Source organism: Pseudomonas sp. ACN8 (assembly GCF_002303925.1).
In the GTDB taxonomy this organism is placed as follows: domain Bacteria; phylum Pseudomonadota; class Gammaproteobacteria; order Pseudomonadales; family Pseudomonadaceae; genus Aquipseudomonas.
Genome location: NZ_MRCS01000013.1, coordinates 57344 through 139022 on the forward strand (window position 1 = coordinate 57344; position 81679 = coordinate 139022).

Annotated in this window: 71 protein-coding genes and 2 pseudogenes (1 of these 73 only partly in view); 45 read left to right on the forward strand and 28 right to left on the reverse strand. The window is 60.2% G+C overall.

Annotated elements, in window-relative coordinates; all coding sequences use genetic code 11:
• Nucleotides 1-1655, reverse strand: partial view of a transglycosylase SLT domain-containing protein gene (locus BSF44_RS09555; RefSeq protein WP_095943302.1) — the 5' portion only. It extends 274 nt beyond the left edge of the window; only the first 1655 of its 1929 coding nucleotides appear in the window; the start codon lies at nucleotides 1653-1655; its stop codon lies beyond the left edge, outside the window.
• Between the two features lie 214 nt (nucleotides 1656-1869).
• On the opposite strand from BSF44_RS09555, the gene BSF44_RS09560 reads away from it, so the two are divergent.
• On the forward strand, nucleotides 1870-3789 hold the full coding sequence (locus tag BSF44_RS09560) for an ATP-binding cassette domain-containing protein (RefSeq protein ID WP_056721991.1): 1920 nt from the start codon (nucleotides 1870-1872) through the stop codon (nucleotides 3787-3789).
• Between the two features lie 190 nt (nucleotides 3790-3979).
• On the opposite strand, the gene BSF44_RS09565 is transcribed toward BSF44_RS09560, so the two are convergent.
• Nucleotides 3980-4420 carry a universal stress protein gene (locus tag BSF44_RS09565; RefSeq protein WP_046041383.1) on the reverse strand — a complete coding sequence of 147 codons (441 nt, stop codon included), beginning with the start codon at nucleotides 4418-4420 and terminating at the stop codon, nucleotides 3980-3982.
• Between the two features lie 104 nt (nucleotides 4421-4524).
• On the opposite strand from BSF44_RS09565, the gene BSF44_RS09570 reads away from it, so the two are divergent.
• From BSF44_RS09570 to BSF44_RS09600, 7 genes are all read left to right on the forward strand, one after another.
• Complete coding sequence (locus BSF44_RS09570; protein WP_095943303.1) at nucleotides 4525-4962, forward strand: hypothetical protein; 438 nt, start codon at nucleotides 4525-4527, stop codon at nucleotides 4960-4962.
• A gap of 616 nt (nucleotides 4963-5578) precedes the next feature.
• Nucleotides 5579-7726 (forward strand): fatty acid oxidation complex subunit alpha FadB, encoded by a 2148-nt coding sequence (gene fadB / locus BSF44_RS09575; protein WP_095943304.1) that lies wholly within the window; start codon nucleotides 5579-5581, stop codon nucleotides 7724-7726.
• A 29-nt stretch (nucleotides 7727-7755) separates the two neighbouring features.
• On the forward strand, nucleotides 7756-8931 hold the full coding sequence (gene fadA, locus BSF44_RS09580; protein WP_008023006.1) for an acetyl-CoA C-acyltransferase FadA: 1176 nt from the start codon (nucleotides 7756-7758) through the stop codon (nucleotides 8929-8931).
• 97 nt (nucleotides 8932-9028) lie between these two features.
• Nucleotides 9029-9265: a DUF1653 domain-containing protein gene (locus BSF44_RS09585; protein WP_095943355.1), complete on the forward strand. Its 237-nt coding sequence runs from the start codon at nucleotides 9029-9031 to the stop codon at nucleotides 9263-9265.
• A 114-nt stretch (nucleotides 9266-9379) separates the two neighbouring features.
• Nucleotides 9380-12007: a type I DNA topoisomerase gene (topA, locus tag BSF44_RS09590; RefSeq protein WP_095943305.1), complete on the forward strand. Its 2628-nt coding sequence runs from the start codon at nucleotides 9380-9382 to the stop codon at nucleotides 12005-12007.
• Between the two features lie 170 nt (nucleotides 12008-12177).
• Nucleotides 12178-12702, forward strand: coding sequence for a DUF6586 family protein (locus tag BSF44_RS09595; RefSeq protein ID WP_095943306.1), 525 nt, complete (start codon nucleotides 12178-12180; stop codon nucleotides 12700-12702).
• A 94-nt stretch (nucleotides 12703-12796) separates the two neighbouring features.
• Nucleotides 12797-13030 carry a hypothetical protein gene (locus BSF44_RS09600; protein WP_046041430.1) on the forward strand — a complete coding sequence of 78 codons (234 nt, stop codon included), beginning with the start codon at nucleotides 12797-12799 and terminating at the stop codon, nucleotides 13028-13030.
• Between the two features lie 93 nt (nucleotides 13031-13123).
• Here BSF44_RS09600 and sulA read toward each other — a convergent pair whose 3' ends face one another.
• Both sulA and lexA read right to left on the reverse strand, forming a co-directional pair.
• Complete coding sequence (gene sulA, locus BSF44_RS09605) at nucleotides 13124-13600, reverse strand: SOS-induced cell division inhibitor SulA (protein ID WP_007991406.1); 477 nt, start codon at nucleotides 13598-13600, stop codon at nucleotides 13124-13126.
• A 10-nt stretch (nucleotides 13601-13610) separates the two neighbouring features.
• A complete protein-coding gene (gene lexA, locus BSF44_RS09610; RefSeq protein ID WP_007995278.1) occupies nucleotides 13611-14219 on the reverse strand; it encodes a transcriptional repressor LexA in 609 nt (202 codons plus the stop codon).
• A gap of 229 nt (nucleotides 14220-14448) precedes the next feature.
• Here lexA and BSF44_RS09615 point away from each other — a divergent pair, with 229 nt between their 5' ends.
• The 3 genes from BSF44_RS09615 to BSF44_RS09625 all read left to right on the forward strand — a co-directional run bounded on the left by BSF44_RS09615 (nucleotide 14449) and on the right by BSF44_RS09625 (nucleotide 17075).
• Nucleotides 14449-15156 (forward strand): TetR/AcrR family transcriptional regulator, encoded by a 708-nt coding sequence (locus BSF44_RS09615; RefSeq protein ID WP_007974041.1) that lies wholly within the window; start codon nucleotides 14449-14451, stop codon nucleotides 15154-15156.
• 158 nt (nucleotides 15157-15314) lie between these two features.
• Entirely contained in the window at nucleotides 15315-16325 is a 1011-nt protein-coding gene (nagZ, locus tag BSF44_RS09620; protein ID WP_095943307.1) for a beta-N-acetylhexosaminidase, read from the forward strand.
• A gap of 12 nt (nucleotides 16326-16337) precedes the next feature.
• Nucleotides 16338-17075, forward strand: coding sequence for an S-methyl-5'-thioinosine phosphorylase (locus BSF44_RS09625; RefSeq protein ID WP_007991412.1), 738 nt, complete (start codon nucleotides 16338-16340; stop codon nucleotides 17073-17075).
• A gap of 140 nt (nucleotides 17076-17215) precedes the next feature.
• Here BSF44_RS09625 and BSF44_RS09630 read toward each other — a convergent pair whose 3' ends face one another.
• From BSF44_RS09630 to mfd, 3 genes are read right to left on the reverse strand one after another with little or no spacing between them, the layout of a single operon-like run.
• Nucleotides 17216-19909, reverse strand: a complete 2694-nt coding sequence (locus BSF44_RS09630; protein WP_095943308.1) for a DEAD/DEAH box helicase — start codon at nucleotides 19907-19909, stop codon at nucleotides 17216-17218.
• Between the two features lie 6 nt (nucleotides 19910-19915).
• Complete coding sequence (locus BSF44_RS09635) at nucleotides 19916-20494, reverse strand: CsiV family protein (RefSeq protein WP_095943309.1); 579 nt, start codon at nucleotides 20492-20494, stop codon at nucleotides 19916-19918.
• 10 nt (nucleotides 20495-20504) lie between these two features.
• A complete protein-coding gene (gene mfd / locus BSF44_RS09640) occupies nucleotides 20505-23954 on the reverse strand; it encodes a transcription-repair coupling factor (RefSeq protein WP_095943310.1) in 3450 nt (1149 codons plus the stop codon).
• Nucleotides 23955-24317: 363 nt separating this feature from the next.
• Between mfd and BSF44_RS09645 the strand changes: the two genes are divergently transcribed.
• From BSF44_RS09645 to sthA, 3 genes are all read left to right on the forward strand, one after another.
• On the forward strand, nucleotides 24318-25781 hold the full coding sequence (locus tag BSF44_RS09645) for a glyceraldehyde-3-phosphate dehydrogenase (protein WP_056722011.1): 1464 nt from the start codon (nucleotides 24318-24320) through the stop codon (nucleotides 25779-25781).
• 213 nt (nucleotides 25782-25994) lie between these two features.
• On the forward strand, nucleotides 25995-27020 hold the full coding sequence (locus BSF44_RS09650) for an FAD:protein FMN transferase (RefSeq protein ID WP_172435324.1): 1026 nt from the start codon (nucleotides 25995-25997) through the stop codon (nucleotides 27018-27020).
• A gap of 207 nt (nucleotides 27021-27227) precedes the next feature.
• Entirely contained in the window at nucleotides 27228-28622 is a 1395-nt protein-coding gene (sthA, locus tag BSF44_RS09655) for a Si-specific NAD(P)(+) transhydrogenase (RefSeq protein ID WP_007984277.1), read from the forward strand.
• A 42-nt stretch (nucleotides 28623-28664) separates the two neighbouring features.
• Here the strand turns inward: sthA and BSF44_RS09660 are convergent, their stop codons facing one another.
• Nucleotides 28665-29387 (reverse strand): glycerophosphodiester phosphodiesterase, encoded by a 723-nt coding sequence (locus tag BSF44_RS09660; protein WP_095943311.1) that lies wholly within the window; start codon nucleotides 29385-29387, stop codon nucleotides 28665-28667.
• Nucleotides 29388-29401: 14 nt separating this feature from the next.
• Nucleotides 29402-29983, reverse strand: a complete 582-nt coding sequence (locus tag BSF44_RS09665; RefSeq protein ID WP_095943312.1) for a PilZ domain-containing protein — start codon at nucleotides 29981-29983, stop codon at nucleotides 29402-29404.
• A 94-nt stretch (nucleotides 29984-30077) separates the two neighbouring features.
• Here BSF44_RS09665 and BSF44_RS09670 point away from each other — a divergent pair, with 94 nt between their 5' ends.
• The 5 genes and pseudogenes from BSF44_RS09670 to BSF44_RS09690 form a co-directional block, all read left to right on the forward strand.
• Nucleotides 30078-31328 carry a lipoprotein-releasing ABC transporter permease subunit gene (locus tag BSF44_RS09670; protein ID WP_095943313.1) on the forward strand — a complete coding sequence of 417 codons (1251 nt, stop codon included), beginning with the start codon at nucleotides 30078-30080 and terminating at the stop codon, nucleotides 31326-31328.
• A 7-nt stretch (nucleotides 31329-31335) separates the two neighbouring features.
• Nucleotides 31336-32019 (forward strand): lipoprotein-releasing ABC transporter ATP-binding protein LolD, encoded by a 684-nt coding sequence (gene lolD / locus BSF44_RS09675; protein ID WP_172435325.1) that lies wholly within the window; start codon nucleotides 31336-31338, stop codon nucleotides 32017-32019.
• A 63-nt stretch (nucleotides 32020-32082) separates the two neighbouring features.
• Nucleotides 32083-33327: a lipoprotein-releasing ABC transporter permease subunit gene (locus tag BSF44_RS09680; RefSeq protein ID WP_095943314.1), complete on the forward strand. Its 1245-nt coding sequence runs from the start codon at nucleotides 32083-32085 to the stop codon at nucleotides 33325-33327.
• 65 nt (nucleotides 33328-33392) lie between these two features.
• A pseudogene (locus tag BSF44_RS09685) lies at nucleotides 33393-33599 on the forward strand (lipoprotein-releasing system transmembrane subunit LolC); the annotation flags it as partial.
• 65 nt (nucleotides 33600-33664) lie between these two features.
• A pseudogene (locus BSF44_RS09690) lies at nucleotides 33665-33871 on the forward strand (lipoprotein-releasing system transmembrane subunit LolC); the annotation flags it as partial.
• Between the two features lie 103 nt (nucleotides 33872-33974).
• On the opposite strand, the gene BSF44_RS09695 reads toward BSF44_RS09690, so the two are convergent.
• A complete protein-coding gene (locus BSF44_RS09695; protein ID WP_095943316.1) occupies nucleotides 33975-35324 on the reverse strand; it encodes a heavy metal sensor histidine kinase in 1350 nt (449 codons plus the stop codon).
• Nucleotides 35324-36004 carry a heavy metal response regulator transcription factor gene (locus tag BSF44_RS09700; RefSeq protein WP_095943317.1) on the reverse strand — a complete coding sequence of 227 codons (681 nt, stop codon included), beginning with the start codon at nucleotides 36002-36004 and terminating at the stop codon, nucleotides 35324-35326. The genes BSF44_RS09695 and BSF44_RS09700 overlap by 1 nt, the downstream gene beginning before the upstream one ends.
• 155 nt (nucleotides 36005-36159) lie before the next feature.
• Between BSF44_RS09700 and BSF44_RS09705 the strand changes: the two genes are divergently transcribed.
• The gene (locus tag BSF44_RS09705) at nucleotides 36160-36696 is read left to right on the forward strand and encodes a plastocyanin/azurin family copper-binding protein (RefSeq protein WP_095943318.1); all 537 of its coding nucleotides are present in this window, start codon (nucleotides 36160-36162) and stop codon (nucleotides 36694-36696) included.
• A 61-nt stretch (nucleotides 36697-36757) separates the two neighbouring features.
• On the forward strand, nucleotides 36758-37588 hold the full coding sequence (queF, locus tag BSF44_RS09710; RefSeq protein WP_095943319.1) for an NADPH-dependent 7-cyano-7-deazaguanine reductase QueF: 831 nt from the start codon (nucleotides 36758-36760) through the stop codon (nucleotides 37586-37588).
• A 174-nt stretch (nucleotides 37589-37762) separates the two neighbouring features.
• On the opposite strand, the gene BSF44_RS09715 is transcribed toward queF, so the two are convergent.
• Nucleotides 37763-38026 carry a DUF4404 family protein gene (locus BSF44_RS09715; RefSeq protein ID WP_008053327.1) on the reverse strand — a complete coding sequence of 88 codons (264 nt, stop codon included), beginning with the start codon at nucleotides 38024-38026 and terminating at the stop codon, nucleotides 37763-37765.
• A 125-nt stretch (nucleotides 38027-38151) separates the two neighbouring features.
• Nucleotides 38152-38772, reverse strand: coding sequence for a phosphatase (locus BSF44_RS09720; protein ID WP_095943320.1), 621 nt, complete (start codon nucleotides 38770-38772; stop codon nucleotides 38152-38154).
• Between the two features lie 201 nt (nucleotides 38773-38973).
• Between BSF44_RS09720 and BSF44_RS09725 the strand changes: the two genes are divergently transcribed.
• The 3 genes from BSF44_RS09725 to rssC all read left to right on the forward strand — a co-directional run bounded on the left by BSF44_RS09725 (nucleotide 38974) and on the right by rssC (nucleotide 41717).
• Nucleotides 38974-39663: a VacJ family lipoprotein gene (locus tag BSF44_RS09725; protein WP_095943321.1), complete on the forward strand. Its 690-nt coding sequence runs from the start codon at nucleotides 38974-38976 to the stop codon at nucleotides 39661-39663.
• A gap of 390 nt (nucleotides 39664-40053) precedes the next feature.
• Nucleotides 40054-41235 (forward strand): two-component system response regulator RssB, encoded by a 1182-nt coding sequence (gene rssB, locus BSF44_RS09730; protein ID WP_032829882.1) that lies wholly within the window; start codon nucleotides 40054-40056, stop codon nucleotides 41233-41235.
• The gene (gene rssC, locus BSF44_RS09735; RefSeq protein WP_007978612.1) at nucleotides 41235-41717 is read left to right on the forward strand and encodes an anti-sigma factor antagonist RssC; all 483 of its coding nucleotides are present in this window, start codon (nucleotides 41235-41237) and stop codon (nucleotides 41715-41717) included. Before rssB ends, rssC begins: the two co-directional genes overlap by 1 nt.
• Before the next feature lie 110 nt (nucleotides 41718-41827).
• Here rssC and tal read toward each other — a convergent pair whose 3' ends face one another.
• Together tal and BSF44_RS09745 are read right to left on the reverse strand one after the other, a co-directional pair.
• On the reverse strand, nucleotides 41828-42754 hold the full coding sequence (gene tal / locus BSF44_RS09740) for a transaldolase (protein WP_095943322.1): 927 nt from the start codon (nucleotides 42752-42754) through the stop codon (nucleotides 41828-41830).
• Between the two features lie 201 nt (nucleotides 42755-42955).
• Nucleotides 42956-43921, reverse strand: a complete 966-nt coding sequence (locus BSF44_RS09745) for a glycosyl hydrolase family 5 (RefSeq protein WP_095943323.1) — start codon at nucleotides 43919-43921, stop codon at nucleotides 42956-42958.
• A 291-nt stretch (nucleotides 43922-44212) separates the two neighbouring features.
• On the opposite strand from BSF44_RS09745, the gene BSF44_RS09750 reads away from it, so the two are divergent.
• Genes BSF44_RS09750 through BSF44_RS09785 form a run of 8 tightly spaced genes read left to right on the forward strand, consistent with a single transcriptional unit; the run spans nucleotide 44213 to nucleotide 53727 of the window.
• Entirely contained in the window at nucleotides 44213-44653 is a 441-nt protein-coding gene (locus tag BSF44_RS09750) for a low molecular weight protein-tyrosine-phosphatase (RefSeq protein ID WP_046038070.1), read from the forward strand.
• 39 nt (nucleotides 44654-44692) lie between these two features.
• Nucleotides 44693-46912 carry a polysaccharide biosynthesis tyrosine autokinase gene (locus tag BSF44_RS09755; RefSeq protein ID WP_095943324.1) on the forward strand — a complete coding sequence of 740 codons (2220 nt, stop codon included), beginning with the start codon at nucleotides 44693-44695 and terminating at the stop codon, nucleotides 46910-46912.
• 40 nt (nucleotides 46913-46952) lie between these two features.
• Nucleotides 46953-48035 carry a glycosyltransferase family 4 protein gene (locus BSF44_RS09760; RefSeq protein WP_095943325.1) on the forward strand — a complete coding sequence of 361 codons (1083 nt, stop codon included), beginning with the start codon at nucleotides 46953-46955 and terminating at the stop codon, nucleotides 48033-48035.
• A gap of 15 nt (nucleotides 48036-48050) precedes the next feature.
• Nucleotides 48051-49163, forward strand: coding sequence for a polysaccharide pyruvyl transferase family protein (locus BSF44_RS09765; protein ID WP_095943326.1), 1113 nt, complete (start codon nucleotides 48051-48053; stop codon nucleotides 49161-49163).
• Complete coding sequence (locus BSF44_RS09770; protein ID WP_095943327.1) at nucleotides 49160-50389, forward strand: polysaccharide biosynthesis C-terminal domain-containing protein; 1230 nt, start codon at nucleotides 49160-49162, stop codon at nucleotides 50387-50389. Before BSF44_RS09765 ends, BSF44_RS09770 begins: the two co-directional genes overlap by 4 nt.
• Nucleotides 50380-51483, forward strand: a complete 1104-nt coding sequence (locus BSF44_RS09775) for a hypothetical protein (protein WP_095943328.1) — start codon at nucleotides 50380-50382, stop codon at nucleotides 51481-51483. The genes BSF44_RS09770 and BSF44_RS09775 overlap by 10 nt, the downstream gene beginning before the upstream one ends.
• Nucleotides 51484-51495: 12 nt before the next feature.
• Nucleotides 51496-52536, forward strand: coding sequence for an acyltransferase family protein (locus BSF44_RS09780; protein WP_095943329.1), 1041 nt, complete (start codon nucleotides 51496-51498; stop codon nucleotides 52534-52536).
• A 24-nt stretch (nucleotides 52537-52560) separates the two neighbouring features.
• Nucleotides 52561-53727 (forward strand): SGNH/GDSL hydrolase family protein, encoded by a 1167-nt coding sequence (locus tag BSF44_RS09785; RefSeq protein WP_095943330.1) that lies wholly within the window; start codon nucleotides 52561-52563, stop codon nucleotides 53725-53727.
• Between the two features lie 69 nt (nucleotides 53728-53796).
• Here BSF44_RS09785 and BSF44_RS09790 read toward each other — a convergent pair whose 3' ends face one another.
• Nucleotides 53797-54213 carry a mannose-1-phosphate guanylyltransferase gene (locus BSF44_RS09790; protein ID WP_095943331.1) on the reverse strand — a complete coding sequence of 139 codons (417 nt, stop codon included), beginning with the start codon at nucleotides 54211-54213 and terminating at the stop codon, nucleotides 53797-53799.
• Between the two features lie 47 nt (nucleotides 54214-54260).
• Complete coding sequence (galU, locus tag BSF44_RS09795; protein ID WP_046038087.1) at nucleotides 54261-55094, reverse strand: UTP--glucose-1-phosphate uridylyltransferase GalU; 834 nt, start codon at nucleotides 55092-55094, stop codon at nucleotides 54261-54263.
• 390 nt (nucleotides 55095-55484) lie between these two features.
• Here galU and galE point away from each other — a divergent pair, with 390 nt between their 5' ends.
• The 6 genes from galE (at nucleotide 55485) to BSF44_RS09825 (ending at nucleotide 61689) form a co-directional block, all read left to right on the forward strand.
• Nucleotides 55485-56501 (forward strand): UDP-glucose 4-epimerase GalE, encoded by a 1017-nt coding sequence (galE, locus tag BSF44_RS09800; protein WP_095943332.1) that lies wholly within the window; start codon nucleotides 55485-55487, stop codon nucleotides 56499-56501.
• A gap of 232 nt (nucleotides 56502-56733) precedes the next feature.
• Complete coding sequence (locus BSF44_RS09805) at nucleotides 56734-56970, forward strand: hypothetical protein (protein ID WP_046038091.1); 237 nt, start codon at nucleotides 56734-56736, stop codon at nucleotides 56968-56970.
• Nucleotides 56971-57114: 144 nt separating this feature from the next.
• Nucleotides 57115-58176 (forward strand): polysaccharide biosynthesis/export family protein, encoded by a 1062-nt coding sequence (locus BSF44_RS09810; protein ID WP_095943333.1) that lies wholly within the window; start codon nucleotides 57115-57117, stop codon nucleotides 58174-58176.
• Nucleotides 58177-58190: 14 nt separating this feature from the next.
• On the forward strand, nucleotides 58191-58856 hold the full coding sequence (locus BSF44_RS09815) for a YjbF family lipoprotein (RefSeq protein WP_095943334.1): 666 nt from the start codon (nucleotides 58191-58193) through the stop codon (nucleotides 58854-58856).
• On the forward strand, nucleotides 58853-59614 hold the full coding sequence (locus BSF44_RS09820; protein ID WP_095943335.1) for a capsule biosynthesis GfcC family protein: 762 nt from the start codon (nucleotides 58853-58855) through the stop codon (nucleotides 59612-59614). The genes BSF44_RS09815 and BSF44_RS09820 overlap by 4 nt, the downstream gene beginning before the upstream one ends.
• On the forward strand, nucleotides 59611-61689 hold the full coding sequence (locus tag BSF44_RS09825; protein ID WP_095943336.1) for a YjbH domain-containing protein: 2079 nt from the start codon (nucleotides 59611-59613) through the stop codon (nucleotides 61687-61689). Before BSF44_RS09820 ends, BSF44_RS09825 begins: the two co-directional genes overlap by 4 nt.
• 56 nt (nucleotides 61690-61745) lie before the next feature.
• Here the strand turns inward: BSF44_RS09825 and phnX are convergent, their stop codons facing one another.
• Nucleotides 61746-62573, reverse strand: coding sequence for a phosphonoacetaldehyde hydrolase (phnX, locus tag BSF44_RS09830; RefSeq protein WP_095943337.1), 828 nt, complete (start codon nucleotides 62571-62573; stop codon nucleotides 61746-61748).
• Between the two features lie 151 nt (nucleotides 62574-62724).
• Nucleotides 62725-63834, reverse strand: coding sequence for a 2-aminoethylphosphonate--pyruvate transaminase (locus BSF44_RS09835; protein ID WP_095943338.1), 1110 nt, complete (start codon nucleotides 63832-63834; stop codon nucleotides 62725-62727).
• 109 nt (nucleotides 63835-63943) lie between these two features.
• Between BSF44_RS09835 and BSF44_RS09840 the strand changes: the two genes are divergently transcribed.
• Nucleotides 63944-64807 (forward strand): LysR substrate-binding domain-containing protein, encoded by an 864-nt coding sequence (locus BSF44_RS09840; protein WP_095943339.1) that lies wholly within the window; start codon nucleotides 63944-63946, stop codon nucleotides 64805-64807.
• A gap of 121 nt (nucleotides 64808-64928) precedes the next feature.
• Here the strand turns inward: BSF44_RS09840 and BSF44_RS09845 are convergent, their stop codons facing one another.
• Nucleotides 64929-65801, reverse strand: a complete 873-nt coding sequence (locus BSF44_RS09845; RefSeq protein WP_095943340.1) for a LysR family transcriptional regulator — start codon at nucleotides 65799-65801, stop codon at nucleotides 64929-64931.
• Nucleotides 65802-66069: 268 nt separating this feature from the next.
• Between BSF44_RS09845 and BSF44_RS09850 the strand changes: the two genes are divergently transcribed.
• On the forward strand, nucleotides 66070-67395 hold the full coding sequence (locus tag BSF44_RS09850) for an MFS transporter (protein ID WP_095943341.1): 1326 nt from the start codon (nucleotides 66070-66072) through the stop codon (nucleotides 67393-67395).
• 70 nt (nucleotides 67396-67465) lie between these two features.
• Complete coding sequence (locus BSF44_RS09855) at nucleotides 67466-68857, forward strand: FAD-dependent oxidoreductase (protein ID WP_095943342.1); 1392 nt, start codon at nucleotides 67466-67468, stop codon at nucleotides 68855-68857.
• 3 nt (nucleotides 68858-68860) lie between these two features.
• Here BSF44_RS09855 and BSF44_RS09860 read toward each other — a convergent pair whose 3' ends face one another.
• Nucleotides 68861-70273, reverse strand: coding sequence for a type VI secretion system Vgr family protein (locus BSF44_RS09860; protein ID WP_095943343.1), 1413 nt, complete (start codon nucleotides 70271-70273; stop codon nucleotides 68861-68863).
• Nucleotides 70274-70498: 225 nt separating this feature from the next.
• Between BSF44_RS09860 and BSF44_RS09865 the strand changes: the two genes are divergently transcribed.
• Nucleotides 70499-71203: a YebC/PmpR family DNA-binding transcriptional regulator gene (locus tag BSF44_RS09865; protein WP_008051121.1), complete on the forward strand. Its 705-nt coding sequence runs from the start codon at nucleotides 70499-70501 to the stop codon at nucleotides 71201-71203.
• A gap of 136 nt (nucleotides 71204-71339) precedes the next feature.
• Here the strand turns inward: BSF44_RS09865 and BSF44_RS09870 are convergent, their stop codons facing one another.
• From BSF44_RS09870 to BSF44_RS09880, 3 genes are all read right to left on the reverse strand, one after another.
• Entirely contained in the window at nucleotides 71340-72653 is a 1314-nt protein-coding gene (locus BSF44_RS09870) for a leucine-rich repeat-containing protein kinase family protein (RefSeq protein ID WP_095943344.1), read from the reverse strand.
• A 257-nt stretch (nucleotides 72654-72910) separates the two neighbouring features.
• Complete coding sequence (locus BSF44_RS09875; protein ID WP_095943345.1) at nucleotides 72911-73663, reverse strand: anti-sigma factor; 753 nt, start codon at nucleotides 73661-73663, stop codon at nucleotides 72911-72913.
• Nucleotides 73660-74166: a sigma-70 family RNA polymerase sigma factor gene (locus BSF44_RS09880; RefSeq protein WP_095943346.1), complete on the reverse strand. Its 507-nt coding sequence runs from the start codon at nucleotides 74164-74166 to the stop codon at nucleotides 73660-73662. Before BSF44_RS09880 ends, BSF44_RS09875 begins: the two co-directional genes overlap by 4 nt.
• Nucleotides 74167-74329: 163 nt before the next feature.
• Between BSF44_RS09880 and BSF44_RS09885 the strand changes: the two genes are divergently transcribed.
• Nucleotides 74330-75415 (forward strand): catalase family peroxidase, encoded by a 1086-nt coding sequence (locus BSF44_RS09885; protein WP_095943347.1) that lies wholly within the window; start codon nucleotides 74330-74332, stop codon nucleotides 75413-75415.
• A complete protein-coding gene (locus tag BSF44_RS09890; RefSeq protein WP_095943348.1) occupies nucleotides 75412-75957 on the forward strand; it encodes a cytochrome b in 546 nt (181 codons plus the stop codon). Before BSF44_RS09885 ends, BSF44_RS09890 begins: the two co-directional genes overlap by 4 nt.
• Before the next feature lie 62 nt (nucleotides 75958-76019).
• Here the strand turns inward: BSF44_RS09890 and BSF44_RS09895 are convergent, their stop codons facing one another.
• Complete coding sequence (locus BSF44_RS09895; RefSeq protein ID WP_172435327.1) at nucleotides 76020-77165, reverse strand: carboxypeptidase family protein; 1146 nt, start codon at nucleotides 77163-77165, stop codon at nucleotides 76020-76022.
• A 486-nt stretch (nucleotides 77166-77651) separates the two neighbouring features.
• Nucleotides 77652-77993, reverse strand: a complete 342-nt coding sequence (locus BSF44_RS09900; protein WP_095943349.1) for a DUF6124 family protein — start codon at nucleotides 77991-77993, stop codon at nucleotides 77652-77654.
• A 129-nt stretch (nucleotides 77994-78122) separates the two neighbouring features.
• Between BSF44_RS09900 and BSF44_RS09905 the strand changes: the two genes are divergently transcribed.
• Nucleotides 78123-78770, forward strand: coding sequence for a LexA family transcriptional regulator (locus tag BSF44_RS09905; RefSeq protein WP_095943350.1), 648 nt, complete (start codon nucleotides 78123-78125; stop codon nucleotides 78768-78770).
• Nucleotides 78771-78809: 39 nt separating this feature from the next.
• Here the strand turns inward: BSF44_RS09905 and BSF44_RS09910 are convergent, their stop codons facing one another.
• Both BSF44_RS09910 and BSF44_RS09915 read right to left on the reverse strand, forming a co-directional pair.
• Nucleotides 78810-80765, reverse strand: a complete 1956-nt coding sequence (locus BSF44_RS09910) for an acetyl/propionyl/methylcrotonyl-CoA carboxylase subunit alpha (RefSeq protein WP_095943351.1) — start codon at nucleotides 80763-80765, stop codon at nucleotides 78810-78812.
• A complete protein-coding gene (locus tag BSF44_RS09915) occupies nucleotides 80765-81577 on the reverse strand; it encodes a gamma-carboxygeranoyl-CoA hydratase (protein WP_095943352.1) in 813 nt (270 codons plus the stop codon). Before BSF44_RS09915 ends, BSF44_RS09910 begins: the two co-directional genes overlap by 1 nt.
• Nucleotides 81578-81679 lie beyond the last annotated feature (102 nt).

The window sequence follows — 81679 nt, forward strand, 5'->3', positions numbered from 1 at the left end:
TGGATGTTCTTGTCCGGGTCGAACAGTTGCTGTGGCGAGCTGTAGGGGATGCTGAACTTGCGTGCGGTTTCCTTGGCGGTGGCGGGCATCAGTTGCATCAGGCCCGAGGCGCCGACCCCGGAGCGGGCATCTTCCATGAAGGCGCTTTCCTGGCGAGTGATGGCGAACGCCCAGCTCGGATGCAGGCCGCGATTCTTCGCTTCACGCACCAGCGTGTTGCGGTGGGCCATCGGGAAACGGATATCCAGATCGTCCCAATACTGCGCCTGGCTGATGGTGCGAATAGCCGGGAAGTACCATTTCAGGTCGTACGCCAATTTGGCCTGGGCAACCATCTCGTCGCGGCTGAAGTGGCGGCTGACGTGGTACCACTCGCGGCGACCGTCGACGATTTGCCCGCGAGCGTGGAACTCCAGGGCGCGACGTATGCCGGGGGTGTTGCGCACTTTATTGATCAGCGCCTGGCTCATCACCAGCGGCTTGTTGTTCAGCGAATAGGGTGATTGCGAGCGATCCGCCGCAAGGAATCCATAGAAGTCGCGCTCACGAGCCACGCTTCGATAAAGGGTCTGGGCTTCCGGATTCTGCGGTTGCGCCAGCTCCAGGGTGCGGGCCTGCCAATAACGCCAGCGGTTGGTGGTGGCCAGGTCCTGGGGCAGGCGACGGGTCAACTGATAGGCATCGTCCCAGCGCGCCAGGCGCAGGAGCAGGCGCAAGCGCCATTCCGAAACCGTGTTGTCGCGCAGCTCCGGGTCGTATTTGGTCATGACGTCCAGGGCTCGACCGTCGAAACGTTTGGCAAGGGTCAGCCCGATTTCCCGGGCGATCGCCACTTTTTCATCCCGGGAGAAATGCATGCTGCTGGCATAGCCGTCGAGCAGGTTCATGGCCCTGTCCGGGTCCTGGCGGGCCAGGCGGCGAAGGCCGAGGCTGACCACGTCGGACATGGCTTCATCGGCCGGGGTGAAGCGTGACGGCTGGTTGAGCAGTTCCGGCTTCTGCGCCACGTCCACCAGCAAGCGACCGCGAGGGGCGAGGGTGGACATGCCGTTGACCAGGCTGTTGGCCAGTGGGTAGTTGCGCGCCTGGGCGGCGAGTTTGGCGCGTTCCCAACGCTTTTGCTCGGTCAACTGGCCATCGGCGGCCCACATGCCGAACAGGGCATCGCAGGCTTCGGGCTGGGATTTACCGGTCAGCCAGAGCTTTTCGGTGTTGGCATAACCTTCGGCCTTGAGGTTGTGGCTGATCTGGTACTGCGCATTCAGGCAGTCCAGTTCGGTGAAGTTCATTTTCGGGTCGTAGTACTTGACGAAGGTCGCCCAGTCGCCACGGTCCGCCAGCCAGCGCAACCAGCGCAGCTTCATCCAGTTGGCCTGGGGCAGGTCGCCGTGTTCGGCAAGGAACTTCTCGATTTCGGCGTTGCTCGCGGTTTTCAGGCGCGCGGTCAGCTCGTCGTACGCCAGGTACGGTTCCAGCGGATAATCGGCGAGGGCCTGGCTGTAACGGAAATACGGGCCACTATCGCCCTTGGCCAGTGCACGCTTGGCTTCATCGTAATACTGGCGTTGGGTGGACAGGTCCACCGCCTGAGCGGATTGGACGGCAGCGGCAGACAGTAAAAAAGCAGATAAAAGATTGAAAAGGCGACTGCGCATGAGACATCCGGGCAGAGAAAATCATGACAAGCGCGGGCCTGGCCCGCGCTGAATTGCCTGTAGCTTAGCCTTTTGCCAGCAGCCGGTGAAAGCTTTGCGGGTCTTCCCGCATCAGTTCGCAACATTTGTCATGCAGAGTGCTACGAGAGTGAAATTGCCGGCCTTCTGAAGCCTCAAGTCAGGTAGAATGCGCGCCCGGTTTTTGGAGAAGCTCATGACCCTGCTCAAATTCAGCGATGTGTCCCTTGCTTTCGGCGCTATGCCGTTGTTGGACAAGGTGTCCTGGCAGATCGCCCGTGGTGAGCGGGTGTGCATCATCGGCCGCAACGGCACTGGCAAGTCCAGCATGATGAAGCTCGTCAAGGGCGACCAGAAGCCCGATGACGGCTCCGTTTGGCGCGCGCCCGGGCTCAAGATCGGCGAATTGCCGCAAGAATTGCCGGTGGCCGACGAGCGGACAGTGTTCGACGTGGTGGCCGAAGGCCTGGACGGCGTCGGCGCCTTGCTCGCCGAATATCACCACCTGAGCCAGAACATCGTCACCGACGCCGATCTGGACAAGCTGATGCACGTCCAGCACGACCTCGAAGCCCGCGATGGCTGGCGCTTGCAGACCCTGGTCGACAGCACCCTGAGCCGCCTGCAGCTGCCGGCCGACAAGACCCTCGCCGAGTTGTCCGGCGGCTGGCGTCGTCGCGTCCTGCTGGCCCAGGCCCTGGTGTCCGAGCCGGACTTGCTGCTGCTCGACGAACCGACCAACCACCTGGACATCGGTGCCATCGCCTGGCTTGAAGAAGCGCTGAAGGATTTCCAGGGCGCCGTGCTGTTCATCACGCACGACCGTTCTTTCCTGCAGAACCTGGCCACCCGCATCCTCGAACTGGATCGCGGTGGCCTGATCGACTGGAACGGCGACTACGCCAGTTTCCTCGTGCACAAGGAAGCTGAGCTCGCTGCCGAAGCCACTGCCAACGCGCTGTTCGACAAACGTCTGGCCCAGGAAGAAGTGTGGATTCGCCAGGGCATCAAGGCCCGTCGTACCCGTAACGAAGGTCGTGTCCGTGCACTGAAAGCCTTGCGTGTCGAGCGCAGTGAGCGTCGTGAGCGTACCGGCAAGGCCAACATTCAGCTGGATACCGCCGACAAGTCCGGCAAGCAGGTCATGGTGCTCGAGAACGTGAGCTTCGCTCACCCGGGCGGGCCGTTCCTGATCAAGGACTTCTCCATGGTGCTGCAGCGCGGCGACCGTATCGGTCTGCTCGGCGCCAACGGTACCGGCAAGACCACGTTGCTGAAGCTGATGCTCAGCGGCTTGCAGCCGACCAGCGGCAAAGTGGAAGAGGGCACCCGAATCGATGTTGCCTACTTCGACCAGTTGCGCCATCAGCTGGACCTGGAAAAAACCGTGATCGACAACGTGGCCGAAGGTCGCGACTTCATCGATATCGACGGCCAGAGCCGCCACGTGCTGAGCTACCTCGGCGACTTCCTGTTCAGCCCGCAGCGTGCCCGCACGCCGGTCAAGGCGCTGTCCGGTGGTGAACGTGCCCGTCTGTTGCTGGCCAAGCTATTCAGCAAGCCGGCGAACCTGCTGGTACTCGACGAACCGACCAACGACCTCGACGTTGAAACCCTCGAGTTGCTCGAAGAGGTCTTGCTGACCTTCAACGGCACCGTACTGATGGTCAGCCACGACCGGGCATTCCTCGACAACGTGGTGACCAGCACCCTGGTCTTCGAAGGTGAAGGCAAGGTTCGCGAGTATGTCGGTGGCTATCAGGACTGGCTGCGTCAGGGCGGCTCGCCGCGCCTGCTGGGCGTGACCGAGAGCAAGTCCGGCAAGGCCGACTTGAACTCCGCAGTGGTGAAGGCCGAGCCTGCGCCGGTTGCGGCAGCCGTCGAAGCGCCAGTGGCGAAGAAAAAGCTCAGCTACAAATTGCAGCGCGAGCTGGAAGCGTTGCCGGGGCAGATCGAAGCCATGGAGCAGCAGATTGCCGCCGTTGAAGCGCAAATGGCGGATGCGGGCTTCTATCAGCGTCCTGCTGCCGAAACGGCTGCGGTGATTGCTCAGCTGGAGCAGTTGCAGGCTGAGCTCGATATTATGGTCGAGCGTTGGGCCGAGCTGGATGCCTGATTGATCCGGTAACAAAAAAGCCCGGCGTTCAGTGATGAGCGCCGGGCTTTTCATATGAAATTGGATCGAAACGATCCCCTGTAGGAGCGAGCCTGCTCGCGATGGTCGTCAACGATGACACGGGGAACCTGACACCCCGTGGCGCTCTCGGGTTCATCGCGAGCAGGCTCGCTCCTACAGGGAGGTGTTGTCAGGATTTGTTTTGCAGGCGCACCGCCAGCACATCGCAAGGCGCGCCATGCAACACGTCATTGGCGGTGGAGCCCAGCAGCAGTGCCAGGCCGTGCCGGCCATGGCTGCCCACCACGATCAGGTCGCAGGTTTGCTCCTTGGCCAGGTGGTGGATTTCCTGGCGTGGCTGGCCGTAGGTCAGGTGGCTGTATTCCCTGGAGAGCTCCGGGTATTTCAGAATCAAGCGGTCAAGGCGCTCCTTGGCCTGATCGAACTGCTGCTGTTGCAGTTGTGACAGGTCCATTGGCACGTCACCACCGAAGGCCATCGCCATCGGCTCGACAATGTGCACCAGCGACAATTTCGCACCGTTGCTCACCGACAGTTCGCGAGCGCGGTGAATCACAGGGTCGCACTCTTCGGTCAGATCTACAGCGACCAGAATATGGTTGTAGGGCATGAGGTGCTCCTCCTGAGGGATGCAATATTGGTAAGTATGGCTGGTTTCAAGCGCATTGGTTCCAAAGTGACACAATGGGCTCATTCAAATTCGGGAGTACAGATATGACGGTCTGGATAGTGGTGTCAATCCTGCTGGTGGTGCTGAGCCCGCTGGCATGGTTGCGGCCGTCGCGAGTTCAGAGCGGGCGCATAGCCTTGCGGATGGAGGCCCGGCGCATCGGGCTGGCCATGCAATTGGCCCCTCAGGAGTGGCCGCACTGGCTCAGCCAGGAGCCGCCGAGCCCTTGCGCCCAGTACCATCGTCCGCGGCGTGGCACTCAGCCCGCGTGCTGGAGTTACTGGCAAAAATCCCCGGGTGTCTGGGTCAATCAGTGGCAGGAAATCTGTGAGGATCGGACGCTGCTCGATCATTTTGAAAAATTGCCGGGCAATGTCTTCAAGGTCGAGGCCGACAAACAAATAATCGCCTTGTATTGGGGCGAGAAGGGCGAGGCCGAAGTGTTGCAGCGGATCGATGCCACTCTCAAAGCCCTCGCCTGAACCCCACCCCCCCTGTAGGAGCGAGCCTGCTCGCGATGAACCTGAGAGCACCACGGGGTGCCAGGCTTCCCGCGTCATCGTTGATGTCCATCGCGAGCGAGCTCGCGCCTGCAGGCGTTTTTCGCAGGCAATAAAAAGCCCGACAAAATCATCGGGCGGGTTGGCCAGGCAGGCCGGTAAATCGGTGTTGGCTGATCTTACGCTGGGCATTCGCCAAAAGCGTTCACAATTTTCCCCTTGGTTCCGCCAGCGTAGCTTGTTAAACACGGGCTGCAGCGAATTAGGGCGATTTTTCTAACAATTGATTCTATGAATGACCTTGCATGTTTCGGCGTGTTTAAGGTCTTCGCAGTACGGATATGACCGGAAAGTCGCGTTTCAACCCGTGTTTCGGGCGATTGACAATTGTCGGAAATTCCGTGAAGGTGACGTACCCAAATCAAACGGGCGTATGAATTGAGCGTTTGTATTTCAGACCGCTCCTACAGAATCCCGACTATCGCGTTGGCGGGTGTGCCGGGGGAATGGGCGTAGCATTGACGATCGACGTCCCTGCCAAGCCATTCGCCTGCGTCCGACGTGTACTGTTCAGCTTCCATATCGTGGAGATCAGTTGATGATTTACGAAGGTAAAGCCATCACGGTTAAGGCTCTTGAAAGTGGCATCGTCGAACTGAAGTTCGACCTCAAGGGTGAGTCCGTCAACAAGTTCAACCGTCTAACCCTGAACGAACTGCGTCAGGCCGTAGACACCATCAAGGCAGATGCTTCGATCAAGGGCGTGATCGTCAGCAGTGGCAAGGACGTGTTCATCGTCGGCGCCGACATCACCGAATTTGTCGACAACTTCAAGCTGCCGGATGCAGAACTTGTTGCTGGCAACCTCGAAGCCAACAAGATTTTCAGCGATTTCGAAGACCTCAACGTCCCGACTGTTGTTGCCATCAACGGCATCGCGTTGGGCGGCGGTCTGGAAATGTGCCTGGCGGCGGACTACCGCGTCATGTCCACCAAGGCCAAGATCGGTCTGCCGGAAGTCAAGCTGGGCATCTACCCGGGCTTCGGCGGTACCGTGCGCCTGCCGCGCCTGATCGGTGCCGACAACGCCATCGAGTGGATTGCCGCCGGCAAGGAAAACCGTCCTGAAGACGCGCTGAAAGTCGGCGCCGTCGACGCAGTGGTTGCTCCTGAACAGCTGCAGGACGCCGCGCTGGAACTGATCAAGCGCGCCATCTCCGGCGAGTTCGACTACAAGGCCAAGCGCCAGCCGAAGCTGGAAAAGCTCAAGCTGAACGCTATCGAACAAATGATGGCTTTCGAAACCGCCAAGGGTTTCGTGGCCGGCCAGGCTGGCCCGAACTACCCGGCGCCGGTTGAAGCGATCAAGACCATCCAGAAAGCCGCGAACTTCGGTCGCGACAAGGCGCTGGAAATCGAAGCGGCCGGTTTCGTCAAACTGGCCAAGACCTCTGCCGCGCAGAGCCTGATCGGCTTGTTCCTGAACGATCAGGAACTGAAGAAAAAGGCCAAGGCCTACGATGAAATCGCCAAGGACGTGAAGCAGGCCGCTGTACTCGGCGCCGGCATCATGGGTGGTGGTATCGCCTATCAGTCGGCTTCCAAAGGTACGCCGATCCTGATGAAGGACATCAACGAGCACGGTATCGAGCAGGGTCTGGCCGAAGCCGCCAAACTGCTGGTCGGCCGCGTTGATAAAGGTCGCATGACTGCCGCGAAAATGGCTGAAGTGCTCAACGGCATTCGTCCAACCCTGTCCTACGGTGATTTCGGTCACGTGGACCTGGTGGTCGAAGCGGTCGTCGAGAACCCGAAGGTCAAGCAAGCCGTTCTGGCCGAAGTCGAAGACAAGGTCAAGGAGGACACCATCCTGGCGTCCAACACCTCGACCATTTCCATCACCTTGCTGGCCAAGGCCCTCAAGCGTCCGGAAAATTTCGTCGGCATGCACTTCTTCAACCCGGTGCACATGATGCCGCTGGTGGAAGTGATCCGTGGCGAGAAGTCCAGCGAGCTGGCGGTTGCCACCACCGTTGCCTACGCCAAGAAAATGGGCAAGAACCCGATCGTCGTCAATGACTGCCCGGGCTTCCTGGTCAACCGCGTCCTGTTCCCGTACTTCGGCGGCTTCGCCAAGCTGGTCAGCGCTGGTGTGGACTTCGTCCGTATCGACAAGATCATGGAAAAATTCGGCTGGCCGATGGGCCCGGCCTACCTGATGGACGTGGTTGGCATCGACACCGGTCACCACGGTCGTGACGTAATGGCTGAAGGCTTCCCGGACCGCATGAAGGACGACCGTCGCTCGGCCGTCGACGTGCTCTACGAAGCCAAGCGCCTGGGCCAGAAGAACGGCAAGGGCTTCTACGCCTACGAGACCGACAAGCGCGGCAAGCAGAAGAAGGTTGCCGATCCTTCGGTACTGGAAGTGCTCAAACCGATCGTTTACGAGCAGCGCGAAGTCACCGACGAAGACATCATCAACTGGATGATGATCCCGCTGTGCCTGGAAACCGTGCGTTGCCTGGAAGACGGCATCGTCGAAACCGCCGCCGAAGCCGACATGGGTCTGGTCTACGGTATTGGTTTCCCTCCATTCCGTGGCGGTGCGCTGCGTTACATCGACTCGCTCGGTGTGGCAGAGTTCGTTGCCCTGGCTGACCAGTACGCTGATTTGGGCGCGCTGTACCACCCGACCGCGAAGCTGCGCGAAATGGCCAAGAACGGCCAGAGCTTCTTCGGTTAAGCGCCCCCAACTAGAGTGAGAGTGAACTTATGAGCTTGAATCCTAGAGACGTCGTGATTGTCGACTTCGGTCGTACTCCGATGGGCCGCTCCAAGGGCGGCATGCACCGCAACACCCGCGCCGAAGACATGTCGGCGCACCTGATCAGCAAACTGCTGGAACGAAACGTCAAGGTCGACCCGAACGAAGTCGAAGATGTGATCTGGGGCTGTGTGAACCAGACCCTGGAGCAGGGCTGGAACATCGCGCGCATGGCGTCGCTGATGACCCAGATCCCGCACACCTCGGCCGGCCAGACCGTCAGCCGCCTGTGTGGCTCGTCCATGAGCGCTCTGCACACTGCCGCGCAAGCGATCATGACCGGCAACGGTGACGTTTTCGTGGTTGGTGGCGTCGAGCATATGGGGCACGTGAGCATGATGCACGGTGTCGATCCGAACCCGCACATGTCGCTGTACGCGGCGAAAGCCTCGGGCATGATGGGCCTGACCGCGGAAATGCTGGGCAAGATGCACGGCATCACTCGCGAGCAACAGGACGCTTTCGGCGTGCGCTCCCACCAACTCGCCCACAAGGCGACCGTGGAAGGCAAGTTCAAGGACGAAATCATCCCGATGCAGGGCTACGACGAGAACGGTTTCCTGAAAACCTTCGACTACGACGAAACCATTCGTCCGGAAACCACCCTGGAAAGCCTGGCGGCTCTGAAGCCGGCGTTCAATCCAAAGGGCGGCACCGTGACAGCCGGTACCTCGTCGCAGATCACCGATGGTGCCTCGTGCATGATCGTGATGTCGGCGCAGCGCGCACAGGACCTGGGCATCCAGCCTCTGGCGGTGATTCGCTCGATGGCGGTGGCAGGTGTGGATCCGGCAATCATGGGCTATGGTCCAGTACCGGCCACACAAAAAGCATTGAAGCGCGCGGGTCTGGGTATCTCCGACATCGACTTCTTCGAGCTCAACGAAGCTTTCGCCGCACAGGCCCTGCCAGTGCTGAAAGATCTGAAAGTGCTCGACAAGATGAACGAGAAGGTTAACCTGCACGGCGGCGCGATCGCCCTGGGTCACCCGTTCGGTTGCTCCGGTGCGCGTATCTCCGGCACTTTGCTCAATGTGATGAAGCAGAATGGCGGTACCTTCGGGGTAGCCACCATGTGCATTGGTCTCGGCCAAGGCATCTCCACCGTCTTCGAACGCGTTTAAGCGTCTCGTTGATGGAAGCCGGGGCCAAGTGCCCCGGTTTTTGTTTTTCCGGATTTATTTTGTTTTTATTTTGAAAAAATTCAGTGAGGGCCAAAACATGCCGATACAACCTGGGCTCTACGAACATTACAAAGGTCCGCAATACCGCGTATTCGCTGTTGCGCGGCATTCGGAAACCGAAGAAGAAGTGGTCTTCTATCAAGCCCTGTATGGCGATTACGGCTTTTGGGTGCGTCCCTTGAGCATGTTCCTGGAGTCCGTCGAGGTTGACGGTGAACAGGTGCCACGCTTTGCTTTGGTGCAGGCCGAAGAAAGCCTTTTCAACAAGCCATAAGCTGAGTGCGCGCAGATTCCTGCGCTTGACCTCACCTTGTTGCCACTATATATAGCGGTGCCGCGTCAGGCGCCAACCGCCTTTCACTTCTCGAATTCAGGAATTTTCTGATCCATGGGCAAATCGCTGGTCATTGTGGAATCCCCGGCTAAGGCCAAGACCATCAACAAGTATTTGGGCAACGAATACGTGGTGAAGTCGAGTATCGGCCATATCCGAGACCTGCCCACCAGCGGTTCGGCTAGCGCCAGCAAAGAGCCAGCCGCCAAGCGCGGCAAGGCTGCCGCGGGCGAAGGTCCGGTGCTCTCGCCGAAAGAAAAAGCGCGCAAGCAGCTGGTCGCGCGCATGGGTGTCGATCCGGACCATGGCTGGAAAGCCAAGTACGAGATCCTCCCGGGCAAGGAAAAAGTCATCGAAGAGCTGCGCCGGCTCGCCAAGGATGCTGACACCATCTATCTCGCAACCGACTTGGACCGCGAGGGGGAAGCCATTGCCTGGCACCTGCGCGAAGCCATCGGTGGTGACGACACCCGCTACAAGCGCGTGGTGTTCAACGAAATTACCAAGAAGGCGATCCAGGAAGCCTTCTCGAAACCAGGCGAGCTGGATATCGACCGCGTCAACGCCCAGCAGGCGCGTCGCTTCCTCGACCGCGTCGTGGGTTACATGGTTTCGCCGCTGCTGTGGGCCAAGATCGCTCGCGGTCTGTCCGCCGGTCGCGTGCAGTCGGTTGCCGTGAAGCTGGTGGTCGAGCGTGAACGTGAAATCCGCGCGTTCATCCCGGAAGAGTACTGGGAAGTGCATGCTGACCTCGGCACCGCCAAAGGCGCGACCGTGCGTTTCGACGTGGCTCGCGAAAAAGGCGAAGCCTTCAAGCCGCTCAACGAAACCCAGGCCATGGCTGCGCTGGAGAAGCTCAAGGCTTCCAGCTACAGCATCGTCAAGCGCGAAGACAAGCCGACCAGCAGCAAGCCGTCGGCGCCGTTCATCACCTCCACCCTGCAACAGGCCGCGAGTAACCGCCTGGGCTTCGGTGTGAAGAAAACCATGATGATGGCCCAGCGTTTGTACGAAGCCGGCTACATCACTTATATGCGTACCGACTCCACCAACCTCTCGGTGGATGCCGTGGCGATGGCGCGTACCTATATTGAAGGCGAGTTCGGCAAGAAGTACCTGCCGGAAACCCCGAACGTCTACAGCAGCAAGGAAGGCGCACAAGAGGCTCACGAAGCGATTCGTCCGTCCGACGCCAATACCGAGCCAAGCAAGCTGTCGGGCATGGAGCGTGACGCTGAACGCCTCTACGAGCTCATCTGGCGCCAGTTCCTCGCTTGCCAGATGCTGCCGGCGCAATACCTGTCGACCACGGTCACTGTGGGCGCCGGCGACTTCGAGCTGCGCGCCAAGGGCCGCATCCTGAAGTTCGACGGTTACACCCGCGTCATGCCACAAATCGCCAAGCCGGGCGACGATGACGTACTGCCGGACATGGCCCAGGGCGACGCGATGAAGCTGATCAAGCTTGATCCGACCCAGCATTTCACCAAGCCGCCGGCGCGTTACTCGGAAGCCAGCCTGGTAAAAGAAATGGAAAAACGCGGCATCGGTCGTCCTTCGACCTATGCGGCGATCATTTCGACCATCCAGGATCGCGGCTACGTGGCGCTGCACAACCGTCGTTTCTACTCGGAAAAGATGGGTGACATCGTCACCGAGCGTCTGGCCGAGAGCTTCTCCAACCTGATGGACTACGGCTTCACCGCCGGCATGGAAGAGCATCTCGATGACGTGGCCCAGGGCGAACGCGACTGGAAAAACGTGCTCGACGAGTTCTACGGCGACTTCAAGAAGAAACTCGAAGTAGCCGAAAGCCCGGAAAGCGGCATGCGCGCCAATCAGCCGGTCATGACTGACATTCCGTGCACCACTTGCGGGCGGCCGATGCAGATCCGTACCGCGTCAACTGGCGTATTCCTCGGTTGCTCGGGCTACAGCCTGCCGCCGAAAGAGCGTTGCAAGGCTACCGTCAACCTGGTGCCGGGCGACGAAATCGCTGCCGACGACGAGGGTGAATCGGAGTCGCTGGTGTTGCGTGGCAAGCATCGCTGCCCAATCTGCAGCACCGCGATGGATGCCTACCTGCTCGATGAAAAGCGCAAGCTGCACATCTGCGGTAACAACCCGGATTGCGATGGCTACGAAATCGAAGAGGGCACCTATCGCATCAAGGGCTACGAAGGTCCGAGCCTGGAGTGCGACAAGTGTGGCAGCGAGATGCAACTCAAGACCGGCCGTTTCGGCAAGTTCTTCGGGTGCACCAATGCCACCTGCAAGAACACCCGCAAACTGCTGAAGAGCGGTGATGCGGCACCGCCGAAGATGGATCCGGTGAAGATGCCTGAGCTGAAATGCGAAAAGGTCAACGACACCTACATCCTGCGCGACGGTGCATCCGGCCTGTTCCTGGCGGCTAGTCAGTTCCCGAAAAACCGCGAGACCCGTGCTCCGCTGGTGATGGAAATCATTCCGCACAAGGACGAGATCGATCCGAAGTATCACTTCCTCTGCGAAGCGCCGAAGAAGGATCCGGATGGTCTGCCGGCAGTGATCCGTTACAGCCGCAAGACCAAGGAGCAGTACGTGCAGACCGAAGTCGACGGTAAGCCGACTGGCTGGAAAGCATTCTACGACGGCGGCAAGTGGGCGGTCGAAGATAAACGCCCGGCTGCCAAGGCGTAAGATAGCAAGACCCCTGTAGGAGCGAGCTTGCTCGCGAAGGACGTGAGAGCAACGTGGGTATTCTGAAGGCCCGCGTCATCGTTGACGACCATCGTCGGAACGCCGCCCGGAGCAAGCTCGCTCCTACATGACCTGCATGAAGCTATTATTTCGTTGTGGAGGCTGCCGTCATGGCCCACGAACTGTATACCCGCACCAATCAGAAGATTTATTTCGCCGGCTTGTCGCTCGAAGCGCTGGCCCGCACTGAAGAAGGGCGGGCGATGAATTCGCTGGCGCTGATCCAGGCTGGGCGCGAATCCGCGCTGTTTCACCTGTACGGCGCGCTGTTGGGCTTGTGTCACGAGATCGCCGGTTTCTATCGCTTGCCTCAGGCCAATGCGCCTCGTGCGGAGTTGTTGCTGACTCGCGAGGTGCTGGACACCATCGCCATCCCGGAAATGGCTGAGCTGGTCGAACTGGCCAATAATCCGGAAACCTGGCTGGCCAAGCTGTTGGCCGCCCATGCTGCATTGTTTCAGCCGCCGCGCGCGCCCCACAAGCCGAAAGGGGACGTGACCCAGCCCCTGATCCTGGCTGTCAATCTGGATGAAGAGGAAGTGCCGCAAGAACTGAGTCGGGAGGAGCTGGAGAGCTGGCGTCAGAACCTGAAAGCATTGGCGATCCGCTTTCGCGAAGGTCTGAACGAGTGCTGACAGAAACAGTTTCGGGATGGCATCTGGTCAAGATCCCGAGCGAAGCCTGGCCGATGCCTATATAATCCCCGCCTTTCGTGGAGAACAGTCCTTTATGCCAACGTCCTTTCTAGAAATTGTCGAGTTACCAGACGGCCGTATCGAGCTGCGCAGGGCCGAGGACGAGGGTTCTCTGGTTACTTTGGATTTCTCCGAGGACGCCAAGGCATTCCTGCAGGGGCAGCACGTGGAAGTCGCCAAGGCGATGTTGAGCGTGGGTGTTCAGATGGCAGGTCGCCTGGTTGAAGGCGAATTCGACAAGGAAGAGGGGTCGCGGGTTCTTCATTGACCCCCGTCTGTCGCTTTTCTTGATGTCGTTACTCATCGGCTTCTCTGTCCCTGGAGAAGCCTTGCGCGGTGAAGCGCGCGTCTTGCCTGCCGGTTAACCCAGTCGAATATTCAGGCTCTGAGCGTCCCCGGTGCGGGCGGCGCTGATCAGTTGTTGCCGCGATTGGGGGCTCAACGGGTTGATCCAGCTGACCACCGTGTGGCTACGACCCAGGCGCAGAGCTTCGCAGGTCAGTTGCTGGGCGCTCTGGGTGCCCCGCGGTTGCAGCAGCAGAATGCGCTCGCGGTTGAGTCCGGCATCTCGCAACCAGGCTTGAGTCAAGCTGGCGGGCGGCGCGATCAGTGTCAGCCAGCGTGCGTCCTGGTCCTGGCTCAATTCCCTGAGGATCGGTGCCAGGAGGCTCAGGCAGTTCCCGGCTGCACCACGCAGTGACAGCTCGCTGAAAACGTCAGGTTCGGCGCTCCAGGGGGACTCGACTACGTCTTTCAGAATCGGCGCCAATGGCTGTGCCATGAACGCTTCGAACAACGGCAGTTGGGTTTGCTGTGGTGATGTCTGTGGGAACTGCATGGTGCCTCCTTTAGCGGCGAATGACGCCGACACTCAAGCCTTCGATCACCAGTTCCTGGTCTTGAAGGTTCACTTCAATAGGGGCGAACTCGGGGTTCTCGGCGATCAGCCAGACTTTGCTGCCGTCACGCTTGAAGCGCTTGACGGTCACTTCGTCGCCGATTCGCGCCACCACGATCTGGCCGTTGCGGGCTTCGCGGGTGGTGTGGACCGCCAGCAGGTCGCCGTCGAAAATGCCGATATCCTTCATGCTCATCCCGTGGACACGCAGCAGGTAGTCGGCGCGCGGATGGAAGAAGGCAGGGTTGATGTTGCAGGACTCTTCGATGTGTTGCTGCGCAAGAATCGGGGCGCCGGCTGCGACCCGGCCAATGATCGGCAGGGTGGAATCGTCGGCCTTGGCTTCGAAACCGGGGATGCGAATGCCACGGGAGGCGCCAGGCGTCATCTCGATTGCACCCTTGCGGGCCAGTGCCTTGAGGTGTTCTTCCGCCGCATTGGGCGACTTGAAACCCAATTCCTGAGCGATTTCCGCACGGGTGGGTGGATACCCGTTGTCTTCCAGGCAGCGTTTGATGAAGGCCAGAATCTCTGCTTGTCGTGGCGTCAGCTTTAGCATATCGATCGCTCTGTTTTTTTATACAGTGACTGGGATTATATACAGTAAGACGGTCTTGGCAATGCTCCATTTTTCAGTCGCCGCCGGACGGTCGAACAGTCAGTGGATTGAAGCCTGGCTGTTGTGTGGTTAAATGTCTGACCGACCATTCCCGAAACGAACTGCCAGACTTGACAATGCACAGGCTGAAACGTATGTTTCAAACAAGTGTTTGTCAGGCGGAGTAGCCATGGCCCAGTCGGAAACCGTTGAACGCATTCTTGATGCCGCCGAGCAGTTGTTCGCGGAAAAAGGTTTCGCCGAAACCTCGTTGCGTCTGATCACCAGCAAGGCGGGTGTCAACCTGGCGGCGGTGAACTATCACTTCGGTTCGAAGAAAGCGTTGATCCAGGCGGTTTTCTCGCGGTTCCTCGGGCCGTTTTGCATCAGCCTCGATAAAGAGCTGGAGCGGCGTCAGGCCAAGCCTGAAATCAAGCCGACACTCGAAGAGTTGCTGGAAATCCTCGTCGAGCAGGCGCTGGTGGTGCAGCCGCGCAGCGGCAACGACCTGTCTATCTTCATGCGCTTGCTGGGGCTGGCGTTCAGTCAGAGCCAGGGGCACTTGCGTCGTTATCTGGAAGACATGTACGGCAAGGTGTTCCGCCGCTACATGATGTTGGTCAACGAAGCGGCGCCACGTATTCCACCCATCGAACTGTTCTGGCGCGTGCACTTCATGCTGGGTGCGGCGGCGTTCAGCATGTCCGGTATCAAGGCCTTGCGTGCGATTGCCGAAACCGATTTCGGCGTGAACACCTCCATCGAGCAGGTCATGCGCCTGATGGTGCCGTTCCTGGCTGCCGGCATGCGCGCCGAATCCGGCGTTACCGACACGGCCATGGCCACGGCCCAGTTGCGTCCACGTAGCAAATCGACACCGGTTGCCGCCAAGGTTTAACCGCACACGGGTGGGCGCGGCAGCTGACATCCGCTAAGCTAGCCGCCCATGCCGACTCTCGTTCTGAACCCGTTTCCCATTGAAATCGCCGACCTGCCGGGCGCAGCGTCTGGCGGCGAATTCGTGTGGGCCGGGTTTTCTGTTATCAAGGAATTTTTATGACTGCTGGCTTGCAAGGCTCGTTGATGGTGGACGTCGCCGGTACCTGGCTGACGGCTGAAGATCGCCAATTGTTGCGCCAACCCGAAGTGGGTGGCCTGATCATCTTTGCCCGTAACATCGAGCATCCGCGTCAAGTGCGCGAGCTGAGTGCGGCCATTCGCGCCATTCGTCCCGATCTGCTGCTGGCAGTGGATCAAGAGGGCGGCCGCGTGCAGCGCCTGCGCCAGGGTTTCGTGCGCTTGCCCGCCATGCGCGCCATTGCCGACAACCCGAACGCCGAATACCTGGCCGAGCAGTGTGGCTGGATTATGGCGACCGAAGTGTTGGCCGTTGGCCTGGACCTGAGCTTCGCTCCGGTGCTCGACCTCGACTACCAGCGCAGCGCCGTTGTCGGCACCCGTTCGTTCGAAGGTGATCCCGAGCGCGCGGCCTTGCTCGCGGGTGCGTTTATCCGCGGCATGAACAGCGCCGGAATGGCCGCCACCGGCAAGCATTTCCCTGGTCATGGCTGGGCCGAGGCTGACTCCCACGACGCGATTCCCAACGACGAACGCAGTCTCGACGAGATCCGCGTCAATGACCTGGTGCCGTTTGCCAAACTGAGCAAGCAACTGGCCGCGGTCATGCCGGCCCACGTCATTTATCCACAAGTCGATTCCCGGCCCGCTGGCTTCTCCCGCCGCTGGTTGCAGGACATCCTGCGCGGCGAGTTGCAGTTCGATGGCGTGATCTTCAGTGATGACCTGTCCATGGCGGGCGCTCACGTGGTCGGCGATGCCGCCAGCCGTATCGAAGCGGCGCTGACTGCCGGTTGCGACATGGGTCTGGTGTGCAACGATCGCGCTGCCGCCGAACTGGCCCTGAGCGCTGCGCAGCGCCTGAAGGTCAAGCCTTCCGAGCGCATCGCGCGGATGCGCGGCCAGTCGTTTGCCAACGTCGAATACCGTCAAGACCCGCGCTGGCTGGCCGCTGTCGGCGCGCTCAAAGAAGCTCAATTGATTGATTAAGGACTGTTCGTTATGACGGTTTACGCGATTATCGGTGGCACAGGCCTGACTCAACTCGAAGGCCTGAGCATTCGCCAGTCACTGGCAGTGGACACGCCTTATGGCGCACCTTCGGCCGAAGTGCAGATCGGCGAATATGCCGGCAAGGAAGTGCTTTTCCTCGCGCGTCACGGTCATCCGCACCGCTTTCCGCCGCATCAGGTCAACTACCGCGCCAACCTCTGGGCGTTGAAACAGGCCGGTGCCGAAGCCATTCTGGCGGTCAACGCCGTGGGCGGCATCCATGCCGCAATGGGCACCGGGCATTTCTGCGTGCCGCATCAGTTGATCGACTACACCAGCGGTCGTGAGCACACCTACTTTGCCGATGACCTGGAACACGTTACCCATATCGACTTCAGCTACCCCTACAGCGAACCGTTGCGTCAGCAACTGATTGCGGCATTGGCGGCGGAAGGCGTGGGCTATAGCAGCCATGGCGTGTATGCCTGTACTCAAGGGCCGCGCCTTGAGACTGTGGCTGAAATCGCCCGGCTGGAGCGCGATGGCTGCGACATCGTCGGCATGACCGGTATGCCGGAAGCGGCATTGGCCCGTGAACTGGAACTGGACTACGCCTGTCTGGCGCTGGTGGTGAACCCGGCGGCGGGCAAATCGACGGCGGTGATCACCATGGCCGAGATCGAGCAGGCGTTGCATGACGGCATGGGCAAGGTGAAATCGACGCTGGCTCGGGTGCTCAAGGGTTGAGCCCCGCTTGATACCGAGTTGACTTCATCGCGAGCAAGCTCGCTCCCACAGGTTCGGTGGCGTTCGTAGAATTTGCATTCGACGCGGTCAATGTGGGAGCGAGCCTGCTCGCGAAGAGGTCGGTTCAGACGCCGAAAGTCTCAGCGTTTTTCAAGGTTTTCCGGCAGCGGCGCAAACAGTGCCTCGATATCATCGTTCTGCAGCTTCCAGTCCCCGGCCTTGCGCCCATCCAGCACACCTGCCGCGAGGTCGGATTTTTCCTTTTGCAGGTGTTGAATCTTCTCTTCGACCGTGCCGCGCGCAATCAACTTATAGACGAACACCGGTTTCTCCTGGCCGATGCGATACGCCCGGTCGGTCGCCTGGTTTTCCGTCGCCGGGTTCCACCACGGATCGTAATGAATCACCGTGTCCGCTTCGGTCAGGTTCAGGCCAACGCCACCGGCCTTCAGGCTGATCAGAAAAATCTGACGCTTGCCGCTCTGGAATTCCTTCACCGGGGTGCGGCGGTCGCGGGTCTGGCCAGTCAGCAGAGCGTAGGCCACGCCGCGTTTGTTCAGTTCGTCTTCGATCAGCGACAGCATCGAAGTGAACTGCGAGAACAGCAGGATCCGCCGACCTTCCTCGAACAATTCCTCGAGCATTTCCATCAGACTGTCGAGCTTGCCCGATGTGCTGCCACGGCTTGGCAGGGTCGCCTCGTTGACCAGGCGCAAATCGCAGCACACCTGGCGCAGCTTGAGCAGGGCTTCGAGAATGATGATCTGGCTGCGGGCCACGCCTTTGCGAGTGATCTCGTCGCGGACTTTCTTGTCCATGGCCAGGCGCATGGTTTCGTACACGTCGCGCTGGGCTTCGTTGAGTTCGACCCAGTGGATGATCTCGGTTTTCGGCGGCAACTCGGTGGCCACCTGTTCCTTGGTGCGGCGCAGCAGGAAAGGTTTGATCCGGCCGTTGAGGTGCTGGAGCCTGACTTCGCTGGTGCGTTTTTCAATCGGCACGCGGTAATCGCGGTTGAAGCTTTTGACGTCGCCCAGCCAGCCGGGCAAGAGGAAGTGAAACAGCGACCAGAGTTCGCCGAGATGATTTTCCAGCGGCGTGCCGCTCAGGCACAGGCGCTGCCGGGCATTGAGCTCGCGGGCAGCCTGTGCAGCCTTGCTGTTCGGGTTCTTGATGTATTGCGCTTCGTCCAGCACCAGTATGTGCAAGGGCTGCGCCGCCAAGCGTTCGACATCCTTGGGCAGCAGCGCATAGGTGGTCAGGATCAGATCGTAGTCAGCCAGCTTGTCGAAGTGCTTTTTACGGCTGGCACCGTACAGCGCCAGTACCTTGAGCTGCGGTGTAAAGTGCGCCGCTTCGTCGAGCCAGTTGGGGATCAGGCTGGTCGGCATCACCACCATGCACGGCCGATCCAGGCGACCGGCGTTTTTCTCGCTCAGCACGTGCGCCAGTGTCTGCAGGGTTTTACCCAGGCCCATGTCGTCCGCGAGAATTCCACCCACTTCCAGCTGTCGCAGCGACTGCATCCAGCTCAAGCCTTCGAGCTGATACGGACGCAGCGTCGCATTCAGGCCTTCCGGGGCGATGGCCGTGTGGTCCTTGATGTCACGCAGGCGCTGGGCAAAGGTGCGGATCTGTTCGCCACCCTCCCAGAGCAGCGGCATGTCTTCCAGCGGGTTCAGGCGCGTGGCATCGGCCTTGCTCAGGCGTAGCGTGGTGTCGCCGGGTTCCTGCAGGTAGAACTCGCCGAGGGTGGCCAGCACCGGCTTCAAGCGGCCGAAGGGCAGGGCGACCTGCAATGGGCCGTGCTCGGAGTTCGGGCGGTTGGGGATGTTGACCAGGATCAGCTCGTCGTCGCGGCGTCGGGCAAGGCGTTCCGGGTTGAGGATTTCGGTATGGGAGCGCATCAGGTTGAGCAGGATCGGCAATAGGCTCAGGCGTTCGCCGTTGACGATGATCCCCAGTTCCAGATCGAACCAGTCGCGTTCCGGAGCCTGTTCGACCGTGGCGTACCAGTCGTCTACCGCCGTCAGGTCGAAACCGAAGTCCTCGTCGATCTGCAATTCCCAGCCCTGGGTGCGCAACTTCGGCAGTTCATTGAGGGTAAAGGTCAGCCAGGCGCTGTCATTGACCATCTCGAACAACTCGCCGGCGCTTTCCGGCAAGGCCTTGCTTTGCCGGGTGGCGACTTTGAAGCCGAGGATTCGCAGCTGTTCCCGGTAGGACTGTTCCACTTCCGGGTGGCGTTTTATCCGCAGCGTCTGGGTTTCCTGGCGAATCAGGATGTCGGTGTTTTTCTGCCCGCAAACGTACTCATCCAGATAACTGAAGGACAGTGCCGCTCGATGCTGGATGTAGCGTTGCATCCGGCCGTTGCGCGGTTCGAATGCGCTGAATTCGATGCTGGCCAGCCACAGGCGCGGTACCGGTTGAACATTGTCGACCAGCACTTGTGGTGGGGCCTTTGGGCTGCGGTTTTCCAGGACTGCCTGGAGCTTTTCCAGGAGTTCGGCGTCTTTGGCAGCGGCGGGGTAGTCGAGGGTTTCCTGTACTTGCAGGAGCACCGCCGCGCAATGTTTGCAGTTGCTGTGGACCGGACAGGAGCAGGTGGCGTCGACCATCAGCAGCGTGCCTTTGGCTGACTCGCGCAGGCGAATGGTCTGACGATAAACGTTACCACCAGAGCCTTCGCAGGCGGCGACGATGGTTGCGTCGCCGGCCTCGACGATCCTGACGCGATTCTCCAGCGCGTAACGGCGACCACGCTCCAGGCTCTGTTCCTTGAATCGGCTGACCCAGGACGGTGCGAGGGGTTTGCTCAGGGTCGCGGACATAGGGAATCAGTCCGGAATTTCTTCGGGAGCTGCTCGGGGTGCGGGGGCGGTCAGCGAAGTGATCTTGATCAGCAGGCCGAGGTGGCCGTTGTCGAGGAAGTTCAGCTGGCCGTTCTTGGTGTGGCTTTCCTGTTTCAGGCGCTCGCTGGCGGTCACCATGCCATTGGCATCGATCTGGTTGACCCAGAAATCGGCGTCGACGTCGGTAAAACGTCCCAGTTTCATGTCCAGTGTGCCCTCGATCGGGAACTGACCATATTGTTCCTTGCCGTCGCTGATCGCCACTTTGCTGGCCGTTTCGCCGAGGGGCTGTTGCCAGGCCTTGTGCAGCAACACGGTGTAGTCAGCGCTGCTGGTGAGTTTTTCCACCTCGCCATTGAGGCTTGGCGTGCGCAGGCTGTCGGGGCTGACCGGTTGGGCGCCCGCCGCCCAGTCTTCCGGCGCGGCGCGGCTGACTATCGCCGGCACGGCGTTTTGACGGACCAGAATCATTTCGACCTGATACAGGTCATCGGCAAATGCCGTGGGTGCAATCAGCGCTGGCACCAACAGGGTCAGCAAGGTCAGGGAGCGAAACAGGCGCATGCGGCGTCCTTCAAGCAGTTTTCGGAACGAGGCGCTCGAACAGCGCCTCTACAGTATTAAAGCGCTCTTCCGGGCGCTCCATCGGAACCATGAACTTGAACATCGTGGCGCCTTCGAATTTGTAGCGTTTTGGCTGGCTCTGGATCAGTTTGATCAGGGTCAGCGGGTCGACCGGCGTCTGTGCGGCGAACTCGACGCGACCGCCTTGTGGGCCGCCATCGACTTTCTTGATGCCCAGTTGTTCGGCCTGCAATTTCAATGCAGTGATGCGGATCAGGTTCTTGGTCGGCTCCGGCAACAGGCCGAAACGGTCGATCATCTCCACCTGCAAATCCTTGAGGCCGTCCTCGTCGGTGGCCGAGGCAATGCGCTTGTAGAGAATCAGGCGGGCGTGGACATCCGGCAGATAGTCTTCGGGAATCAACGCCGGTACCCGCAAGTTGACTTCCGGGCCGCCGCCGAGCGGTTGATCGAGGTTCGGCTGCTCGCCCTTGCGGATCGACTTCACCGCGCGCTCGAGCATTTCCATGTACAGCGTGAAGCCGACTGCCTGGATCTGCCCGCTCTGGCCGTCGCCGAGCAATTCGCCGGCGCCACGGATTTCCAGGTCGTTGGTGGCGAGCACGAAGCCCGCGCCGAGGTCCTGGGTATTGGCAATCGCTTCCAGGCGCTTTTCCGCGTCCGGGGTGATTTGCTGGCGCGGCGGCGTCAGCAGGTAGGCGTACGCCTGGTGGTGGCTGCGTCCGACCCGGCCGCGCAACTGGTGCAACTGTGCCAGGCCGAACTTGTCGGCACGCTCGATGATGATGGTGTTGGCGCTCGGTACGTCGATACCGGTCTCGATGATGGTCGAGGCGATCAGCACGTTGAAGCGCTTGTGATAGAAATCGCTCATCACCTGTTCGAGATCGCGTTCGCGCATCTGCCCGTGACCGATGCCGATCCGTGCTTCCGGCACCAGTTCGGCGAGGTCGGCGGCGCATTTCTCGATGGTCTTCACGTCGTTGTGCAGGTAATAGACCTGACCGCCACGCAGTAACTCACGCAGCAGGGCCTCTTTGACCGTGCTCTTGTTCTGTTCCATGACGAAGGTGCGTACCGACAGGCGACGGGCCGGCGGCGTGGCGATGATCGACAGGTCGCGCATGCCCGACACCGCCATGTTCAGCGTGCGCGGAATCGGCGTGGCGGTCAGGGTCAGAATGTCGACTTCGCTGCGCAGGGCCTTGAGTTGTTCCTTCTGGCGCACGCCGAAACGGTGTTCCTCGTCGATGATCACCAGCCCGAGGTTTTTGATCTTCACATCGTCCTGCAGCAGCTTGTGCGTGCCGATGACGATGTCGATCTTGCCTTCGGCCAGATCCGCGACCGCCGCATTCACTTCCTTGGCCGACTTGAAACGGCTCATCACTTCCACGGTCACCGGCCAGTCGGCGAAACGGTCGCGGAAGCTGTTGTAGTGCTGCTGGGCGAGCAGGGTGGTCGGCACCAGAATCGCCACTTGGCGACCGCCATGCACGGCGATGAACGCGGCGCGCATCGCCACTTCAGTCTTGCCGAAGCCGACGTCGCCGCACACCAGGCGATCCATCGGCTTGGGCGCAAGCATGTCTTCGCGTACCGCTTCGATGGTGGTTTGCTGGTCCGGGGTTTCTTCGAACGGGAAGCCGGCGCTGAAGGTGGCGTAGTCGGCTTTCGGGTCGGCGAAAGCGTAGCCTTCGCGGGCGGCGCGGCGGGCGTAGATATCGAGCAACTCGGCGGCCACGTCACGTACCTGCTCGGCGGCTTTGCGCTTGGCTTTCTGCCAGGTCTCGGAACCGAGGCGGTGCAGCGGGGCCAAGGCATCGTCGCTGCCGGTGTAGCGGGCGATCAGGTGCAGGTTGGCCACCGGCACATAGAGCTTGGCGCCTTCGGCGTATTCCAGGGCGAGGAATTCAGCGGTCTGGCTGTCGATTTCCAGGGTCGCCAGGCCCAGGTAGCGGCCGACGCCGTGGTCGATGTGCACCACCGGCGCGCCCTCGCGCAGCTCGGTGAGGTTCTTGATGACGGCATCGTTGTTGGCATCGGCGCGTTTTTCGCGGCGACGGCGCTGCATTACGCGCTGGCCGAACAACGGGCTTTCGGCGACGAGGGCCAGGGCCGGGTCGTCGAGCAGCAAGCCTTCATCGAGCGGTGCGATGGTGATCGCCAGGCGTTCCTTGCCGGCGACAAAGTCCGGCCAGCTGTCGACGGTTTTCGGTCGCAGCTTCAGGCGTTCCAGCAGTTCCAGCAGCACTTCGCGGCGGCCTGCGGATTCGGCGGTGAACAGCACGCGACCGGGGAACTGGTCCAGGAAGTCCGCCAGTGCCGCCAGCGGTTGGGTGGCCTTGGCTTCGATCGCCAGGTTGGGCAACTCGCGAGCCGGGAAGCGCTCGCGACCGCCACCGCTTTCTACATCCTGTTGACTGGCCACCACGCGCGGCCAGTTTTTCAGGCGCGCGAAGCAGTCTTCCACCGGCAGGAACAGTTCGGCGGGCGGTAATAAAGGGCGGGACGGGTCGACGCGGCGTTCTTCATAGCGATTGCGCACATCGTTCCAGAAGTTTTCCGCGGCCTGCTCAATGCCCGGCAGGGAAAACACTTGCGTGTCCTGGGGCAGGTAATCGAACAGTGTCGAGGTTTCTTCGAAGAACAGCGGCAGGTAGTACTCGATGCCGGCCGGGGTAATCCCGCTGCTCAAGTCCTGGAAGATCGGGCAGCGGCGGAAGTCGACGTCAAAACGCTCGCGGAACCGCGCCTTGAAGCGAGTGACCGCTTCTTTTTGCAGCGGAAATTCCTTGGCCGGCAACAGCTTGACCGAGTCGACTTTGTCGATCGAACGCTGGTTCTCCGGGTCGAAGGTGCGCAGGGTTTCGATTTCGTCGTCGAACAGATCGATGCGATATGGCAGTTTGCTGCCCATCGGGAACAGATCGATCAGCGAACCGCGAACGGTGAACTCGCCGTGTTCATACACCGTATCAACGTAGCGATAACCCGTGGCTTCAAGCCGGGTGCGCATTTGCTCGACGTCGAGTTTCTGGCCGATATCCAGCACCAGGCTGCTGCCGAGCAGGAATTTGGTCGGCGCGAGGCGGTGCAGGGCGGTCGTGATCGGCACCACCAGCACGCCATGGCTCAGTTCCGGCAGCCGGTACAGGCTGGCGATGCGCTGGGAAATGATGTCCTGGTGCGGCGAAAACAGGTCGTAGGGCAGGGTTTCCCAGTCGGGGAAGTGCAGTACGGGCAAATCCGGGGCGAAGAAACCCAGCTCCTGTTCCAGCCGTTCGGCACTTTGGCTGTCGGCGGTCAGTAGCAGGGTAAAGCGCTTGGCAGCGCTGGCGGCCTCGGCGATGGCCAGGCTCAGGGCGGCACCGGGCAGGTTGCCCCAGTGCTGTTTACCTGCCGCGGCAGGGAGAAGCGGTAGACGCAGAACGGGCACGGAAGGTTGAGCTCCAAGCGTTGCGACAAAGTCGGCAATTGTAGCGGTCAACGATGCCGCCTGTCAGTTGCTGACTGCGCCTAAAGCACGGGTTTGGTGAAATGTAGTGGTAAAGACAAAATTCAACGGTTTTTTGCCAGGAATTACTGAATATGTAGTGGCAAAAACAACGAGTGTTACGGAGGGTTACGGACAACGAGGCGCGGCCTCCAAAAAATTGACTGCGCTGAAAGCCCCGGTTTTATTGGCTTTGCGCGGGGCGTAATTTTTTTGAACGACGAATTGTTACGTAAAGCACGACGGGCGCGCATTGCTACCGCTGTCACTCGGCGGCATAATGTAGCCCCTTTTTTCTGCCCCTACATGTGGAAGGTTCCCGTGACTCAGAAGCCCGACCAGTGTCTTGGTGAATGGATCGACCGTGAAGCACTCGCAGAAGCGATGATTCCGCTTATCGGTCAGCTCTACCGCAATAACAACGTGGTGAGCTCGATCTATGGCCGCAGCCTGATCAATCGTTCAGTCATTGCGATTCTCAAAGCTCACCGCTTTGCTCGTCACCGTCAGTCCGACGAAAGCGAGCTGTCCGTCCACGAAACATTCCCGCTGATCAAGGCGATGAGCGAACTCAAGCTCGGCGCCGCTTCGGTGGACCTGGGCAAGCTGGCGGCCAAATTCAAGGCTGAAGGCAATGGCCGTACCGCCGAGCAGTTCGTCCGTGAAGAACTGGCCGACGTGGTTGGCCAGCAAAACGCATCGGCCCGCAAAGGCACCGACGTTGTCCTCTACGGCTTCGGTCGTATCGGCCGTCTGCTGGCGCGCATCCTGATCGAGAAAACCGGTGGTGGCGACGGCCTGCGCCTGCGCGCCATCGTTGTCCGCAAGGGCGCCGAGAACGACCTGGTCAAGCGTGCCAGCCTGCTGCGCCGCGACTCGGTCCATGGCCCGTTCGATGGCACCATCACCATCGATGAAGCCAACAACACCATCACCGCCAACGGCAACCTGATCCAGGTTATCTACGCCAAGAGCCCGGCCGAAGTCGACTACACCCAGTACGGCATCGAAAACGCTCTGATCGTCGACAACACCGGTGTATGGCGTGACGCTGACGGCCTGGGCCAGCACCTGGCCTGCCCGGGCGCTGCCCGCGTGATCCTCACCGCACCTGGCAAGGGCGCGCTGAAGAACATCGTGCATGGCATCAACCATGGCGAAATCACCCCTGACGACAAGATCATTTCGGCGGCTTCCTGCACCACCAACGCCATCGTGCCGGTGCTCAAGGCAGTCAACGACAAGTACGGCATCGTCAACGGTCACGTCGAAACCGTTCACTCGTTCACCAACGACCAGAACCTGATCGACAACTTCCACAAGGGCAGCCGTCGTGGCCGCGCCGCGCCGCTGAACATGGTCATCACCGAGACCGGTGCCGCCACCGCAGCCGCCAAGGCGCTGCCAGTGCTCAAGGGCAAGCTGACCGGCAACGCGATTCGCGTGCCTACGCCGAACGTGTCGATGGCCATCCTGAACCTGAACCTGGAAAAGGCCACCACTCGCGAAGAGATCAACGAGTACCTGCGCCAGATGGCCATGCACTCGGATCTGCACAAGCAGATCGACTACGTGAGCTCCCAGGAAGTGGTTTCCACCGACTTCGTTGGTTCGCGCCACGCAGGCGTAGTGGACGCTGAAGCGACCATCACCCAGGATAACCGCGTTGTTCTGTACGTTTGGTACGACAACGAGTTCGGTTACAGCTGTCAAGTGGTTCGCGTGATGGAAGACATGGCCGGTGTAAACCCGCCAGCATTCCCGCGCTAAGCCTTTAGCTGCACATGAAGCGCCCCGACTTTGGTCGGGGCGTTTTTGTTTGTGTGTTTCTGTAGGAGCGAGCTTGCTCGCGAAAAAATCACAGGCAGCGCGGTTTTCCAGGTGGCGCGCGTCATCATTCACGTCCTTCGCGGGCGAGCCCGCTCCTACAGAGGTGGCGCATAATGGCGTGCCATGTCGTTGTGTCAGGGGAATCGTCGGGAGATGCAGTATTTGTGGATCAGGTGGCGGGGCATTTTCTTTGTGCTGTTCGGCATATTGGCAGCCTGCGGCAACGGCGACACTCTGGAAACCTTCGGCGGCCCGACCATGGGCAGCACTTATTCGATCAAGTATGTGCGCCATGCCGGCCTTCCGGCGCCGGACGAGGTCCGCGTCCAGGTTGAGCAGATCCTCGCTGACATTGACCGGCAAATGTCGACCTACCGCAGCGACTCGGACATCGAACGCTTCAATGCATTGCCTGCCAACGGTTGTCAGGTTATGCCGGCGTCGATCCTCGAATTGGTCCGCGTGGGCGAGCGACTGTCAGTGCAAAGCGACGGTTCCTACGACCTGACGGTGGAGCCGTTGCTCAATCTCTGGGGATTTGGTCCGCAGGCCCGTGGAGAAAAAGTCCCGACCGCCGAAGCACTCGCCGAAGCCCGCAAGCGCGTCGGCCATGAACACTTGCGCATTGAGGGCGACCGGTTGTGCAAGAACGCCGCCGTCGAGGTCGACTTTAACAGCGTCGCCGCCGGTTATGCGGTGGACGCGATTGCCGCAAGACTCGAGGCGATGGGCATCCACGACTACCTTGCCGAAGCGACGGGCGAGCTCAAGGCGTCCGGCAAGAAGGCTGATGGCTCGCCATGGCGCATTGCGCTGGAAGAGCCGCGGGATGATCGGCAGGTGGCCGAGCGCGTCATTGTTGTCGACGGCTATGGCCTGTCCACCTCCGGCGACTATCGTAATTACTTCGAGCAGGACGGCCAGCGTTTTTCCCACACCTTCGATGCCCGCACCGGTGCGCCAGTCTCACACCGCCTGGCGTCGGTCACGGTGATTCATCCTTCGGCGTTGATGGCCGATGGCTTATCGACGCTGTTGCTGATTCTTGGTCCTGCGCGCGGTTGGGACTACGCAGAAGAACACGATATCGGCGCATTTTTTGTGATTCGTGCCGATACAGGTTTCGTCACACGCAGCAGTCACGCTTTTGAACGCCTCAGTGGCGAAAAAACCGAATGATTTAGGCGATTTGAGCATTGAAAACTGGCGTTGTGGTGCAGGCAAAAGTAGCCTACGACGCGACCAAGGGTTAATGTGCGCGGCGTTGACGCTTCTATAGACTGTGTCCGGGTTCTGCACTGGCCCCAAATTGTTCCTTCATGCCACGCATTGGCGTGATTTAGCCGCAGGTGCCGAGGGTGCCGCGGCCTGTTCTGAGGAGTACGCATGGCTGTCTACAACTACGACGTGGTGGTGTTGGGTTCCGGCCCGGCGGGGGAAGGCGCGGCAATGAACGCCGCCAAGGCAGGGCGCAAGGTGGCGATGGTCGATAGCCGTCGCCAGGTCGGCGGCAACTGCACTCACTTGGGCACCATCCCGTCCAAGGCACTGCGTCACTCGGTGCGGCAGATCATGCAGTTCAACACCAACCCGATGTTCCGGGCCATTGGTGAGCCGCGCTGGTTCTCCTTCCCGGACGTGTTGAAAAGCGCCGAGAAAGTCATCTCCAAGCAAGTCGCTTCGCGTACCGGCTACTACGCCCGTAACCGTGTCGACGTGTTCTTCGGCACCGGCAGCTTCGCCGACGAGCAAACCATCGAAGTGGTCTGCGCCAACGGCGTGGTCGAGAAACTGGTGGCCAAGCACATCATCATCGCCACCGGTTCGCGTCCTTATCGCCCGGCGGACATCGATTTCCACCACCCGCGTATCTACGATAGCGACACCATCCTCAGCCTCGGCCACACCCCGCGTAAACTCATCGTTTACGGCGCCGGCGTGATCGGTTGCGAATACGCCTCGATCTTCAGCGGCCTGGGTGTATTGGTTGAGCTGGTGGACAACCGTGGTCAACTGCTGAGCTTCCTCGACTCGGAAATTTCCCAGGCGTTGAGTTATCACTTCAGCAACAACAACATCACGGTTCGCCACAACGAAGACTACGACCGCGTCGAAGGCGTGGACAACGGCGTGATCCTGCACCTCAAGTCCGGCAAGAAGATCAAGGCCGACGCCTTGCTCTGGTGCAACGGCCGTACCGGCAACACCGATCAGCTGGGTCTGGAAAACATCGGCGTGAAGGTCAACAGTCGTGGCCAGATCGAAGTCGACGAGGCGTACCGAACCTGCGTGCCGAACATCTATGGCGCTGGCGACGTGATCGGTTGGCCGAGCCTGGCCAGTGCCGCCCACGACCAAGGCCGTTCGGCCGCTGGCAGCATCGTCGATAACGGTAGCTGGCGTTTCGTGAATGACGTGCCGACCGGCATCTACACCATTCCGGAGATCAGCTCGATCGGCAAGAACGAGCAGGAGCTGACCCAGGCCAAGGTGCCGTACGAAGTGGGCAAGGCCTTCTTCAAGAGCATGGCGCGGGCGCAGATCGCCGGCGAGCCGCAAGGCATGCTGAAGATCCTGTTCCACCGCGAAACCCTGGAAGTGCTGGGCGTTCACTGCTTCGGTTATCAGGCGTCGGAGATCGTGCACATCGGTCAGGCGATCATGAACCAGCCGGGCGAACTGAACACGCTGAAGTATTTCGTCAACACCACGTTCAACTACCCGACCATGGCCGAAGCCTATCGGGTAGCGGCGTATGATGGCCTCAACCGGCTTTTTTGACGGGCTCCGGCCGGTGGCCTGAGCCGGCCGGGGAGACCGATTTCAGCAATTCTCGAGCGTGGCAGTGGCCAAACCGGGAAAGTCTGTAATCAGGCTGTCAACGCCGAAGTCGGCGAGCCTGCGCATCAGCGCGGGCTCGTTGACGGTCCACACCGACACATGCAGCCCCTGACGCTGCGCCCTTTGCAGGCGTTCCGGCGTGCACAGGGTCCAGTTCAGCGCCAGGATCTCACAGCCATAGCTGGCCGCGACCTTCAGCGGGTCGAGCCAGGCATATTCGGCCACCAGCCCGCGGGATACGTCCGGCACCAGTTCCAGTGCGGCCTTGAGCACTTCACGGGAGCTCGAGGTGATGGTCACCTTGTCCAGCAAGCCATGACGCTGCACCATTTCACGGATCGCCAGCACGGTGGTCGCGGCACGCATCCTCGATGCGCTTTTGACCTCCAGTTGCCAGTGATCGAAGTCGCACTTCTCGAACAGTTCTTCCAGCGTCGGAATCGGGCACGGCTTGATCCAGCCCGGGCCACCCTTGCGTGCGTCATACGTCACAAGCTCGGCCGCCGTGTGTTCGACGACCTTGCCGCGGCGGTCCGTGGTGCGCTTGAGGGTCGGGTCGTGGATGACCATCAACTCGCCGTCCATGGACAGGTGCAGGTCCAGTTCGCAGCGACGCACGCCGTGCTTGAGACATTCCTGAAAGCTGGTCAGGGTGTTTTCCGGTGCTTCGCCCTTGGCGCCGCGATGGCCGTAGATGAGGGTCACGGTTCTTCCTTAAATTAATTGCCTGGTTCGAGTTGTTCGCGGGCCAGGCGTCGTTCCTGGGCCTGCTTTTGCAAGATGTGGCGGGCCAGCAGCTGGCGCTGGGCGTCGGTCAGGTGTTCGAACTCGGTACCGATGTCATAGCCATCGCCCTTGCGGTCGCAATGGGTGACGCGGGCGCGCAGCAGCAGGCCCAGGGCTTGCGGCATCAGCACCAGCTTGACCGACAGGCATGCGCCGATGGCAAGGGATGAGGGATGCTGAAAGTCGATGCCGCCTTCGGAGATGATCACCGGTTGCGGTTCGCCGATCTGCCCGAGTACTGTCAGAGCGACGACCTGGCCCAGCAAATCGATGCGTTTGTTCTGGGATTTGAGGAATGCGGCGGTCGTGCGGTCGCGTTCGCTGATCTGGCGCAACAGGTGTTGCGACTCGAATTCGCTCAGGTGCAGTTCGCTGAGCAAGTTGAAGAGTGGTGAAGCATCCTGCAACACTTCCTGGCCTGTGGCTTCAGAAGCGGACAGGGGCCGAATTTCCAGTGCGATCGTATCCTCGATACGGTAGTATTCGCGGCGATCTTCTTCATCTAATGTCGACATGGCGAACCCATGGTAGCGGCGGTGGTCTGAGTGTAAAGCTGGTTATCGACCCCCGCCACAAGGACGTTCCTTTTCCCTCCGAACAAGCCCCGACATGTTCAGACCTCTCTTCGTATTTATCGGCACGCGTTACACCCGTGCAAAGCGTCGCAATCATTTTGTGTCATTCATTTCCCTGACTTCGATGATCGGGCTCGCCCTTGGCGTGGTCGTGATGATCGTGGTGCTGTCGGTGATGAACGGCTTCGATCATGAGATGCGCACCCGCGTGCTGGGCATGGTGCCCCACGCGACCATCGAGTCCGGCGAGGCGATCAGCGATTGGCAAAGCCTGGCCGCGAAGGTCAAGCAAAACCCGCAGGTGACGGCCGTGGCGCCGTTTACGCAGATGCAGGGCTTGCTGACCAACAACGGCAAGGTCTCGAAAGTGCTGCTCAATGCCATCGACCCGGCGCAAGAGCGCCAGGTGTCGATCATCGATCAGTTCATGACCCAGGGGAAACTCGATGACCTGGTGCCGGGCGAGTTCGGCATCGTCATCGGCGACAAGGCCGCGGCCAAGCTCGGTGCCGTGATCGGAGACAAGCTGACCTTCGTCGCGCCCGAAGTCACCGTGACCCCGGCCGGGATGTTCCCGCGCATGAAGCGCTTTACCGTGGTCGGCATCTTCCATGTCGGCGCCGGTGAGCTCGATGGCTATCTTGGCGTCACCAACCTGCAGGATCTGGCCCGGCTGCACCGCTGGAAACCGGATCAGGTCCAGGGCCTGCGCCTGAAGTTCGACGATTTGTTCCAGGCACCGCGCACCGCGTGGAGCATCGCCCGCGATCTCGGTGAAGACCGCTTCTACGCCCGCGACTGGACCCGCACCCACGGCAACCTGTACCAGGCGATCCGCATGGAAAAAGCCATGATCGGGCTGTTGCTGCTGCTGATTGTCGCGGTCGCCGCGTTCAACATCATTTCCACGCTGGTGATGGTGGTGAACGACAAGAAGGGCGACATCGCGATCCTGCGTACGCTGGGCGCCACGCCGGGCACGATCATGCGCACGTTCATGGTGCAAGGCACCGTCATTGGCGTGGTCGGCACGGCCATTGGCGCCGTGGTCGGGATCTTCGCCGCGTTGAACGTCAGCGCCGCGATCTCGGCCCTCGAAGGCCTGATCGGGCACAAGTTCCTCAACGCCGACGTGTACTTCATCGATTACCTGCCGTCGCAGGTGCAGAGCCAGGACGTGGTGATGGTCTGCTCCGCGGCGTTGGTCCTGAGTTTCCTCGCCACCCTGTATCCAGCCTGGCGTGCCGCGCGCACCCAGCCTGCGGAGGCGCTACGTTATGAGTGAGTCGGGCATGAGTGATAAAGCAATCTTGAGCTGCCGCAGCCTGGGCAAGTCCTACGAGGAAGGCCCGGAATCGGTGGAAGTGTTGGCCGGCCTGCAACTGGAGTTGCACCCGGGAGAGCGTGTGGCGATTGTCGGCAAGTCGGGCTCGGGCAAAAGTACCTTGCTCAATCTGCTGGGCGGCCTCGATACACCCACCCAGGGCAGCGTCTGGCTCGACGGTGAAGAACTGTCGGCGCTGAGCGAGAAGAAACGCGGTCTGCTGCGTAATCGTGCCCTCGGCTTCGTGTACCAGTTCCACCACCTGCTGCCGGAATTCACCGCCCTGGAAAACGTCTGCATGCCGCTGCTGATCGGCAAGACCGCGATCCCTGAAGCGCGCAAGCGTGCCACGGCGTTGCTGGAGCGGGTAGGGCTGGGCCATCGCCTGGAGCACAAGCCGGCCGAATTGTCCGGTGGTGAGCGTCAGCGTGTGGCCATCGCCCGCGCCCTGGTGAACAATCCGGGCCTGGTGATGCTCGACGAGCCGACCGGCAACCTCGATTCCCACACCGCCCAGGGGATCCAGGACTTGATGCTGGAGCTCAGCACCTCGATGCGCACGGCGTTCCTGGTGGTGACCCACGACATGAACCTGGCCCGCCAGATGGATCGCGTCCTGCATTTGCAGGAAGGTTGCCTCACGCCTATCTGATTGGCTGAAACCCGATGTCTGAAAAGGCGTCGGGTCTTTTATTTTCATACGGTGCCCCAGCGAATGTTCAGACCGTTATCGATCTTTATCGGCACGCGCTATACCCGCGCCAAGCGCCGCAATCGCTTTGTTTCCTTCATCTCGATGACGTCGATGATCGGCCTCGCCCTCGGCGTGCTGGCGATGATCGTGGTGTTGTCGGTGATGAACGGCTTCCAGCGCGAAATGAGCTCGCGCATCCTCGGCATGGTGCCCCACGCCACCATCGTCGGCGTCAATCCGCTTGATGACTGGAAGCCCGTGGCAGCGGCCGCGATGAAAAACCCGGAAGTGACGGCGGCGGTGCCGTTCACCGAGATGGAAGGCATGCTGTCCTACAAGGGTACGATGCAGCCGATCCAGGTCAGCGGTGTCGACCCTGCGCTGGAAGGCCAGGTGTCGATCGTCGCCAAGCACATCGTTCAAGGCAGCCTCGAAGCCCTGAAACCGGGCGAATTCGGCGTGGTGATCGGTGAGATCACGGCGCGCCGTTTCCGCTTGAATGTCGGCGACAAGATCACCCTGATCGTGCCGGAAGTCAGCAATGCGCCGGGCGGCATCACCCCGCGCATGCAGCGGCTGAATGTGGTCGGCGTGTTCAAGGTGGGCGCCGAACTGGACGGCACCATGGCGCTGATCCACATGGCCGATGCCGCGCAAATGCAGCACTGGGAGCCGAATCAGGTGCAGAGCGTGCGCCTGGCGGTGAAGGACCTGTATGCCGCGCCGCAAGTGTCGAGCGACATCGCCACGGGGCTGGGTGCCGCCTACAAGGCTGACGACTGGACCCACACCCAGGGCAGCCTGTTCAGCGCGATGAAGATGGAAAAAACCATGATCGGCCTGCTGTTGCTGATGATCGTCGCGGTGGCGGCGTTCAACATCATCGCGACCCTGATCATGGTGGTGAACGACAAGGGCGCGGACATCGCGATCCTGCGCACCATCGGCGCTACGCCACGGCAGATCATGGCGATCTTCGTGGTGCAGGGCACGGTGATCGGCATCGTCGGCACCTTGATCGGTGGTGTGTTGGGTGTGATTGCCGCGCTGAACGTCAGCCAGATCGTGGGTTGGATCGAGCGGGTCAGTGGGCAGCACATCTTCAGTTCCGATGTGTATTTCGTCAGCAACCTGCCGTCCGAGCTGCAAGGCGCGGATGTGGCGTTGATCTGCACGGCGGGCTTTGTCATGAGCTTCCTGGCCACGGTTTACCCGGCCTGGCGAGCGGCGAAGATCGAGCCGGCTCATGCGTTGAGATACTCGTAAACCTTTTGATCGCAATCGCTAGCAGGCTAGCTCCCACAGGGGGGAGCGGCGCAGATCCAATGTGGGAGATCGTGGGCTGGATCGAGCGGGTCAGTGGGCAGCACATCTTCAGTTCCGATGTGTATTTCGTTAGCAACCTGCCGTCCGAGCTGCAAGGCGCGGATGTGGCGTTGATCTGCACGGCGGGCTTTGTCATGAGCTTCCTGGCCACGGTTTACCCGGCCTGGCGAGCGGCGAAGATCGAGCCGGCTCATGCGTTGAGATACTCGTAAACCTTTTGATCGCAATCGCTAGCAGGCTAGCTCCCACAGGGGGGAGCGGCGCAGATCCAATGTGGGAGATCGTGGGCTGGATCGAGCGGGTCAGTGGGCAGCACATCTTCAGTTCCGATGTGTATTTCGTTAGCAACCTGCCGTCCGAGCTGCAAGGCGCGGATGTGGCGTTGATCTGCACGGCGGGCTTTGTCATGAGCTTCCTGGCCACGGTTTACCCGGCCTGGCGAGCGGCGAAGATCGAGCCGGCTCATGCGTTGAGATATTCGTAAACCTTTTGATCGCAATCGCTAGCAGGCTAGCTCCCACAGGGGGGAGCGGCGCAGATCCAATGTGGGAGCTAGCCTGCTGGCGATGAGGCCGGAACGGCTGGCCTCAATCCTTCTTGGGTAACTCGATCACAAACCGCGTCCACCCATTCTCCGATTCACAACGAATCTGCCCGCCATGGGCGCGGATGATCGACTGGGTGATCGCCAAGCCCAATCCCGCATGTTCACTGCTGCCTTCGCGGCGTGCCGGGTCTGCACGGTAAAACCGGTCAAAAAGGCGCGGCAATAGATCTTCGGCAATCTGTTGGCCGGTGTTTTCAACGGTCAGGCGCAGTTCTTTCGGCTGATCGACGATTCGCACCCGAACCTCGCCATCGGCCGGCGTGAACCGCAGCGCGTTGTCCAGCAGGTTCGACAACGCCCTGCGCAACATGCTGCGGTCACCTTCGATGCGGGCATTGCCGTCACGAGTCAGTTTTACCTGCGCGTCCTCGGCCAATGGCGCAAAGAACTCAAGCAGCAGATCCGCTTCCTCCGCCAGTTCCAGTGGTTCGCATTTGGGCATTAACAAGCCGTGATCGGCTTTCGCCAGATAGAGCATGTCGTTGACCAGTTGCGCCATCCATTGCAGCTCTTCGAGGTTGCTGTGCAGGGCTTCGCGGTAGTCCTCGATGGGGCGAGGGCGGGTGAGGGTGACCTGGGTGTGGGTCAGCAGGTTCGACAATGGCGTGCGCAGTTCATGGGCAATGTCGGCGGAGAACGCGGACAGACGCTGAAACGAGTCGTCGAGGCGTCCGAGCATGGCGTTGAAGTTGTGGGCCATTTCCGCCAGCTCCGGCGGCATGTTTTCTTCAGGCAGCCGCGAGTTCAGCGATTGCGCGGAAACACCGCTGGCCACCGCGCTGATCCGCCGTAACGGGCGCAAGCCGCTGCGCGCCGCCCAGGCGCCCAGCAGTGCGGTGGCCAGGGCTGACAGGCCGACGGTCAGCCATATCAAATGCTGCATGCGTTGCAGAAAGTGTTGGTGGTGGGTGATGTCCAGCAACAGGGTCAGTTGCGGTGATTCGGGTCTGTCGGCGAAAAGCGGCGCATTCAGCACGCGGTAATCCGTGCCTTCATGGCTCACCGTCGACAATCCGGGTTGGCGCGGCAATGCCTGGGGAATGTTGGTCGAGCTGTCATACCAGCGCTGGCCGTCGCTGCCGGTGATTCGCAGGGGCAGGCCAGCTTGCCGACTCAATTCCTCGGCCAGTTTCACGCCACTGTCACTCGACTGAAGATCGTGCAGGGCCCGACGCAAGCCAATCAACTTGCCATCCAGCAGTTGCTGGTCGAGCTCAACGAAGTGCGCCTCGCTGGCGCGGCTGAACAGCACCCCGGCGAACAACGACACCACGGCGGTGCACGCCGCAAACAGCAGGGCCAGGCGGCTGCTCAGGGAGAGGCGGCGCATCAGGCGGGGCGCTCTTCGAGGACGTAGCCCATGCCGCGCACGGTGTGGATCAGCTTATTGGGGAATTCATCGTCGATCTTCAGGCGCAGGCGACGGATCGCCACCTCGATGACATTGGTGTCGCTGTCGAAATTCATGTCCCAGACCTGGGACGCAATCAGCGACTTGGGCAGGACTTCGCCCTGACGGCGCAGGAGCATTTCCAGCAGGGCGAACTCCTTGGCGGTCAGGTCGATACGCTGGCCGCTGCGTTCGACCCGGCGACGGATCAGGTCCAGGCGCAAATCGGCCAATTGCAGGCTGGTTTCCTGAGGCGTGGCGCTGCCGCGACGCAAGAGGCTGCGGACCCGGGCCAACAGCTCGGAGAAGGCAAATGGCTTGACCAGATAGTCATCGGCACCCAGTTCGAGGCCGTAAACCCTGTCCTCCACGGCATCACGGGCGGTCAGAAAAAGTACCGGCGTGTCCAGGCCGGCGCTGCGCACCGCTTGCAGAATCTGCCAGCCATCACGACCCGGCAGCATCACATCGAGAATCAGCAGGGCATATTCGCCGCTGAGGGCCAATTGCTGACCGGTGTTGCCGTCAGCCACCAGTTCGGTGTTGAACCCGGCCTCGGCCAGGCCCTGGCGCAGGTAATGGCCGGTTTTCGGTTGGTCTTCGACGATCAGCAGTTTCATGGGCGACTCTTGGCAAGTGGAACGAACGCTTTATACCGTGGGAAGCATTGGCACAGGGCAACCTGACAAAGTTGTAATCTGCCTGTCAGGTTGCGGGCAGTGCCGGCAGTTTAGAGTTTTGCCCATGCTGAGCCTTATCTTGTTGGAGTATGACGATGTTTTTACGCAAATCCGTGACGCAAATCCTGTGTTTGCTGGCGCTGAGTTCGCCGGTGTGGGCGGACGCCGGGCATGGCTACGATTTCGGTCAGCCAGCCCCGGCGGCCAAGGCGACCCGCAGCGTCGAATTAGTCATGGGCGACATGTCCTTCACGCCGAAGGCTATCGACATCAAGGCCGGGGAAACCGTGCGTTTCGTGCTGGTCAATAAAGGCCAGTTGTTGCATGAGTTCAACCTGGGGGATGCGGCGATGCACGCCAAACACCAGCAGGAAATGTTGCAGATGCAACAGAGCGGCATGCTGACGCCCACCGGCATGAAGGCAATGGACCACGGCAACATGACCGGCATGGACCACGGCAAAATGGACCATGGCATGAAGCATGACGACCCCAACAGCGTGCTGGTGGAGCCGGGCAAGACCGCCGAGCTGACCTGGACCTTCAGCAAGGCCACCAACCTGGAATTTGCCTGCAACATCCCCGGCCATTACCAGGCCGGCATGGTCGGCAAAGTGACTGTCAGTCAGTAAGCACTCAAAGGCGGGAGCAAAGGCTGATAGAATCCGCTGATTCTTCAGTCAGGTTTCCGCCATGCATCCCGCAGCCGAACACTCGCCGCTGGGCAAGTCCAGCGAATACATCGCCACCTACACGCCGTCCTTGCTATTCCCGATCCCGCGCACCGCGAAGTGGGCGGAACTGGGCCTGACGGCGCAAACCCTGCCGTACAAAGGCGTGGACTTCTGGAACTGCTTCGAGCTGTCCTGGTTGCTGCCGTCGGGCAAGCCGGTGGTGGCGATCGGCGAATTCAGCATTCCGGCGGATTCGCCGAACATCATCGAATCGAAGTCGTTCAAGCTGTACCTCAACTCCCTGAACCAGACGCCGTTTGTCGATACCGCGAGCCTTGAGGCGACGCTGGCCAAGGACTTGTCGGCGGCTGCCGGCAAGCCGGTGGGCGTGCGCATTCGCAGCCTCAAGGATGTCGAGAGCGAAGGCGTCGTGGCCTTGCCGGGCGTGTGCATCGACGAGTTGGATATCAGCGTCAGCAACTATGAGCATCCACGGCCGGAACTGCTGCGTTGCGATGACTCGCGCATTGTCGAGGAGAGCGTGCACAGCCATTTGCTCAAGTCCAACTGCCCGGTCACCAGCCAGCCGGACTGGGGCAGCGTGGCGGTGGAGTACCGTGGTGCGGCGCTGGATCACGCAAGCCTGCTCGAGTATATCGTCAGCTTCCGCCAGCATTCGGATTTCCATGAACAATGTGTCGAGCGGATCTTCCTCGACCTGCAGCGGTTGCTCAAGCCCGAGAAACTGACGGTGTATGCGCGTTATGTGCGGCGTGGCGGGCTGGATATCAACCCGTACCGCAGCACTGAAGAGGTGCAGCTGCCGAACCATCGACTTGTCCGTCAATGAAGATCCAATTGTAGGAGCGAGCCTGCTCGCGATGGCTGAGTGTCAGGCAACATTGATGTTGGATGTGCCGGCCTCATCGCGAGCAGGCTCGCTCCTACAGGGGATTTGCATTGTCAGTCGTAGAAACGAAAAAGCCCTGCTATCGCCAGCAGGGCTTTTTTGCATCAGCAGGGTTCAGATCCCCATGTTGGCCAAGGCCTGCCCGATGTTGCGCAGGGTGCCGGCAAGGGTAGGGTGTTCGAGTTCGAAGCGTTCCACGGCCAGGTTGACGCCATCGGCGAGGCTGGAATCCTGGGTTTTGGTTTCGAGCTCAAGCTTCAACTCGATCTGTTGCATCAGTTCGTGTAGCTCGGCGCGTTCGGCTTCAGACAATGGAGGATTCTGTTCCAATTGCTCGCGCAGGGCATTGAGCTGTTCTTGCAGTTCGCGGGCAGGCATGGCGTTCTTCCTTCTTTTATCGATAGGCACTGGCATAGACCATGGCGGCACGCCAAGGCGGCGCGCCAAAGGTCGATGGCTGACCTTTAGATTAATCCACTCGCGCCCAACGTGCATGATCTCGATCAGGGCTTTTCGCCCTTGAGCCGACGCAAGTTGATATCCGCCAGGCAGGTGTCGAGTTCACCGAGGTGATCGATCACCGAATGTACGCCCAGACCGAACAGTTGCATCGTCGCCTTGGCGCGTTTGATGTCGCGCTCCTGCGGGGTCAAGGCTTGCCATTGCTCGGGCGCCAGGCCGCACAGCGAGCCGCAGGACGCCAGGCCGATGGTCCACAACCCGGCATTGAGCCCCGCTTGCAGCAAGCGGGGTTCGCCGCTCACCAGTACGCAGCCGTCGAGTCGTTCGACGTTCAGGGTCATCAAGGCTTGCCAGCAGGCATTCGGGGCGGGCCATGGTTGGTTTGTTGCTGGATGTTGCGAAGGTTTGATCCATTCCGGCAGCGCCGCGGCCAGGGATTGGCTGAGGACAGGGGGCAGTTCATCGAGCCAGGCGCAGGGGATTTGCTGGCGCTGCAAGCTGCGCAGGCTATCCAGTGCGCCGGGTGTGGCCTCGGCGTGTTCGGCCGAGTGGCTGCCGTGCCGGTGCGTGTGTGCGCCGAAATCCACCAGACAGCCACTGAGGCCGAACAGGACGGCGGTCAGGCTGGGTGCGGTTTGGGGCAAGGCTTCGGCGAGCGGCATGTGGACGTCCCTGAAATAGCCAGAAGGCTAGTGGGCGACGGTGACAGTTGAATGACATGGATGTGAATCCCTCACATTTGGCACGATTGTATCTGTGTGGATCTCGTGCAAAGTGCGTTAAACGGTGTTTACGTCTTATACTTGCCCACTTATTGCCTGGGCCAAGTGCCCGAGCCGGTACAAACCAAGGAGTTTTTTTCTATGCGCTGGAGCAATCATCTAGCCAGGATTTGTGTATGCGCCAGTGCGATGCTGGTTCCGTTCGTTGCCCAGGCAGCCACGGAAGATGATCCTTGGGAAAGCGTCAACCGCCCGATTTACAAGTTCAACGACGTGATCGACACCTATGCGCTCAAACCCCTGGCCCAGGGCTACCAGTACGTGACGCCGCAGTTTGTCGAAGACGGCGTTCACAACTTCTTCCGCAACATCGGCGATGTGCGCAACCTGGCCAACGATATCCTGCAGGCCAAACCTCACGCCGCAGGCGTTGATACCGCACGAATCATCTTCAACACCACTTTCGGTTTGCTGGGCGTCATCGATGTCGGCACCAAAATGGGCCTGCAGCGCAACGACGAAGACTTCGGTCAGACGCTGGGCTATTGGGGGGTCGGCAGCGGCCCCTACCTGATGCTGCCGCTGCTGGGGCCAAGCACCTTGCGTGATGCGCCGTCCAAGTACGTCGACAGCTATACCGGTGCTTATCGTTACGTAAACGACGTGCCTGTGCGTAACTCGTTCTACGCGCTGGATATTGTCGATACCCGCGCCAACCTGCTGTCGAGCGAGAAGCTGATCACCGGCGACAAGTACACCTTCATCCGTAATGCGTACTTGCAGAACCGTGAATTCAAGGTGAAAGACGGTCAGGTCGAAGACGATTTCTGATCTCGACCGGTAAACTGAAAAAGGCGGCCATCAAGGCCGCCTTTTTTGTCTGTGAAGACCCCGCATGCGGATGAGGTCGCGCTTTTCGGTGTAGTCCCGAGCGGTTTGACTCATGGGTTCGAACCTTCCATTGGGTTACGGATTTGCCTGTTCTTATAACTCTCGGTGATTTGACAAATAAAGACGTCAAGCGACCATCGGCGTGAGCTTGAAACGCCCCGCGGATGGGAGTACCGTCTGCGCCTTAGAAGGGCACCTCTGGTGTACATGTGTGTAGGGCAAATGCCCGAAAGCGGTGCGACAGAGAGGCTAGAAAGCGAATCCAGTAGTCAGCGCCGGGCCAAAGTCCCCGCCTGCTACGCCAACCTAATTCTGGCGCCGTTTGCCCACATGCCAAAAACCAGTGCCACGCTGCTGATAATCGATGATGACGAAGTAGTGCGCGCGAGCCTCGCCGCCTATTTGGAAGACAGTGGTTTCAGCGTCTTGCAGGCCAGCAATGGTCAGCAGGGTCTTCAGGTATTCGAGCAAGACAAGCCCGACTTGGTCATCTGCGATCTGCGCATGCCGCAGATGGGCGGACTCGAACTCATTCGCCAGGTGACCGAGCTGTCGCCGCAAACCCCGGTGATCGTGGTGTCGGGTGCCGGCGTGATGAATGACGCGGTCGAAGCCCTGCGCCTGGGCGCGGCGGACTACCTGATCAAGCCTCTCGAAGATCTGGCCGTGCTCGAGCACTCCGTGCGTCGGGCCCTGGATCGTGCGCGCCTGCTGCTGGAGAACCAGCGCTACCGCGAGAAGCTGGAGAAGGCCAACCGCGAGCTCGAAGCCAGCCTGAACCTGCTCCAGGAGGACCAGAACGCCGGTCGCCAGGTGCAGATGAACATGCTGCCGGTCAGCCCCTGGACCATCGACGAGTTCAAGTTTGCTCACCAGATCATCCCGTCGCTGTACCTGTCGGGTGATTTCGTCGACTACTTCCGGGTCGACGAGCGCCGGGTCGCCTTTTACCTGGCGGATGTTTCCGGTCACGGCGCCTCTTCAGCCTTCGTCACCGTGCTGTTGAAGTTCATGACCACGCGCCTGCTGTTCGAATCCAAGCGCAGCGGCACCTTGCCGGAATTCAAGCCTTCAGAGGTTCTTGGTCATATCAACCGGGGCCTGATCAGTTGTAAGCTGGGAAAACACGTCACAATGGTCGGTGGAGTCATCGACGAGGAGACAGGTTTGTTGACCTATAGCATCGGCGGTCATCTGCCGTTGCCAGTGTTGTACACGCCAGACAGTGTTCGTTATCTGGAAGGGCGTGGTCTGCCGGTGGGCCTCTTCAACGAAGCCACCTACGAGGACCATGTGCTGGAACTGCCACCGACGTTCAGCCTGACGCTGATGTCTGATGGCATTCTGGATCTTTTGCCAGAACCCACACTCAAAGAAAAAGAGGCGGCGTTGCCCCAACGGGTCAAAGCTGCGGGCGGCACCCTGGATGGGTTGCGGCAGGTTTTTGGATTGGCCACGCTAGGGGAGATGCCGGATGATATCGCCCTGTTGGTGTTGAGCAGGAATCTTTGATGAGTACCGGTAGAATCCAGTTCGCCGAGCAGGATGGCACCTTCGTCCTGAAGTTCGTCGGTGAAGTTCGCCTGACCCTGTGTTCGGCGTTGGATGCGACTATTGAGCGGATCTTCAGCGCGTTGAACTTCAACGCGATCGTGATCGATCTGACCGAAACCCGCAGCATCGACAGCACGACGCTTGGCTTGCTGGCCAAACTGTCGATCCTGTCGCGGCAGAAGGTCGGCCTGCTGCCGACCGTCGTCACCACCCATGAAGACATCACCCGTCTGTTGCAGTCCATGGGCTTCGAGCAGGTGTTCAACATCGTTGATAAGCCGGTGCCGTGCCCGGAATGCCTGGACGACCTGCCAGATCAGGATCAGTCCGAAGAAGTGGTGCGGATCAAGGTGCTTGAAGCGCACAAGATCCTCATGGGGCTGAACGACACCAATCGTGAAGCCTTCCATGACCTGGTGAATGCGCTCGAACGCCACTGATCCCTTGTAGGAGCGAGCTTGCTCGCGATGGCGTCCTGACAGTCACCCAATACATACAAAAAAGGGCGAACCTGTGAAAGTTCGCCCTTTTTGCATTACTCCCGATCAGGTCACAGCTTGGCCTGCAACAACGCCTCGAGCTTCTCCTGATCCCGCGCGAATTGACGAATGCCTTCAGCCAGTTTTTCGGTTGCCATCGCGTCTTCGTTGGACAGCCAGCGGAACTGCGATTCGTTGAGGCTCAGGCGCGCTTCACCGGCATGGCCTGGCACCAGTTTGCGCTCCAGCTTGCCGGTGTCCGCGGCCAGCTTGTCGATCAGGTCCGGGCTGATGGTCAGCCGGTCGCAACCGGCCAGTTGTTCGATCTGACCCAGGTTGCGGAAGCTCGCCCCCATGACCACGGTCTTGTAGTCATTGGCCTTGTAGTAGTTGTAGATGCGCGTCACCGACTGCACGCCCGGATCATCCGCGCCGGTGTAGTCATTGCCGTTGGCTTTCTTGTACCAGTCGTAGATGCGGCCCACGAACGGCGAAATCAGGAACACCCCGGCGTCGGCGCAGGCTGCCGCCTGGGCAAAGGAGAACAGCAGGGTCAGGTTGGTCTGGATGCCTTCCTTTTCCAGGATCTCGGCAGCGCGGATGCCTTCCCAGGTGGAGGCGATCTTGATCAGCACGCGGTCGCGGCCAATACCAGCCTTGTCGTACAGCTCGATCAGGCGATGGGCACGCTTGAGCATGGCGTCGGTGTCGAACGACAGGCGCGCATCCACTTCGGTGGAAATGCGGCCCGGGATCACTTTCAGGATTTCTTGCCCCACAGCCACGCCAAAGCGGTCGCTGGCCAGGCCCACATCGCCCTTGCAGTCATGGACGCAGGCGTTCAGCAGCTCGGCATACGCAGGAATGGCCGCGGCCTTGAGCAACAGGGAAGGGTTGGTGGTGGCGTCCACGGGTTTAACGCGAGCGATAGCGTCGAAGTCGCCGGTGTCGGCAACCACGGTGGTCATTTGTTTGAGTTGTTCCAGCTTGGAAGTCATGGGCGTGCTCTGTCCTATGGGTCTGATGACATTACCCGAGCGCTGACAGCCACTCAAGGGCGTGTACGTGTATCGACGGCCCCTGCGGCAACAACCTGAAAACGATTGTTTGAAAGGCGGGGCCTGGTATCGATGAATACGATGCCAAAACGCGGCACAGGTTCCAGGCAACTGACCGTCAGCATCCCGTGGACGTATGTCCTACTGCGAATTCAATTGGGTAGAGGCCGCCATTTTCGCCGGTTTCGCCTGGCCGTCGGAGGTCAGCAAACCGAAGTTTTGCTCCCGATCATTGCTGCCCGTTTCACTGTTTTTCCACTCGTAAATCGATGTCAGCGGGATATCGAGCTTCTTGACGTCGGCGATGAAGGTGCTGATTTTGCTGGCCTGCGCTTCGATCCCGCCGTTTGAGCTGAGTGAGGGTACGCCCCACTCACTGATGACCCCCGGTAGATGGAAGTTTTGCTGAATAAACGCCTGGGTCTTGCTGATCTGCGCGCCGGACATGCCATAGGGGTGATAAGAGATCGCACTCAGGCAATGGGGGTATTCACTGACGATCTTGTTCAGCGCCAATGCTGACGTCGTGCCGGCACTCGGTGCCCGGGCGAAGCCAAAGCCGATCAGCGGCGTCGATTGCGGTTTGTCCTGCAGCGACTTGCACACGGCACTCATGAACGGAACAAAGGTCGTGTCGAGATTTCGGGTTGGCCAGTACTTCGCCAGGTCCGGTTCGTTCCATATTTCAATCGCGACGAGCTGCGCGGCGTATGACTTCTCCAGCCCCTTCACCGAACTGGCGAACGATTCGCCCGCGGCAACGAGTTCGCTGGTGTTGTCAGGGGCGGAGGTCAGCGCCTTGGTCGAGCGTACGGTCATCAGTACCGGCAGATCGGCGGATTTGGCCGCGGCGAAGGCATCGCTGATCTGCTTTTGATACGCCGCGCCGCCCAGGCTGTTGGTCCAGACGCCAAAGCGCACGAATCCGAAGCCCGCGGCCTTGATCTGCTCGGCGTCGGTGGGGGAGAAGCTCTGGATCTTCACCTGGACACCGATGGTTTTGTTGGCGGCAAGTACGGGGAACACGTCACTGGCGTCAACCTGACTGGCTGCACCCAGCATTAACAGGGTTGAGGCAGTGAGCCGTTTGAAACGTGCTGATTTCATGCCTGCTCTCCTGGCGGGTAATGACATTTTCCAATCGTTGACTTGTTACTTTTATTTCGATGCTCGCGAGGGTGCGAAATGCACGAATGTTATTTTTTGTCAGGTAGTGAGTTCCGAAAAATCACAGTTATTTTTGGTCCGGTAATTCTGGTTGGGTGGCTTTTGGGGGCTGTGGTACTTAATGCACTTGTATTAACAGGGCGAATCTATTTCTCAGTGCCGCAAGGTCTTGTGGGTTCACTAAAGCCCACTCGAAATGTTGGCATATTGATATTACACGGGAAAGTAACCTTGTTCAGAAAGATCCTTGTCGTCTGCGTGGGCAATATCTGCCGAAGTCCGACAGCAGAAACTTTGCTGCGTAACGCGCTGGCCCCTTCAGCGATCACGGTGACCTCGGCGGGCCTTGCCGCGCGGGTTGGCGAGGCCATGGAACCGTCGGCCCTCCAGGTTCTGGAAGATCACGGGCACAACGCCCAGGGGTTTAAGGCGCGGCAAATTACACCGGACATCGTCAATGAATCAGACTTGATTCTGGTCATGGAAAAAGAGCATGTAAAACAAGTACTGAAGATTGCCTCTCATGCCAGGGGCAAAGTTTTTCTGCTCGGCAAGTGGCAGAGCGAGCGAGAAATACAGGATCCGTATCGTCAAGGAAAGGCCGCCTTTATTCATGCCCATGCATTGATTGAAGATGCTGTTAGCTCATGGGCGCAGCGCCTCGGACATTGATGAATATTCTTCAGATCAGTGAATGGTAAGAACAGACTTATGCAGTTACCGTCAGTAATCGGCACCCGTGACAACGATCAAGACAGTATTGATCTTCTCGGCATATTTGGCAGTTTGATCGACCAGAAGTGGTTGATCGGCGCGCTCACCGGTGCCTTCATGGCGACCGGCGTTGCCTATGCGGTTTTGGCGACTCCCGTGTACCTGGCGAACGCGCTGGTGCAGGTCGAGCCAAAGAAGAACGACATGCTCGGGTTTTCCGATCTCAACAGCATGCTCGGCGGGCAATCGCCGTCGGTGACCGAAATCGGCATCATCAAGTCCCGCGCGGTGATCGGCAAAACGGTCGATGATCTTCGCCTTGATATCGACGTCACCCCCAACACCTTCCCGATCATCGGCGGCTTTCTCGCCCGACGTTATCGCGGCGAGACCGAGTTCAGTGTAGCGGCGCCGCGTTTGGGCCTGACCAGCTACGCCTGGGGCGGTGAGCGCCTGGAGATCAATCGGCTCAATCTGCCGAAAGCACTGCTGGGCAAGAAACTCACGCTGATCGCCGGCGAGCAGCATCGATTCCAGTTGTTCGATGAAAACGACAACTTGCTGGTCGAGGGCGTCGCTGGCGAAGCGTTCAAACAGGACGAAGTAGAGGGGCAGATCGCTCAGCTGTCGGCGAACCCTGGCACCCGCTTCGAAGTGGTGCGTAATCCACGGATCGTGACCATCCAGAGTTACCAGGATGCGCTGGATATCTCCGAGCAAGGCAAGGAGTCGGGGATTATTCGTCTGGCCCTGGCCAGCACCGACGCGGCCGAGGCGGTGAAAATCCTCAATAAAATCGCTGCGTTGTATGTGCAGCAGAACGTGCAACGCACATCGGCGGAAGCGGCGCAGAGCCTGGCGTTCCTGCAAGGCCAACTGCCGCAGGTCAAACGCGACCTGGCCAAGGCCAGCGACGCGCTCAACGGTTATCAAACCCGTGGCAAGACGGTCAACATTTCCCTCGAAACCCAATCGGTGCTCGAACAGGTCGTCAGTCTGGACACCCGTATCTCCGAACTGAAAATGCAACAGGCGGAGATGGATCGCAAGTTCACCAGGCAGCATCCGGCGTATCGCGCGCTGATGACCCAGATCGGCGAATTGACCCAGCAGCAGAAGGCGCTGGAGAGCAAGGCCCAGGACCTGCCTGCCACGCAACAGGAACTGCTGAACCTGACCCGCGACGTGGAAGTGGCATCGCAGATCTACACGCAACTGCTGAACAAATCCCAGGAGCTGGACATCGTCCGGGCAGGGGCGGTTGGCAATGTGCGCTTGATCGACACCGCGGATGTCGACCTGACCAACCCGGTCAAGCCACGCAAGCCGCTGATCGTGCTGATCGCCACCTTCCTCGGTGCTTTTTTCGGGGTAGCGCTGGTGTTGCTGCGCAAGTCCCTGAGCCGGGGCCTGGAAGGTCCGGAGGCCATCGAGCAACTCGGTTTGCCGGTGTACGCGTCGATTCCATACAGCGCGCTGCAACAGGAAGAGGACAGTAAAAAAGTTCGTGCCAAGGACGGGACGGACAAGCCGGCGTATCTGTTGGCCTTGCGTAACCCGACGGACCTGTCCATCGAGTCGATCCGCAGTTTGCGCACGTGCCTGCACTTTGCGGGGCTGGATTCGACCAATAACCGGATCATGATTTCCGGCCCTAGCCCGCAGGTCGGCAAGACCTTTGTCTCTTCCAACCTCGCGGCAGTCATGGCGCTAAGCGGGCAGCGGGTCGTACTGATCGATGCCGACATGCGCAAAGGCCATCTGCACAAGACGCTGGACACACCGATCACCAATGGCTTGTCGGACCTCTTGGTCAAGCGCTGCAGCATCGAGCAGGCGATCAATAAAGTCGAAATCGACAACTTGCATTTCATCAGTCGCGGGCAGGTCCCGCCCAATCCTTCCGAGCTGCTGATGCACGCCAACTTTCGTGAGCTGCTGGCGCAACTCAGCGAGCGGTATGACGTGGTGATCATCGACACGCCACCGCTGCTGGCGGTGACGGATGCGGCGATTGTCGGACGCGATGCGGGGATCAGCCTGATTGTCACGCGCTTCGGGGTCAACCCGGCCAAAGAGATCGAGCTGACGATTCGTCGATTCGCCCAGAACGGCATCGAGTTGAAGGGCGCGGTGTTCAACGGCGTCGAGAAGCGCGCGGCCAGTTACGGTACTGGCGGCTATTACAACTACGAATACGCGTCCGACAAATCCTGAGTGTCAGTGATTGTCCTTTCATGTTTGAAGTGGGTGAGTTGTGAAAAAAATACTGCACGTGGCAGAGACGATCAAAGGTGGCGTCGCGACGGTGATCCGCACGATTTCGGCATCGCCCGAAGGCGACGCGGCAAACTATGAGCTGGTCTATCTGGTCCCGCAGGATCAGGAAAAGGAATTGCACGGGATTGCCGGGCATCAGATCCGCACCTTCGCCCGGACCGGGCGCAATGTGCCGTCGTTGCTGCGCTTCGCCTGGCGACTGACCCAGGTGATGCTCAAGGAAAAACCCGATGTCGTGCATTTGCACAGCACCTTTTCCGGCGTTATCGGGCGTTGCGTGTGCGTAATGTTGCGACCCTGGCGCAAGCCGAAGATCGTCTACTGCCCCCATGCCTTTTCGTTCCTGATGGAAAGCTCACCGATCAAGCAAAAAGCCTACGCGTGGATCGAGCGGGTATTGCAGAAGGTCACCGACGTGATCATCTGCGTCAGCCAGTACGAGCTCGACAAAGCCGCGCGGTTCGGCATTGAGCGCAAGCGCATGAAGCTGATCTACAACGGCATTCATCGTAAGGATGACGCGCCGAAAGCCAGCAGTCCCGAGCCGATTCATCTGCTCTTCGTCGGCCGTCTCGATTATCAGAAAGGCTTCGACGTGTTGCTCAAGGCTTTCGCCAAAGTCCAGCGCAGTGACCTGAAACTGACGGTGGTGGGCAGTGCCGTGAACGAGGGTTCGGTCGAGTGCCCGCCGATGGAAGGGGTTGAATACCTGCCGTGGGTGACGCCGGACGAAGTCCAGGCGCTGTACCGCAAAGCCGATGCGCTGATCGTCCCGAGTCGCTGGGAAGGCTTTGCCATGGTGCCGCTCGAAGGCATGGCCATGGGCTTGCCGGTGATTGCCAGCAACTGCACGTCGCTGCCCGAACTGGTTACCAACGAGGTGTCCGGCTACGTCTTCCCCAGCGGGGATCACCAGGCGCTGGCCGATGTGCTGACAAAAATCCAGAAGCCGCGGTTGCTCGACCTTGGCAGCGAAGGGCGCAGCATCGTCCGCGAGCGCTTCAGCGCCGCGTTGATGATCCGCCAGACCTATGACCTGTATCGCGCCCCCACTTTTTAAGTAGAACTCAAGCATATGAACGTAACGATTTTGCATGGCTACAGTGCGTCCAACTCCGGTGACGGTCTGCTCGTGGATCTGGCCATTGCCCTGGTGCAGCGAAACTTTGGTGACGACACCTCGATCAGTGTCGTGGCCTCCGATCCAGAGTCCTTCAGTTACTTGCCGCACCCGCGTTTTGACGCGCCGGTCATGGCGGCCAAGGGGCTGGGGCGGGTCAAGCAGGCGGTGTTCCTCAACCAGTCCTACGCCGGTCTCGCTGATCTGTTGAAGAAAACCGATTTGATCGTCGGCGTCGGTGGCGGCTACATGCGCTCCAAAAGCGCGTTTGAACACATCAAGTTGAAACTGGGGCACGCCAAGCAACTGGAAACGGCGATCCTCAGCAAAGTGCCGTCGGTGTACCTGCCGCAAAGCATCGGGCCGTTCCACGGTGAGAGCAGCAAGATCGTCGAGCATTACGCCAGCGCCGATGCGGTGTTCGTGCGTGACAATCGCTCATCGGCGATTTTCGATGCTTGTGAAAATGTTTACCGCGCGCCGGATCTGGCGGTGCAGTCATTGGCCAGCAAAATCCTCATGCAGCCCAAGTTCACCCGTTGCGCGTCATCGCCGGCAACGGTGTGCGTGGTGCTGCGCAAGCCGCCGGAGTGGAGCAAGGAAAAGAAGGTCGCCTACGTGGCCAACTTGAAGTTGCTGCTGCAGCGCTTGAAGAATAAAAGCAAAGTGGTTTGCGCGGTCCAGAGCGCCGTTCGCGGTAACGATGACGGTGCGTTCTATCGCGAATTGGGCATTACCGAAGACCTGCTGCCATTGAAAGCGACGTTGGCCAAGTATCAGCCGGACCTGGTGATTTCCGTGCGCCTGCACGGCGCCATCGAATCGCTGCTGTCCGGCGTTCCGGCGTATCACATCAGCTATGAGCGCAAAGGCTTCGGCGCCTATCAGGACATGGGCGTGGAAGACTGGGTGATCAACGGCGGCGATATCGATGTCGACACCATCATCAATACGGTCTACGCACCGAACGCCTTGTCCAGTTTCGGCAAACGCCTGACTGACACGTGCCGCGAGATCGAGGCAAAAACCGTGGCCATGGACGACATCATCAAAGGTATCGTTCGATGATATTTCGGCTACTGCTTCGCGGCGGGGCATTGGGCGCGAAGTTTTTGCTGGTGCTGGCGATCACCCATTTCCTCGGGTATGAGGCGCTGGGCTTTTACGGCGTGGTGGTCGCCGCCTCGTTGATTGCGTCGAAGTTCTACAGCGTTGGCTTCAGTTCCGAAATCAATCGGTTGATCAGCGTCGGTGGCAGTTCGCGACGGGTCGTCGACAAGGTCCTGCTGCTGTACCTGGCCGTGGGGCTGTTGTTGTCGGTGGCGACGGTGTTGGTTTATTCGCTGTTCCAGGCAGTCGAGGCAACGACCACGCTGATCCTCTGCGTGACCCTGGTTTTGCTCACCGAACACCTGTCGTTCGAAATCAACTCCTTCGTGTTTTCCGCGCAGAAAGCCACGGCCGGCGCGCTGTTGTTTTTCATCAAGACCGGCCTCTGGGCGCTGTTGGCGGTGGGCGGGATGATGCTCGGCTGGGTGTCCGGGATCGCCAGTGTGCTGTGGTTGTGGGTTGTGGCCAACGTGCTGGTGATCGTCGCCGGTTACCTGATTGTGGTGAACGTGCACAAGGGCCGGGTGAGCGGGACGCTGGCCACGGCAACCGTGTGGAAGGCCGGGTTGCCGTTCTATCTCGGCACAGGCTTGATCGCGTTGAGTCAGTACGTCGAGCGCTTTCTGATCATCGACATCGAACCCTACGCCAGCCTTGGTAAATACGTGTACGCCTGGTCGGCGGCCAATACCTTGCAGGCACTGTCCTATGCGGTGGTGGCGGTGGTCGGCATTCCAGTGCTCGCCAAGCGTTTTCAGGCTGATCAACAGCCGTTCACCGTCCGGCAATTGTTCGTGAACAAATGGGTCATGCGCTCGCTGGTGGTGTCCGCTGCGGTGGCGGTGCTGATTTATCTGTTCTTCAATGTCGTGCTCGATTACGTCGCCACGAGCGTTCCTCGCCCGGACAACGCGATCCTCGGCGTGCTGATTTTTTCCTTTGCCCTGCGTGCCATTGGCGACATCGTATGGGGCGGTCTGATTGCCTCGAAGAACAGCCGGGTGTCGCTGGCCAGCGCGGCGATCTGCTTGCTGGTTTCGGTGCCCGTCAGCTACGTGCTGATCAAGCACTATTCGATTTATGGCGCTGCCTGGGGCAACGTCTTTGCGATCATCGTGCAGCTCGGCGTGATTGCCGTGTTGACCCGTGTGACCCGGCCGAAAGGGGCTTTGGCATGGGGTTGAAGCTGCCGTGCATCGAGTTTCGCGGCAAGAAACTCGATTCCTCGATTTCGTTCCTGATCCTGTTTACCGGGTTGTTCCTGTCGGTGGCCATGCCGCTGTTGATCCCCCGCGATCCAGGTCCGGATGCCATGACCTTGTGGTCGTCCTACGCCCGTGCCGACAACTGTAATTTCTGGAACCCGTTCTCGCCGGATCGCTCTTCCTATGAGTGTTCGGCGTTCCTGTTGCGGCCCACCGGGATCAATCTGACCAATGCCTGGGCCTACGGCATGTTCTGCAATTTTTTCCTCACGGCGATTCCGGTGGTGGTCTTCCGGCGCATGCCGCTGGCGATTTTCGGCACGCTGTGTCTGTGGGGCATCGTTCGCTCGTTTTTCCTTGAAAACCTGACCAAGGAAATCATTGTGTCGGTGGCGGTGTTGAGTATTTTGCTCAGCTCGTTGACGCGTAAATATCGCGGCGGATTTTTCTTCTCGGCGGTGATCTACGGCGTGCTGATCCGCCCCTACTGGATTCTGTTTTCACTGTCCTGGGTCGGCGTCTGCGTGATGAAGAAGTATGTCTCGCGCTTCACCTTCTTCCTGATGCTGTTCCTGTTCTACCTGGCGGTCGCCATGGCGATCCAGGTGGCGCTCGGGTTTCCGGTGTCGTCGATTCGCGCGAGTAACAACGAACTGCGCACGGCGGGTGAGGAGGGTTCCAAGTCGCTGATCGTCTCGTGGCTCAGCGGCAGCGACTTTGTCTCGCAGGCGCTGGACTCGATGATCATTTTCTTTCGGCTGTCGTTCCCGGTGGAGCTGATTCTGCTGTCGGGGCCGGGCCAGGTGATCTTCGTGGCGTTGATGATCATGACCGCGTTGCTGCTGTTCAAGGTCATCACCTCGACCGATTACAAAGGCGCACCGATCCAGACCAAACCCAAGGAACTGATCGCGATTCCGCTGGCGTTCCTGCTGGTTCAAGGCCTGTTCGAGCCGGACTTCGGCTCCTTTGCCCGGCACTTTTCGATGGTGGTGCCGGTGTTGTTCGTCGGCCTGGGATTGATGTTGCGGGCCAACAAGCCGGCGCAGGTTGAATCAAGAATTCTGAATTGAGGCAGGTGCTTTATGTCGAGCAAGAAAAAGTCCCTGGAGATCGAAACCCTGCGTGGCCTGGCGTGCCTGCTGCTGGTGCTCTATCACGTGATCGGTCCGTTGGGCGGCGGCTTGAAAATAGACCTGGGCTCGCCGTTCCGGGTGATCGCCGACTCGATGGTGTATGTGCGCATGCCGCTGTTCACCTTTATCTCCGGCTACATCTACTCCATCTACAAAATCCGCGGCAATGACTTTTCGGCGTTCTTCTCCGGCAAGGTGCGACGGCTGATCGTGCCGCTGTTCTGCGTGGGTGTGCCGTTCTCGGTGTTGCAGGCGGTGGGGCCGGGTGTGAACAAGGACGTCGGCGTGATCGATGCGTTGTTGTCGTTCTGGGTGCCGGTCAACCACTTCTGGTTTTTGCAGGCGGTGTTCATCATTTTCATGTTCGTCGGCTTGCTCGAGTGGCGTGGTTTGCTGCGTTCGGCGACGCGCTTGTACCTGCTGTTTGCCTTTGCGGCAGGGGTGTTTCTGCTGCCGCCGTTCAAGCTCGATGCGTTCGGTATTAATGGCGCGATCTACCTGCTGCCGTTTTTTGTGGCGGGGATGATTGGCCAGGAAAATGTCGATGCGTTGAAGCAGCGGTTCAAGGTGATCGGGCCGTTGGTGTTTGTGCTGATCTCGCTGACGCTGCTGTACGTGGCGGCGATTGATCGCGAGTTGATCGTCGACCGCCGCAGCCTGATCGGTTTGATCGTGGGTTGCGTGTCCTGCATTGCGTTGCTGTCCAGTGACATGCGCTCGAAGTGGCTGACCTGGCTCGGTGGGTATTCCTATGGGATTTTCCTGTTCCATGTGTTGTTTGCCGCCACTTCGCGGTTTGTCCTGGGGCGTTTGGGCGTGAAGGACGAAAGCCTTCTGGTGCTCGGTGGCTTGGCGTGTGGCTTGCTGGGGCCGGTGGTTCTATCGATGGTTTTCAGTCGATTCAACTTCACCTCCGTGTTGTTCCTGGGGGAGCGCGCGGCGGCTAAAAAACAGCCGGCAAACGTCGGCCCGGTGCCACAAACCCGATGATTGTCCGAGTGAAGGAAGCGATGCATGTTGGCAGTCGATGACGTCCAGCCTGTTGCGGTGTCAGTGGTTGAGGTCGGTGACGCTCGCGAACGGTTTGGCCAGTGGCGCGAAGGGAAGGCGGGGAAGGTCCTGTCCATCTCGGTGATCGGCGACAGCTACAGCGCCGGACAGGATTTCTATCTGAACAAGCTGGTGCAGCGGCTGGCCGGGGAGGCGGGTTTCGCCGGCCCCGGCTATGTCGGCTTCAACCACGGCGCGGCACTGGGCGGCACGCACTTCAAATACACCCGCAGCAGCGAAAAGTACTTCGGCGGTGACTGGCAGGTGTCCGCCCTTGGCCAGGCCAGCCCCGACAGTCGCACCCTTACCGGTCGGCCCGGCGCGTGGCTGGAGATCGATGCCAGCCCGACACCGACCATCAATACGGCTGTCACCCAAGCGAAATTGCTCTACCTCGGCAATGGCGAACCCAATGAGGTTCGCTACCGCTGGGCACCGTCGCAATCCTGGCAGCCATTGACGCTCGCAGGCTCAGGGGTTCAGGAACTGCCACTGCCAGGCACATCGGCAGCGACAGACTGGGCGTTCCGGCTGGAAGTGGTGAAAGGCGCGCCAACCCTCTTCGGCCTGTGGATGAGCAACGAACAGGACGGCGTGCGGGTATCCAAACTCGCGGCGTCCGGTGCGGCGTCCGCAGATTTCTACCGCAGTGATGACCGTTGGCAGGCGCAGTGGAAGGCGGTGGTGTCGAAGATTCCCGCCGACATCTACCTGATCATGCTGGGTGGTAACGACCAGGGTTTTGGCGTGAAACCCGAGCAGTACCTGAAGAACATTCAGGGTTTGGTGGGGATGGTCCGCGAGATTCAGCCGGCGGCGAGCATCAACCTGATCGTGCGTCAGGACACGACGCGTTCCAGTGCTTACCCGATGTCGGCCTATGCGCAAGTCCTGGAGCCCTGGGCACGCAAGGAACACCTCGGTTACGCCAATCTGCAGTGCGCGTTTGGTACCGACTTCAAGCGTTATGCTGCCACCATGATCGGCCCGGACAAGATTCATCCTCTCCCGGAGTCGGGAGGGCGCGTGATCGCCGATTTCTTTTATCGTCTGATCGTCGGTGGCAATACCGGGGTATCAGCACAGGACACCTGTGGGAGCGAGCTTGCTCGCGATGGTCGTCAACGATAACGCGCGAATCCTGAAGACCTGCGGTGTCATTGAGTTTTTCGCGAGCAATCGAGCGTCGACCGGCTGCTCCTACAGGGCAGCTGATTCGAAGTGATCCAGTTGACTCAGCAGCTCTGCGGTTTTAAGCGGCATCAGTTGCGTAGCACAACGGGTTTCCACGTTGATGATGATGGCCGGGTCGTTGCAGCAAATGCGCACCCGGAATCGCCAGTCGCTGAAAATCACTTTCAGCCCATCGCGGTCATCGATTTCCAGCGCCTGCCCGCGGTAAAGCCTTTTCAGATGAGCGAGGAGGGGATAGGGGTCGAGCATCGGCCGGCGGATGTCTCCGGAAGAGGGAAACATACCGATCCGTTCCACCAGCAGAGTGGGGCCGAGCCAGGATTCGTTGGCGCTCGGCAACCGCTGATGTCGTGATAACGAGGACATCACCCCGAGGTTGCCCACCTCCATTTCAATGTATGCCGAGAGTTTTTCAATGTTCATGGTTGGCCTGCCTGAATGAAGAGTGGGCGTCGGGTGTTGGAGCCGTCTTAGCGGCCCTTCAAGTACACGTTTTCGTAGCAGAAGTTGGTCGCCTGCAAGTAACCCTCGGCGTCGCCGCAATCGAAGCGCAAACCCTTGAACTTGTAGGCCAGCACACAGCCGTTCTGCGCCTGTTTCATCAACGCGTCGGTGATCTGGATTTCCCCGCCTTTACCCGGTTCGGTGTCGGCGATCAGGTCAAAGATATCCGGCGTCAGAATGTAGCGGCCGATGATCGCCAGGTTCGACGGGGCGTCCTGCGGGGCCGGTTTTTCCACCATGTTGTTGACCCGGTAGATCCCGTCGGAGATCGGCTCGCCGGCAATCACGCCGTACTTGTGGGTCTGGTCGCGGGGGACTTCCTGGATGGCCACGATCGAGCAGCGGAATTTCTTGTAGAGCTGGATCATTTGGGTGAGGACACCATCACCTTCCAGGTTCAGGCACAGGTCATCGGCCAGTACCACGGCGAAGGGTTCGTCGCCGATCAGCGGGCGGCCACTGAGAATGGCGTGGCCCAGGCCTTTCATTTCCACCTGGCGGGTGTAGGAGAAGGTGCAGGTGTCGATGAGCTCGCGGGTTCCGGCCAGGAACTTCTCTTTCTCGGTGCCGCGAATCTGGTGCTCCAGCTCATAGCTGATGTCGAAGTGGTCTTCCAGCGCGCGCTTGCCCCGCCCGGTGACGATCGCCATGTGTTGCAGGCCGGCGTCCCGTGCTTCTTCAACGGCGTACTCGATCAATGGCTTGTTGACGATCGGCAGCATTTCCTTGGGCATGGCTTTGGTCGCCGGCAGGAAACGAGTGCCATAGCCGGCAGCGGGGAACAAACATTTACGAATCATAAAAGTATCCTGGACAGTCATGGAACACAGCCAACGGGTGCGCGCAATAACGAGTGATTGCAAGTTTCAATGTTTATTGAAGGCTTACTTTAATACCTGAGTATGGCCACTAGTGGCAAATAGCAATGTGCGGATAACGCAGCAATGTTATGAGATGTCGGGTTGATAGTTGTTGGTTATTTTTAGTCGGTATCTGTTGATAGTGGTGAGTGCGTCGGAATGCTAATAAGTATTCCGCAATACAGTTTGGCCTGAAAAAATATTTATTGCCAGTCGTTGAACTAATTTTGTTTTTGGTTGTTGTCGCTCTTGTTTGTGTGGTGCAGCACACACCTTTAACAAGAGGGGCTTGACACGCAACTTCGCACTTTTCCCACTATGGACCGCGCTATGAAAATTCTGGTAACGGGTGGAGCTGGATACATCGGTTCGCACACCACGCTCGCACTGCTTGAAGCAGGCTATGAAGTTGTTGTGCTGGATAATCTTTGCAACAGCAGCGACGCGGCCTTGCACGCGGTGGAAGCCATTTGCGGCAAGAGTGCGCTGATGATTCGCGGCGATGTGTGCGACCGGGCCTTGCTGGACCGGATTTTCCAGCAGCATGCCATCGATGCCGTCCTGCATTTTGCCGGTCTCAAGGCCGTGGGCGAGAGCGTGCGCAAGCCCCTTGAGTATTACGAGACCAACGTCAGCGGCAGCATCACGCTGTGTCAGGCGATGGCCGCTGCGGGGGTGTTTCGCCTGGTGTTCAGTTCGTCGGCCACGGTATACGGCGAGCCAGAGCAGATGCCGATCCGCGAGGATTTCCCCACGGGCATCCCGACCAATCCCTACGGTCAATCCAAGTTGATCGTCGAGAATGTGCTGCGCGACCTGGCCTTGGCCGAGCCGCGCTGGAGCATCGCGCTGTTGCGTTACTTCAACCCGATCGGCGCGCATGACAGCGGCCATCTGGGGGAAGACCCGAGTGGCATTCCGAATAACCTGGTGCCCTACATCAGCCAGGTGGCGGTTGGCAGCCTGCAAGAGTTGTCGATCTTCGGCAACGATTACCCCACGGTCGACGGCACCGGGGTACGCGACTACATCCACGTCGTGGACCTGGCGGACGGTCATCTCAAGGCCTTGCAGTCCATCGCCGGGCGCACCGGCATTCATACCTGGAACCTGGGCACGGGCGATGGCTACAGCGTGTTGCAAGTGCTGCGGGCGTTCGAGCAGGCGTGCGGTCAGGCGGTGCCCTATCGAATGATGCCGCGTCGCTCGGGCGATATCGCCGAGAGCTGGGCCGACCCTTCCAAGGCGGAGAAAGAGCTGGGCTGGAAGGCCACGCGCAACTTGCAGGACATGGTCACGGATACCTGGCGCTGGCAATCGAATCACCCCAAAGGCTATCTGGGATGATGGCGTTTTAGCCTAATGTTATTTCTGGTCAGGTTGTTAGATATCGTCGGGAAAATACACTGGCCATGCCTTTTGCAAGCCCGTAGATATAAACCTGCCGTTCGACTTTTATCAGTTGGGTAAGACTGTGAAAGAACAACGGATCTTGTTCGCACTTTTCGCGGACTTGAACTCTACCACCTCTAACGTAATGCCCGATTTCGATCAGGTTGAATGTTAGAAAGGAGTTGATATGAAGAAAGTGATGGCAATTGCCCTGTTGACGATGTTGAGCAACTGGGCGTCTGCGGTAGAAGCGCCGCTTACAACTGCGACCAATGTATTGGGTAACGTGGCGGCGACTCAAGCCACTGCAGCCAGTACTGCAATGGTCGCCAGTGCTGTAGCGGCGTCCAACAGTGGTGGAAGTGCAAACGGCGGTACGACGGGTACGACAGGTACCACGGGTACAACCGGTACGCACAACTAACTGAAACACCTGTTGGTGCAGTACAAGGTCGCCCGATGCAAATCGGGTGACTTTGTTTTTAGATTCGCCCTTGAATAGCGTAGTGCCATTATGACTCGTAGTTTTTCTCTTTTAATGTTGGCAAGCATCGCTTTACAAGGTTGCATGTTTTCCCCCGGCCAATACCTGAGCACCAGTGATATCACGCGCCAGGGCGCCAGCGAGAGCAGCCGGGTCGAGCTCATTCCGATCACGCCCAAGCTCATTTCCATGAACAGGGTCACGCAAAAGCGTGAGTCCGTGCCGGCAGAATTGTTGGCGGCCCCGGCCGAGTACCGCATCGGCAGTAACGATGTCCTGTACATCACGGTCTGGGATCACCCGGAGCTGACGGCACCCTCCGGCGCGCAACAGCAGATCGATGCCAACGGTCGTCTGGTCCGTGCCGATGGCACGCTCTACTACCCGTTTATCAAAGAGGTTCAGGCGGCCGGAAAAACCGTCCAGCAACTGCGATCGGACATCGAAGAAAGGCTGTCGGCCTTCATCGCCGAACCGCAAGTGGATGTCGCCGTGTTGCGTTTTTCCAGTCAGAAAGTCGTGGTGACGGGCGCCGTTTCGAAGGCCGGTCCGCAACCGATTTCCACCAACCCGCTCAGTGTGGTCGAGGCCCTCGGTTCCGCCGGTATCGATACGGCGAGTGCCGATTTGTCCGGTCTGTTGCTGACACGAAACGGGCGGGTCTACACGCTCAATCTCGACACGCTCAACCAGCCGGATTCCGAGTTGCAGAACGTCTACCTCAAGGGTGGCGATCAGTTGTATCTGCCATACAACGACAAAAAGCGCATCTACGTCATGGGCGAGGTCAACCAGCCCCGCGCACTGAGCTTCAAGACCGCCACCATGAACCTGTCCGATGTGCTGGGCTCGGTCGGTGGATTGAGTCAGACCACCTCCAACGGTAACGCCGTGTACGTGATCAGGGGTGTTGAAAACCTCGATGTGGAACCGGCGAAGGTCTATCAGTTGCAAGCCCAATCCCCGACTGCCATGGCGCTGGCCACGCACTTTGAAGTACGTCCCCAGGACGTTGTCTACGTAGGTCCTGCCAACGTTACTCGCTGGAATCGCTTCATCAGCCAATTGGTGCCGTCGGCATCGATTGTCGGTACGGGTGCTTCCGCGGCGAAGAACATGAGTGAAGTCAGCAGCAACAGCAATTAAGGCCGGGTCCGATCGTGAGAACGTTGAATGTTGGCGTCTGCTTGATAGCGGCCTTGATGTTGTGTGGCTGTAACCCGCTGATGGTCGCTTCGATGACCAACCTCAAGTCAGCGGTGACGGGGCCGGATGAGCTGGACGTGACGGCGGCCCAGGTGGCGGATGTACGCTATCCCCAGCTCAAGCTGACCACGCCGTCCGGTTCCGGCGTGCTGGCGCTGGTGCGTGAGCGCGGCGACCTGCAGTTCTGGGTCGCGTCCGGCAAACAGGTTCTGCTGATGCGTGATGGCCTGGCGGTGCGCAGCATCGGCCTGGGCCTGGACGGCGATCTGGACGGAACGCGTCTTGCCGACGTCTCGCCCTTCAAGCAAGGCCTCCATCAAGTGCCCGATGGCTACACCAGCCAGCGCTGGATCGATCTCTATCAGGGCCAGGAAGTCGGGGTGATCTTGAACAGTCGTTTCTCCCGCCAGTCCATGGAAACCCTGGAAATCCTCAACAAGGAATACGCCGTGCTACGTGTCGACGAGCAGATTGACGCGCCGGCCATCGGCCTGCGTGCGACCAATCGTTACTGGGTCGATCCCGTTGACGGTTTCATTGTGCAGAGTGAGCAACAACTGACCTCGCAACTGCGGGTCAAGATCGTGCAACTGACCCCTGACCGCAGGCATGCCCGGTGAGGCGTCTCAGGGCTCTATCGGCGTGCCTGCTGTTGATCGCCAACGTCAGCCATGCAGCGGTCACCGTCACCGGTGACGTTGCCAACCCGGGGGTGGTCGACCTGCCGGCGGGCGGGCGATTGCTGGACGTGATCAGCGTGGCACAGCCCAATGCCGAGAGTTACTGGTTGGCGGGCGTATTGCTGCGTCAGTCCCTGGTCGAACAACAGACCCGGCTCAAGGCCGGGGTGTTGTTCGATCTGGACGTGTTGCAGCGCATGGCCGTGCTGTTCGACAGGCCGAGCCGGGCTGCCTTGGCGGTGCGGTTGGCCGAGCAAGTCAGGCGCATGCCGGTCACCGGGCGCCAGGTGGCTGTTCTGGACCCGGTCGCCGTGGAAGTCGGGTTTGCCCGCAACATTCGCCTGGACGACGGCGATCGCCTCATCTACCCGCTGCGGGTCGACGAAGTCGAGGTGCTCGGCGCTGTCGCCGAGCCGTGTCGGTTGCCCTATCAAGCGCTGCAAGAGGCCCGTGATTACCTGCAAGGTTGCACGCCGCTGGTCGATGCGGACGCCGATTACCTGTGGTTGATCCAGCCCAACGGCGTCACCCGGCGCGTCGGCATTGCCCACTGGAATCGCGAGAGCGGGCAGATACCGGCCGCCGGCAGCAAGATTCTGGTCCCGGTCAAAAACGATGATCTTGATCCGCCTATCCCTGAACTGAATCAGCAGTTGGCCGAATTTATTGCCACGCAGCTGGCTGAGGTGGTTCGTTGAATTTACGTTTTGCAGCCGTATTGTTATTGCCGTGTGGTCTGGCTCATGCAGAACCACGCATTACCCAGAATGATTTCGGTGGCGCGGGCTTATTGCAAACGCCGACGGCGCGCATGGCGCCGGCCGGTGAGTTGAGCCTGAATGCCAACCGCACCGAGCCCTATAGTCGCTACAGCGTTTCACTCCAGCCACTTGAGTGGCTGGAAGGCTCGTTTCGCTACACCGCGATCACCAACCGCCCCTATGGCCCCGAGTCGTTGAGCGGCAACCAGAGCTACAAGGACAAGGCGGTCGACCTCAAGGCCCGCCTGTGGGAAGAAACCCATTGGGCGCCCGAGGTGGCCTTGGGCTTCCGGGACATCGGTGGTACAGGCCTGTTCTCCAGTGAGTTCGTGGTGGCCAACAAGCGCTACGACAATTTCGATTTCAGCGCCGGCATTGCCTGGGGCTACCTGGGCAACCGCGGCGACTTCGAAAACCCGCTGGGCTACATCAGTGACCGCTTCAAGACCCGGCCCGACAGCGAAGGTACCGGTGATGTCAACGCCGGGGCCTATTTTCGCGGCAGCCCTTCCTTTTTCGGCGGAGTGAGCTACCAGACACCCTGGGATCGTCTCAGCCTGAAACTCGAATACGAAGGCAACGATTACAAGCACGAGCCGAAGGACAACCAGATCAAGCAGGACTCGCCGATCAACCTCGGCGCGGTGTTCAAAGTAACTGACTCGATCGACCTCAGCGCAGCCTGGGAGCGCGGCAATACAGCGATGTTCGGTGTCACCTTCCACACCAACTTCGCCAGCCGCAAGGCGCCGGCCAAGACGTTCGATCCGCCGGCTGAACCCTTGCCGGCGAAAGCGCCGAGCACCGGGATGGATCAGGTCGATTGGGCCGATGTGTCCCGGCGTCTGCAGCAAAATGCCGGGTACAAGGTCGAGCGCATCAGCCAGCGCGATTCCGAGTTGATCGTGTATGGCGAGCAGCAGCGTTACTTCCATTCGGCCAAGGCCGTAGGCCGGGCGAGCCGGATTCTGGACAACAGCGTCAACGACGACATCGACTGGTTCACCGTGGTGAACAAGCGCTACGACCTGCCGCTGGAAGAAACCAGCGTGCCGCGGCAAACCTTCCGCGAAGTGATCAACAACGAGGAGCCGTTGCAATCGCTGCACCGCACCACCGAAATCAATCCGGCGATGCCGCACAACGAGAAAACCCTCTACACCGAAGCGATGCAGCCATTCGCCTATGGCGTCGGGCTGGGCTTCAAGCAGAACGTCGGTGGCCCCGATGGCTTGCTCTATCAATTCAGTGCCGACGCGGACGCGGAGTACCGCTTCAACCGCAACACCTGGTGGAGCGGCTTGCTCAGTGCCAACCTGATCAACAACTTCGACAAGTTCACCTATGACGCACCCAGCGGCTTGCCCCGCGTGCGCACGGACTTGCGCCAGTACATGACCACGTCCGATGTCACCATGCCGTTGTTCCAGGTCAGCCATGTCGAGCAGTTGGACAAGGACCTGTATGGCATGGTGTACGGTGGCTACCTGGAGTCGATGTTTGCCGGTGTCGGGGGCGAGGTGCTGTTCCGTCCGACCGGTGAGCGCTGGTCGTTGGGCGCGGACCTGAACTACGTCCGCCAGCGTGAGTTCGACCAGGGTTTTGGCTTGCGTGATTACGATGTGTTGACCGGCCACATCACCGGCTACACCGACTTGCCCTACGATACGCTGGCAGCCGTCAGCGTCGGGCGTTACCTGGCAGGTGACTGGGGCGGCACGCTGGATATTTCACGGGAGTTTTCCAACGGCGTACGGTTTGGTGCCTGGGCAACGATCACCACCGCAACCGGCGCTGAATACGGCGAAGGTAGTTTCGACAAAGGCATCTACCTGTCCATTCCGTTCGACGAACTGATGAGCATGTCGACCATGCGCCGCGCCAATCTTGTCTGGTCGCCGCTGACCCGGGACGGTGGTGCACGGCTCAATCGCAGCTACCAGTTGCACTCGATGACCGACAGCCGCGACGATGACATGTTCTATCGCAACTTCGAGAAGATCACTGAGTAACCTCGGCACAAAGGCCCTTGTGGGAGCAGGTTCCCACAAGGGCAATGCGGGATTTATCAGCTGGACTGTGGCATTTCGCCGTTGGCCAGACGCTTGTTGATGTCGGCGATCACTTCCGGCAGATCGGTGATGGTGTCGATCATGTAGTGCGGGCGCGAACTTTCGAACATCCCGTGGATGCGCTTGCGCTCGCTGTCCAGTTGGTCGCTGCCCAGGGCGCGATAACCTTCGTAGTCCAGGCCCAGGGCGTTGCCCGAGCAGATCAGCGCCACGGTCCACATACCGGCGCGGCGACCCTCGAGAATGCCCGGCACGGTGTCGTCGATCTTCACGCAGGCGGCGACGTCGTCGATGCCCAGGGCGATGACGTTGGCCAGTGCCTGGGCCGGCCATGGACGACCATTCGGGACTTCGTCGGTGGCAACCACGTGATCGGCCACGTAGCCGTTGGTGGCGGCCAGTTCAACGACCTTGTCCATGACCTGTTTCGGGTAACCGGAGCAGGAGCCGATCCTGATCCCTTGCTGGCGCAGGTTGGCGATGGTCTCCAGCGCCCCAGGGATCAGTGCCGAGTGTTCGGCGATTTTTTCGATCTGCAGCGGCATGAAGCGTTGGTAAATCGCGGTGACGTCATCGTCGGTCGGCGTGCGGCCGAACACTTTGCGATAACGCTCGGCAACTTGCGGCTGATCGCACAGGGTGCGGATGTGGTCCCACTTGCCCATGCCCATCGGGCCACGGGCCTCTTCGATGGACACCTGGACGTCGAACTCGGCGAAGGCCTCGACGAAAATCTGCGTCGGGGCGAAGGAGCCGAAGTCGACCACGGTGCCGGCCCAGTCGAGGATGGCGGCTTGCAGTTTGCTTGGGTTGGAGTAGTTCATGTCTGGAAATCCTTTGGCAACTGGCTAATGGGGGCTGCTTTTACTGTGGGAGCCAGCCTGCTGGCGATGAGTGCCTGACATTCAACGGATGTGTTGGCTGACAGTCCGCTATCGCGAGCAGGCTCGCTCTCACAGGGGAATGCGGTGTGGGTTAGATCTCTAACACTTCCATCTCGCGCAACACTTCGGCAATCGCCGCCACGGCTTCGCGCATTTCGGCTGGCTGGACGTAGCCGATGCAGCCGACGCGGAAGGTTTCGACCTGGGTCAGTTTGCCGGGGTAGAGGATGTAGCCCTTGGCCTTGACCCGCTCGTAGAATTCCTTGAATGCGTAGCGCGGATCTTTCGGGGCGTGGAAGGTGGCGATGATCGGCGCCTGGATAGCCGTCGGCAGGAAGCTGCGCAGGCCCAGTTTGCCCATCTCCTCCATCAATGCCTGGCAGTTGGCGGCGTAGCGTTCGTGCCGCGCCGGCAAGCCGCCTTCTTCGTTGTATTGCAGCAGGGCTTCGTGCAGCGCCGCGACCACATGGGTCGGCGGGGTGAAGCGCCACTGACCGGTCTTGGCCATGTAGGCGTGCTGGTCCTGCAAGTCCATCGCCAGTGAGTGCGAGTTACCGGCGGCGCTGGCCAGGGATTCTTTGCGAGCGAAGACAAAACCCATGCCCGGCACGCCTTCCAGGCATTTGCCCGAGGCGGCGATCAGTGCGTCGAATGGCACTTGCTGCGCATCCACCGGCAGGGCGCCGAAGGAGCTCATGGCGTCGATGATCAGGCGCTTGCCGTGTTCTGCGACGACCTGGGCGATCTGCGGCAGCGGATTGAGGATCCCGGTACTGGTTTCGCAGTGAATCAGGGCGACGTGGGTGATGCCGCTATCGGCGCGCAGCAGGCGGTCGACATCGGCGGCGGTGGTCGGCTCGTCTTCTGCGGTTTCGAACGTGCTGAAGGAGCGGCCCAGCACTTCGCAGATTTTCGCCAGGCGTTTGCCGTAGGCGCCGTTGATCAGTACCAGAATCTTGCCGTCCCGAGGCACCAGCGTGCCGATCGCCGCTTCGACCGCGAAAGTGCCGCTGCCTTGCAAAGGCACGCAGTGGTGGGTGGCGGCGCCGTTGATGATCGCCAGCAGTTGCTCGCAGAGGCTGGCGGTCAGTTGATTGAAGCGGTCATCCCATGAACCCCAGTCAACCATCATTGCCTGACGGGTGCGGGCCGACGTGGTCAACGGGCCGGGGGTGAGCAGGATGGGTTCGGCAGTACTCATTCTCGTGTCCTCGCAATCGATGGGATGAAGCGTTGGTGCCTAAATTGCAATTTGCCGTGTTATCAATCAAATTGTTTGTTGTTATGCCAGCCATCAGCGAGAGTTATTCATGAACCTGTTTCAGCTGCGCGCCTTCGATGCCGTGGCGCGCGAAGGCAGTTTTACCCGGGCGGCGGCGCGGCTGTTCATCAGCCAGCCGGCGGTTACCGGGCACATCAAGGCCCTGGAGGAGCACTACCAGATCACCCTGCTGCGCCGCACCGCCCGCCGGGTGGAACTGACGGAGGAGGGCACCAAACTGGCGGCAATCACCCGGGCGATGTTCGGTCTGGCCGAGGAGGCGCAGGTGATGCTCGAAGCCAACCGGCAATTGCTCACCGGGCGCCTGGAGGTAGCGGCGGACGGCCCGCACATGGTCATGCCGATGCTCGCCAGCCTGCGGGCGCGCTATCCGGGGATCACCGTGAACCTGCGCCTGGGCAACGCGCAGGAAACCCTGGCGGCGTTGTTGTCTGAACATGCCGACGTGGCGGTGCTGACCGAGGTCGAGCCGCGCAAGGGACTGCATCTGCAAGCGCTGAGCGAATCACGGATTTGCGCGCTGGTGCCCGACGGGCATCCTTGGGCGCAGAAGAGCAAAGGCGTGCAACTCAAGGAGCTGGATCAGGTGATCATGGTGCTGCGCGAACCGAGTTCGATAACCCGGCGCACCTTCGATGAGGCTTGTGCCCAGGCCAGGGTCAATCCGCGGGTGTTGCTGGAACTGGACAGCCGCGAAGCGGTGACCGAGGCGGTGGCCGCCGAACTGGGGGTGGGAGTGGTGTCGTCGGTAGAGGTCAGTCACGACCCTCGGGTGGCGGCGGTGCCGATCATTGGCGAGGGGTTGGTGAATCGGCACATGATTGGCTGTATGGAGCGACGGCGGAATTTGCGCTTGATCCAGGCGTTTTTCGGGTTGGCGCCAGTCAGGTAGACCGAGTTGCCTGCATCGCTAGCAGGCTGGCTCCCACAGTGGTCCTGTGTTGTCTGCATAATCTGTGGTCAACGCAAATCTCCTGTGGGAGCTAGCCTGCTAGCGATGGGGCCGGACCTGCTTACACAAGACTTTCGCGAACCATCTCGAGAAAAGTCGCCACCACCCGCCGCGAACTCTGCTCGCGCAAGCACACCAGGGTTTCAGTCAGCCTGCGTTTGCAATCGGTAATCGGCAACGCACACACCCGTGAATCCGCACCAAACTCGGCAGCCGACACCACGCCCACCCCAATCCCGACCACCACCGCTTCCCGCGCCGCTTCCCGACCTTCAACCTGAATTGCCGGGCGAATGCGAAACCCGGCCCCGGCCATTTCCTCTTCCAGGGTCTGCCGGGTCACCGAACCGATTTCCCGCAACACCAGCGGCGTGTCGTCGAGGTCGGCGAGAGTGATGGATTCGCGTTCTGCCCACGGATGATTGCGCGACACGAACGCCACCATCGGGTCGTTACGCAGGGGCAGGGAAATCAGGCGTTCATCGCTGACGTCACGGCCCAACAACGCCAGGTCGGCCTGATAGTTGAACAGTCGGAACAGCGATTCATCGGTGTTGCCGGTTTCGATCTTCACGCTGATCCCGGGGTAGCGTTCGCAGAAACGGGCAATCTGCGGCAGCACATGCACCGGCGCATCCACCGCCAGAATCAGGCTGCCGGTTTGCAAGGCCTGGGAGTCCTGCAACAGCTCCTGAGCTTCGGCTTCGATGACAAACAATTTCTGCGTCACGCCGAGTAGGCGCTCGCCCAGGTCGGTCAGGCGCACGGAGCGCTTGTTGCGGTGAAACAGCAAAACCCCGTAGCGCTCTTCGAGTTTGCGCACCTGGTCGGAAATCGCCGGTTGCGTCAGAAACAGGCGCTCGGCGGCCTTGGTAAAGCTTCCATGCACCGCCACGGCATGGAAAGCTTTGAGCTGGGCGTGGGACACCGACATGGGAATCTCCAGTAACAAGCTGGCCTTATATTTGAAATACGATAAATCGATTTCACTTATTAATCAGTAATTGTTTTTATCCACCTCAGCCCCGGTGACTGGTCAGTCGAACAGCAGCGGGAGCCATGAGCCTGTGCGTGCAACTACAGGACTCATCTGACCGGTATCCGCCGTAGGGACAGGGCGATATCGCAGTGCTCAACAATAAAAACACAGGCGTTTTCTTCCAATTCTGCCGGCACACTCACACCCTGAGGTCAGAACCACAATGAACAAGCACATCGGCACCATCAAGCGTTGGCGCGTGCAGATCTTCGCGATCACCTGGCTCGCCTACGCCGCGTTCTACTTCACCCGCAAAGCCTTCTCGGTCGCCAAGCTCGGTATTGGCGAAGACCCGACCTTCATGCTCGACAAAATGGCCATGGCCAACCTCGACGCCATCTACCTGACGGCCTACGCCGTCGGTCAGTTCACCTGGGGCATCCTCGCAGACCGTTTTGGTCCTCGGGTGGTGGTGCTCGGCGGATTGCTGATTTCCGCCGGCGCGGCGCTGGTGATGGGCAACTTCGCAACCTTACCGATTTTCGCTACCTGCATGCTGATACAAGGCCTGGCGCAGTCCACCGGTTGGTCGGGGCTGTGCAAGAACCTCGGCAGCTTCTTTCCCTCCGAGCAACGCGGGCGGGTATTGGGCTTGTGGAGTTCCTGCTACGCCTTTGGCGGTCTGGTAGCCTCGCCGTTTGCCGGTTGGTGGGCGTACACGCTCATCGGCAGCTGGCATGCGGCGTTCATTTCCAGTGCGGCGGTGGTTGGGCTGGTCGCCGTGCTGTTTTTTATTTTCCAACGCAACAAACCGGAAGACGTCGGCTTGCCGGCGGTGGAGCCGGAACCCGAGCTGACCGCTGAACAGGCCGACGCGCAAAGCAAAATCAGCATGTGGGAGCCGTTGAAGGAAATCCTGCGCAACCGCACCGTGCTGGTGCTGGGGTTGGCGTACTTCATGCTCAAGCCGGCGCGCTACGCGATTCTGCTGTGGGGGCCGGTGATCGTTTTCGAACAGATGCCCTCGGTGGGCAAGGTCGGCGCGGCGATCATACCGACCGCGTTTGAACTGGCCGGGTTGCTCGGGCCGATCCTGATTGGCCTGGCCTCGGACAAACTGTTCGGCGCCCGGCGCATGCCGGCCTGTGTGATCAGCCTGTTGGCGCTGACTGTGTCCCTGGCGTTTTTCATGGGCGCCCTGCATACCGGCAGCGTGCTGCTGGTGGTGGCGCTGCTGTTCGTCATGGGCCTGACCCTCTACGGACCGGACTCGATGATCAGCGGCGCGGCCGCCATCGACTTCGGCACCGCCAAGGCCGGCGCCACGGCAGCCGGTTTCGTCAACGGCTGCGGCTCGGTCGGGGCGATTCTTGGCGGACTGCTGCCGGGCTACTTCGACACCGTTACCGTGTTCATTGTCTTCGCCGGTTGCGCCATGTTTTCGGCGCTGGTGTTGATCCCGCACTGGAACAGCCGCCCCGGTGGCCTGGCTACTCACTTCGCCTATGTACCCAATAAAGCGATGACCATCAAACCCCTGCGTACCTGAATCCTGTCCCTCGTCGCCTGCTGCACCTGCGGCAGGCCGGCGTGTGGGCAACTGACCGGAGATTGACCCCATGAGACCCTTTTGGCTGGACCAGGCCTTGAAGGCTGATGCATCCGAAACCTGTCCGCCACTGGAAGGCGACACCCGCGCCGATGTCTGTATCGTCGGCGGTGGTTACACCGGGTTGTGGACCGCGATCATGCTCAAGGAACAGAACCCCGAGCTGGATGTGTTGCTGATCGAAGCGGACATCTGCGGTGCCGGGGCCAGTGGACGCAATGGCGGATGTGCGTTGTCGTGGTCGGCCAAGTATTTCACCCTTGAGCGCTTGTTTGGCGTCGAAGAAGCCGTGCGCCTGGTCAAGGAGTCCGAGCGCAGCATCCATGCCATCGGCGCCTTCTGCCAGCAGTATGGGGTGGACGCCGATTACCGCCTCGACGGTACGCTCTACACCGCGACCAATCGTGCTCAGGTCGGCTCGACCGATGCGGTGATCGCGGCGCTGGAGCGCAACGGCATCAACTCGTTCACCCAGCGGCCGGTGGCCGATGTGCAGCGCATGGCCGGTTCCGACAAACACCTGGAAGGCTGGTTTTCCCCGGCCGCGGCCAGCGTGCAGCCGGGAAAACTGGTGCGAGGCTTACGCCGGGTAGCCCTGCAACTGGGGGTGAAGATTCATGAAAAGACCGCCATGACCGGGCTTGAGGAGGGCAGGCCGGCAGGCATTCAAACCCCCAACGGCACCATTCGCGCCGACCGTGTGGTGCTGGCGATGAACGCCTGGATGGCCCGGGCATTCCCGCAGTTCGAACGCAGCGTGGCGATCGTTTCCAGCGACATGCTGATCACCGAGCCTCGGCCGGACTTGCTCGACGAAATCGGCTTGACCAGCGGCGTCACGGTGCTCGATTCGCGGATTTTCGTGCACTACTACCACAACACTCCGGACGGCCGGATCATGCTCGGCAAGGGTGGCAATACCTTCGCCTATGGCGGGCGCATGCTGCCGGTGTTCGATCAACCTTCGCCTTACGCCGGTTTGTTGCAGAGCAGCCTGGCGGATTTCTTCCCGGCGTTCGCCGACGTCAAGGTCGAAGCGACCTGGAACGGTCCATCCGACCGCTCGGTGACCGGGTTGCCGTTCTTCGGGCAGATGAGCGCCAGTGGCAATGTGTTCTACGGTTTTGGCTATTCAGGCAGCGGTGTCGGTCCCTGCCATATGGGCGGGCAGATTCTGGCGTCGATGGTCCAGAGCCTGGACAACCCCTGGACCCGTTCGCCGCTGGTCAATGGACCGCTGGGTTTTTTCCCGCCGGAGCCGATTCGCTACATCGGCTCGCTGATGGTGCGCAACGCCATCCGCCGCAAGGAGCGCGCGGAGGATCATGGGCGTCGGCCACGGCATCTGGACGTGCGTCTGGCGAAGTTCGCTGCGGCGGCCGGCAAGGCTGACAAGGGCTGAGCGTCAGTGCGCAAGGTCCGAGCGGTTGAGCAGCCAGTCGAACAGCAGGCGGGTATCGCCACGGGGCTCACGCGGGCGAGGGCGGTGAGCTTGTGGCCGAGGGCCCATGGCCGTACAAAGCACCGGGCGATCCGGGTCACTGTCGAGGAAAATCACCAGCACCTCGCTGCCAGCCACGGGCAAGCGGGCCGGATCGATCCAGTCCTCGACGGTGGTCAGCGCCAGCGGTAGCCACAGGCCGTCGGACGCCTCCGCGGCTGATGGTGTGGCGGGCCAGAGGTTCACCTGAACCCGGCCATCCTCGTCCACTGCCGCCGGTTGCCCGATCGGGCCGCACACCTGACCAGGCTGATACCCGGGGATACTCGGCCTGGGTTGTTTGAGCGCCGGCCTGAACACCGTAGACCAGGGGATGGCGCTGAATTGATTGCGGTAACCCTGGGCCATGTCGGGTGTGTCATCGAGCAGAATGGATGAATGACGGCCCTGATGACGGATTTCGGTAACCAGCCATTGATCATTGAAATTCGCCAGCGGGTGCTCGGCCACCTGCAGGATTCCGCCACTGCGTAATGTCCCCTGGTTGCTTTGACCGTGGATCTGCAGGTGTCGGCAGCGCAGGCGTTCCAGTTGTCGACGACTGAGCTGGTCGCGATGTTGTTGTTCGCCAGCGGGACAGTGCCTCGCCGTGGCGAACGAGTGATTGGCTGCGCCTTCGCTGATGTCCGCTGTACCCGGATTCCTGGCGTCTGGGCGCACAGGGGAGAGCGGAGCATCATGGCGCTGGAACAGTTCGCTGATCACAGGTTCCTGGTGTTCGCTGCTGCTCATCGACATGAGCAGCGGTTCCTGGGGGAAACTCAGGCTGTCATCGGCCAGCACCAGCACATGGCCGTCGCGTTGATGCTCGAAGTGATAGTGGATGCCTTCTTCCTCGCACAGCCGTTGCAGCAGCGCCAGGTCGGTTTCTTCGTACTGAATGCAAAAAGGTCGCAGGGGGTAGTGCCCGGTTGCCAGTTCAAAACGATAGCTGCCGGCGGGCAACCCATGTTCCTCCAGCAACTGGCGCAGGATCATGGGTACGCTGGCACGCTGGAAAATACGTCGGCACCGTTGCTGATCCAGCGCCAGGACACGGGGTACCAGCGCCAGTTTGTAAGCGACCCGGTGTCCGCTTCGATGCTCACAACTGGCGCTGTGCATTACGCCATGAATGCCTTGGTCGTGGCCGAATTCGAGGAACGCCGGTTGATGCAGCAATCGCTCAAGGTTCAGGGCCGGTGCCAGCCCGATCACCTCGATGTCGAATCGATAGGGCTGGTTGAGGGCTTCATGACCACTGAACCGGACCACCTGGAAGCTCAGGTCGTCGTCGAGAAGCGTCAGGGTGGTGGGACTTTCCTTGTCGTTGTGCATCGAACTCGCTACCGCTGTGGAGTAGGGTGCAAAGCGTACGAAACCCCGGCGCATTGCGGGCACGCTAAAGCGACATTTCCGAATCGCCCTACAACCGCTGGTGAAGATGTCGATGCAAGTCGGGATTTTTTGGTCGATTGCCAACTTTAGGCCGTATAAACTTGCGCAAAGCGTCGGCCAATAGAAGTCTCGGCGCCACAGTTGCCACAGATAAGAGAGTGAGAAATGGGCGCACAGTGGAAGGTTAAACACAAAGAAGCGGCAGCTAATGCCAAGGGCAAGATCTTCGGCAAACTGGTGAAGGAAATCACCATTGCTGCGCGCAACGGCGCTGATATTGCTACCAACGCGCACTTGCGCCTGGTGGTTGAACAGGCCAAGAAAGCTTCGATGCCCAAGGAAACACTGGATCGCGCCATCAAGAAGGGTGCGGGCCTGTTGGGCGAGACCGTGCAATACCATCGCGTGACCTATGAAGGGTTCGCTCCGCATCAGGTACCGTTGATCGTTGAGTGCGTGACCGACAACATCAACCGCACCGTCGCCGAGATCCGCGTGGCGTTCCGCAAGGGCCAGCTGGGGGCTTCCGGTTCGGTGGCCTGGGACTTCAACCATGTCGGCATGATCGAAGCGTCGCCGGACACCCCGGACGCCGATCCGGAAATGGCCGCCATCGAAGCCGGTGCACAGGATTTCGAACCGGGTGAAGAAGGTGCGACCCTGTTCCTGACCGAGCCGACCGACCTCGATGCGGTACAGAAAGCCCTGCCGGAACAAGGCTTCACCGTGCTGTCGGCCAAACTGGGCTACCAGCCGAAAAACCCGGTCAGCGGCCTGAGCGATGAGCAGATGGCGGAAGTCGAAGCGTTCCTCGAAGGCCTCGATAACCATGACGACGTGCAGGATATGTTCGTCGGGTTGGCGGGTTAAATCTTTGTGTCAATGACGGCTCTGTTGTCTGGCAGGCCGTCATCGCGAGCAGGCTCGCTCCCACAGTTGACCGAGTTGTCTGGTCGGGCGCGATCTAATGTGGGAGCGAGCCTGCTCGCGATTGACCGCGCAGCGGTCACAGGCTTTCCAATTGCCGCACGACTTCGCTGAACCCAGGCCGCGCCAGTACCTGCGGCTGACAGCAACGCCGCTCCAGATCCTCCAGCGCCCCACGCTGTTCAGCGCTGAACCCCGAATCAACCCGCTCCAGCAACTCCCCCAGCAATACCCCGAATGCCCGCACCTCGATCCGTTGCAAGGCTCGGCTTTCAAGGCTGTCGGAAATCTCGTGGAACGACGCCGCGCCAAAATCCCCCAGCAAGCAATCACCCTGCTCATTCCACAGAATATTGTGCCCGTAGAGGTCGCCGTGGGTGATGCCATGGCCGTGCAGGTGCTCGGCCACCGAGGCAATGCCCGAGGCAATGCGCAGCGCCACCGCCGCACTGAAGCGCAGGTCGTCGGGGTAAATGTCGCGGCTGCACGACGCCAGGCTCGGCAGGCTGGCGAGGTTGAGAAAACTCGGTGGGATCAACTGCATGACCAGCCCGGCGGTGTGTTGCGGGTGATCGACAATCCGCCCTTCGACGCGAATCAGGTTCGGGTGCAACCCGGCGGTAATGCAGGCGTTCATCTCGTGCAGCGGCGAGCCATCGCTGGTCATTTCGCCCTTGTAGAGCTTTACCGCAACGGCCATGGGCGGTTGGTCGGCCGATTGCCAGACGGCCTGATGAATCACCCCGGACGCCCCTTCGCCGAGTTTTTTCTCCAGGTGCAATGTCGACCAGTCAATGCGCGGTGTGGCGTCGAGGGCGGCCGCATCGGCTTCGGTTTCCAGTGGGTTACCGGCATAGGCCAGCCAGGTCAGGCTCGGCAGCGTCAGTAGCCATTGCGGCAAGTCGGTGAACTGGTTGGCGGCGATGCGGATCAGCTCCAGCCGATGACAATTGCGCATCGACTCCGGCAACGCCTGCAGGCGGTTACCGGCCAGCATGAGCTTTTGCAGGTAGGGCCGCTCTCCCAACTCGCTCGGCAGCGTCTCGATGCAGTTGTCGGTCAGGATCAGCCAGCGCAGCAGCGGTGGCAGTGCCGCTGCGGGCACGTGGGCGATGCGGTTGGCCTTGAAGCCGATCATTGTCAGTGCGGCGCATTGGCCAACACAGGCCGGCAACTCGGTGAAGCGGTTATCGGAGCAGAACAGCACGCGTAAACGGGTCAGGCGATGCAAGTCCTCCGGCAGTGCGCTCAAGGCATTGCCGCTGAGGTTGAGCACTTCCAGCGAATCCGCCAGATCGAAGATCTCCCGGGGAAACTCGGTCAGGCCTTCGGCCAGATCCAGCCGCGTGATGCCCGACAACTCGCCGGCGCGCAATTGAGCAAGGGTATGCATGAACAGATTCGCCATTTACCAAGGGGAGGGCGCGGGGCCCTGGAAATGGGCGACATGATAGCGGGAAAGATGTGGCGACTGTCAGGTCGCCTTCGCGAGCAGGCTCTCCCACATTTGATCGGTGTAGATCACAAATTCTGTATCCGACACAAATCCAGTGTGGGAGCGAGCCTGCTCGCGATAGCGGTCTGTCAGGCACCATCTCAGTGATTGTCAGGCCGTCATCGCGAGCAAGCTTGCACCCACAGGGGGTGTGATCAGAACTGAGTGGTCTGTTTGAGCATCCGCGCCGCCGGTGTATCCGCCGGGCTGACCATCGCATAGTTGTAGCCACTTCCCGACCAGTACTCGGCCTGTAACTCGCCATCGCTGCGACTGCCCCTGGGCAGCAGGAAGTTTTTCGGCCCTGGCGGGCGCACATAGAAACTGATTTTCTGCCCGCCCTGGTTCTCGTAGACCACCATCGCCGCAGGGCCTTGCTCGGTACTCAGCAAACGCCCGCTGGCCGGCTTGTAGCCGGCACCCGAGAGGTCGGGTAGGCGATTGGCCTGGCTGAAGTAGCGGTCGAGCCAACCCTGCATGTCACCGTCGTCGCCGACTTTGTAATCTGCCGGCAGGAGACCTTGCTGGGCAATCAGGCGATACGCCTGCAGGGCATCGGTCATCGGCAGTTGGGGGCTCGCCAGTGTCATCTCCCGCGCTTGCCAACCGCTGAATCCGCCGACGCTGACGGCGATGAGCAGCGCCGCGGCACTGGCCAGGTGTCGACGGGATTGGCGTTTGAGGCGCTGGCGTATCACGACTGGATCAAGGTCCGGGTTCGAGGGGTGTTGCAAGGCCCCCCCCAAGGCTGCGCGCAGTGCCTGGGCATCCCGCTGCCAGGCGCGCACTTGCGCGGCCGCCTGCGGGTCAGTGGCCAGAAAAGTCTCCACCAGGCGTCGGTCGGCGTCGCTGAGTTGGTGGTCGACGTAGGCGTGCAGGTCTCGCTCGCTGGGGGGCATGCTGATCATTTGAGTCTCCGCAGGGAAGGGCGGTTGATTTCGCCCTCGCTGAGTTGGCGTAGGGCCTGGCGAGCCCGGGACAGGCGGGACATCACGGTGCCGGTGGGTACGTCGAGAATCTCGGCGACCTCTTTGTAACTCAAGCCTTCCACCGACACCCAGAGCAGCAGCGCGCGTTGCTCGGTGGGCAGTCGGTCGAAGGCGTTGAGGGTCGATTGTGCAATCACGGTGCGCTCCACCGAAGGCTGTGCATCATTACGCCCGGTGAAGAATTCGAGCATGCGCGCATAGCGCCGGGAGCGGCGGTGCGCATCGAGAAACTGCCGATAGAGAATCGAGAACAGCCAGGCGCGCAAGTCGCCCTCGGCGCGTTTGCTGGCCCAACTCGAGAGTGCCCGCTCCAGGCTCGCCTGCACCAGATCGTCAGCGCTGCTGGTATTGCGCGTCAACGACACGGCAAACCGCCGCATTCCGGGAATGATTTCTCTGAGTTGTTCGTCGATATCGTTCATGAAGTTCTGGCTAGTCACTACGCTTGACTGTGGACCAGGAAGACGCCCGGCATTCGAGGTTATTCCACGTCAGAAAAAATAAAAACCGCGCGTGGGAATAAACCTGCGAGCGGTTCGTCTGCTTGATTCTTCTCACTTGTGGCCGATGGCCCTGGAGTCTTTCATGGTAGATCGATCATCACCGCCAACCCGGCCACCCTTGAGTGCGGCGAGCCTGACGTTGCGCCTGGCTGGCATTGCCGTGGTCGTTGCCGCCGTGGCAGGGGCGTTTGCCTACGTCAACGGCACCCTCGACCCACAGCGGCTGACCCCGAAGAAACTGATCAACGTGCTGGAAACCAACAACGGTGTGCATCCGGGTTTCCGTCGCAACCACTCCAAAGGTGTGTGCGTGATCGGGCATTTCGAGAGCAGCGGCGAGGCTCGCAGTTACTCCACCGCCCAGGTGTTCAACGAAACGCAGACCCCGGTGGTGGGGCGTTTCGCCTTGGGGTCCGGCAACCCTTACGCGCCGGACAGTGCCGCGCCGATCCGCAGCATGGCCTTGCGCTTCACTCAGGCCAACGGCCAGCAGTGGCGCACCGGGATGAACAGCATGCCGGTGTTCCCGGTGGGCACGCCCGAGGCGTTCTATCAATTGCAGCAGGCGCAGTCGCCGCTACCCGCTACCGGCAAACCGGACCCCGCCGCAGTGCCGGCGTTTTTCGGTGCACATCCGGAAGCCGCCCCGTTTCTGGCCTGGATCAAGACCGCCAAGCCTTCAGCCAGTTACGTCACGGAGACCTATAACAGCGTCAACGCTTTCTATCTGGTGAGCGCCACCGGACAACGCCAGGCCGTGCGCTGGAGCATGGTGCCGGTGACTCAGGATGCGCCGGGTGCTGCGGTGCCGCAGGGGAGCGACTTTCTGGAGAAAGACCTGGTTCAGCGCATTGCCGCAGGGCCGTTGGTTTGGCAGTTGAACATCATCCTGGCCAATCCTGGCGATCCAGTGAACGACGCCAGCAAAGCCTGGCCCGAAGGGCGCAAGGTGCTGAACGCGGGCACGCTGGTGCTGGAAAAAACCCAGCCGCAGCTCAATGGCGAATGCCGTGACATCAACTACGACCCATTGGTATTGCCCGCCGGCATCGAAGGTTCCGACGACCCGTTGCTCGCCACTCGCTCAGCCGGTTACGCCAATTCCTACCTGCGTCGCACCAGCGAAGTCAGCCAGTTGCCCGCCGCCAAACAGGAAGCCCAGCAATGAGCACTCAACCCAACCACTTCGCACCCTTGGCGCGTCTGCTGCACTGGCTGATGGCGCTGATGATCATCGCCATGCTGTTTATCGGCGCCGGCATGGTCGCCTCGGTCTCCGAGCGGCATGAATGGCTGATTCATCTGCACAAACCCTTGGGCGTTGCGATCTTGCTGTTGGTGATCGTGCGTCTGGTCGTGCGTTTCTCTACCACGCAACCACCGCTGCCGGCGGATCTGCCAGGTTGGCAAGCGCTGGCGGCCAAGGCCTCGCATGTGTTGCTGTACGCCTTGATGCTGGTCTTGCCGCTGCTGGGCTGGGCGATGATTTCGGCGTCGGGTGAGCCCGTGATGCTCAGTAGTTCGTTGCAGTTGCCATCGATTGTGCCGGCCAATGCGCAAGTGTTTGCGTTCCTGCGCAAGGCTCACGGGTATCTGGCGTACCTGCTGTTTCTGACGGTGTTGCTACATTTGGCAGCCGCGTTGTTTCACGGCTGGGTGCGTCGCGATGATGTGCTGGACAGCATGCTGCGGGGCAAGGATCGCGGCTAGCAGCCATGGAGAAAAAGATCGCCGCCTGCGGCAGGCGGTGATCTTTTGATCTTGAAGGGTGATCAGCGCAGGGTATCGACCATATCCGCAATGGTGGTGAGTACATCCTTGCCCAACTGCTTCGAGCGCTTGCCCGACCAGCCCGTCAACGGGTTCGGATGATCGTCGTGATCCTTGAACGGCATTTCCAGGGTCAATGACAGGCAATCGTACTTCTGACCCACGCTGTTGCAGGCCAGCGTCATGTTGGCCTGACCCGGTTCATCGCGCACATAGCCATACCTGGTCTGGAAATCTTTGGTGGTGCGTTTCAGATGACTGCGGAAGTGCTCCTCGAGCTTTTCGATCCGCGGCGTGTAACCGGGGTTGCCTTCGCAACCGGCGGTGAAGACGTGAGGGATTTCCTCGTCACCATGGACGTCGAGGAAAAGGTCGACGCCGTACTTTTCCATCTGCTGCTGTACGAAAAAGACTTCCGGGCTGATCTCCTGGCTGGCGTTCTGCCAGGCGCGGTTCAGGTCCTGGCCCATGGCGTTGGTGCGCAGGTGACCGTGGAAGGCGCCGTCCGGGTTCATGTTCGGCACCAGGTACAGGTCGGCGCCGGCCAGCAGTTTGTTCAAAACCGGGTCGTCGTGTCTTTCCAGGCGCTCGATCACGCCTTCCATGAACCACTCGGCCATGTGTTCACCCGGATGTTGCTGGGCAATGATCCACACTTTGCGCTGGCCTTCGGCGCCGGTGCCTTTGCGCAATAGCTGGATGTCGCGACCTTCGACACTCTTGCCGGTGGCCAGCAGTTCGGTGCCGGCCTTGGTCAGCGCCTGCTCGATCAGCCAGTCGTGGCGACCACGGCTGTAGGGTTCGAAGTAGGCGAACCAGGCGTGGGTCTGCTCGGCTTCGAGGCTGAAGCGCAGGCAGTCGCCCTCGAAAATGGTGGGTACGCGGAACCAGTTGACGTGATCGTAGGACGCTACCGCCTGATAGCCGGTCCAGGCCTTGTTATAGGAGGATTGACTGGCATTGTTCAGGCGAAACCAGTGGTCCTGGCCGACATGCAGGCCGCTGGCCTTGAAGTGGAACCATTGGAAATGGTTGCTTTTGGTATCGGGACGGATCGCCAGCAGGGGCTTGAGCGGGTCGCTGAGGTCGATCACCTGGATGTTGCCGCTGTCGAAGTTGGCACTGATGTCGAGGGAGGATTTAGCCACGGTTGGGTTCCTGATCAAGATTTTTATGGCGGCTACTTTACACGCAAGAGTGGGGGGAAACCGAGGGGAATTGCGGGGTGCACAGGTGGGGGCGTCCTCCTTGACGCCGCCGCAGCTTAGAGACTGTGCGACTGATTCTCAAGTGCTATCTGTCGCTGGTTTGAACCAATGATGCCGGGCTTCTCTTGCCAACTGGTATTCTTTTGATATCATCCGCGCCATCGAGTTTGCGGCACCCAAAGACTTCATTAGCCTGAAGCCAAAGCCAGAAAAAACTGGCAAAAAAAGACCCGGCAAAAAGCCGGGTCAAAAACCGTGATTAGCCTGATGAGGAGATAGTCCAGGAGACCGACCTAAGGCGACCTGGTCCATCGGCTGATCTCGCGATCAGTTGATGCAATAATAATCATTCTCGTTTGAGGGTCAAGCGTTTTTGCCTGCTCGACAGGAAAATTCTTTCCAGTCCTCTCGATTTGCCTTCTCACTTCAACCGTTTTCATACTTCTCCAGCGATCGATCGACCATCGCCTTGGCCATGTCGATCATGTGCACCGTCGAAAACGCCAGGTCGCGGCTTGCGCCTTGCAGGTGACTGGCTGACTCGTGCGCGGTGGCGGCAGCACAGCGCAACAGGTCCAGGGCATGGACCAGCGCCTCTTCGCCGCTGATATTGCGGTTCACATCAAAAAAACGCGGCTCGGCCACTTCCTCCGAAATAGCTGGTTTCAAGTAATAGTCCAGCGCGCGTTGTGCCGCCGCAGAGTCCAGGGGCGAGGTAAAGGTGTTGTCGATTTGCAGGTCCAGGCGGTCGTTGGTGGGTGGGTTCATGGCGATGGCAAGCTCCGTGTTAGATTCAGATCCGTGGATTGATCCTAATACGAACTGTATTTGTGACGACAATTTAAATACTACATTTTGTGTTTTGATGGCTGGAGTCGCCCACGTATCGTGCCGCACATGGATAAATGGATTGAATTGGTCAAGGCCAAGATGAGTGAACTCAAAATCACTCAAGAGATACTCGCCGAGCGCCTCGGGATGTCCCAGGGCGGCATTGGCCACTGGCTCAACAAACGTCGTGAACCCGGCATCGAAGACATGAACCGTGTGCTGGGGGCGCTGGGCCTTGAGTTTCTCGAAGTGGCGCTGGTGATCCGGGAACCGCTGGCGTCAACGGACGACGAAGTTCCCCTGACACAGAAGTACAACCCGTACTTTCGCTACCCGGTCAGTGACTGGCGCGAACCTGTCGAAGTGCGCGACGGCGAGGTCCCGGCGTACGGAAAAGGGCACTTTGAACTGTCCGATTACCACGCCCGGGGGCCGGCATTCTGGTTGAGGGTGGCAGGCGATGCGATGACCGCACCCAATGGCATGAGCATTCCGGAAGGCATGCTGATCCTGGTGGACCCTGCGGTGGACGCCGAGCCTGGCAAACTGGTCATTGCCCAGTGGCCGGGCAGCGCCGAAGCGACGTTCCGCAAGCTCATCGAAGAGGGCGGGCAGCGTTATCTGGTCCCGCTCAATCCGACGTATCCGAAAGCCTTGTACACCGAAGAGTGTCGAATCATCGGCGTAGTGGTTCAGGCAACAGCCAGGTTCTGATCAGATCGGTCCTCGCGGTGCGTAGGACCGATCTTCATTTCACGCTTCTTCCAGTTCGACCAGTGCACTGCCTTCGCTGACCATTTCACCTTCCTGGCAATACAGCGCCTTGATCACCCCGGCATGGGGCGCGCGGATGCTGTGCTCCATCTTCATCGCTTCCAGTACCACCAATTGCGCCCCGGCTTCGACCGATTGCCCGGCTTCCACCAGCACCCGGACGATGCTGCCGTTCATGGGGGCGGTGAGCCCGCCCTGATGGCTGTGGCTGGCCTCGACGGCGCTGATCGGGTCGTAGGTCTCGATGCGGTGCAACTCGCCATCCCACTGCAAATACACGTAATCGCCACGGCGTATTGCGCGGTGCTGACGGCGCACACCAGCCTGCTCGGTCAGCAGCTGCTCGCCCTTGAGCCGAGCGCTGTGGGCATCGATGTCGCCCAGGGTCAGCGCCCGGTCCTGGCCTTCACAGCTCAAGTGCAGGGTGATTTCTCTCGGCAAACCCGCACGCAGGCCATTACCCGCCGCCCACGGCGAACTCGGGTCATCGGCGCGGGTGACTGGCGGCTGACTCTGGGCAAACGCTTGGGCGGCGGCTTGCCAGAAATCATCGCTGAGTTCCGCCGGGGCCGGCAGCAATTGCTCCTGATAGCGCGGAATGAAGCCGGTATCCAGTTCGGCATCGGCAAACGCCGGGTGGCCGATGATGCGCCGCAGGAAGTTGATGTTGGTCTTCAACCCGCCGATGGCGAATTCGTCGAGCATGCTCAGCAGGCGCAAGCGCGCCTGTTCACGGTCTTCGCCCCAGGCAATCAACTTGCCGAGCATCGGGTCGTAGAACGGCGAGATCTCGTCGCCTTCTTCAACGCCGCTGTCCACTCGACGCCCCGGCCCTTGGGCGGATTCGCGATACAGTTCCAGGCGACCGGTCGCCGGCAGGAAATCGTTGCCCGGGTCTTCGGCATACAGCCGCACTTCGATCGCATGACCCACCAGTGGCACCTGGTCCTGAGTCATCGGCAAGGCTTCGCCACGAGCCACACGAATCTGCCAGGCTACCAGATCGAGGCCGGTGATGGCTTCGGTGACCGGGTGTTCCACTTGCAGACGGGTGTTCATCTCCATGAAGAAGAACTCGCCGCGCGCATCCAGCAAAAACTCCACGGTGCCGGCACCGACATAACCGATGGCCTGTGCCGAACGCACGGCGGCTTCACCCATGGCCCGACGCAACTCCGGGCTCAGACCCGGAGCAGGGGCTTCTTCGACGACTTTCTGGTGACGGCGCTGAATCGAGCAGTCGCGTTCGTTGAGGTACAGGCAGTTGCCGTGCTGGTCGGCGAACACCTGGATTTCCACGTGACGTGGCTTGAGCAGATATTTCTCCATCAGCATCCGCGAGTCGCCGAACGACGATTGCGCTTCACGCTGGGCCGAGGCCAGGGCTTCGGCCAGTTGGCTGACGTCCTCGACCACTTTCATGCCTTTGCCGCCGCCCCCGGCCGTGGCCTTGAGCAGCACCGGGTAGCCGATGCGTTCGCAGGCGGCGCGGAAGGTTTCCAGGTCCTGGGCTTCACCGTGATAACCGGGCACCAGCGGTACGCCGGCGGTTTCCATCAAGGCTTTGGCGGCGGACTTGCTGCCCATGGCGTCGATGGCCGACGCGGGTGGGCCGAGGAAGATCAAACCGGCGTTTTCGATGGCGCGAGCGAACCCGGCGTTCTCCGACAAAAAGCCATAGCCGGGGTGAATCGCCTGGGCGCCGCTGGCCTTGGCGGCGGCGATCAGTTTGTCGATCTGCAGATAGCTGTCGGCGGCTTTACTGCCACCGAGGTCAACCCGAATGTCGGCTTCGCGGCTGTGCCGGGCGTCACGGTCGGTGGCGCTGTGTACGGCCACGGTAGTCAGGCCCAGGGCCTTGGCGGTACGCATCACCCGGCAAGCGATTTCGCCACGGTTGGCCACCAGCAGGGTGGTGAGGACAGGTGCGCTCATCAACGGGGCTCCTTGGTGGTTTGTGCTTGCCAGCTCGGCGGACGTTTTTGCAGGAAGGCGCGCAGGCCTTCCTGGCCTTCGGGGCTGACGCGGATGCGGGCGATGGCGTTTTCGGTGTAGCGGCGCAATGCCGGGGTCAGTGAGCCGTCGCCGACTTCACGCAACAGGTCCTTGCTGGCGCGCATCGCGGCCGGACTGTTGAGCAGCAGATTGTCGATCCATTGCTCGACTTTCTGTTCCAGCTCGGCGCTTGCATAGCTCTCCGACAACAAACCGATTTCCCGAGCCCGTTGCCCGCCGAAGCGTTCAGCGGTCAAGGCGTAGCGACGGGTCGCGCGCTCGCCGATGGCTTGCACCACGAACGGGCTGATCACCGCCGGCGCCAGGCCGATGCGCACTTCCGACAGGCAGAACTGCGCGTCATCGGCGCCGATGGCCATGTCGCAGCAACTGATCAGGCCCAGCGCGCCACCAAAGGCTGCGCCTTGCACCACTGCCAGGGTCGGGACTTTCAGTTTGGCCAGGTTGTACATCAATTCCGCCAGTTCCCGGGCATCATCGAGGTTGGTGGCGTAATCGAGTTCGGCCGATTGCTGCATCCAGGCAAGATCAGCGCCGGCGCTGAAATGCTTGCCGCGACCGCGCACGATCAAAAACCGCAGGCTGGCATCGCTCGCGACCTTGTCGAGGGCGAGGATCAGTTCGCGGATCATCTCGGCGTTGAACGCGTTGTTCTTTTCTTCACGGCTGAGCCACAGGGTTGCAAAACCCCTTGGGTCGCTCAGCAGTTCGAGGGTGTTGAATTCGCTCATATTCGTCCGTCTCCACAACTCTATTCTGTAGGAGCGAGCTTGCTCGCGATGGTCGTCAACGATAACGCTGCAAGCCTGACACCCAGCGGCGTCCTCAAGACC

Coding starts and splice junctions, on each gene's coding strand:
- BSF44_RS09560 (WP_056721991.1), top strand. CDS start 1,870: ATGACCCTGCTCAAATTCAGCGATGTGTCCCTTGCTTTCGGCGCTATG.
- BSF44_RS09565 (WP_046041383.1), bottom strand. CDS start 4,420: ATGCCCTACAACCATATTCTGGTCGCTGTAGATCTGACCGAAGAGTGC.
- BSF44_RS09570 (WP_095943303.1), top strand. CDS start 4,525: ATGACGGTCTGGATAGTGGTGTCAATCCTGCTGGTGGTGCTGAGCCCG.
- fadB (WP_095943304.1), top strand. CDS start 5,579: ATGATTTACGAAGGTAAAGCCATCACGGTTAAGGCTCTTGAAAGTGGC.
- fadA (WP_008023006.1), top strand. CDS start 7,756: ATGAGCTTGAATCCTAGAGACGTCGTGATTGTCGACTTCGGTCGTACT.
- BSF44_RS09585 (WP_095943355.1), top strand. CDS start 9,029: ATGCCGATACAACCTGGGCTCTACGAACATTACAAAGGTCCGCAATAC.
- topA (WP_095943305.1), top strand. CDS start 9,380: ATGGGCAAATCGCTGGTCATTGTGGAATCCCCGGCTAAGGCCAAGACC.
- BSF44_RS09595 (WP_095943306.1), top strand. CDS start 12,178: ATGGCCCACGAACTGTATACCCGCACCAATCAGAAGATTTATTTCGCC.
- BSF44_RS09600 (WP_046041430.1), top strand. CDS start 12,797: ATGCCAACGTCCTTTCTAGAAATTGTCGAGTTACCAGACGGCCGTATC.
- sulA (WP_007991406.1), bottom strand. CDS start 13,600: ATGCAGTTCCCACAGACATCACCACAGCAAACCCAACTGCCGTTGTTC.
- lexA (WP_007995278.1), bottom strand. CDS start 14,219: ATGCTAAAGCTGACGCCACGACAAGCAGAGATTCTGGCCTTCATCAAA.
- BSF44_RS09615 (WP_007974041.1), top strand. CDS start 14,449: ATGGCCCAGTCGGAAACCGTTGAACGCATTCTTGATGCCGCCGAGCAG.
- nagZ (WP_095943307.1), top strand. CDS start 15,315: ATGACTGCTGGCTTGCAAGGCTCGTTGATGGTGGACGTCGCCGGTACC.
- BSF44_RS09625 (WP_007991412.1), top strand. CDS start 16,338: ATGACGGTTTACGCGATTATCGGTGGCACAGGCCTGACTCAACTCGAA.
- BSF44_RS09630 (WP_095943308.1), bottom strand. CDS start 19,909: ATGTCCGCGACCCTGAGCAAACCCCTCGCACCGTCCTGGGTCAGCCGA.
- BSF44_RS09635 (WP_095943309.1), bottom strand. CDS start 20,494: ATGCGCCTGTTTCGCTCCCTGACCTTGCTGACCCTGTTGGTGCCAGCG.
- BSF44_RS09645 (WP_056722011.1), top strand. CDS start 24,318: ATGTGGAAGGTTCCCGTGACTCAGAAGCCCGACCAGTGTCTTGGTGAA.
- BSF44_RS09650 (WP_172435324.1), top strand. CDS start 25,995: ATGCAGTATTTGTGGATCAGGTGGCGGGGCATTTTCTTTGTGCTGTTC.
- sthA (WP_007984277.1), top strand. CDS start 27,228: ATGGCTGTCTACAACTACGACGTGGTGGTGTTGGGTTCCGGCCCGGCG.
- BSF44_RS09665 (WP_095943312.1), bottom strand. CDS start 29,983: ATGTCGACATTAGATGAAGAAGATCGCCGCGAATACTACCGTATCGAG.
- BSF44_RS09670 (WP_095943313.1), top strand. CDS start 30,078: ATGTTCAGACCTCTCTTCGTATTTATCGGCACGCGTTACACCCGTGCA.
- lolD (WP_172435325.1), top strand. CDS start 31,336: ATGAGTGATAAAGCAATCTTGAGCTGCCGCAGCCTGGGCAAGTCCTAC.
- BSF44_RS09680 (WP_095943314.1), top strand. CDS start 32,083: ATGTTCAGACCGTTATCGATCTTTATCGGCACGCGCTATACCCGCGCC.
- BSF44_RS09695 (WP_095943316.1), bottom strand. CDS start 35,324: ATGCGCCGCCTCTCCCTGAGCAGCCGCCTGGCCCTGCTGTTTGCGGCG.
- BSF44_RS09700 (WP_095943317.1), bottom strand. CDS start 36,004: ATGAAACTGCTGATCGTCGAAGACCAACCGAAAACCGGCCATTACCTG.
- BSF44_RS09705 (WP_095943318.1), top strand. CDS start 36,160: ATGTTTTTACGCAAATCCGTGACGCAAATCCTGTGTTTGCTGGCGCTG.
- queF (WP_095943319.1), top strand. CDS start 36,758: ATGCATCCCGCAGCCGAACACTCGCCGCTGGGCAAGTCCAGCGAATAC.
- BSF44_RS09715 (WP_008053327.1), bottom strand. CDS start 38,026: ATGCCTGCCCGCGAACTGCAAGAACAGCTCAATGCCCTGCGCGAGCAA.
- BSF44_RS09720 (WP_095943320.1), bottom strand. CDS start 38,772: ATGCCGCTCGCCGAAGCCTTGCCCCAAACCGCACCCAGCCTGACCGCC.
- BSF44_RS09725 (WP_095943321.1), top strand. CDS start 38,974: ATGCGCTGGAGCAATCATCTAGCCAGGATTTGTGTATGCGCCAGTGCG.
- rssB (WP_032829882.1), top strand. CDS start 40,054: ATGCCAAAAACCAGTGCCACGCTGCTGATAATCGATGATGACGAAGTA.
- rssC (WP_007978612.1), top strand. CDS start 41,235: ATGAGTACCGGTAGAATCCAGTTCGCCGAGCAGGATGGCACCTTCGTC.
- tal (WP_095943322.1), bottom strand. CDS start 42,754: ATGACTTCCAAGCTGGAACAACTCAAACAAATGACCACCGTGGTTGCC.
- BSF44_RS09745 (WP_095943323.1), bottom strand. CDS start 43,921: ATGAAATCAGCACGTTTCAAACGGCTCACTGCCTCAACCCTGTTAATG.
- BSF44_RS09755 (WP_095943324.1), top strand. CDS start 44,693: ATGCAGTTACCGTCAGTAATCGGCACCCGTGACAACGATCAAGACAGT.
- BSF44_RS09765 (WP_095943326.1), top strand. CDS start 48,051: ATGAACGTAACGATTTTGCATGGCTACAGTGCGTCCAACTCCGGTGAC.
- BSF44_RS09770 (WP_095943327.1), top strand. CDS start 49,160: ATGATATTTCGGCTACTGCTTCGCGGCGGGGCATTGGGCGCGAAGTTT.
- BSF44_RS09775 (WP_095943328.1), top strand. CDS start 50,380: ATGGGGTTGAAGCTGCCGTGCATCGAGTTTCGCGGCAAGAAACTCGAT.
- BSF44_RS09780 (WP_095943329.1), top strand. CDS start 51,496: ATGTCGAGCAAGAAAAAGTCCCTGGAGATCGAAACCCTGCGTGGCCTG.
- BSF44_RS09785 (WP_095943330.1), top strand. CDS start 52,561: ATGTTGGCAGTCGATGACGTCCAGCCTGTTGCGGTGTCAGTGGTTGAG.
- BSF44_RS09790 (WP_095943331.1), bottom strand. CDS start 54,213: ATGAACATTGAAAAACTCTCGGCATACATTGAAATGGAGGTGGGCAAC.
- galU (WP_046038087.1), bottom strand. CDS start 55,094: ATGATTCGTAAATGTTTGTTCCCCGCTGCCGGCTATGGCACTCGTTTC.
- galE (WP_095943332.1), top strand. CDS start 55,485: ATGAAAATTCTGGTAACGGGTGGAGCTGGATACATCGGTTCGCACACC.
- BSF44_RS09805 (WP_046038091.1), top strand. CDS start 56,734: ATGAAGAAAGTGATGGCAATTGCCCTGTTGACGATGTTGAGCAACTGG.
- BSF44_RS09810 (WP_095943333.1), top strand. CDS start 57,115: ATGTTTTCCCCCGGCCAATACCTGAGCACCAGTGATATCACGCGCCAG.
- phnX (WP_095943337.1), bottom strand. CDS start 62,573: ATGAACTACTCCAACCCAAGCAAACTGCAAGCCGCCATCCTCGACTGG.
- BSF44_RS09835 (WP_095943338.1), bottom strand. CDS start 63,834: ATGAGTACTGCCGAACCCATCCTGCTCACCCCCGGCCCGTTGACCACG.
- BSF44_RS09840 (WP_095943339.1), top strand. CDS start 63,944: ATGAACCTGTTTCAGCTGCGCGCCTTCGATGCCGTGGCGCGCGAAGGC.
- BSF44_RS09845 (WP_095943340.1), bottom strand. CDS start 65,801: ATGTCGGTGTCCCACGCCCAGCTCAAAGCTTTCCATGCCGTGGCGGTG.
- BSF44_RS09850 (WP_095943341.1), top strand. CDS start 66,070: ATGAACAAGCACATCGGCACCATCAAGCGTTGGCGCGTGCAGATCTTC.
- BSF44_RS09855 (WP_095943342.1), top strand. CDS start 67,466: ATGAGACCCTTTTGGCTGGACCAGGCCTTGAAGGCTGATGCATCCGAA.
- BSF44_RS09860 (WP_095943343.1), bottom strand. CDS start 70,273: ATGCACAACGACAAGGAAAGTCCCACCACCCTGACGCTTCTCGACGAC.
- BSF44_RS09865 (WP_008051121.1), top strand. CDS start 70,499: ATGGGCGCACAGTGGAAGGTTAAACACAAAGAAGCGGCAGCTAATGCC.
- BSF44_RS09870 (WP_095943344.1), bottom strand. CDS start 72,653: ATGCATACCCTTGCTCAATTGCGCGCCGGCGAGTTGTCGGGCATCACG.
- BSF44_RS09875 (WP_095943345.1), bottom strand. CDS start 73,663: ATGATCAGCATGCCCCCCAGCGAGCGAGACCTGCACGCCTACGTCGAC.
- BSF44_RS09880 (WP_095943346.1), bottom strand. CDS start 74,166: ATGAACGATATCGACGAACAACTCAGAGAAATCATTCCCGGAATGCGG.
- BSF44_RS09885 (WP_095943347.1), top strand. CDS start 74,330: ATGGTAGATCGATCATCACCGCCAACCCGGCCACCCTTGAGTGCGGCG.
- BSF44_RS09890 (WP_095943348.1), top strand. CDS start 75,412: ATGAGCACTCAACCCAACCACTTCGCACCCTTGGCGCGTCTGCTGCAC.
- BSF44_RS09900 (WP_095943349.1), bottom strand. CDS start 77,993: ATGAACCCACCCACCAACGACCGCCTGGACCTGCAAATCGACAACACC.
- BSF44_RS09905 (WP_095943350.1), top strand. CDS start 78,123: ATGGATAAATGGATTGAATTGGTCAAGGCCAAGATGAGTGAACTCAAA.
- BSF44_RS09910 (WP_095943351.1), bottom strand. CDS start 80,765: ATGAGCGCACCTGTCCTCACCACCCTGCTGGTGGCCAACCGTGGCGAA.
- BSF44_RS09915 (WP_095943352.1), bottom strand. CDS start 81,577: ATGAGCGAATTCAACACCCTCGAACTGCTGAGCGACCCAAGGGGTTTT.